Below are 111276 nucleotides of genomic sequence, written 5' to 3'. Positions count from 1 at the left end.
CGGGCGTGCGCAGCACGCTTCAACAACTGACTTGGCGCGCCCTGTCTGAGCGGCACGAACGAAGTGAGTGGAGCGAGTTGCGCGCCGCCGGCCCGTGATGCGAGCACCGAGGGGAGTTGGCCGAGAGGCCAACCCGCGCACCATGAGCCCGGTGGCGGGGCCAGCCTGTGCCTACCGCCCGACCTCTGCAAGCGCGAAGCGAACGGCCGCAACGTGCGGCGGATCAGCCGTTCAGCGTGCCGCTGATTTGCTCTGTTCCCACTCTGGCCTGATCAGCCCAAACGTGTTCGCATCCACCGGCTGGCCTTGCACATACAGCAGACCCCTTGACAGCGCCTCGTGCTTGAAGCCCAGCTTCTCGGCCACGCCGCGCGAAGGGGCGTTGTTGGCCGACACCGTGCACTCCAGTCGGTAGACCTGCTGGAAGTTCTCGAAGAGATAGTCGACCAACCGGCTTGCGGCCTCGCTCGCATAGCCCTTGCCGCGCAGCGCCGGGTCGAAGATGGTCCAGCCGATTTCGCGCGCCGTCGTGTAGCGGGTGCGGGCGCGGAAATGCACCACGTTGCCGATCACTTGTTCTTCAGCGCCCTGCAGGTCGCAGATCAGCAGCATCTCGTAATCGTCGGTCGAGAAGCCGGTCTCGGCGAACTGCTTGATGACTTCGGACGGCGCGCGCATGCGGTCCGGCAGGAAGGTGCCGCGCGCCGCCGGATCGGCCGACATCTTGACGATCAGGGCCAGGTCGGCTTCGGTGGCATGGCGCAGGCCGATGCGTTCGCTGCGGATCATCTGGAGCTCAATCCTTCTTGCTCAATGCGTCCAGCAGTTTCTGATGGATGCCGGCAAAGCCGCCATTGCTCATGCACAGCACATGGTCCCCCGGCTTGGCTGCCTTGACGACCATGGCCACCAGCGCGTCGGCGTTGGCGCCGACAAGGCCTTGCGCGCCCAGGGGCTGCAGCGCCTCCGCGGCATCCCAACTCAAGCCGTCCTGGTTGCAGAAGCTCAGGTCGGCCTCTTCCAGTGCCCAGGGCAGCTGCGCCTTCATCGTGCCGAGCTTCATGGTGTTGGAGCGCGGCTCGAACACGGCCAGGATGCGCTCGAGCGGCGCGATGCGGCGGCGCAGGCCGTTCACCGTCGTGCGGATGGCCGTCGGGTGGTGGGCGAAGTCGTCGTAGACCTTGACTCCGCCCGCTTCGCCGCGCAATTCCATGCGGCGCTTGACGTTCTTGAACTCGCGCAGCGCGGCGGCTGACCGCTCGGGCGTCACGCCCAGATGCTCGGCCGCGGCAATGGCTGCCAGCGCATTCAACTGGTTGTGCTCGCCGCTCAATTCCCATTCGACGCGCGCCACCTTCAGGCTGCCGCGCAGCACGTCAAAGGCCTGCGGCTCGCCACGGGCACGCAGGGAGCCGGATTCTTCCTTGCGCCCACCAAAGCGCTGCACATCGCTCCAGCAGCCGCGGGTCAGCACGCGCTGGAGGGCTTCCTCGCGGGCATTGACGACCAGGCGACCACTGGCCGGCACGGTGCGCACCAGGTGATGGAACTGCGTCTCGATGGCGCCGAGGTCGGCAAAGATGTCGGCGTGGTCGAACTCGAGGTTGTTCAGGATGGCGGTGCGTGGCCGGTAGTGCACGAACTTGCTGCGCTTGTCGAAGAAGGCGGTGTCGTACTCGTCCGCTTCAATGACGAAAGGCGCACCGCTGCCCAAACGCGCCGAGACGCCAAAATTCTCCGGCACGCCGCCCACCAGGAAGCCCGGCTTCAGGCCGGCATGCTCAAGAATCCAGGCCAGCATCGAGGTGGTCGTGGTCTTGCCATGCGTGCCGGCCACAGCCAGCACGTGGCGGCCTTGCAAGACATGCTCGGCCAGCCACTGCGGCCCGCTGGTGTAAGGCAGGCCGGCGTCCAGGATGGCTTCCATCAGCGGGAAGCGGCCCTCGCTGGAGCGCGTGACCACGTTGCCGATCACGAACAGGTCGGGCTTGAGCTCCAGCTGCTCGGCACCAAAGCCGGTGATGAGATCGATGCCCAGCGCTTGAAGTTGCGTGGACATCGGCGGGTAGACATTGGCATCGCAGCCGGTGACCTTGTGGCCGGCTTCGCGGGCCAGTGCCGCCAGACCGCCCATGAAGGTGCCGCAGATGCCCAGGATGTGGATATGCATGCTCTTGCGCCTCGGCAGATCAGCGCAGCGCAGTGCGCGCAGCCGCCAGCGTTGCTTCGAGGTCGGCCTGGCTGTGGGCGGCTGAGACGAAGCCGGCTTCGTAAAGCGCCGGTGCCAGGTAGACGCCCGCATCCAGCATGCCGTGGAAGAACTTGTTGAAGCGTTCCTTGTCGGTCGTCATCACCGTCTGGTAGTTTTGCGGCAGCTCATCCATCAGGAAGAAGCCGAACATGCCGCCCTGGCTGTCGACGCTGAAGGGAACGCCGTTCTCGGTGGCGACCTGCTTCAGGCCATTGACCAGGAACTGCGTCTTTGTCGCCAGCGCTTCAAAGAAACCGGGCTTCTGGATCTCGCGCAGCGTGGCCAGGCCGCAGGCGGTGGCCACGGGGTTGCCGGAAAGCGTGCCGGCCTGATACACGCCACCCAGCGGCGCCAGGTGCTTCATGATTTCGCGGCTCGCGCCGAAGGCGGCCAGCGGCATGCCGCCGCCAATCACCTTGCCGAACACCGAGACATCGGGCTTGAAGCCCGGCAGGAGTGTGGCGTAGTGGCCTTGCGCGGAATGCAGGCCGACGCGGAAGCCGGTCATCACCTCGTCGAACACCAGCAGGGCGCCGTACTCGGTGCACAGTTCGCGCAGCCGCTTGACGAAGGGCAGGGCGGCGCGCACGAAGTTCATGTTGCCGGCAATCGGCTCGATGATCACGCAGGCCAGTTCCTTGCCATGCAGCTGGAAGGCTTCCTCGAGCTGCTGCAGGTTGTTGTACTCGAGCACGAGCGTGTGCTGGGCCACCTCCTCCGGCACACCGGCGCTGGTCGGGTGGCCGAAGGTGGCCAGGCCCGAGCCGGCCTTGACCAGCAGCGCGTCGGTGTGGCCGTGATAGCAGCCCTCGAACTTGATGAACTTGCTGCGGCCAGTGGCGCCGCGCGCCAGGCGGATCGCGCTCATCGTCGCTTCCGTACCTGAAGACACGAGGCGCACCTGCTCGATGCTGGGCACCAGCTTGATGATCTCTTCGGCCAGCTCGATCTCGCGCTCGGTCGGCGCGCCGTAGCTGAAACCCTCGCGCGCGGCCGAAATCACGGCCTCCAGCACGGCCGGGTGGCCATGGCCGAGGATCATCGGGCCCCAGGAGCCGATGTAGTCGATATAGCGCTGGCCTTCGGCGTCATAGATATAGGCGCCGTCGCCCCGCGTGATGAAACGAGGCGTGCCGCCGACAGCGCGGAAGGCACGCACGGGCGAATTCACGCCGCCAGGGATCACGCGCTGGGCGCGCTCAAACAGCGATTGGTTGCTCATATGGGAAATCTTCAGTGCATGCGGCGCGGCGCGCGGGTCGTCGGCTCGGCCGGGGTTTCTTCTTCATCCTCTTCCGGGGCCTGGAGCGCGATCGCGAGTGGGTTCTCGCCCAGCTCTTCGCCTTCCTCGCCCTCGGGCGGCAGGGCCCAGAAGAAGCGGTCGGGAATCACATTGCCCATGCCGGGCCGGAAGCCGGCGTCCAGCGACTGGTCCAGGAAGGCCAGGGCCTCGCCCACCGCCTCATGCGGCTCGGCGCCTACGGCCATCAGCGCGGCCAGCGAGCTGGACAGCGTATCGCCCGCGCCGACGAAGTTGACTTCGAAGCGCTCGAACTTCTCACCGGTGATCGGACCTTGCGGATTGGCCAGCACGTTGTCGACGAACTGGTTGGGCAGGCTGATGCCTGTGACCAGCACCTGCGTCGCGCCATGCTCGCCAGCGGCCACGGCCAGTTCGCGGGCCGAGGCCGGGCGCTCGCTGTCCCAGTCGGGCAGCAGGAAGTCGGTCAGGGTCTTGTGGTTGCCCACCAGCACCGAGGTCTGCGGCAGCACCAGTTCGCGAAAGGCGTCCAGATAGCTTTGCTGCTGCTCTTCATCCAGCCAGGAAATGGCCGGCAGATAGGCCACCAGGGGCACGTCCGGGTAGTCGCTGAGCACCTCGGCCACGGCGCTGACGCCCTCGGCGCTGCCCAGGAAGCCGACCTTCCAGGCACTGATGGTGATGTCTTCGAGGATGCTGCGGGCTTGCTCCACGATGGTGTCGCTGTCCAGTACCTGCTGGTCAAAGACCTCGGCGGTGTCTCGCAGCAACACTGCTGTAACCACGGGCAAGCAATGCGCGCCCATGGCGGCAATGGTGGCAATATCGCAGGCCAGACCGCTGGCGCCGCTGGGCTCGCTGGCATTGAAGGACATGACGCAGGCGGGCGATTGGGCCTCCTGCTCCGCTGGCAGCGCAGATTCGGCGCCGGCGGGGATTTCGGTTTTGCTCATGGTGCGGCGCTGGTTGGATGGCTGTTGAGCGGCTGGCCGCAGGCGGCTTTTTCGCCACGTTGGGATCAGTTTGCCGGTAAAAATGCACGGCCCCCTGAAGCGTCACATGCGGGCTTTCTCTCTCTATAAACGGCCCGACAGGCGTGGCTACAATCTTTGGCATTGTAGTGACCTGACAAAGCTATCGTGAGCGAACCTAGTACCTGGATGTGCCTGATCTGCGGCTGGATTTATGACGAGGCCGCCGGTGATCCAGAACATGGCATCGCTGCCGGTACCGCCTGGGCCGATGTGGACATGAACTGGACCTGTCCCGAATGCGGCGCCCGCAAGGAAGACTTCGAGATGGTGCGTATCTGATCTATCGATTGATTGCTTGATCAGCGCTCCGTTCCCGGGCTGAAGCCCCTAGATGTCGAGGAGACCCAGCTTGGATGTTTCTGCTCCTGAAGGCGCGCCCGCGAGCGTCAAGGTGCTGGTCATTGACGACAGCAACACGATCCGCCGCAGCGCCGAGATCTTTCTGAAGCAGGGTGGCCACGAAGTCGTGCTCGCCGAAGACGGCTTTGATGCGCTGTCCAAGCTGAGCGACTACCACCCCGACCTGGTGTTCTGCGACATCCTGATGCCGCGGCTCGATGGCTACCAGACCTGCGCCATCATCAAGCGCAATCCGCATTTCGCCGCCGTGCCGGTGATCATGCTGTCCAGCAAGGACGGCCTGTTCGACAAGGCGCGCGGCCGCATGGTCGGGTCGCAAGACTACCTGACCAAGCCCTTCACCAAAGACCAGCTGCTGCAAGCCGTGCAGCTGCATCGCCCGGCTGCTGCCTAAAGCGACCCAGGCACCGAGGAGAACCAGATGCCTATCCAGAAGATCCTGCTTGTCGACGATTCCAAGACCGAGCTGCACTACCTCAGCGAGATGCTGGTGAAGCGCGGCTTTGCGGTGCGCACGGCCGAGAACGGCGAAGAGGCCTTTGCGCGCCTGTCCGAAGAAAAGCCCGACCTGATCCTGATGGACGTGGTGATGCCAGGCCAGAACGGCTTCCAGCTGACCCGCGCCATTACCCGTGACGAGCGCTTCACCGATGTGCCGGTGATCATGTGCACGAGCAAGAACCAGGAGACGGACAAGGTCTGGGCCACCCGGCAGGGTGCCAGCGACTACGTGGTCAAGCCGGTCAAGGCGGAAGAGTTGCTGGCCAAGATCAAGGCCTTGGGCTGACACCGTGGCCAACAAGGAAGCGCTGAAGGAACTCCAGCACCGGCTCGCCGAGCGCATGCAGGCGGCGCGCGAGCAGCCGTCCACCGCCAGCTGGCTGGCGGTCGAGGCGGCCGGCGTTGGGCTGTTGTTCTCGCTCGGTCAGGCAGCCGAGATCTTTACCCCCGTACCCATGAAGGTCGTGCCCTATGCCCAGCCCTGGCTGGCCGGCGTGGCCAATCTCCGGGGCGGGCTCTTCACGGTGGTCGACCTGGCCGCCTTCCTGGGTCTTCGCGAGGCCGGCCAGGCCGCCTCGGGCTCCCGCCTGGTGACCCTGAATGCCGATCTGCACATGAACTGCGCGCTGCAGGTCGACAAGTTGCTGGGCCTGCGCGGCAATGAGCAACTGCAGCCGGATACCGAAGAGCTGCCGGCCAGTCGGCCGCGTTATGCCGGCGCCCTGATGCGGGACGCCGATGGGCGGCGCTGGCAGGTGCTGGATCTGGAAGCGCTGGTTCGCAATGAGCGCTTTGTTCGAATCGTGGTCTGAACGGCGCTGCGTCGCCAAGCTGAACAAGAGGGTGTAATGAGCTTCCTGGACAAGATCAAAAACCTCGGCAAAACCGACCAGCAGGGGCAACAGGACGATGAGCATCACACGCTCAGTCCTTCCGGCCATATGCCGCTGGACAGCGGCAGCCGCCCGGAGTCTTCCATCATTTCGGAGGCCGTGCCCTCTGAGCAGCAGTTGCCGCCCGAGTTCAACGAGACCGGCAGCTTTGCCAGCACCTCGGCCGTGAGCGACACCGTGATCGGTGCCGAGCGCGCCGAGGCAGTCAAGAAGAGCAGCGCACGCAACCAGCGCGCGCTGACCGCAGCCGTCGCCCTCGGCCTGATCGGTACCGCCGCCGGCGTGAGCTTCATCGTGGCCGGCGCCAACAAGACGGCCGCCCAGGTGCGCGCCACCGGTCAGGCCATGATGCAGTCGCAACGCATGGCCAAGGCCGTGTCTTCGGCCATCATCGGCAGCCCCGGCGCCTTCACCGAGCTGCGTGAATCGGTGCAGACCATCACCAGTGTGGTCAGCGCCCTGCGCACCGGCCAGGGCGAGATCGCCATTGCACCGACCTCGCTGCAGCCCGATCTCGAGAAGCTGCAGCCCCTGGTCACCCGCGCCGAAAAGAGCGGCCGCCTCGTGATCGACCAGGAAAAGGTGCTCACGCAGGTGGGCACGGCACTGCGCGCGATCAACCGCCAGTCGTCGGACTTGCTGGAAAGCGCCGAAGCCGCAGCCTCGCAAGCGCTGCAGGCCAATGCCTCGCCTGCGGAAATTTCCGCGGTCGGCCAACTGGTGATGCTGACCCAGCGTATCGGCAAGAGCGCCAACGAATTCCTGACGCCCGAAGGCGTGAGCCCTGAGGCGGTGTTCCTGCTCGGCAAGGACTTGAATGCCTTCCGTGAAATCACGCAGGGCCTGATTTCGGGCAGCCCCTCGCTGCGTCTGCCGGGCGCTCGCGATGCGCAGCTGAAAGAGCGACTGAACACGCTCTTGAAGCAGTATGAAGATACGCGCATTCAGGCTGCCGCCATCCTGTCCAATCTGCAGGGCCTGGTGACGGCCCGCGATGCGCAGACCGCCATCCTGACCGACAGCGAACCGCTGCGCAAAGGCCTGGACGGCATTGCCCAGCAGATCGAATCCAGCGGCGGCGTGAAGTTCTGGCAGCTGCTGCTGCTGCTGGGCTCGCTGAGCGCCATGGTGGTCGGTGCGCTCGGCTTCCTGCGCCTCTATGTGGCTGACCAGAAGTCGCGCGCCACGATGGCTGAAGAACAGAAGGCGCAGGCCGAGGCGGAGCAGGCCGAAGCCAAGCGCGTGAACGACGCCAACCAGGCCGCCATTCTGCGTTTGATGAACGAACTGCAAGCGGTTGCTGAAGGCGACCTGACGCAGCAGGCCACGGTGACGGAAGACATCACTGGCGCCATTGCCGACTCCGTGAACTACACGGTGGAAGAGCTGCGCAACCTGGTGACCCAGGTGCAGGGCACGGCCGCACGGGTGACGGAAACGACCGGCCAGGTCGACCAGACCTCCACCGAGCTGCTCGCTGCCTCCACCGAACAGCTGCACGAGATTCGCGCCACCGGCGAGGCCGTGCTGCAGATGGCGGGTCGAATCAACGAGGTGTCGGGCCAGGCGCAGCAGACCGCCGAGGTCGCGCGCCAGTCGCGTCAGGCGGCCGAGCAGGGCCTGCAGGCGATGCAGAACAACATCGCCGGTATGAACCAGATCCGCGACCACATCCAGGAGACTTCCAAGCGCATCAAGCGCCTGGGCGAGTCCTCGCAGGAAATTGGTGAAATTACCGAGCTGATCTCGGACATTACCGAGCAGACCAACGTGCTGGCCCTGAACGCTGCCATTCAGGCGGCGTCCGCGGGTGAAGCCGGTCGCGGCTTCTCGGTGGTGGCGGAAGAAGTGCAGCGACTCGCCGAGCGCTCGGGCGACGCCACGCGGCGAATCTCGGTGCTGGTCAAGACCATTCAGACCGACACCCACGACGCCGTGGCGGCCATGGAGCGCTCCACGGTCGGTGTGGTCGAAGGTACCAAGCTGTCTGACGCGGCCGGCAACGCACTGGAAGAGATCGACAAGGTGTCGCGTCGCCTGGACGAGCTGATTGCGCAGATTTCGCAACAGGCCCTGAGCGAAGCACAGTCGGCCAACGAAGTGGCGTCTAACATCCAGCACATTTTTGCGGTGACCGAGCAGACCGGCGAGGGCACGCGCTCGACGGCCTCGATGGTGCATGAGCTCTCGCGATCTGCGGAAGCGCTGCGTCAATCGGTGTCCCGCTTCAAGGTCGGCTGAAGCCTGACCCGCACAAACAGCGAATAAAGGCAAGGCATGGACCTCGCGCGCGATTCTGAATTTCCGGCTGACCTGAGTCCGCTGGCCTGGGTGCAGGAGGAGTTGCGCCGCTCGCTGGAGGCGGTTCACAAGAGCCTGCGCCGGCTGCTGCGTGACGGCGACACCCGGATTTCAACCGTCGGCTTCGACACCAAGGGCACGCCCAGCCAGTCGTTGACCCATGCGGCAGCGCAGCTGCACCAGGTGGCGGGCGTGCTCACGCTCGTGGGCCTGCCGGCCGGCGCGGCGGTGCTGCGGGCCGCCGAGAAGGCCGTGTCCACCCTGGCGGCCCAACCGATCGCGGTGGACCTGGCCGCTGTCGAGACCATCGAGCGCGCCAACTTTGCGTTGCTCTCGCTGATCGCCAAGATGCTGGCCGGCGCCAAGCCGAGCACGCTGGCGCTGTTCCCGAGCTATCGCGCGCTGCAGGATTTCAACAGCGCCGAGCGCATCCATCCGGCCGATCTCTGGCAGTACGAATGGGAGTGGCGCGAGCTGCCGACAGACGCGCGTCCGCAGGCCGTCGAGTCGGCCCGCGCTGCCTTCGAATCGGCACTGCTCAAGCAGATGCGCCAGCCCAGCGGTGCGAACGCCAGCCAGTTGAGCGATCTCTGCGCCGGCCTGGCCGCAGGTGCCAGCGCTCGCGAGATGCGCTGCCTGTGGCAGCTGGCCGCCGGCGTGTTCCAGGCCGAGGCCCAGGGCCTGCTGGTCCAGGATGCCTATCTGAAGCGCCTCGGTTCGCGCCTGCTGGCGCAGCTTCGCCAGCCGCGTGTTGACGAGAGCTTGCTGCAGCTCGCCCGCGACCTGCTGTTCTTCTGTGCCCACGCCAAGGTGCCGGCGGCCGCGCAGGCACCGCGCCTGCAACAGATCCGCAAGAGCTACTCGCTTGCTGAAGAGCTGGTGGGTGACTACGAAGACGACAGCCTCGGCCGCATCGACCCGGCCTGGGTGGCGCAGGCGCGCCGCCGCGTGGCCGTGGCCAAGGAAAGCTGGTCCACCACGGCCGAAGGCGAAAGCCATCGCCTGGCAGGCCTGGACGAGCAGTTCGCGGCCGTGTCCGAGTCGCTTGCCCGCCTGTTCCCGAGTGGTGAGGTGCTGGGCGAAACCATGCAGCGGGCCATCGTGGCCACGCTGCGCTCCGGCAAGCCGCCGGCGCCGGCCCTGGCGATGGAAATCGCCACCGCCATCCTCTACGTCGAAGCGGCGCTGGACGACGCCGCCTTCGACCATCCCGACCAGGCAGCGCGCGTCAAGCGCCTGGCCGGCCGCATCGAGGCCGTGGCCCATGGCGATGCGCCCCAGGCCCTGGAAGCCTGGATGGAAGAGCTGTACCGCCGCGTCTCCGACCGCCAGACCCTGGGCAGCGTGGTGCATGAGCTGCGTCATACGCTCTCGGACGTCGAGAAGCGGGTCGATGACTATTTCCGCGCGCCGACTCAGCGCGAGCTCCTGATTCCCGTGCCGGGTCTCCTGGGTTCGATGCGCGGCGTGCTCAAGGTGCTGGGCCTGGACCAGGCCGCGCTGTGCTGCCTGCGCATGCGCGATGTACTGGATGAACTGGCCAACACCGAGGTCGATGCCAACCTGCCGGCCGCACGTGCCGGTTTCGAGCGCCTGGCCAACAACCTGGGCGCCCTGGGTTTTCTGATCGACATGCTGAGCGTGCAGCCGGCCCTGGCCAAGCGCATGTTCGCCTTCGACGAAGAAACCGGCACCCTGGCACCGGTCATGGGCCGTGCGGACGATGTGGCCAGCACCCTGGTGCTGCCGGAGCTGACAATTGCCGGTGACCTGGACGAGCCCGAGATCTCGCTGGACTTCGGCGCAGGTGCGCAAGCGCCCGCTCCGCAAGTTGTGGCACCGCCGCCTGCACCCACGCCGCCGGCCGCCGTACCTGCGCCTGCTCCGGCCGTCTTCGTGGACGAGCCCATGGACGAGGAGATGCTGGGCATCTTCCTGGAAGAGGCCAACGAGGTGGTGGCCACCGCCCGCAAGGCATTGGCCGCGCTTGAGCAGGATCCGCAGGACCGCGAGCAACTGACCACGGTGCGCCGTGCCTTCCATACGCTCAAGGGCAGCTCACGCATGGTGGGGCTGGCCAACTTCGGTGAGGGCGGCTGGGCTTGCGAGCAGCTCTACAACCAGTGGCTGACCGACGGCAAGCCGTTCGACATGGCTTTGCAGGGCTTCACCGACGAAGCGCTGGACTACTTTGCCGAATGGACCGAGGCAATCCAGGCCGGCGAGTCGCGCGGCCACGGCCATGCGGCGCTGCGCGCCAGCGCCGATGCCCTGCGACTCGAGGGTCGGGTCCTGCCCCTGGTCTGGCCGGGCAGCGAAGCGCCGGTAGAAGCGGCTCAGGACGTGCCGGCTGAAGTCGCGGCCGAGCTGCCTGTGGAGCCGTCGATTGAAGTCGTTGAGGCGGTCAATGAAGCGCTTGCTGAGCCGACGCCTGAGCCGGTCATTGAGCCGACATCTGTGCCGGCCGTCGAGCCCGATGAGCCTGCAGAACCGACGCTGGTCGTCGCCGCAGCCGAGGTCGTCGAGGTGCCCGGGCTGCTGGACATCCTGGATGTGGGCGAGCCGCAGACCCTGGCCGAGATGCGCGAGCTTTCTGCGCTGCCGGTGACCGACAGTCAGTGGGGCGCCACTCTGCCGATGGACGCGCTGCCCGAGCTGGCTCAGGGCAAGCTCGAACCCGACCTGCTGCTGGAGCCGGCGCCCGAACTGTCGCTGGACATGGTGGTGCTGGACCTGGATCCGGAGCCGGCTGCCGAAAGTGCGGAAGTTGTCGACCCGGCGCCCGAGCCGATCGAAGACCTGCTCGATCTGGACCTGCTGGCCGAAGCCAGCCCGGTCGAAGCGCAAGCACCCAAGCCCGAAGCCGAAGCGCTGCCCGAGTTTGCGTTGGACATGCAGCTGGGCGAGGTGGTGCTGCCGCCCGAGCCGGCCCCGGAGCCCGTGGCCGAACTGCCCGAGGTGGTCGAGGTCGACGCGTTTGCCGAGCCCGGCGCCACCGAGCTGCTGGACCTGTCCAGCTTGTCTGAAGAACCCGCCGCGCCGCCGCCGGCCGCAGAAGCTCAGGAGCCGCTCGAGCTGCTGGAACTGCCCGAGCTCGCGGCCGAGCCTGAGGTGCAGGCCGAGCCGGCCCATGAGCGCACGCTGGTGCTGGTGCCGCCGCCGGCCGTGCCCGAGCCGGAGCCCGAGCCGGCAGAGGTGCAAGCCGAGGCGCCGGAAGAGGACAGCGTCAAGGTCATCGGTCCGCTGCGCATCAGCATCAGCCTGTTCAATATCTTCCTGAACGAGGCCGACGAGCTGTCGCGCCGCCTGTCCAACGACCTGGCCGAGTGGGCGCTGGCGCTTGACGGCGTGCCGCCGCCCTCCAACGAGGCCCTGGCCCATTCGCTGGCCGGCAATGCGGCGACGGTCGGCTACGAAGATCTGTCGCAGCTGGCCCGTGCCCTGGAGCATGCCTTGGGCCGTGCCCAGCATGCGAGCAAGGTCGAGATGCCGGTTGCGAGCGTCTTCGTGCGCAGTGCCGAGGAAATCCGACGCCTGCTGCACCAGTTCGCCGCCGGTTTCCTGAAGCCGGCCGATGCCGAGCTCCTGCTGGCCCTGAATGACTACCAGCCCGAGGATGCGCGTGAAAGCGTTGCAACCGAGGACATGCTCGACGATGAGGACGAGCCGGGCGCCATGCAGGTGTCCGTCCCGGCACCGCCGGCCAATGTGCTGGCCAGCCCCGATCCTCTGCCGGCAGTCGAGGCCTTCCCCCTGGGCGAGGCCGACCAGATCGATGGCGAGCTGTTCCCGATCTTCGAGGAAGAGGCGGCCGACCTCCTGAGCCAGCTGCATGCGGGCATGCGCGACTGGGTGAATCATCCTGGTGATACGGCCCGTGCCGGCGCCACGATGCGCGCGCTGCACACCTTCAAGGGCGGCGCCCGCCTTTGTGGCGCGATGCAGTTGGGCGAGCAGGCCCACTTGATGGAATCGGCGGTCGAGGCCCTGCTTTCACGCGGTGATGTGAAGGCCGCCGATGTGCAGGAGCTGCAACATCGCGGCGACGCGCTGGAGCATGGCTTCGAGCAGTTGCTGGCTCGCCTGGCTGCGCCGGTGCCCTCTGTTGTTCCTGTCGTCGCTCCTGTTGCTGCACCGGTCTTCGCACCCGTCGTCACGGCACCGGTGGCTGCTCCGATCCCGGAGCCGGAAGTCGAGGCGGTCGAGGCGGTCGAGGCGATCGATGCCGTCGCACCGCCGCCGGAAGCGGAAACGGCCGAAGCGACCGCCGAAGCGACCGGCGAGACGTCCGTGCAACCGGTAGCAGCGCCCGCCGCCCAGATCGACTGGGGCAGCCTGTCGGTCGAGGAAACCGAGCCGACGCTGGAAGGCGTTTCGCAGGCTCAGGCCCTGGTGCGGGTGCGTGGCAATCTGCTCGAGCGCATGGCTGCTCAGGCAGGCGAGGTCGGCATCCGCCGCGCGCGCCTGGAGTCCGAGCTGTCGCAGATGAAGAGCGGCCTGCTCGACCTGGAAGACAACCTGGAGCGGCTGCGCGGACGACTGCGCGAACTGGAAGTGCAGGCCGAGGCGCAGATCGACTCGCGCCAGGAGGCGGCCCGAATGGCCGGCCGCGATTTCGACCCGCTCGAGTTCGACCGCTACACCCGCTTCCAGGAACTGACCCGCATGATGGCCGAGGCCGTCAACGACGTGGCCACGGTCCAGCGCAGCCTGCAGAAGAACGTGCAGTTGGGCGAAGACGAGTTGGCCGGTCAGTCGCGACTCACGCGTGAGCTGCAGGACGATTTGCTGCGCACCCGCCTTGTCGAGTTCGACAGCCTGGCCGAACGGATGCACCGCGTGGTGCGCCAGGCCGCGCGCGATGCCAACAAGCAGGCGCGGCTGGAGATCGTCGGCGGCCACATCGAGCTGGATCGCTCGGTGCTGGAACGCATGATCGGCCCCTTCGAGCACTTGCTGCGCAACAGCGTCAGCCACGGCATCGAGGCACCCGAGGTGCGTGCTGCCAAGGGCAAGGACGCGACCGGCACGCTGCGCGTGGCGCTGCGCCAGGAAGGCAATGAGATCCTGATCGACTTCGGCGACGATGGCGCCGGCCTCAACCTGGAGCGCATCCGCGAACGCGGTACGCAGCTGGGGCTGATCCAGCCGGGCCACGCCATCAGCGAGCCGGAGTTGATGGACCTGATCTTCGCGCCGGGCTTCTCCACCGCTGCCACCGTCACCGAGCTGTCGGGCCGCGGCATCGGCATGGATGTGGTGCGCTCTGAAGTGAACACCCTGGGCGGCTATGTGGACATCCAGTCCACGCCGGGGCAGGGCGCGCATTTCGATGTGCGCTTGCCGCTGACCACGGCGGTCAGCCAGATCGTGCTCCTGCGCCATGGCGAAGACACGGTGGCCGTGCCGGCCGTGCTGATGGAAGGCCTGCGCCGGGTCGAGCTGGACAAGGTCGAACAGGCCTACGCCAGCGGCCAGATCGAGATTGGCGGCGAGCACCTGCCGATGTACTGGCTGGGCGGCCTGATGGGCCAGGGTGCCCGCGGCCACCTGCATGGCAAGCATGCCTCGGTGGTGGTGGTGCACAGCGCTCACCAGCGGCTGGCATTGCATGTCGACGAAGTGCTGGGCAAGCAGGAAGTGGTGATCAAGAACCTCGGCCCGCAGTTGCGCAGCGTGCCGGGCCTGGCTGGCATCAGCCTGCTGGCATCGGGCGAGGTAGCGCTGATCTACAACCCGGTCGCCCTGGCCAACCGCTTCGGTGCCGCCGCCATGGCGCAGGCCCGCGCGCTGCCCGAGCTGGCCGCGCCGGCAGCGGCCGTGGTCGAGAAGCTGGCACCGCTGGTGCTGGTGGTCGACGATTCGCTGACCGTGCGTCGCGTCACCCAGCGCCTGCTGGAGCGCGAAGGATTCCGTGTCGAGCTGGCCAAGGATGGCCTGGAAGCACTGGAGAAGCTGGGCGGCGACGAGTTGCCGAGCGTGGTGCTCTCCGACATCGAAATGCCCCGCATGGACGGCTTCGACCTGGTGCGCAACCTGCGCGGCGACGCTCGACTGGCCCAGCTGCCGGTGATCATGATCACCTCGCGGATTGCCCAGAAGCATCGCGACTATGCGCATGAGCTGGGCGTCGATCATTACCTGGGCAAGCCCTATGACGAAGAGCAACTGCTGGAGTTGATCGGCAAGTACACTGCCTGATTGTTCAAAGCGGCGGCCCCTCGCGGGCCGCCGCGCCTTGCGGCGCGGGACTGTGCCGACAAGAGCAGCAGCACCTGCAACACGAGCAGATTCAGCCCAGGGAGGAAGGCCCAGGGTCCCCCTGACGGGAACCATAGCCAAAGCCATGTCCGAAGTTGTAGACCATCTGGCCGAGATGACTCGGTTCCGTGACCGGGACGTGATGGACGTCACCCTGGTCTCGGCATTGCGCGACCTGCTCGAGCCGCTGTCCGCGGCCATCTACCGCTGCGTCGGCGAGCCCGGCCAGGAGCGCTGGCTGACGCGTGCCCGGCTGCGCGCCAACGACATCGTCGCGAGCGCCGATTCGCTCTGGGCATCGCCTGAAAGCCTGCCGCTGGCGGCCGACGAACCCCTGCGTCTGGAGTGCATGACGCATCGCGGCATCCTGCAGACCCGCAGGGGCGACCATTGGCTGACCCTGTTCCCGCTTTCCACCGAGCGCGAAGTGCTCGGTGTGATGGAAGTCGAAACGCTGGCGCCGCTCAAGAGCAACGAGCAGCGCACCGTGGCCAGCATCCTGCGGATCTATCACAACTTCCAGGGCCTGCTCGACTACAGCGAACGCGACACGCTGACCGGACTCCTGAACCGCAAGACCTTCGACGAGAGCTTCCTGAAGGCGGTCAGCGAGCTGCCCGGCGGTACCGAGAAGCTGCACGCAGAAGACGACCGGCGCCATGCAGGCGCTTTACCCAGCTACTGGCTTGGCGTGATAGACATCGACCACTTCAAGAAGGTCAACGATGGCTACGGTCACCTGATCGGCGATGAAGTGCTGCTGCTCCTCTCGCGCCTGATGCGCAACAGCTTCCGCTTCCATGACCTGCTCTACCGCTTCGGTGGCGAGGAATTCGTGGTGCTGATGCGCTGCGACAGCGAGCTTGATGCCGAGCATGCCTTCGAGCGCCTGCGCCACAACGCGGCGCAGTTTTCCTTCCCTCAGGTGGGGCAGATCACGGTCAGTGTCGGTTTCACCGAGGTGCGCGCCGGGGACTCCCCGGCCGGTGCTTTCGAGCGGGCCGACCGCGCGGTCTACAACGCCAAGGGCAATGGCCGCAACCAGGTGCGCAGCTATGCACGCCTGGTGGCCGATGGCCAGTTCAAGGAAGTGGCAGCGGTGAACGCCGTCGAGCTCTTCTGAGCGGGGTGGGCTGAAGCGCGGTCTTCGCGCGGCATTCACCCGCCCTTCATCGGGGTTTAATCAATCGATTGATTAATTTGGCTATGATGGCCGGATGCCATCACCTGCCCAGCTTGCTGTCGATACCCGCCAGCGCCTCCTGATCGAGGCGCGCCGCGCCTTTGCGGCCAAGGGTTTCGCCAAGGCCAGCACCCGCGAGATCTGCCAGGCCGCTCAAGCCAATATCGGCCTGATCTCCTACTACTTCGGCGACAAGGCCGGCCTGTACCGCGAGGTCCTCGTGCAGCCCCTGGCCGAGCTGATGGCCAGCCTGCCGCAGGCCGACGACGACACGCCGCTCGACGAGTGGCTGCACAGCTACTACGAGGCCTTTCTGGCGCCGCTGATCAGCGACGACGCCGGGCTCGCCGAGCTGATGCGCATCTATGGCCGCGAAATGAGCGGCGAGGCCACGGCCTCTTTCGATGAAGCCTGCTCGCAATACATCGTGCCCCAGCACCAGGCGCTGGCCCAGATGCTGGCCCGGCGTGTCGGCGCGCCCAAGGTCGATGAGCAGATCCATCAACTGGTGTTCGCCCTCATGGCCCTGGTCTATGACTACTGGATGTCGGCCGAACACATGGAAGCCTTGGCGCCCGCGCTTTTGAAGGGGCGGGGCGCGTATGAACGGGTGCTGGGTCGCCTGGTCGGCTATGGCCTGGCCCTGATTGATTGCGAACGAAGCCTGAGAACGAAGCAGGGAGGAAGGAAGTGACGATGAAGTGGATGACAAGCAGTGCGACGGCTGTTGCGGCGCTCACGCTGGCCGCCTGTGCAGGCCCGCAGCCGGCGCCGCCAGCGGCCACGCCGGCGAACTGGCAGGCAAGCCTGCCCAAGAGCGGCGAGCCAGTGGCCGGCGCCGACTGGTGGAAGCGCTTTGACGACCCGCTGCTGGCCGAACTGATTGGCGAGGCGCAGGCCGCCAACCCCGGCGTGCAGCAGGCGCTGGCACGTCTGGCGCAGGCGCGCGCGCTGGCGGGAGCCTGGGGCGGTGCGCCGCAGGTCAACGCAGCGATCTCCAGCCAACGCAGCAAGCCGCTGCCACCGGCCGGCCAGTCCTTGCAGACCCTGAACCTCGCGGGGCTCGATGCACGCTGGGAAATCGATCTGTTCGCTCGCGCCCGCCAGCAGGATGCGGCGCAGGAGGCTCGCGCCGAGGCCAGCGGCTTTGACGCCGCGGGCGTGCGCATCAGCCTGGCCGCCGAGGTGGCGCAAAGCTATCTCGGCTTGCGTGCGTGCGAGTTGCAGGAGCGCATCGCTGGTCAGGATGCCGATGCAACGGCCAAGCTGGCGAGCCTGTCTGCCGAGCGTTTGCGCGTGGGCTTTGAAGCGCCCGGCAACAACGCCTTGCTGCAGGCAGCAGCCTCCGATGGACAGAATCGCCGGCTGGCCCAGCAGGCCGAATGCCAGGTCCTGGTCAAGCAACTGGTGGCGCTGGGCCTGGGCGATGAGGCGGCCTTGCGAGCCCGCCTGGCCGAAAGGCAGGCGAAGCTGCCGGAACCGGGCCGCTTTGCGCTGAACGCCGTGCCGGCGCAGACACTGAGCCAGCGCCCCGATCTGGCTGCTGCCGCCGCGCAATTGCGTGCGGCTTGGGCCGAGGCAGGCGCAGCGCAAGCCGCGCGCTATCCGCAACTCACACTGAGCGGTTCGATCTCGCGTGGCGAGCTGCGCGTTGGCGGCGGCAGCAGCGAGGGCAACGGCTGGTCCATCGGCCCGGCGCTGAGCCTGCCGCTGTTTGACGGTGGCGCACGCAAGTCCCAGGCCGAGGCAGCCAAGGCGGGCTTCGACCTTGCCCAGGCCGGCTACCGCGCTGCCGTGCTGAATGCGGTGCGTGAGGTCGAAGAAGGCCTGGTGCGGCTGGAAGCCAACCTGGCCCGCGAAAGCCATGCGCGCAGTAGCGCCCAGAACTACGCCGCCGCTTTTGCCGCCACCGAACAGCGCTGGCGCAGCGGCCTGGCCAGTGTGGCCGAGCTGGAGGAGGCGCGCCGCCTGGCCCTGGCCGCTCAGTCGGCCGAGGTGCAGTTGCAGCGTGAGCGCATCGGCGCCTGGATCGCCCTCTACAAGGCCGCCGGTGGTGGCTGGAATGCCGCCACTGACGCAGCCAATGCGCGCTGAAGCAGAACACAACGAATCAAGATCATGATGAACAAGCTTTCCCTCACCCCGGTCCTGCTCGCCGTGTCGAGCCTGATGATTTCCGTGGCCAATGCAGCCGATGCACCGGCCAAGGCTGCGCCTGCTGCCTCGGCCGCCAAGTCCCGCCCGGCATTGACCGTCAGCCTGATTTCGCCCGAGCGCAGCGACTGGTCGCAGACGCTCGCCGCCAATGGCAGCGTGGCCGCCTGGCAGGAGGCGCAGATCGGTGCCGAGCTGGCGGGCCTGCGCCTGGCCGATGTGCTGGTCAATGTGGGCGACTCGGTCAGGCGCGGCCAGTTGCTGGCGCGCCTGAACAGCGACACCATCAATGCCGAGCTGGCGCAAAGCCGCGCCGCGCTGGCCGAGGTCAAGGCCCTGGCTGCCGTGGCAACGGCCGATGCAGCCCGCGCCCGCGAACTGAAGGACGGTGGCAGTGGCGCCCTGAGCGCACAGCAGCACGAGCAATACCTCAGTGCCGCAGCGACCGCGCAAGCTCGCGTCGCCGCTGCTGAAGCCCGGGTGAAGGCGGATGAGCTGCGCCTGGCCCAGACCCACATCACCGCGCCGGACGACGGCCTGATCTCGGCCCGCAATACCGCGCTGGGCGCCGTGGCCCAGCCCGGCCAGGAGCTGTTCCGCCTGATCCGCAAGGGGCGCCTGGAATGGCGTGCCGAAGTGCCTGCCGCCGATCTGGTGCGTCTGCAAACCGGCATGACGGTGCAGCTGCAAACGCCCTCGGGCACCTTGAACGGCAAGCTGCGCATGCTGGCGCCGTCCATCGACCCGCAAACCCGCATGGGCCTGGCCTATGTGGACCTGCCGGCCGACAAGAGCCTGCGTGCCGGCAGCTTTGCGCGTGGCGAGTTCCAGCTCGGCAAGAGCGGAGCCCTGAGCCTGCCGGCCACGGCCGTGCAGTTGCGTGATGGCTTTGCGTACGTTTATCGCGTGGGCGCAGACATGAAGGCGCAGCAGACCAAGGTGCAGCTCGGCCGCCGCAGCGGCGAGCGCGTCGAGGTGGCCAGCGGCCTGGCGGCTGATGCCAAGGTCGTGGCCAGCGGTGTTGGCTTCCTGAGCGACGGAGACCTGCTGAAGGTCGTGGTGCAAGCCGCAACCCCGCCGGCCGCCGCCACCAAGCGCTGAAAGCCAGGAGCCTCCCCATGATCAATGTCTCCTCCTGGTCGATCAAGAATCCGATACCGGCGATCCTGCTCTTCATCATGCTCAGCCTGGCCGGCCTGCTCGGCTTCAAGGCGATGAAGATCCAGAACTTTCCGGACATCGACCTGCCGACCATCACCGTCACGGCGAGCCTGCCCGGCGCTTCGCCAGCCCAGCTGGAATCGCAGGTGGCCCGCAAGATTGAGAACCAGGTTGCCACGCTGCAGGACGTCAAGCACATCTACACGGTGGTGCAGGACGGCGCCGCCATCGTGACGGTCGAGTTCCGCCTAGAGAAGCGCACGCAGGAAGCGCTGGACGACGTGCGCGACGCGGTCGCCCGCATCCGCTCCGACCTGCCGGGCGACCTGAAGGATCCGATCATCTCGAAGATGAACCTGAGCGGCGCTCCGATCCTCACCTACACGGTGGCGTCTGACCGGCTTGATGACGAAGCGCTCTCGTGGCTCGTGGACAACCAGGTGGCCAAGCGCATGCTGGCGGTGCGTGGCGTCGGTGCGGTGAGTCGCGTCGGCGGTGTCACGCGCGAGGTGCGCATCGAGCTCGATCCGGGCAAGCTGCTGTCATTGAACGCCAGCGCGGCCGATGTGTCGCGCCAGCTGCGCCAGATCCAGCAGGAAGCCTCGGGCGGTCGTGCCGACATCGGCGGTGCCGAGCAATCGGTGCGCACGATCGGCACGGTGCAGAACGCCAGCGAACTCGCGGCGATGGACATCACGCTCGGCGATGGCCGCCATGTCCGCCTGGACCAGCTCGCCAAGGTCAGCGACACCGTGGCCGAGCAGCGCTCCGCTGCGTGGCTGAACGGGAAGCCGGTGGTCGGCTTCGAGATCACGCGCACCAAGGGCGCCGGTGAAATCGAAGTGGCCAATGGTGTGAAGGCGGCCATCGACGAGCTGCGAACGGCGCATCCCGAGATCCAGTTCGATGAGGCTTTCAACTTCGTCGATCCGGTGCAGGAGAACTACGACGGCTCGATGATCCTCCTGTACGAGGGCGCGGCGCTGGCGGTGGTCGTCGTGCTGCTGTTCCTGCGCGACTGGCGCGCCACCATCGTGGCTGCCACCGCCTTGCCGCTGTCCATCCTGCCGACCTTCGCCCTGATGTACCTGATGGGCTTCTCGGTGAACATAGTGACGCTCCTGTCGCTCTCGCTGGTCGTGGGCGTGCTGGTTGACGATGCCATCGTCGAGATCGAGAACATCATGCGCCATCTGGCCATGGGCAAGACGCCCTACCAGGCGGCGATGGAAGCGGCGGATGAAATCGGCCTGGCCGTGATCGCCACCACCTTCACGCTGATCGCCGTGTTCCTGCCCACCGCCTTCATGGGCGGTGTGCCGGGCAAGTTCTTCGTGCAATTCGGCTGGACCGCGGCGATTGCCGTGTTTTTCTCGCTGGTGGTCGCGCGCATGCTCACGCCGATGATGGCGGCCTACATCCTGAAAGCGCCGAAAAAGATCCACGACGAACCGCGCTGGCTGATCATCTACACCGGCTGGGCCCGCTGGTGCCTGAAGCACCGCATCAAGACGCTGATCGCCACGGTGGTGTTCACCGTCGGTTCGATGATGCTGGCCGGCTACCTGCCCACCGGCTTCATCCCGCCGGATGACCTCTCCCAGACGCAGGTCACGGTGACCTTGCCGCCAGGTGCCACCTTCAAGCAGACCGAGGCACTGACGCGCCAGGCCCATGAGATCGTCAAGTCCAACAAGCATGTGACCCTGATCTACACGGCCATTGGCGGCGGCAATGCGGGCAGCGACCCGTTCATGGTTTCGGGTGGCCCCGAGGTGCGCAAGTCCACCTTGACGCTGAACCTGACGCCGCGCGGTGAGCGCCGGGGCTTGTCCAAGCAGGCCATCGAAACGCAGCTGCGCGAGGCGCTGGACGTGATTCCGGGCGCCCGCATCAAGGTCGGCTTCGGTGCCTCGAGCGAGAAGTACGTGCTTGTGCTCGCCGGTGAAGATGGCCGCGTGCTCGCCGAGCATGCGCAGATCGTCGAGCGCGAGTTGCGCGGCATTCCTGGCATCGGCGCGGTCACGTCCACCTCGAGCCTGACCCGGCCCGAGCTGGTGGTGCGGCCCGACTTCGCCCGTGCTGCCGACCTGGGCGTGAGCGCCGCTGCAATTGCAGACACGCTGCGCGTGGCCACCGCCGGCGACTACGACCAGCTGCTGCCCAAGCTGAACCTGGCGCAGCGCCAGGTGCCCATCGTCGTGCGCCTGCCAGCCGAAGCGCGTGCCGACCTGGACCTGCTGGCCCGCCTGCCGGTGCCGGGCAGCCGTGGCCCGGTGCCGCTGGGCCAGGTCGCCACCTTGACGATGGAAAGCGGCCCCGCGCAGATCGACCGCTACGACCGCCTGCGCAACATCAACTTCGAGATCGAGTTGAACGGCGTGCCGCTGGGCGAGGTGGAGCAGAAGGCCACGCACCTGCCCAGCATCAAGAACCTGCCGCCCGGCGTGATGCAGACAACTGTCGGCGATGCCGAGGCCATGGGCGAGCTGTTTGCCAGCTTCGGCCTGGCCATGCTGACCGGCGTGCTGTGCATCTACATCGTGCTGGTGCTGCTGTTCCACGACTTCGTGCAGCCGGTGACGATTCTGGCGGCGCTGGTGCTGTCGATTCCGGGCGCCTTCCTGGCCTTGTTCGTGACGCAGACGGCGCTGTCGATGCCGTCAATGATCGGCCTGATCATGCTGATGGGCATCGCGACCAAGAACTCGATCCTGCTGGTGGACTACGTGATCATCGCGCGCCGCGACCACGGACTGCCGCGCTTCGAGGCCATCGTCGATGCCTGCCGCAAGCGTGCTCGCCCCATCGTGATGACGACCATCGCCATGGGCGCCGGCATGCTGCCCATCGCCCTGGGCCTGGGTGTCGACCCGAGCTTCCGATCGCCCATGGCCATCGTCGTGATCGGCGGCCTGATCACCTCGACCTTCCTGAGTCTGCTGGTGATTCCGCTGGTCTTCACCTATGTGGACGACGTGATCGGGTTCCTGCGGCCGAGCCGCTGGCGCAAGTCCGAGGCGGCGCCGGCCGCGTCGGCAGCAACCGGAGATTGAGCGATGCGGGCCTGGACCTGGTGCTTGTTGGCATTGACACTGGCGGGCCCGCTGCAGGCCCAGGCGCCGCAGGACGTGGCGCCCGGGGCCGGCACCTCGGCCAGCGCCACGGCCAGCGCCACGGCCGAGGCTGCAAGCTACACGGCCATCGATCTCGACTGGCGCGATGCCTCGCGCGAGCGCGCCGTGCCGGTGCGCCTGTACTGGCCGGCGCGCGCGGCCCCAGGTACGGCCGTGCCGCTGGTGGTGTTTTCGCATGGCCTGGGCGGCTCGCGCCAGGGCTACAGCTATCTCGGCCGCTTCTGGGCTTCGCAGGGCTATGCGAGCCTGCATGTCCAGCACGTGGGCAGCGACCGGCAGGTCTGGAGCGGCAGCGTCTTCGGCCTGATCGGGCGGCTGCAGGATGCCGCCAAGGAAAGCGAAGCCGTGAACCGCGTGCAGGACATGCGCTTCGCGCTGGACCAGTTGCTGGCCAGCCCGCGAGGCGCGCAGATCGACGCGCAGCGCATCGTCGTGGCGGGCCATTCCTACGGCGCCACGACCTCGCTGCTGCTGGCTGGCGCGCGGCCACCGAGCGCACCGGGCGATTTGCGCGATGGGCGCATCAAGGCCGCCATCATCATCTCGGCGCCGCCCTTCTACGGGCAAGGCGCGCCTGCGCCCATCCTGGCGGGCATCAGCATTCCGACCCTGCACATCACGGCCACCGAAGACGTGATCGAGGTGCCGGGCTATCGCTCTGCGGCCAGTGATCGCCTGCTGGTCTTCGACGCCACCGGTGGCGGGCCGGACAAGATGCTGGCCGTCTTTGCCGGCGGTTCGCACAGCATCTTCACCGACCGCAGCGGCACCGGCGGCGTGGCCCTCAATCCGCAGGTCAAGGCCGCGACCCGGGAGCTGACGCTGGCCTTCCTGCAAAGCGTGTTCGAGGGTCGCCGCGAGGGCCTGCGGGATTGGCCCTTGCGCTGGCGTGAAATCCTGGCGCGCTGGACCGGTCCCGATGCTTGATCAAGATCATGTTTGCGGGAATGACCGCATGGGGTGCACGGCAGCGCGCCCTTAGCATCGCGGCGGGACAACCGATGGCCACAGCCCTGCAGCAAAAGTGGGCGGCGATCGAGCTGAGCGGCATGAGCGCGCATGAATCAACAGAAGACGAAGACCGCCCCGGGCACGGGCTCGTGGCGGCACTGGTGGCCGGGTTCGGCGGCCAGCACGGGGCCTGACCTGGCCCGAGGCCTCGATGCCGCAGCACGCGGCGATCTCTCGGCCAGCCTCGACGAAGCCGCGGATGCGGGCCATGGGCTCAGGCGGCGCTTCAATGCCCTGTGCTTGGCCTTGTCCACCCGCGTCGCGCAGATCCGCAACAACGCCAGCATCCTGGCCATGGCGGCCGATGCGCTCGCCGCCTGTTCGCGCGATCTGGCCGAGCGGTCCGGCCGGCAATCCGAGCAACTGACCGACGCCAATCAGCGCCTGGCCCGCCTGAACGACGGCCTGCGCGAGAACGCCAGCACCGCTCAGGCGGCGCGCGGCGGGGCCCGTCAGGTGCGCGAGGCGGCGGAGTCGGGCGAGGCCCTCATGCACGAGGCCGTGACGCAGATACGCACCATCGAGGTCAGCTCGCGGCAGATGAGCGAGATCATTTCGGTGATCGACGGCATTGCCTTCCAGACCAACATCCTCGCGCTCAATGCCGCCGTCGAGGCGGCGCGGGCCGGCGAGCAGGGCCGCGGCTTCGCGGTCGTGGCCTCGGAGGTGCGCAGCCTGGCCCAGCGCAGTGCGGCGAGTGCGGCCGAGGTGAAGCGGCTGATCGCGCAATCGACCGAGCAGGTCGAGACCGGCGTCCAGCGCATCGAGCGGCTCGGCGACGCGCTCGGCCAGGTGCTGGGCGGCGTGCGCCTGCTGACCGAGCAGATCGGCGGCATTGCCGAGGACAGCCAGCGCCACAGCCTCGAACTGCAGGGCATCGCCGACCAGGTGGCCGCGGTGGATGAACTGGCGCAGCGCAATCTCGAGCTGGTGGCGCAGTCGGCTTCGTCGGCGGGCGAGGTCGAGCAGCGAACCGGGCAACTGGGCGTGGCGGTGCGCCAGATACGGCTGCGCCAGGGAGCTGCTGACGAGGCGCGCCTGCTCGTCGAGCGCGCCTGCGAAGCGGTCAGACGCGAGGGCCTGGCTGCGGCGGCCGAACGCTTCATGCGCCGCGAGGGCGAATTCTTCGACCGCGACATGTACATCTTCGTCTTCAACCGCCAGGGCATCTTCACGGCCTTCGGCCCCGACCCGAGCAAGAAGGGGCGGCATCTGCGCGAGGTCAGCGGCCTGCAGTGGGAGATGCTGCTGCGCGACGGCTTCGAGCGCGTGGACCAGGGCGGCGGCTGGGTCGACTACCAGACGGTCCACCCGGTGACCGGCGCCGTGCTCGACAAGGTCTCCTATGTGTGCGGCCTGCCCGGCGATCTGCTGATCGGCTGCGGGGTCTACAAGGTCTAGGGCAGGGCCCGGCTCTTCACCACGGCGTAGCGCGCCAGCGTGCGCTCGCGGGCGAAGGCATGGTCGACGACGGGCCGGGGGTAGTTGGCGCCCAGCTCGACGCCCGCCGCCTGCAGCTCCAGCGGCGCCGCCAGCCAGGGCGCGTGGATGGCCTTGTCTGAAAGCCCGGCCAGCTGCGGCAGATAGCGGCGGATGAACTTGCCTTCGGCGTCGAACTTCTCGCTCTGGCTGACCGGGTTGAAGATGCGGAAATAGGGCTGGGCATCGCAGCCGCTGCTGCTCGCCCATTGCCAGCCGCCGTTGTTGGCGGCGAGGTCGAAGTCCAGCAATTGCTGGGCGAAGTAGGCTTCGCCACGGCGCCAGGCTATGCCCAGATCCTTGGTCAGGAAGCTGGCGGTGACCATGCGCAGGCGGTTGTGCTGGTAGCCGGTTTCGTTGAGCTGCTTCATCGCGGCGTCTACCAGCGGATAGCCGGTCTCGCCGTCGCACCAGGCCTTGAAGAGCCTGTCGGCCTCTGGGCCTTGCTCCCACTGGATGCCGTCGTACTCGCGGCGGAAGGCGCCCGTCATTGCATGCGGATGGTGGTGCATCACCTGGTGATAGAAATCGCGCCAGATCAGTTCGGACAGCCAGACCTCGGCACCCCGGTCGCCCGCCTGCATGCGCTCATGCGCGAGGCGCGCCAGGCGGCGGATCGACACCGTGCCGAAGCGCAGGTGCGTGCTCAGGTAGCTGGGGCCCTTGATGGCCGGGAAGTCGCGGGCACGGTCGTAGCGGGCTATGCGCTCCAGGAAGTCTTCGAGCAGGGCTTCAGCACCACTTGCGCCCATGCCCAGGGAAGCGGGCAGGGCGGCGGGTTCGAAGCCGATGTCTGACAGGCTCGGCACACCCTGTGCCAGAACGCTGCCGGCAAGCGCCTCCGTGTAGCGCTCCACCGGATAGCTGCTCAGATAGAAGGGCTCGACCTTCTTCAGCCAGGCGTTCTTGTAGGGCGTGAACACGCCGTAGGGACCGCCGACGGCCGTCATCACCTCGCGGCGCTCGAAGATGACATGGTCCTTGGAGGTTTTCAGCAGCGCGCCGAAGCTGGCGAGCTTCTCGGCGACCTGTGCATCGCGCATCAAGGCGGCTGGTTCGTCGTCATGGTTGCAGAAGACAGCCTGCACGTGCAACTCTGCAGCCAGGCGCGGGATTTCATCGGCGGCCGCGCCATGACGCACGATCAGTGCGCCGCCACGCTCGCGCAGTCGCTGGTCCAGCTCGGCCAGCGCGCCGAGGATGAAGACCACGCGCCGGTCGGCCCGGGGCAGGGCGGCCAGGATGTCGGTGTCGAGGATGAAGCAGCAGAACACGGCGTCGGCCGACTTCAGGGCGTGGAACAGGGCGGCCTGGTCGTCCAGGCGCAGATCGCGGCGGAACCAGGCGAGGGCGCGGTCGAATTGCTTGCTCATGGACGCCAGTGTCCACCAATCGAAGGCCGTAAAATGGCGCGCATGGCCCAAGAACGCATAGACCTCACCAACCAGTTTTTGATCGCCATGCCCGGCATGGCGGACGATGCGTTCGCTGGCAGCGTTGTCTACATGTGCGAGCACAACGAAAAGGGCGCCCTGGGCCTGGTGATCAACAAGCCGATTTCGCTGACCATGGGTCACTTGTTCGCCAAGGTGGACCTGAGCCTGGACCGCGAGGAACTGGCCATCCGCCCGGTGTTCTACGGCGGCCCCGTGCAGACCGAGCGCGGCTTCGTGCTGCACGAGCCGCTGGACGAAGAGGGCATGCACTACAACGCGACGCTGGCCGTGCCCGGCGGCCTGGAAATGACCACCAGCCGCGACGTGCTGGAAGCGCTGTCCAATGGCGCCGGTCCCAAGAAGCTCCTGATCACCCTGGGCTACAGCGGCTGGGCCGCCGGTCAGCTGGAAGAAGAGATCGGCCGCAACGGCTGGCTGACCGTGGACGCCGCGCCCGAAATCATCTTCGAAACGCCCGTGGAAGAGCGCTACACCCGCGCCCTGGGCCTGCTTGGCATCGACCCGCGCATGTTGAGCCCCGAGGCGGGGCACGCATGAGCACGGCTGACACCGCCACCGTTGCACCCCAATCCCTGCTGGCTTTCGATTTCGGCACCAAGCGTGTCGGCGTGGCCACGGGCAGCCGCTTCACCGGCCGTGCCGAGCCCCTGAAAAGCATTCACGCGGAGGGCGACGCCCGGTTCACTGCCATCGAGAAGCTGGTGAGGGAATGGCAGCCCGATGCACTGGTCATCGGCGTGCCCTTCCATCCCGATGGCGCCGAACATGAAATCACCCAGCGCGCGCGTCGCTTCGGCCGCCAGCTCAAGGGCCGCTTTCGCCTGCCGGTGTTTGAAGTGGACGAGCGCTACACCAGTGTCGAAGCGGAGAGCCAGGGCGCCCGGGACCTGGACTCTGCTGCCGCGGCCCTGATCCTCGAACAATACTTCCGAGAGCATCCCTGATGAGCACACTGCACGGCCGCCCGAAAGTGGGCGAACCCCCGCTTGGCGGGGACAAGCGAAGCTTGGGGGTGCCCCAATGACGACCTTGCTTCTTGATGCCGAAGCGCTCTACGACGACCTCAAAAAGGGCGTGCAGAAGCTGCTTCAAACTGACACCGCGCTCGTGGGCATCTGGTCTGGCGGCGCCTGGCTGGCCGAGCGGCTGGCCGCCGACCTGGGTCTCGCCGACCATGGCGTGATCTCCAGCTCGCTGCACCGCGACGACTTCGGCACCAAGGGCATGAGCGCCAGCGCCGACCACACGCGGCTGCCTTTCGAGGTGGAGGGCCGCCACATCCTGCTGATCGACGACGTGCTCTATACCGGCCGCACCACGCGGGCGGTGATCAACGAGCTGTTCGACTTCGGCCGCCCGGCCAGCGTCACGCTGGCGGTGCTGGTGGACCGCGGCGGCCGCCAGTTGCCGATCGAGCCGGTGTTCTCGGCTGCGCGCGTGACCCTCGCCGCAACACAGCGCCTGCGGCTGGCCAAGACCGAGTCGGGCGCCTTCACATTCGACGTCACCGAGGGAGGCTCAGGTGCTGAGTAAAAGAAACCCGCAGCTGAACAAGCATGGCGAGCTGATCCATCTGCTCTCCACCGAAGGCCTGCCCGCGGCCATCATTCACCAGATCCTCGACACCGCCGGCACCTTCCTCTCGGTCAATGACCGTGATGTGAAGAAGGTGCCGCTGCTGCGCGGCAAGTCGGTGTTCAACCTGTTCTTCGAGAACAGCACGCGCACGCGCACCACCTTCGAGATCGCCGCCAAGCGGCTCTCGGCCGACGTGATCAACCTCGATATCGCGCGCAGCTCCACCGCCAAGGGCGAGACGCTGCTGGATACGGTCGCCAACCTCTCGGCCATGCATGCCGACATGTTCGTGGTGCGCCACAGCGAAAGCGGCGCGCCCTACCTGATTGCCCAGCATTGCGCGCCGCATGTGCATGTGGTGAATGCCGGCGACGGGCGCCATGCGCATCCGACGCAGGGCTTGCTCGACATGTACACGATCCGCCACTACAAGAAGGACTTCCGCAACCTGACGGTGGCCATCGTCGGCGACATCGTGCACTCGCGCGTGGCCCGTTCCGACATCCATGCGCTGAGCATCCTCGGCGTGCCCGAGATCCGCGCAGTGGGCCCCAAGACCCTGGTGCCGGGCGACCTGAAGGACATGGGCGTGCGCGTCTGCAACGACATGGCCGAAGGCGTGAAGGGTGCCGACGTGATCATCATGCTGCGCCTGCAGAACGAACGTATGAACGGCGCGATGCTGCCCAGCGCCGGCGAGTTCTTCAAGAACTTCGGCCTCACGCCCGAGAAGCTGGCGCTGGCCAAGCCGGACGCCATCGTGATGCACCCGGGCCCGATCAACCGCGGCGTCGAGATCGACTCGGCCGTGGCCGACGGCACGCAGAGCGTGATCCTGCCGCAGGTGACCTTCGGTATCGCGGTTCGCATGGCCGTCATGAGCATCCTGGCTGGGAACGAAGCATGAAGATCTTGATCAGAGGTGGTCGCCTTATCGACCCCGCATCGGGCCTGGACAAGGTGGGCGATGTCGCCATTGCCGCCGGCCGCATCCTCGGCCTGGGTGAGGTGAAGGATTTCGAAGCCGAGCGCGTGATCGACGCGACCGGCCTGGTTGTTGCGCCAGGCCTGGTGGACCTCGCTGCGCGCCTGCGCGAGCCGGGCCACGAGCATGAAGGCATGCTGGAGAGCGAGCTGAATGCCGCAGCCGCCGGCGGCGTGACCAGCCTCGTCTGCCCGCCCGACACCGACCCCGCGCTGGACGAGCCCGGCCTCGTGGAAATGCTCAAGTTCCGCGCCCGCAAGCTGAGCCTGTGCAGGCTGTTCCCGCTGGGCGCCCTGACGCGCGGCCTGGCCGGCGAGCAACTGACCGAGATGGCCGAGCTGACCGAGGCCGGCTGTGTCGGCTTCTCGCAGGCTGAAGTGCCGATCCGGAACACACAGTTCCTGCATCGCGCCCTGCAATACGCGGCCACCTTCGGCTACACGGTCTGGCTGCATCCGCTGGACCCCTGGCTCGGCGGTGGCGTGGCTGCCAGCGGGGCCGTGGCCACGCGGCTGGGCCTGTCCGGCGTGCCGGTGACGGCCGAGACCGTCGCTCTGCACACGATCTTCGAGCTGATCCGTGCCACCGGCGCGCGCGTCCATCTGTGCCGCATCTCGAGTGCCGCCGGTGTCGAGCTGGTGCGTGCTGCCAAGCGCGAAGGCCTGGCTGTCACCGCCGATGTCTCGGTCAACTCCCTGCATCTGAGCGACGTGGACATCGGTTTCTTCGAGCCGGCGCTGCGCCTCTCGCCGCCCTTGCGCCAGGGCCGCGACCGCGATGCCTTGCGCGCCGGCCTGGCCGACGGCACGCTCGACGCGCTGGTGAGCGACCACAACCCGGTGACGGCCGACGAGAAGAACCTGCCATTTGCCGAGGCCACACCGGGCGCCACGGGCCTGGAGCTGCTCCTGAGCCTGGCCTTGCGCTGGGCCGAGGACGAGCGCCTGCCGCTGTCCAGGGCATTGGCCGTGATCACCGCCGAGCCGGTGCGCGTGCTGGGACCGGCCCTCGGGTCGCTGGCGGACAGCGCTGGCCGCCTGGTGGCCGGTGGCGTGGCCGACATCTGCGTGTTCGATGCCAAGGCGTCCTGGTCGGTCACGCCGGAACGCCTGGTGAGCCAGGGCAAGCACACGCCGTTTGCCTATTCGATCACCGGGTTCGAGCTGCCGGCACAGGTGCGCTACACGCTGGTGGCGGGCCACCTCGCCTACGAGAAGAGCTGATGTTGACTGCCGTCTGGCGCCTGTTGCGCCTGCTGGCCCATGTGGGCAGCGGCCTTTGGATGGTGCACCTGCGCTTCAAGGGCCTGGACAAGGTGGCCCGCCATGCGGCCATCCAGGCCTGGTCGGCCAAGACCTTGCGCATTCTCGGCATCGAGCTGAAGCACAGCGGCACGCCGCGTCCCGGCCCGAAGCTCGTGCTGGCCAACCATGTGTCGTGGCTGGACATCGCGGCGGTGCATGCGGTGATGCCGGAGGCTCGTTTCGTTTCCAAGGCCGACATCAAGCATTGGCCGCTGGTGGGCGCGCTGGTCGAGGCGGCGGGCACGCTCTTCATCGAGCGCAGCAGCAAGCGCGATGCGCTGCGCGTGGTGCACCAGACTGCGGCGGCCTTGAAAGAGGGCGACACCGTGGCTGTGTTTCCCGAGGGCACGACGGGCCCGGGCCCGGAGCTCCTGCCTTTTCATGCCAACCTGCTGCAGGCGGCCATCGTCACCGAAGTGCCGATCCAGCCGCTGCTGCTGCGCTGGCACGGGCCTGGCGAACGCTTCAGCACGCCGTTGCGCTTCATTGGCGACATGACGCTGATGCAAAGCCTTTGGGCCATCGCCAGCGCGCGCGGGCAAGGCTGCGAGCTGCGCATTCTCGGCTCGATCGACTGCGCCCATGCAGATCGCCGCGCGCTGTCCGAGCATGTGCGCGAAACCCTTGCGGCCGAGCTGTCCACCTGAGTCGGCCGAATCGCAGCCCCGGGAGTGAATCGCCGAGGTGACAGCGATCCATCCTGCCGGCCTGTCCGCCCAATCGGGGACAGGTCTGGGCCCGGGGTTCTGGGTGCACTGAGCCTCCGCTAGCATCGGTGCCACGCTGATTGCAAATTGCCGGAGTTCCGTTCATGTCCAAGCTGCGCACAGGGCTGCTGCTGAGCCTCTCACTTGCCCTGCCGGGCCTGGCTGCGGCGCAAGGGTTCAATCTGGGCAAGATCATCAAGGACAGCCTGTCTTCCGCCTCATGCGAGAAGTACAAGCGCTGGGTGGCCTCGGTGCCCGGGGCGGCCGCCAATGCGTCCGTTGGCCGGGGTGGCTCGGATGTCGTGCTCTCCCTGGTGGCCGAGCCGGTCTTCTCGCAAGCCTTCGGCAAGAGCTACCGCGAGCTGACCCAGAGCGATTTCCGCGCTGCGGCGAGCAGTCTTGCCGAGTGCCGTCGCGGTGGCACGCTCACGCCGACCGAAATGCAGCTGACCCAGCAGGTCTGGAACGAGCACATGCAAGTCACCTTGCTGCGCCAGCAGGAGGCCCTGCAGGCGCAGCGCGCCGAGCTGGAAGGCATTCGTCAGGAGCTCGCGGCCCTGCGTCCCGTGGAAGAAGACTACGCCCGGCTCGACGGCCTGAAGGCTCGCGGCGATGCTGCCATCCGGCGCGGTCGAACCTCGATCGCATCGGGCCGGGTGGCGAGTGCTGATGGTGGCAGCGTGCTCGGCGACCTGGCCGCCTTCGAGAAGGAGGTCGAGGCGACGCGGCAGCGCGTCGGCGTGCCGGTCGAGACACAGCGAGTCCAGGCGGCCGTGGCCGCGGCGGAGGGCAGTGCCGGCTTGCAGGTGCTGACCGGCCACCTGGACAGGTTGCGCCGCAGCAGCCTGCCGGCGACGGTCGTGCAAGGCCTGCGCGAGAGCCTCAACAAGCGCATCACCGAGCTGGCGGCGGGCGTCGCCCAGCAAGAGCGCCAAGCCATTCATCCGCCCCGGGCCGACCTGGCCGATCTCGCGGCGCATGCCGCCTCCGTGCGTGATTTTGACAATCGCAACAGCCGTGCGCTGAACCTGGCGCCCCCCTTGGCCGAGCTGCAGCGAGCCTTGCGCGCCGAGCGCCAACCCTTGCTGGCAGGTGCTGCCAGCGAGGTGGCGCGTCAGGTGCGGGGCCTGCGCGAACCGGAGCAGATCTCGCAGCTGGTAGCGCGCTACTTCCTGGCTGACGAGCTCCAGGCCGGGCCGGGCGCCGAACTCAAGCGCATGGCAGACCAGCGGGCCGAACTGCTCAAGCGCCTTTCGACCGACGTTGCCATGTTCGGCGCCCAGCCTGAGCATGCCGACTTGCTCGCTGGCACGAGTCAAACCGGCCCTGCCCCCACGCGCTGCGACCAGCTGGCGGCCGACCCGGATGACCCGGGTCGTATCGCGCCGGGCGTCAGCGACGACGACATGAACGTGGCTGCAGCCGTCCAGTCCTGCCGCGAGGCTGTGAAGGCCGAGCCGCGTTCGGGGCGCCTGCAGTTTCAGCTTGGGCGAGCGCTGCTCGAGGACAAGAAGCCGCAAGACGCGGTGGCCCAGTTCAGGCGGGCCGCTGAACTCCAGTACCCGGCGGCCTATTTCTATCTCAGCGAAGCCTACAAGTCCGGCATGGAGGGTCTGCCCAGGAATGACAAGCAGGCCAGCCAATACGCCAAGCTCGCCGAGAAGGGCGGATACGGCAGTGGCATGAGCAGCTCGCATCCGGTCTTTGCCGAAGCCGACTACGAGGACGCCAACATGATGCAGGCGGTCTACTACGGCAACAGTTCGCTGCTTGGCGACAACGGGCTCTACAACTTCAACTACCTGGTGGCGCAGGCGCAACTGCTGGCGAACGAATGCCGCAGCTTCAAGCTCAGCGAGGTCGAGGGCTACCGCACTGCATTCGTGCGCGGCGTGATCCCAGGCACCACCGATGGCATGGCGCGCATGGGCTTCGAGCACATGAAGAACATTGCCACGACCCTGGCCGATGCCATCCGCAACCCTCGTTCCATGGTCGACAACGGCGCTGCGCGCCAGCGTGTCGAGAACGCGGGCATGTACGGCACGCGTGACCTCGCGCAGATGTGGAGCGGTATCGGTGGCTGTCAGGCCCCGCAAGCCAAGCGCTATGTGAAGAATCTGCGGCATTACCTGAGCCGCGTCGGCGCCTGAGGCGCAAAAGGAGCCGTCAATGGATGATGCCAATCGTCGCCGCATGGCCGTGATCTGCGGCTTGTGGCCGCTGCTGGTGGCACAGGCGCGGGCCCAGGGACGCGGCAGTGCGCCACCTCCATACCGGCCACCGCCGCCGCCGCCACCGCCTCCGCCGCCGGCCTACCGGCCGCCACCACCCCCACAACCGTCGTTCAGGCCGGCCCCGCCGCCGCCCGCGCAGATGCCCGGTGGTCGCAACGGCGGCAGCTGGGCCGGCAGCAATGGTGGTGCGGGCAGTTGGGCAGGCTCCAATGCCAATCGAAACCAGGGCAGCAACGGCAGCAACAGCGGTGGCAGCTTTGGCGCGAGCGTCAAGAACCAGGTCGGTTCCGGCTCCCTGGCCAACAACCGAAGCTCGGGTCTGGCCAGCAAGTTCAATGCATCGGGCGGTTCCGGGTCCGTCAATGCCACCAGTCAGGCGCGCGGCGCGCAAGGGGGCGGCAACGGCAGCGGCTTTGGCACATCGGTGAAAGGCCAGGTCGGCTCAGGCTCGACCAGCACCGGTGGCAGCTCCGGTCTGGCCAAGAAGTTCAATGCAGGTGCCAGCACCGGCACTGCGACAACAAGCGTTGGCAGCGGTGGCAGCGGCGGCAAGAGTGGCGGCGGTGGTGCAAATGCTGCTGGCGCCGGTGGTGGGCTGTCGAAGAAGTTCAACGCTGCCGCAGGCAACGGCGCCGGGCGCATTGACGGCACCCAGACTCCCGCACCGCGCCCTCGCCCCAAGCCAACGGACGCTTTCGGTCGCGCCGCAATGAGTGCCGAGTACCAGGCTGGCAAGGAGGGGGCGGCCAAGCGCGGCAAGTTCCTGCATGAGCAGGCCCTCAAGCCTGCCCAGCCGGCCTCGGCGCCCAAGCCGCCCAAGCCACCCTTCAGACCTCCGGAGCCGCGCTGAGTCTGGGCGGATGACTGCTCCCGCCTGGCCGGATGTTTCTGCGGCTAGGGCAGCGCCGGCATCCAGCTTCGCAGCCAGCCCAGGCCGGCAGAGGTGCCGGCGCGCGGCCGGTATTCGCAGCCTACGAAGCCGGCGTAGCCGAGCTCGTCCAGCAAGGCCATCAGGTGTTCGACGCGCAGCTCGCCTTCATCTGGCTCCTGGCGCAACGGCGCGCCCGCTACCTGCACATGGCCGAGAACGCCGCGCTCGAAAGCACGGCGCAGCTTGCTGCTCACGTCGCCCTCGACGACCTGGCAGTGGTACGCGTCGAACTGCAGCTTCAAGTGGGGCGAGCCCACGGCCTCGATCAGGCCCAGCGCATGGTCCTGACGGTTCAGGAAATAGCCCGGCATGTCGCGCTCGTTGATAGGCTCCACCGTCAGGATGATGCCGGCAGCGCTGGCGCGCTCCGCGGCCCAGGCCAGACGCGCTACCACCAGGCCATTCAATTGTTCCCGGCTCATGCCCGTGGGCAGCAGGCCCGACATGAGGTGGACCAGTGGCCGGCCCAGCGCCTCTGAATAGGCGAGGGCTCGCTCGACCGAGGAGCGGAAGTCCGGCTCGCGATCAGGCAGGCAGGTGAATCCGCGCTCGCCGGCCGCCCAGTCGCCGGGCGGTGCATTGAAGAGCACCTGCCGCAGGCCGTGCTCTTGCAGCAGCAAAGAGAGTTGCCCGGCCGGATGGTCGTAGGGGAAGAGGTACTCGACGGCCGTGAAGCCGTCCGCTGCCGCAGCAGCAAAGCGCTGCAGAAAGGGCAGCTCGGTGTAGAGCAGACTCAGGTTGGCGGCGAAGCGGGGCATGGTCGAGCAGCCTCGCTGCGCCCCGTGCCTCAGGCCTTGCCCTGATTTGCCACCGCGGCGGCGGCCTTGGCTGCGGCCTCTGCGTCGCCCAGGTAGTAGCTCTTGATCGGCTTCAGGTCTGCATCCAGCTCGTAGACCAGCGGAATGCCGTTGGGGATGTTGACGCCGACGATGGCGTCGTCGGCGATGCCGTCCAGGTACTTCACCAGGGCGCGGATGCTGTTGCCGTGGGCCGCGATCAGCACGCGCTGGCCGCTCTTGATGGCGGGTGCGAAAACTTCGTTCCAGGCCGGCAGCACGCGGGCCACGGTGTCCTTCAGGCATTCGGTCAGCGGAATCTGCTCGGGCGCAAGGCCTGCATAGCGCAGATCACCCCGCTCGCTGCGCGGGTCGCTGGCTTCCAGCGCCGGCGGAGGCGTGTCGTAGCTGCGGCGCCAGATCAGCACCTGCTCGTCACCGTACTGCTTGGCCATGTCGGCCTTGTTGAGGCCTTGCAAGCTGCCGTAGTGGCGCTCGTTGAGGCGCCATTCATGGATCACCGGCAGCCAGGTGCGCTCCATCTGGTCCAGGCAGTGCCACAGCGTCCAGACGGCGCGCTTGAGCACCGAGGTGTAGGTGACATCGAAATCCAGGCCCGCTTCCTTCAGCAGGCGGCCGGCCTGCTTGGCCTGTTCGACGCCAGTGGGGGTCAGGTCTACATCGGTCCAGCCGGTGAAGCGGTTTTCGAGGTTCCAGGTCGATTCGCCGTGGCGAATGAGCACGAGCTTGTACATGTCGGTCACGAGGGGAGGCCGCCCGATTCGGGCTGGGGCGGATTCTATCGATGCACAGAGCGTGGACTATTCCCATTTCCCGTTGCCGGCAATCCACAAATCTGTCGTGAAATGACGAATCGCAAACTGAAGTGAGCAGATCGTCCTAGTATCAATTTCGGGCGGCACTCGCGCACTGGTGCGTCAGCCGCCGTACTTGTTCTGGTTTATTAAGCAGGAGACGGAGCATGCAGAAGAACAGCAAGTGGCGTTGGGCGCCCCTGGCATTGGCCGCTTTGGCCTGCGTAGGCGCTCAGGCGCAAAGTGACAGCGCGGTGACGGTCTCGGGTTTCGCGACCCTGGGCGCAACGGGCACCAACAGCAGCGTCGCTCAATACGCCATCTTTGGGCAGAACCGCGGCGCCAGCGAGCGCTGGAGCGGTGAGGTCGATAGCAAACTCGGCGTGCAGCTGACGGCCAAGGCCAATTCCACCTTCTCGGGCACAGTGCAGCTGCTGTCCAAGCAGAATGGCGACGGCAATTTCAATCCGGAGGTCGAATGGGCCTTCGTCAAGATGCAGGCAGCGCCTTCGCTGTCCTTCCGCGTGGGCCGCATGGGCGGCCCGTTCTTTGCGGTGTCCGATTTCCGTGATGTGGGCTATGCGAACACCTGGCTGCGCCCACCTCACGATGTCTACGGCCAGGTGCCGATCAGCCGCTTCGACGGCGCAGACGTGATCTACCAGACCAATACCGGCTTGGGCTCACTGACGGCGCAATTGTTCGCCGGCAAGGCCAAGTCCATGGTGCAGCGCACCGAGGTCGAGATGAAGAGCCTGGTCGGCTTCAATGCGACGCTGGAACTCGATGGTGGCGTGAGCCTGCGCGTCGGTCGCCTGCAGGGCAAGCTGACCGTGCACTCCGCCTCGCTGAATACGTTGGTGGCCGGCCTGCGCTCGGTGCCGATTCCGTCCGTGGTTTCGGTGGGCAACGAGCTTGATCCCAACAGCAAGTCAGCCAGCTTCACTGGCTTCGGCCTCACCTGGGATGAGGGCAATTGGCTGGTGAATGCCGAGTACACGCAGCGCCGCACCGATACCTATGCATCCGATACCAATGGCTGGTACGTCACGGTCGGCCATCGCTATGGCAAGTTCACGCCTTATGCCACGGTGTCGCAGCTGAAGCAGATCGACAGCAATGTGAACAACACGATCCCGACCGCGGGCTACCCGGCGGCAACGCAGGCGCAGCTGAACTTCCTCAGCGCCAACGTGAATGGCGTGGTGGCAAGCCAGAAGCGTGATGAGAAGACGCTGGCGGCTGGCGTGCGTTGGGACTTTGCTCGCAACACCGCGCTGAAGGCCCAGGTGGACCGCATCACCCCGAACGGCCCCGGCTACTTCCTCAACGTGCCGAGCAGCTTCAAAGACCGCGTCCACGTCTACAGCATCGCTGTGGACATGGTGTTCTGATCAAGGGAGGCAAACATGAACAAGTTCAAGCGTTTGGCTTTCCTGGCTGGTTTTGCGCTGGCTGGTGTCGGAGCCCAGGCCCAGGTGGCCGTGATCGTCAATTCCAAGAACGCCGCAGCAAGCATGACCGCCGATCAGGTGGCCAGCATCTTCCTGGGCAAGAGCAGCACGCTGCCCAATGGTGCAACCGCAGCTGCGGTCGACCAGGCCGAAAGCGCAGCGGTGCGTGAGCACTTCTACAGCAAGGTGACGGGCAAGCAGGCCGCGCAGGTGAAGGCCGCCTGGTCTCGCATCGTGTTCAGCGGCAAAGGCACGCCGCCCAAGGAAATGGCCAATTCCGCCGAAGTGAAAAAGTTTGTCGCAGCCAATCCGGACGCGATAGGCTATATCGAAAAGTCGGCGGTGGATGGTAGCGTCAAGGTGGTGTTGACCGTCGATTGAGGTGCCACTCAGGTCGCTGAGAACCAGGAGCGCAGGGCAGGGGCCCTGCGCTCCCTCGTTGGATGGAGACTAAAAGATGAATGTGAAGACCCGGATCTGGCTGCTGCCCTTCCTGGCCGCCGGCATATTCGCCGTCGGGATCATCGTCGTGCTGCTGTATTCCTCGCGCACCTCTGACGCGATCACGTCGGTCGGTACGGTGGACTACCCCTATCTCGACTCGACCACGCAGTTCGCCTCGCAGCTGGAAGCCCTGGGCTCCACGATCCAGAGCGCTGTGGCAGAGGGCGAGAAGAAGCGGCTGGACGAGGCCAACGAACGCGCCGCCAATCTTCGCAAGATCCTGGACACGATCACCAAGATCGATGGCAAGCAGGAAGCCGCTGGCGCGCTCAAGAAGGACTTCGAAGCCTATTTCGCGGCCTCGGTTGACACGGCCCAGTTGTTCATGGGCATGAAGCAGGGCGACCAGGGTGGGGCCATCGCCAAGATGCAGGGCTCGCTCAAGCAGCTCGAGGGCACGTTGGCCAAGGTCCGCAAGGGTGCCACCGAAGGTTTTGATGAGGGTCTCAACAAGGCGCAGACCGGCGTCTCGTCGAGCTTGTGGGCCATCGTCATCAGCGGCGTGGTCGTGGTGGTCTGCCTGGGTCTGGGTTCGTTCCTGGTGATCGGCGGCGTCTGGCGCCAGTTGGGCGGCGAGCCGGAATATGCGCGCGATGTGATGCGTCACATGGCCGACGGCGACCTGTCGCAAGATATCGTGGTGGCACCCGGTGCCGACCAGAGCCTGCTGGCGGCAGTGCGCGACATGTCGCGCGGCCTTGCTGGCATCGTGGCCAATGTCCGCACGGGCACCGACTCGATGACCGTGGCATCGCGTGAGATTGCCGTGGGCAATCAAGATCTCTCCGTGCGGACCGAAAAGCAGGCCAGCTCGCTGGAACAGACCTCCAGCAATATGCAGACCCTGACCGACACAGTGCGCCAGAGCGCCGACGCGGCGGCTCAGGCCAATCAGTTGGCTGGCTCGGCTGCGGCAGTGGCACAAAAGGGCGGCCAGGTGGTTTCGCAGGTGGTCTCGACGATGAACGAGATCAATACCAGCTCCAAGAAGATCAACGACATCATCGGCGTGATCGATGGCATCGCCTTCCAGACCAACATCCTCGCATTGAATGCGGCGGTGGAAGCTGCACGTGCTGGCGAACAGGGCCGCGGCTTCGCGGTGGTGGCGGGCGAGGTTCGCTCGCTGGCCCAGCGTTCGGCCGAGGCCGCCAAGGAAATCAAGGGCCTGATCGGCGCCAGCGTCGAGAAGGTCGAGTCTGGCAGCCGCCTGGTGGAAGACGCCGGTTCGACGATGACCGAGATCGTGGCCAGCGTGCAGCGGGTGTCGGACATCATCGGCGAGATCACGGCCGCCGCGACCGAGCAGAGCCAGGGCATCGGCCAGGTCAATCAGTCGGTCACGGAGCTGGACCAGATGACGCAGCAGAACGCGGCGCTGGTCGAGCAGGCTGCTGCCGCGGCTTCGAGCCTGGAGCAGCAGGCTCGCAGCCTGCAGACAGCGGTCTCCACTTTCAAGCTGTCCTGAAGATGTTTGCCCCTTGTTCAAGGAGTACCTTGAACGGTCCCCCAAGGGGACGGCGATGCTTGCCGGCGTGACCGCCAAGCACCTCGCCAGCGCGTGCCGGCTTGGGAGCGGCCCTGCGCTCAGCCCGCAAGTTTTGTGACGAGGAGCGAGATTCCTATAATCTCGCTCCTTTTGCTATGGGGCATCGCTCTTGAACTTCCTGCTCGAACACTGGTACCTCCTGCTGACCGCTGTGCTTTCTGGCGGCTTGCTGCTGTGGCCCTCACTGAGCAAGGCGGGTGGCGGCGTTGCCACCGCTGAAGCGGTGCGCCTGATCAATCGCGAGAAGGCGGTGCTGATCGATGTCTGCGAGCCCGAGGAGTTCGCCGCCGGTCACGCCACCGGCGCCCGCAACATTCCCCTGAGCACACTCGAAGGCCACAAGCAACTGCCCAGCAACAAGGCCTTGCCCGTGGTGGTGATGTGCCAGACCGGCGCACGCGCCGCCCGCGCAGCTGGCATCCTTCGCAAGCTGGGTCATGAAAAAGCCCAGCCGCTGACCGGGGGCTTGAAAGCCTGGCGCGAAGCCAATCTGCCGACCGAGCGCAGCGCTGGCTGAGCCTTCAGCGCTCCAATTTGTTGTTGAGGATGGATTCGCGATGAGTCGCGTGAAGATGTACACGACCCTGGTCTGCCCCTACTGCGTGCGGGCCAAGAACCTCTTGAAGCAAAGAGGCGTCGAGCAGATCGAAGAGATCCGTGTCGACCTGGACCCCTCGCAGCGCGACAGCATGATCGCGCTGACCGGCCGCCGCACTGTGCCGCAGATTTTCATCGGCGACACCCATGTGGGCGGCTGCGACGAGCTGATCGCCCTGGACCATCGCGGTGGCTTGCAGCCTCTGCTGCAGGCGGTCTGAAGCCTGGCGCTGCGCCTCCCCTAAGGGCGCACTCCCGGTTTGCAAGAGCGGGCATGTCCGGGCGGGCGTCTGGGCCGGCTGCGCCATAATCGCTGCTGCTGCCCGCCAACCGTCACGGCGGGCTTTACTTTTGCTTGAGAGACATCATGGCCGACGAGAACAACACCCCCGTGTTCCAGATTCAGCGTATCTACCTGAAGGATCTGTCGCTGGAGCAGCCGAATTCGCCGGCAATCCTGCTGGAGCAGGCTCAGCCCAATATCGAGATCAACCTGACCCTGTCGGCCGAACCCGCTGCCGAAGGCTTCTATGAAGTCTGCGTGACCGCCACGGTCAACACCAAGGTCGGCGACCGCACGCTGTTCCTGGTCGAAGCCAAGCAGGCCGGTATCTTCGAGATCCGCAATGTGCCGCAAGAGCAGCTGGAAGGCATCATCGGCATCGTCTGCCCGCAGATGCTGTACCCCTATCTGCGCGCCATCGTTTCCGACATCAGCACCCGCGCTGGCTTCCCGCCTGTCATGCTGACGGAAGTGAATTTCCAGGCCATGTTCGAGGCACAGCAGCAAGCCATGCTGGCCCAGCAGGAGCAGCAAGCCGCACCGGCCGACGCCACGCTGAACTGATTGACCCCGGCCTAGCGCCCTGGAGCGCGCCACGCTGACGCGCGGCGCGCTTTTGTCGTTTTTGGACTGAGCGAGAGAGCGATGAAGATCACGGTTTTCGGTGCTGGCGCCTGGGGCACGGCACTGGCCATCCAGGCCGCAGCCCGCCATGAAGTGATGCTGTGGGCGCGTGAGGAGGCGGCCGTCTCCGCCATGCGCGCGAGCCGCTGCAACACGCGTTATTTGCCCGAGGCGCCGCTGCCGGCCGGCTTGCAGTTGACGAGTGATTTCGACGCGGCCCTTGCCTTCGGCGAGCTCCTGATCATTGCCACACCGATGGCCGCACTTCGCAGCATGCTCGCCCGCCTACCCGATGGCGCGGCGGTGCTGTGGCTGTGCAAGGGCTTTGAGGCGGGCACCGGGCTGCTGGGCCATGAGATTGCGCGCGAAGTGCAGCCGCGCTTGCGAGTGGGCGTGCTGTCAGGCCCCAGCTTTGCGCAGGAAGTCGCCGCCGGCCAGCCGACAGCGCTGGTATCGGCCAGTGCGGACGAGGCCCTGGCCCAGCTGGGCGTCGAGGCGTTCCATGGCGAGCGCATGCGGGTCTACAGCTCCAATGATCCGGTCGGCGTCGAGGTCGGTGGCGCCGTCAAGAACGTGATGGCGATTGCCGTCGGCATTGCCGATGGCCTGCGCCTGCGCGCCGAGCGCCTTGGCGACGCCTCACGCGCGCCTGGGTTGAATGCCCGCGCGGCGCTGATCACGCGCGGCCTGGCCGAAATGCTGCGCCTCGGTCAAAGCCTGGGGGCGCGCACCGAGACCTTCATGGGCCTGTCAGGCATGGGCGACCTGGTGCTGACCGCCACCGGTGACCTGTCGCGCAACCGCCGGGTGGGCCTGATGCTGGCCGAGGGTCTGGACCTGAAGCAGATCCTGCAGCGCCTTGGTCATGTGGCCGAAGGCGTCTACAGCGCCCCGACTGTGCTGGCCCGCGCGCAGGCCAGCGGTGTCGAGATGCCTATCACTGCAGCCGTGGTCGAGGTGCTGGACGGGCGCTTGAGCGTGCTCGACGCGATTGATGTGCTGATGGGCCGACAGGCCCGATCCGAACACTGAGCCCGCGCACAAGGTCCGGGAGGAGCTTGTGGCTGGCGAAGGCCTGGACGCGATACACGCGGCCAGGCTGATCAGACCGCGCCCTCGTAGCCGTTCTGCCGCCAGGCCTCGAACACTGCAACGGCGACGCTGTTGCTCAGGTTCAGGCTGCGCTGGTCGGGCCGCATCGGCAGGCGCACACGCTGCTCGGGGGGGAAGCTGTCACGCAGTGCTGGTGGCAGGCCCGCTGTTTCCGAGCCGAAGACCAGGAAGTCGCACGGCTGCCAGGCCTGCTCTGCAAAACGATGGCCGCCGCGCGTGGTGAACGCAAACATGCGTTCCGCGGGCGGCTTCACGGCATCCAGAAACGCCCGCCAGCTGGCATGGCGCAGCACGGCCGTGTACTCGTGATAGTCGAGGCCGGCGCGCTGCAGGAGCTTGTCTTCCATCGAAAAACCCAAGGGCTCGATCAGATGCAGGCTGCAGCCGGTGTTGGCGGCCAGGCGAATCACGTTGCCGGTGTTGGGTGGTATCTCCGGCTGGACGAGGACGATATGAAACATGCCCTCATTGTGCCGGCGTGCGCGCGAGCACCCAGGCCTGCACGTGCACGGCGCCGGCCTGGCGCACGACGCGGGCCAGCTCGAACAGCGTGGCGCCTGTCGTCATTACGTCGTCTAGCAGTGCCACATGGGCGCCGCGCAGATCGGGCAGGCGTCCGGGCTCGACGGCGAAGCTGTGCTTCACATTGGCGGCACGATCAGGCAAAGGCAGGCTGCTCTGAGCCTGGCCCTGACGCAAGCGCAGGAGCAGGCCGGCATCGCAACGCAAGCCGCGCCGGGCTGCCAAGGTACGTGCCAGCTCGTGGCTCTGGTTGTAGCCGCGCTCGCGCAAGCGGTCCTGGCTCAACGGCACGGCCAGCAGCCAGTCGGGCATCTCGGCCTGTGCCTCATCGAGGGCGTTGTCGAGGCGATCCAGCAATGGACGGCACAACTCCAGGCCCTGATGAAACTTGTAGCGCTGCAGGAGCTGATTCCAGGGGAATGCGTAATCCAGCGCGGCGATGGCCAGGTCCAGTGGCGGCGGATGGCGCTGGCATTGCGCGCATTGGCTCAAAGGGCTGGCGTCTGGCAGGCGAATGGCGCATTGCGGACACCGCCGTGCGATCTGCGCATGAGCCACCAGGCAGGCGCTGCAGATGCGCGTCGGCGACCAGGCATGACAGATCGCGCATTGCCCCGGGCAGCGCGCCAGCAGCCGCGCGAACACCGAGGGCTTGCTGGGGGCGAGAGGCTCGGCCGGCATCGGCTCAATATACTTCCGGCCCATGACAGCGCCTCCGGTTTCTCCCCCATCTGAAGTAGCGAGTGGCAAGACCGTAGGCATAGATCCGGTGGCTGTGCGGCAGCAGCGCCGCCGCCTCATGAAGGCAGCCGAGGCGCCCTGGCTGAATCGAGAGGTCTCGCGCCGGATGGCCGAGCGCCTGCAGGTGATCAAGCTGCAACCTGCCACCGTGATCCAATGGGCTGCCTGGCTCGGTGGCAGCCAGGACGACCTGGCCCAGGCCTATCCGCAGGCGCGCCAAGTCTGGGTCGATCTGGACGAGTCCCGTGCGCCGCAGGCCGGCTTCATGGACAAGCTCCTGCGCCGCAATTTGCCTCATCAGGTCCGGCCGGAGCTGGTCGAGCCCGGCGCCGCCGAACTGCTGTGGGCCAATATGTGCCTGCACGGCAGCAGTCAACTCCCTGCACTCTTGATGGCCTGGCATCGCTCGCTGGCAGTTGATGGCTTCCTGATGTTCTCCTGCCTGGGCCCCGACAGCTTTGTCGAGCTGCGTCCGCTCTACGCCCAGCAAGCTTGGGGCGAGCCGGCGCCGCCCTGGATCGACATGCACGACATCGGCGACGAACTGGTGCAGGCCGGTTTTGCCGACCCGGTGATGGATCAGGAGCTCCTGACGCTGACCTGGACCAGCCCCGAGAGCCTGCTGGCGGACCTGCGCTCACTGGGGGGCAATGTTTCACCCAGTCGATTCGCCGGGCTGCGCGGCCGGGCCTGGAAGCAGCGTCTCGTGCAGGCGCTCGAAGGCCTGCGCGGTGCCGATGGCCTCCTGCGGGCCCGGGTCGAACTGATCTACGGCCACGCTTTCAAGCCGGTTCCCAGGGCCCGGCTGGCGGCCGAAACCGCGGTTTCGCTGGACGATATGAGGGCCATGGTGCGCAAACAGGGACCTCGCTGAGGCATGTCAAGGGCCACAAGACCACGTTGTGCTCATGGCGCTGGGCTAAAATGCGCGGCTGACCACATGTGCGCCTGGCTGGAAGGGTCAAGACCTGGCACGTCCAGCACCATTCCAGCAGGGTGCAGCACGAGACAAAGAAGCCTCCCCAGGCTCCACAGACGACGGATGTCGCAGCGGCCAACTTGCATGGCCGCATCGGCGTTCTTGGCTTGAAATTGAAACTGAAGTGACGACCATGAAAATGATGAACGAGCGAGTGCATCAAGTTGGGCGCCGGATCGGTCAGCTGGTGCTGGCCCTGGGCAGCACGCTTGCCGTCCAGGCGGCTCTTGCGGGCCAAGCGGTAAACGACCTGCCGGGCGGCCCGGCCGTCAATCAGCTCAATCTGCACCCGCCGGTCACCAAGATCGCGACCGAGCAGATGTGGCTGCACAACTTCATGCTGATCATCTGCGTGGCCATTTTCCTGGCTGTGTTCGGTGTGATGTTCTATTCCATCTGGAAGCACCGCAAGAGCAAGGGCGCGGTGGCCGCCAACTTCCACGAAAGCGTGGCCGTTGAAATCGCCTGGACCGTCGTCCCCTTCGTGATCGTCATCCTGATGGCCTTGCCGGCCACCAAGGTGGTCGTCGCCATGAAGGACACCACCAACGCCGACCTGACCATCAAGGCCACCGGCTACCAGTGGAAGTGGGGCTACGACTACCTCAAGGGCGAGGGCGAGGGCATCAACTTCCTGGCCACGCTGGACACCGCCCAGCGCGTCGCGTCGGACTCGGGCAAGCCCGAACAGGTCGACAACTACCTTCTGAAGGTCGACAACCCGCTGGTCGTGCCGGTCAACAAGAAGGTGCGCATCATCACGACGGCCAACGACGTGATCCATGCCTGGATGGTGCCGGCCTTCGGCGTCAAGCAGGATGCGATTCCGGGCTTCGTGCGCGACACCTGGTTCAAGGCCGAGCAGATCGGCGACTTCTACGGCCAGTGCGCCGAGCTGTGCGGCAAGGAGCACGCCTACATGCCCATCCACGTGAAGGTGGTGTCGGCTGAAGACTACGCTGCCTGGGTCGATGGCAAGAAGAAGGAAATGGCCGCCAAGGCGGACGATCCGAGCAAGGTCTGGGAATTGGCTGCCCTGGTGGCCCGCGGCGAGAAGGTCTACGCCGCCAACTGCGCGGCCTGCCACAAGCCGGATGGCAAGGGCGCAGGCCCGATCAAGGCTCTGGACGGCTCGCCGGTGGTGCTGAGCGACGACAAGCTCAAGCAGGTCGGCGTGCTCCTGAACGGCCAGAACAACGGCGCCATGCCGGCGTGGAAGCAGCTGAGCGACACCGAGATCGCTGCCGTCATCACGTACACCAAGAACAGCTGGTCGAACAAGACCGGCCAGGTCGTGCAGCCCGCTGAAGTCGCGGCCGCCCGCAAGTAAGTACACCGGACGTCTTTAAGGAATCGACATGTCAGCAGTGCTTGACCCCCACGGTCACGACTCTCATGCCCACGGCCACGATCATCACGATGATCATCATGCCCCCACGGGCTGGCGTCGTTGGGTGTTCGCTACCAACCACAAGGACATCGGTACCCTGTACCTGCTGTTCGCCTTCACGATGCTGATGGTCGGCGGTGTGCTGGCCCTGTGCATCCGCGCCGAACTGTTCCAGCCTGGCCTGCAGTTCTTCAATCCGGAGCTGTTCAACCAGTTCACGACCATGCACGGTCTGATCATGGTGTTCGGCGCGATCATGCCGGCTTTCGTGGGCTTCGCGAACTGGATGATCCCGCTGCAGATCGGCGCCTCCGACATGGCCTTTGCGCGGATGAACAACTTCAGCTTCTGGCTGATGATTCCCGCCGCCATCATGCTGGTCGCATCGTTCTTCATGCCTGGCGGCGCACCCGCTGCCGGCTGGACGCTGTACGCACCGCTGACGCTGCAGATGGGCCCTTCGATGGATGCCGGCATCTTCGCGATGCACATCCTCGGCGCCTCGTCCATCATGGGCTCGATCAACATCATCGTCACCATCCTGAACATGCGCGCGCCTGGCATGACGCTGATGAAGATGCCGATGTTCGCCTGGACCTGGCTGATCACCGCCTACCTGCTGATCGCCGTGATGCCGGTGCTCGCCGGCGCCATCACGATGACGCTGACCGACCGCCACTTCGGCACGAGCTTCTTCAGCCCGGCCGGCGGTGGTGACCCGGTGATGTACCAGCACATCTTCTGGTTCTTCGGCCACCCCGAGGTCTACATCATGATCTTGCCGGCCTTCGGCATCGTCAGCCAGATCGTCCCGACCTTTGCCCGCAAGAAGCTGTTCGGCTACGCCTCGATGGTCTATGCGACCGCGTCGATCGCGATCCTGTCCTTCATCGTCTGGGCCCACCACATGTTCGCCACCGGCATGCCGGTGACGGGTCAGCTGTTCTTCATGTACGCGACCATGCTGATCGCCGTGCCCACGGGCGTGAAGATCTTCAACTGGCTGGCCACGATGTGGCGCGGTTCGATGACCTTCGAAGCCCCGATGCTGTGGGCCGTGGGCTTCATCTTCGTGTTCACGATGGGTGGTTTCACGGGCCTGATCCTGGCCATGGCCCCGATCGACATCCAGGTGCAGGACACCTATTACGTGGTGGCCCACTTCCACTATGTGCTGGTGGCTGGCTCGCTGTATGCGCTGTACGCTGGCGTGTACTACTGGGGTCCGAAGTGGGCTGGCGTGATGATCTCGGAGACGCGTGCCAAGATTCACTTCTGGGGCTCGCTGATCTTCTTCAACATCACCTTCTTCCCGATGCACTTCCTGGGTCTGGCCGGCATGCCGCGTCGCTATGCCGACTATCCGATGCAGTTCGCCGACTTCAATGCGATCGCGTCGGTGGGCGCATTCGGCTTCGGTCTGATGCAGGTCTACTTCTTCTTCGCCGTGGCCATCCCGCTGATGCGCGGCAAGGGTGAGAAGGCCCCGCAGCGTCCCTGGGAAGCGGCTGAAGGCCTGGAATGGGAAGTGCCGTCGCCGGCCCCGTTCCACACCTTCGAGAACCCGCCGAAGCTGGATCGCACGGCCACCAAGATCGTCGGCTGATCACCATGGCCCAGACGCAAGAACAACGTCGCGCCAACCGTCGCCTGGCTTTGATCCTGGCGTCGGTGGCCGCAGTGTTCGCGGTTGGTTTCGTGACCAAGATCGCGCTGTACGGTTTCTGAGCGGCTTCAGACATGAGCGATTCCACGCCCCGCCGGAACTGGCTTGAATCCCTGCGCAGAGCCAATCTGCAGCTGGTGGGTAAGCTGTCCGTCGTGGCGGTGCTGATGTTCGGTTTCGCCTACTCGCTGGTGCCGCTCTACAACGCCATCTGTTCGGCGCTGGGCATCAACGTGCTGTCGCTCTCCGAGCGCCAGCACGCGGTCAAGGCCCGGGACATCAAGAACACCCAGATCGACTACAGCCGCAAGATCAGCATCGAGTTCGATGCCAATGTGCGTGGCCCCTGGGAGTTCAAGCCGGCGGTCAGCCACCTGGAAGTGCATCCGGGCGAGCTGACAACCGTGATGTACGAGTTCAAGAATGTCCAGAACCGCGTGATGTCGGCGCAGGCCATTCCCAGCTACGCGCCGAAGCAGGCCACGGCCCACTTCAACAAGCTGGAATGTTTCTGCTTCAACGAGTACACCTTGGCGGCCGGTGAAGGCAAGCAGTGGCCGGTGGTGTTCGTCATCGACCCCAAGCTGCCCAAGGACGTCAAGACCATCACCTTGTCCTATACCTTCTTCGAGGTGGCGGGCAAGAAGCAGGCAGCGGCTCCGGTGCTCAACGGCGCGAAGGGGTCGAAGTCGTGACGCAGGATTTGAAGGAGGCCACGCAACGGCGCGGCTCGTTTTTCCAGACGGTCAAGGCAATTGCCTGGGCCTTCTTCGGCGTGCGTCGTGGCGCCGATTACGACAAGGATGTGGCTCAGCTGAACCCGGTGCATGTGATCATCGCCGGCGTGATCGGGGCCATTCTGTTTGTGCTGATGCTGGTGCTGGTCGTCCAGTGGGTGATCGGCAGCAGCATCGCAAGCAGCTGAAATTGCAGTTTTGATTGAACTACTGAAGCTTTAGTTCGAGGAGAAGAAAGATGTCGGCAGCGACCACCCACGGGAAAGCCCCGTACTACTTTGTGCCCGGACCCTCGCGTCATCCGGTCATGGCCGCCATCGGCCTGTTCTTCGTGATCCTGGGCGCAGGCCAGTGGATCAACGGCCACGACTGGGGCATGTATTCGCTGATCTTCGGTCTGCTGTGGTGGGCCTTTGTGCTCAAGCAGTGGTTTGGTGATGCGATCCGCGAAAGCGAAGGCGGCATGTACAGCGAGCGGATCGACCTCTCCTTCCGCTGGAGCATGGGCTGGTTCATCTTCTCTGAAGTGATGTTCTTCGGCGCCTTCTTCGGTGCGCTGTACTGGGCCCGCAACCACTCGGTGCCGTCGCTGGGCAGCCTGGACAACGCCATCCTGTGGCCCAACTTCAAGGCCCTGTGGCCGAGCGTTGCAGGTGCTGGCACGGCCGCCCCTGCCGGCATGGTTGAAGCCTTCCAGACCATGGGCCCCTGGCCGATCCCGACGATCAACACCGCGCTGCTGCTGACCTCGGGTGTGACCCTGACGATTGCCCACCACGCCATCCTGGCCGGCAACCGCAGCAAGACCATCGCCTGGATGTGGGCCACCGTGATCCTGGGTATCGTCTTCCTGTGCCTGCAGGGCTACGAATATCACCACGCCTATGCGGAGCTGAACCTGAAGCTGACGTCCGGCGTGTTCGGCTCGACCTTCTTCCTGCTGACCGGCTTCCACGGCTTCCACGTGTTCGTCGGCATGCTGATGCTGCTGTTCATCACGCTGCGCCTGCAAAAGGGCCACTTCACCAAGGACAAGCACTTCGGTTTCGAAGGCGCCGCCTGGTACTGGCACTTTGTGGACGTGGTCTGGCTGGGCCTGTACATCGTCGTCTACTGGATGTAATGGGCCGCAAGGCCTGCAATGAAGAAGCGCCGCATCGAGCGGCGCTTTTTTTATTCAGGCACTGGCCGCTTACTTGGCTAGCGGCACGCCGGTTGGCTGGATCCAACCCATCAGATACGCAAGCCAGATGAACAGGAACAGTGCCACCGAAACCGCCACCCGCAGTGCCAGCGCGCGAGCCATGCGGACATCGCGGCCTTGGGTGGCCCCTCTGCGGAGCATGAAGAAGCCGGCCGAGGCCAGCGCCAGGAGCACGGCGATGAGGCCGATCACGATCAGGTATTTCATGGCTGCGGATTATTCCATCGGGGGCCCGCCAACATGACAGCAATGAAGGACAGGCGCCGCGCCGTGGTGTTGGTGGCCGCCATTCTTGGTGTGGCGCTCACCGGTCGCCTGGGCTGGTGGCAGCTCGACCGCGCCGCCGAGAAGCGCGCCATCCAGTCAGGCCTGGAAGCCGGCGAGAAGGCCGCAGCGCTGCCTGCCTCTGCCTTGCTTGAGGCACCGATGCCTGTGCATCGCCGCGTCCGTTTGCGTGGTGAGTGGCTGGCTGATCGCACCGTGCTGCTGGACAACCGCCCGATGAACGGCCGCGCCGGCTTCTATGCGGTGACGCCTCTGCGCCTCGATGGTCGGCAGGAGATCGTGCTCGTGCAGCGCGGTTGGGTCGGCTTTGATGCACAGCAGCGCAATCGTGCGCCAATGCTTGCTACGCCGGCCGGCGTCGTCGAACTCGAAGGGCGGGTGGCGGTCGCGCCGACAAGGCTTTATCAGCTGGGCGAGGCCGGTACCGGCACGATCCGGCAAAATCTCGACCCGGCTGCCTATGCTCGTGAAACCGGGCTGCCCATCCTGCCCTTGGCGGTCTTGCAGACCGTTGGCAGCAATGCCGACGACAACTTGCCGCGCGACTGGCCAACGCCCGACCTGGGCCTGTCCAAGCACTACGGTTACGCCTTTCAATGGTTTGCGCTCGCTGCGCTGATCCTGGGTCTTTATGTCTGGTTCCAACTCCTCCGCCCCCGGCGGCAGCACCATGTCTGAGAAATCCTCCGCCGAGCCACTGAGCATGACCGTGCACAGCGCACCACTGCCGGGCGAGCGCGCCGCGATGACGCGCCGTGGCCGCTGGCAGGCGCTTGGCGTCGTGCTGATCTGCGCGATGCCGGTGCTGGCCTCGTACTACAGCTTCTACGTGATGGGCCTGAGCGGCAAGGCCTATGGTGACCTGATCGTGCCGACGGTCGACATCCCTGAATCCCTGAGCCTTCGCGACCTCGCTGGCCAGCCGGTGAGTGTGGCCAGCCTCAAGGGCCAGTGGCTGCTGACCGTGGTGCAGCCCGCAGCCTGCGACAAGGCCTGCGAGAACCAGCTCTTCATGCAGCGCCAGTTGCGCGAGATGCTCGGCAAGGAGCGCGACAAGCTCGACAAGCTCTGGCTGATCCCTGACGACGAACCGCTGCGCCCCGAGCTGCAGGAGGCCGTCAGCAAGGGCATCCCAGTGCAGACGTTGCGTGTGCCCCGCACCGAGCTGGAAGCCTGGCTGAAGCCAGCGGCTGGAGCGAAGCTGCAGGACCACATTTACATCATCGACCCCGTGGGGCGGTGGATGCTGCGCGAGCCGGTCGATCCGGACCCGAGCAAGATCAAGAAGGACCTGGATCGGCTGATGAAGGCCAACGCGGGTTGGGACAAGCCAGGGCGTTGAGCCGGCGCTGAAGCACAAGCATGTCCGGTTTCGATCTCTCTCCTCTCTTGAAGCTGCTCCTCGTCGGCGCCCTGCTGGGCGGCCTGCCGCTGCTGTGGCTGTGGCGGCGCCAGCGCGGCGTGGCCTTCGGCTCGCGCGGCTGGTTGCATGGCCTGGCCTTGCTGACGCTGTTCCTGACCTTCGACCTGGTCGTGTTCGGCGCCTTCACGCGGCTGAGCGACTCCGGCCTGGGCTGCCCGGACTGGCCGGGCTGCTACGGCCACGCGAGCCCGCTGGGCGCCCAAGAGCACATCAACATCGCGCAAACGGCTCAACCCACCGGCCCGGTCACGCATGGCAAGGCCTGGGTCGAGATGGTGCATCGCTACCTGGCGAGCGGCGTCGGCTTCCTTATCGTCCTTCTGACCATCTTCAGCTGGCGTGGCCGCAAGAAGTTCGAGCTGCCGCCCTCGGCGCCGTGGTGGGCAACGCTCACGTTGGCCTGGGTGCTGGTGCAGGGTGGTTTTGGCGCTTTGACGGTGACGATGAAGCTGTTCCCGGCCATCGTCACCTTGCATCTGCTGTTCGGCCTGGGCCTGCTGGTGCTGCTTGCCGCGCAAGCGCAGCTGTATGCGCCGAAGCAGGTCACCTTGAGCGCCGGCCTGCGCCGCGGGCTGATCGCCGCCTGGTTCTTGACGGTGGTGCAGGTGGCGTTGGGCGGCTGGGTGAGCACCAATTACGCGGTGCTGGCCTGCAATGATTTCCCCAGCTGCCGGGCCGGCAATTGGTGGCCGGCGACCGACTTCTCGGCGGGTTTCACGCTTTGGCGCCATCTGGGCGTCGGTGCTGACGGCGGCTGGCTGCCCTTCGAGGCGCTGACCGCCATCCACCTCAGCCACCGCATCGGTGCGTTGGTCCTGACGCTCGCTTTGCTGGCCTTGATCTGGCGCCTCGCCGTCGCCGGGCAGGCGCGTTGGTCGCGTCGCCTCGGCCTGGTGCTGGCCTTGCAGATCGCCACCGGCCTGTCCAATGTCGTGCTGGACTGGCCGATTGCCGCCGCCCTGATGCACACCGGCGGTGCCGCGCTGCTGCTCTCCTTGCTGAGCGTGCTTTTGATGCGCACAAAACAATAGACTCACGCCCTATGTCGTCCACCTCGACCTCCGCTGCCGCTCCGGTCACCAGCTCGCGCTGGCAGCAGTACTACCAGCTGACCAAGCCGCGCGTCGTTCAACTGATCGTGTTCTGCGCCGTCATTGGCATGGCGCTGGCCGTGCCCGGCCTGCCCGAAGGCCGCGAATGGCTGACGGCCCTGGCCGCCACCGCCGGGATCTGGCTGGTGGCCGGCGCTGCCGCTGCCTTCAACTGCCTGATCGAGCAGCAGATCGATGCCAAGATGAAGCGCACCGCCTGGCGCGCCACTGCCAAGGGTGAGCTGAGCCGCGCGCAGACGCTGACCTTCTCGGCCCTGCTCTGCGCCGTCGGCTCGGCCATGCTCTGGTTCTGGGTCAATCCGCTGACCATGTGGCTGACCTTTGCCACCTTCGTCGGCTATGCGGTGATCTACACCGTGATCCTGAAGCCCATGACGCCGCAGAACATCGTGATCGGCGGTGCCTCGGGGGCCATGCCACCGGTGCTGGGCTGGGCCGCGATGCGGGGTGATGTCGGTTCCGAGGCCATGCTGATGTGCCTGATCATCTTCCTGTGGACGCCGCCGCATTTCTGGGCGCTGGCCCTGTACCGCACCGAGGACTACCGCAAGGCCGGCCTGCCGATGCTGCCGGTCACACATGGCGGCGAGTTCACGCGGCTGCAGATCGTGCTCTACACCTGGATCCTGCTGGCCGCGACGCTGCTGCCCTTCCTGACCGGCATGAGCGGCTGGATCTACCTGGTCGCGGCCATCGTGCTGGGCCTGCGTTTCTGCCACTATGCCTGGCGCCTGTGGAAGCAGTATTCCGACCAGCTGGCGCGCCAGACCTTTCTGTTCTCGATCTGGCATCTGTCGCTGCTGTTCGCGGCCTTGCTGGTCGACCACTATGTTCAACCCTGGATAAGCTGAGCCACACCCCATGCATGCCAAGCGTCGATTGATCCTGGCCCTGGCGGCCGCAGCTGCCCTGGGTCTGGCCGCGTGTGAACGCGGGCCTGCCAAGAACGCCTTTCAGGGCGTGGACCTGACCGGCGCCGACTATGCGCAAGACCTGAAGCTGCCCGACGTGGACGGCCGCGAGCGCTCGCTCGGCGACTTCAAGGGCAAGGTGCTGGTGATCTTCTTCGGCTACACCCAGTGCCCGGACGTCTGCCCCACGACCATGGCCGAGCTGGCCCAGGTCAAGAAGGCGTTGGGCACCGATGGCGAGCGGGTGCAGGGCATCTTCGTGACCGTCGACCCGGAGCGAGACACGCCCGAGCTGCTGCGCGCCTATCTGGCCAGCTTCGACCCGAGCTTCGTGGCGCTGCGCGGCAGCCCGGATCAAATCAAGGAAGCGGCGAAGAACTTCAAGGTCTACTTCGCCAAGGTGCCCGGCAAGCAGGAGGGCACCTACACGATGGACCACACGGCCGCCAGCTTCATCTTCGACACCGCAGGGCGCGTGCGCGTGTTCTCCCGCTACGGCTCGGGCGCGCAGGCGCTCACTGATGACTTGAAGATCCTGTTGGCAGAAAAGTGACCCACCCCTGTACCGGCTGCGCCGGTCCCCTCAAGGGGGCACGCCCCTAGTCCCGGCAAAGCCGGATCCTGGGGCGCCGCTTGGTAAAAGTGGGCTCAGGCTGGTTCAGCCAGCGCCTTGCGCATCTTCTTCATGGCGGCCGCCTCGATCTGGCGGATCCGCTCGGCGCTGACGCCGTATTCGGCGGCGAGCTCATGCAGCGTCATGCCGCCGCTCGAGTCGTCGTTCACCTTCAGCCAGCGCTCTTCGACGATGCGACGGCTGCGCTCGTCGAGTACGGCCAGTGCACGGGTGATGCCGTCGCCGGCCAGGGCATCGCGGGCCCTGGCTTCGATCACACGGGTCGGTTCCTGGCTGTCGTCAGCCAGGTAGGCGATGGGCGCGAAGGCCTCGCCGTCGTCGTCGGTCTGCGGCTCCAGGGCGACGTCGCCGCCGGATAGGCGCGTTTCCATCTCCAGCACTTCCTCGCGCTTGACCTTGAGCGTGCTCGCGACCTGCTCGATCTCGGCTTCGCTCAGCGTGTTGCGGTGGGTCTGCTCCGAAACTTCCTTCATGCTGTGCTTCATCGAGCGCAGGTTGAAGAAGAGCTTGCGCTGAGCCTTGGTCGTGGCGACCTTGACCATGCGCCAGTTGCGCAGGATGTATTCGTGGATCTCGGCCTTGATCCAGTGCATCGCGTAGCTGACCAGGCGCACGCCTTGCTCAGGATCGAAGCGCTTGACTGCCTTCATCAGGCCGACATTGCCTTCCTGGATCAGGTCGCCATGCGGCAGGCCGTAGCCCATGTACTGTCGGGAGATGGAAACCACCAGGCGCAGATGCGACAGCACCAGCTTCCCGGCCGATTCCAGGTCGCCCCGTTCGCGCAGATTGCGGGCAAAGCGGGATTCTTCTTCCGGCGTCAGCAGCGGGATGCGGTTGACGGCGGTGATATAGGCATCGAGATTGCCCAGCGAGGGCAGCAATGCCCAGGGGTCGCGGACGGTGATGGCTTGATTTGCGGTCATCTGAAGGGCCTCCTCATGAGAGTCATGGCACTGGGATTCGCAAATATTAGCACTCTTCCGAGGTGAGTGCTAAAGCCGGCGCTGGCAGGGCATGTCGCCGGCGCCAAGCCCGCCAAAAACTAGTCGACCAGGCCGAATTCCGGGCTGCCGACCATGCTTTCGATGTCCATCAGGATCAGCATGCGCTCGCCAATCTTGCCCAGGCCCGTAATGAAGCGCGTGTCGATGGCGGCGCCAACCTGGGGCGGCTCCTTGATCTCGTCGGGCTGCAGCTCCAGCACGTCGGAGACCGAGTCGACCACGATGCCGACCACGCGGCCGATCACGTTGAGGACGATTACGACTGTAAACGGCGTGTACTCGGCCTTTTGCCCCAATCGGATGCGCAGGTCGACGATGGGCACGATGACGCCCCGCAGATTGACCACGCCCTTGACGAACTCGGGCGCATTGGCCACCCGGGTGGGCGGCTCGTAGGAGCGGATTTCCTGCACCTTCAGGATGTCGATGCCGTATTCCTCGGCATCGATGCGGAAGGTCAGGAATTGCCGGGCGGCGCCGCTGGCGCCGGAGAAGCCGGATTCAGCGGCCGAGACGGTGGCTACGGCGCGCGAGGCTTGAGTGGTCAGTTCGGTAGACGAGCTCATGTCCTGTCGTGATGATGGTGGCCGGGAGAGGCTCTATTGTGAAGCAAGCGCCGGGCCGCTCAGCAGCTTGTCGAGCAGGGCGAGCAGCGCGTGCACGTCGACCGGCTTGGTCATGTAGTCGGCCGCGCCGGCCGCCTTGCAGGCCTCGATCTGCTCGGGCAGGGCGTTGGCGGAGAGCACCACGACCGGCATCGTGGCGCCGGCCGCGCGCAGGCGTTGCATGAGCTCCAGGCCATGGATGTCAGGCAGTTGCAGGTCCAGCAGCAGCAGGTCGGGCTTCACGCTCAGCACTGTCTCCAGACCGCTCTGGCCGTCGACGCAGAGCTCCCAGCTGATCTGCGGCCGCTGGGCCAGGATGCCGCGCATCACCTCGGCATTGGCCGGGTTGTCCTCGATGTAGATCAGCCGGCGCTGCTGGTGATAGTGGCTGGCGGCGGCATGGTCCAGGGCGCTGGTCGGCGCGGCGACTGCGGCGCTGGCCACCGGCAGGCTGAGCGTGAAGCGGCTGCCCAGACCGGCGCGGCTTGTGGCCTCCAGCTCGCCGCGCATAGCCTCTGCCAGGCGCTTGCAGATCACCAGGCCGATGCCGGTACCCGACACCGAGCTGTGCTCGCGGCCCAGGCGGTTGAAAGGCTGGAACAGGCTGGCCGCTTGCTCGGGCGTGAGGCCGATGCCGCTGTCGGTCACGCTCAGGCTCACTCGGCCGCCGGCCTGCAGCTCGCTGCGGATCTCGATCCGGCCGCCCTCGACGTTGTACTTGACCGCGTTTGACAGCAGATTGATCAGGATTTGCTTGATGCGGGTGGCGTCGCCATGCACATGGCGGGCGTCTTCGGCCAGTTGCCGGTCCAGCGTCAGGTGGCGCTGTGCGGCGTTGCCTTCCACCATGGCGACTGCCTCATCCAGCAGCCGATTGAGGTCCTGCGCTGCCGGGTCCAGGCGCAGCGCGCCCGATTCGATGCGCGACAGGTCCAGCGTGTCGTCGATCATCTCCAGCAGATGCCAGCCCGCCTGCTGGATCTGCGTTGACCAGCCGTGCTGGCGCGGGCTCAGCGGCTGCTCGCGGTCCATCTCCAGCAATTGGGTGAAGCCGAGCATGGCATTGAGCGGCGTGCGCAGCTCATGGCTCATGCGCGAGAGAAAGTCGTTCTTGGCCCGGTTGGCTGCCTCGGCAGCCTCGCGGGCGCGCTCGAGTTCTTCCATCTTCAGCTGGTCGGTGATGTCCTCGACCACGCCCACCAGGCGCCGCCCGGCCCCGGCGCTGGCTTCGAGCACCGAGACGGTGACCCGCACATGCACCTCATGCCCGTCCTTGTGCAGATAGCGCTTGTCCCGCCGGTACATGCCCAACTTGCCTTGCAAGACCAGGCGACCCAGGCGCAGGTCTTCGGCGCGATCATCGGCATGGGTGAACGACACCGTGTGCAACTGCTGCAACTCCTCGAGCGTGTACCCCACCAGGCGGCAGAAATGCGGGTTGGCCTGCAGCGCGATGCCCTGCTTGTCTGCGATCACGAGGCCGATCGGCGTGGTGTCGAAGATGTTGCGGAAGCGCTGTTCGCTCTCCAGCAGCGCGGCAGCGGCCTGCTGGCGCTGAAGCACTTCGCGCTTGAGCTCGGAGGTGCGCGCACGCACCAGGTCTTCGATGCGGCGGGCCCGGCCCGTGACGGTCAGCAGCAAGAGGCCCAGGAGCGCCGTGCAGACCAGGCCCACCAGGGCGAAGGGCAGGCCACTGCCGCCGCCCACGATGGGCAGGCCATGCGGCGCGAAAGCGATGATCTGCCATTGGCGGCCGCCAAAGCTCATCAAGCGCTGCGTCTGGTGCATGGCCGGCGTGAGCTGCTCGCAGTCGGCCGGCCCGGCCAGCAGCCGGCGCGGCGCCAGCGGATCGGTGTCCAGCAGGCACAGGCGCAGATAGTCGGGCAGCGGCGGCAGGGCCTGCAGCACCTGGTCGGGCCGCAGGGTCACGAAGACGACGCCGCGCAAGGCGGCGCTGCGCTCGGCCGCGCTGTTGACCGGGCCTTCATAGAGCGCCTGGTAGACAACGATGCCGGTGCTCTTTTCCTTGTCCTGCGAGAGCTGGAAGCCGGCCGTGGCGCTGGCCAGGCCACTGGCCTCGGCACGGGCCAATGCCAGCCGCGGCCCCGGTATCGACCGGATATTGACGCCCAGGGCGCCGCGGTTGCGCGCCAGCGGCTCGATCAGTCGGATCGCCAGCATGTCCTCGTTGGCGGGAGGCAGGAGGTCGCCAGGACGGTCGCGGTCAATGGCCTTGAAACCCTCCAGGCCGTCGGCCAGTGCTTCACGCTCAAAGGCGGCGAGCGCAGTGCGCGGCACTCGTTGAGCCAAGCCCATCGCAAGCAAGGGGCCGTTGCCGAGGAATCCTTGCGTGCCGCGCTCAAAGTCCTGGCGACTTTGACGTGGCGCCACGGTCATCAGGCCGCGCGCGGCTTCCAGGGCCAGCAGCGGTTCGCGCAGCCGGGCTTCCAGCGAATTGGAGGCATTCACGGCCTCGCGCTCGAACAGGCTGCGCCCTCGCTGCGCGTCCCAGTCCAGCACGCGCACGGTGGCGGCAGCCAGCAGCAGGGTGCTCAAGAGCATTGGCAGGCCCACGCTCAGGCGGCGCGGCCGCCAGGCCTTGCGCGGCTGGCCCAGCACGGTCAGGGCCATTGGCGCGGCGATCAGGAGGCCCAGGGTGTCGCCCACCCACCAGGACGCCCAGGTGTGCAGCCATTGGTGCTTTTCGATTGCACCGATCAGCAGCAGGGCGCCACTGCCGACCGTCGGGCTGATCAGGCAGGACAGCAGGCCCAGCCCGTAGAAGCGGGCGAGATCCTGCGGTTCGGACAGCACAAGCGGCTGCGACACCCAGCGGCGTATCGCCCAGCCGCCAGCGCCAGCCTGCAGCATGGCGCCCAGGCCGATCAGCGTCGGCGCCAGCAGCGAGGGCAGGCCGCGGTCAAGGCTGAGCAGCACATTGGCGGCAAACGCGCCCAAGGCCACTCCGGGCAGCATGCGCCTGCCCCAGCCCAGGACGGCTGCCAGCGCGAGGCCCGCCGAAGGGTAGAGCGGCGCTGCGTAGTCGGGCGGGATTGCCAGCTGCATCGCCGCCAACGCGACGATGGCATAGGCCACGGCCACGCCCAGCATGCGGGCGAAGTCGCGGATCAGCATCTTGCGCAGAGGCATCGAAAGTTCAGCGAGGCTGTGAGTCTGTGCTGCGTCCAAGCCTACACAAGAAAAGCCGGCGCGAAGCCGGCTTTCCAGGGGTGAACGAGGCTTTGTTCGCTCAGACGTTGAACAGGAAGTTCAGGACGTCGCCGTCCTTGACCACATATTCCTTGCCTTCGGCCCGCATCTTGCCAGCGTCTTTGGCGCCGGCTTCGCCCTTGAACTGGATGAAGTCCTCGAAGGCAATGGTCTGCGCGCGGATGAAGCCACGCTCGAAGTCCGTGTGGATCACGCCGGCCGCCTGCGGTGCGGTGTCGCCGATGTGGATGGTCCAGGCGCGCACTTCCTTCACGCCGGCGGTGAAGTAGGTTTGCAGGCCCAGCAGCTTGAAGGCGGCGCGGATCAGGCGGTTCAGGCCCGGCTCGTCCTGGCCCATCTCGGCCAGGAACATGGCGCGGTCTTCGTCCTCCATTTCCGACAGCTCGGCTTCGGTCTTGGCACAGATGGCCACCACCGGGCCGTTCTGGGCGGCGGCGTATTCCTTCAGGCGGTCCAGGAAGGGGTTGTTCTCGAAGCCGGTTTCCGACACGTTGCCGACAAACATCGCCGGCTTGGCCGTGATCAGGCACAGCGGCTTCAGGATGGTCAGCTCTTCCTTGCTGAAGTCGAGGGTGCGCACCGGCTTGGCCTGGTCCAGGGCCGCCTGGCATTTCTCCAGCACCTTCACGAGGGCGATGGCGTCCTTGTCGCCGGCGCGGGCCACCTTGTTGTAGCGGTGCAGGCTCTTCTCGACGGTGCCGAGGTCGGCCAGGCACAGCTCGGTCTGGATCACTTCGATGTCGGAGATCGGGTCGACCTTGCCGTTGACGTGGATGACGTTCGGGTCTTCGAAGCAGCGCACGACGTTGACGATGGCGTCGGTCTCGCGGATGTGCGAGAGGAACTGGTTGCCCAGGCCCTCACCCTTGGAGGCGCCCGCCACCAGGCCGGCGATGTCCACGAATTCGACGATGGCCGGCAGGATGCGCTCAGGCTTGACGACCTCGGCCAGCGCCTGCAGACGCGGGTCGGGCAGCTCGACCACGCCGACATTGGGCTCGATCGTGCAGAACGGGTAGTTCTCGGCGGCGATGCCGGCCTTTGTCAGGGCGTTGAAGAGAGTGGACTTGCCGACGTTGGGCAGGCCCACGATGCCGCATTTGAGGCTCATGGCAGGGCTTTCTGGATGGCTCGGTCGTGACCGGGCGGTGGTCGAGACGGCCGATTTTGGGTCGTTCAGGGGACGCAGCAGCTGCGTGCAGCCCGCGATTTTAGCCGCCCGGGCCGGGTTTCCCCGCCTGCCTACAATGGCGACCATGCAAAGCAAGCAAGCTCACGAGGTTTTGGTTCGGGGAGAGGGTGCGGTGGGCCGCAGCCTGGCCCTGGCCCTGGCCGCCCAGGGCTTGCGCGTCGCGCTGCTGGGCGCTGATGAAGCAACGGCGCGCGCGGACGATGTGCGCACCTATGCCCTGAACGCCGAGGCGGTGGCGCTCCTGAAGCAAATCAAGGTCTGGGATTCGCTGCCCACGGACGCCCGCACGCCGGTCTTCGACATGTGCATCCGCGGCGACCAGGCAGGCGCGCAACTGGACTTCTCGGCCTGGCAGCAAGGTCGTTCCGAGCTGGCCTTCATCGTTGACGCGGCCGCCCTGGACCAGCAACTGGCAGACGCCGTGCGTTTCTCCCCACATGTTCAACGCGTCAGGCAGCAGGTGCCGGCCGAGCTGGAGGCCATCTGCGAAGGCCGCCAATCCGCCGCCCGAGCGGCACGCGGCGTGCAATTCGATCTCAAGCCCTATGCCCAGCATGGCGTGGCAGCGCGGCTGGTGTCGAACCGCCCGCATCAGGGTATTGCCCATCAATGGTTCCGTTCGCCCGAAGTGCTGGCGCTCCTGCCCTTTGACCGGCCTGAGCCGGAGCACAGCTTCGGCCTCGTGTGGTCGGTCGCTCCCGAGCGTGCCGCCGAGCTGCTCGCCATGGACGAGGCCGACTTTGAAGCCGCGTTGAACGAAGCCAGTGGTGAAGCGGCCGGCAGCTTGCGCCTGGCAAGCCCGCGCGCCGCTTGGCCGCTCAACCTGGCGCAGGCCTCCGAGGTCAGCGGCGAAGGCTGGGTGCTGCTGGGCGATGCGGCCCATCTGGTCCATCCGCTGGCCGGTCAGGGCCTCAACCTGGGCCTGGCCGATGTGGCCTGTCTGGCCCGCGTGCTGGCCCAGCGCGAGAGCTGGCGCATGCTCGGCGATGCTCGCCTCCTGCGCCGCTATGCGCGCGAACGCCTCCTGCCCACGCTGGCCATGGGCTACATGACCAATGGCCTGCAACGTCTTTTCGCCAGTGAGGCGCCGGCCCTGCGCCAGCTGCGCAACGAAGGCCTGTCCCTGCTCAACCGCCTGTCGCCGCTGAAGAAGCTCTTGGCCGGCCAGGCGCTCGGCCGCTGAAGGCCGCGCACCCAATCACTCCCATATCCAGGATCTGCATCCATCATGTTGAAGAAGAGTCTGTGGCTGGCCGCGTTGGCCTTGCTGTCCTTGGGCGCCCTTGCCAACGAAGCCGTGATCCGCAAGAGCCTGAGCGAGAAGGTGCCCAATTTTCCCAAGCCCGATGAGGTGCGACCATCGCCGATGCAGGGGCTGTGGGAGGTGCGGCATGGCAATGAAATCCGTTACACCGATGGTGCCGGTCTGTTCCTGATCGAAGGCGAGATGATCGACCTGAAGTCCCGCCGCAATGTGACCGAGGACCGCATCGCCAAGCTCAACCAGATCGACTTCTCGATCCTGCCCCTGAAGGACGCCATCGTCTGGAAGAACGGCAATGGCAAGCGGCGCATCGCCGTGTTCGCCGACCCGAACTGCGGTTACTGCAAGCGCCTGGAGCGCTCCCTGCAGGACGTGAAGGACGTGACCGTGTACACCTTCGTTGTGGCCATCCTGGGCGGTGATTCGCCGGACAAATCGCGCGCCATCTGGTGCGCCAAGGATTCCACCACCGTGTGGCGCAACTGGATGCTCGATGGCACGGCGCCGCCCCGCGTTGCGGCCGGCTCCTGCGACGACTCGGCCATCGAGCGCAACCAGGCCTTTGCCCGCAAGTACCATGTGAGCGCGACACCGGCCATCCTGTTCGAGGACGGCATCCGTGTGCCTGGCGCGATCAACGCCGAGCAGCTTGAGCGTCGCCTGCAGGCCGCAGCCAAATAGTCATTCCAGGCCCTAGCGATGAGTGCTCCGCTGCCAATGAATCCGATCGCTACCCGCTTGGGTAATCTGGGGCTCGTGCCCTTCGTGCTGGGCATGCTGCTGGTCTGGCTGCTGCTGGGTTACAACGACGACGCCCACACCTATGCAACGCTGGGGCTGTCGATCTATGCCGGCACCGTGGTTTCCTTCCTCGGAGGCATCCATTGGGGCCTGGGCTTCCGACAAAGCATTCCCTCGCCGCAACCCTTTGTCTGGGGTGTCGTGCCCTCTTTGGTTGCCGCCATCGCCACGCTGATGCCGGCCTATGCCGGCCTCGTGGTGCACGGCGTGATGCTGATCGTCTGCTATCTGGTGGACCGGCGCACCTACCCGGCGCTCGGCGCGGGCAGCTGGTTGACGCTGCGTTTCCGGCTCAGCATGGTGGCGGCCCTGTGCTGCTTCATCGCGGCGGCCGGGGTCTGAGCATGGTCGACTTCCTGATCTCGATCGAGGATGTCGGCAGCCACCATTTCCAGGTCGAAATCCGGCTCGCTGCACCGGCCGCGCAGCAGCTGTTCAGCCTGCCGGTCTGGATACCTGGCAGCTATCTGGTGCGCGAGTTCTCGCGCCACCTGAGCGGCCTGCGGGCCGAGCAGGGCGGCCGCACGATCGAGCTGACGCAACTCTCCAAGAACCGCTGGCAGGCTGGCAATCTGGCCGGCGAGCCACTCAAGCTCAGCTACCGCGTCTATGCCTTCGACACGTCGGTGCGAGCGGCCTATCTGAGCGCGGAACGCGGCTTCTTCAACCCGAGCAGCCTGTGCCTGCGTGCCGAGGGCCGCGAGGCCGAAATCCAGCGGCTGAGCGTGCAAGGCCTGCCCGAGGGCTGGCAGGTCGGCACGGCGCTGCCCTTCGATGGCCGCCACTACCTGGCGGCGGACTACGACGAGCTGGTCGACCATCCCTTCGAGCTGGGCGCCTTCTGGCGCGGGCAGTTCGAGGTCGAGGGCGTGCCGCACGAGTTCATCGTCGCGGGTGCCTTGCCCGTGTTCGATGGCGACCGACTGCTCGAGCAGGCGCGGCGAATCTGCGCTGCCCAGATCGCCTTCTGGCACGGCAAGCATCCGAAGCGCAACGAACTGCCGTTTGATCGCTATGTGTTCCTGCTCAACGCGGTGGAGGAGGGCTACGGCGGCCTTGAGCACCGTTCTAGCACGGCCTTGATTGCGCCGCGCCGCGACTTGCCGCGCCTGGGCAACGCAGAGGTAAGTGAAGGCCTGGTCCGCCTCTTGGGCCTGATCAGCCACGAGTATTTTCACAGCTGGAACGTCAAGCGGCTGCGCCCGGCGGAGTTTGCGCGCTACGACTACGACGTTGAGAACTACACCGAGCTGCTCTGGTTCTTCGAGGGCTTCACGTCCTACTACGACGAGCTGTTCCTGGCGCGCAGCGGCCTGATCGACGAGGCGCGTTACCTGAAACTCCTGTCGACGGCCATCAGCGGTGTGCTGGCCACGCCGGGCCGTCAGGTGCAGAGCCTGGCCGAGGCCAGCTTCGAGGCCTGGACCAAGTACTACCGGCCCGACGAGAACACGCCCAATTCAACGATCAGCTACTACAACAAGGGCGCCTTGCTGGCCATGGCCCTGGATTTGTCGCTGCGCGGCTCCGGCCATGCGAGCCTGGACGAAGTGATGCGCAAGCTGTGGGCGCACAGCGATGGCGGGCCGATCAGCGAGGCCGAGATCCTGACCGCCGTGGCCGAGCTGGGTGGCAGCGAGCTGGCTGGGCAATTGCGTCAGTGGGTGCACGGCCATGTCGATTTCCCGCTCGCCAGCCTGCTCGACCCCCTGGGTGTGCATTGGGGCTTCGAGTCCGCGCCGCTGGCGCTGCGCCTGGGCTTGAAGCTGGGCGATGGCTTGCAGGTCAAGCAGGTGCTGGCGGGCAGCCCGGCCGCTGCCGCCGGCCTGTGCGCTGGCGATGAGCTCATCGCCTGCAACGGCTGGCGCCTGCGCAAGCTCGACGATGTCACGCTGTTCCTCGATCAACGCGACCCGCTCAGGCTGCATCTGCTGGTAGGTCGCGAACAACGGGTGATGGACCTCGCGCTGCGCATGCCGGAGTCGGCCGTCTCGGTACCGGTGGCAGTGAACCTCAGCATTGCCGAAAAGGCCACCGCACGAGCCCAGACCCTGCGCCACGCATGGCTGGGCGGCTGAAGGCCTCAGCCAGGCGCCGCTTGGCATTTGCCGCTCTTCTGGTGTTGGTGCTGTGCGGGCATTGGCGCCTGGTGGATGAGTTGCAGGCGCAGCATCAGCGCTGGGCCGAGATGGCGGCCATGCCACCGCGAATGCAGGCGGCGTTTGTACGCGAGCTGCGCTCGACTGCGCCACCCGCAACGAGGGGCAGGCCGGCAGATGCGCCGCCTCCTGCGACTGCGACAGCCCATGCCGGTCCTGCCGCCAGCGCCGCCCAGCCGGCAGTCGCTGTGGCGCCGCCTGATGAAGGTGTGGCCGAGCCCTTGCCGCCAAAGTCCGGTCCACTTGAGCCGCCAGAGCCCACGGCAAGTGCGCCGCAAGTTGCCACCGCTGCGGCCAGCGCGCCTGCCACCGCTGCTTCCAGCGCCGCAGTTGCTGCTTCAGACGAACCCGGTCCCGAATGGCCCTTGTCAACGCGGCTGACCTACACGCTGCTGGGCTACTACAACGGCGAGGTGCATGGCGATGCGCAGGTCGAATGGATACGCCAGGGCCGGCGCTACCAGGTGAACCTGGACGTTGGCATCGGCCCGCGCCTGACACCCTTCCTCACGCGGCGCATGAGCAGCGAAGGCGAGCTGGGCGGCCGTGGCATCTCGCCGCATCGCTTTGATGAAGAAACCAAGATCATCTTTCGTGAGCGCCGGCTGGTCAGCATGCTGTTCCATCGCGGTCAGGTGCAGCTCGCCAATGGACGCACCGAGCCCTCGCCGGCCGAGGTGCAGGATGCTTCCAGCCAGTTCGTGCAACTGACCTGGCTGTTCCTGACCGGTCGCGAGTTGGCCCGGCCGGGTCTCCAGGTCCTGGTACCGGTGGCGCTGCCGCGGCGCCTGTACGCCGACTGGCGCTACCAGGTCGTGGGCGAGGAAACGATCGAGACGCCGATGGGTCCGCTCGCAACCTGGCATCTGCGGCCCACGCAACCCGTTGCAGCCGGCGATTTCAGCGTCGAGATGTGGCTCGCGCCCTCGCTGCAATGGCTGCCGGTGCGGCTGAAGATTCGCCAGGACGAGCAGATCTGGATCGACATGCGGCTCAAGAGCCCGCCCTTGCAGGCCGCGCCGGAACCTATAGTTCAGACCATCAAGAAGGAGTCCAAGCCATGAATTACGAATGCATCCTCACCGAAGTGCGCGGCGACGGTCCGCGCAAGACCGGCCTGATCACCCTGAATCGCCCCAAGCAGCTGAATGCACTGAACGATCAGCTGATGGACGAGCTGGGCCAGGCGCTGCTGGCCTTTGATGCTGACGACGGCATCGGCTGCATCGTGCTGACCGGCTCCGAACGAGCATTCGCTGCCGGCGCCGACATCCCGACCATGCTGCCGCACAACTTCATGAGTGCTTTCAAGAGCGGGCTGATCTCGAAGAACTGGGAAACCATTCTGCAAGTGCGCAAGCCCGTGATCGCCGCGGTGGCCGGCTTTGCGCTGGGTGGCGGCTGCGAGTTGGCCATGATGTGCGACTTCATCATCGCGGCCGATACGGCCAAGTTCGGCCAGCCCGAGATCAAGCTGGGCATCATCCCGGGCGCCGGCGGCACGCAGCGCTTGCCGCGCGCCGTGGGCAAGAGCAAGGCCATGGACATGCTGCTGACCGCCCGCATGATGGACGCTGCGGAAGCCGAGCGCGCCGGCCAGGTGTCGCGTGTGGTGCCGGCCGTCAAGCTGATGGACGAAGCTCTGGCGGCGGCCGAGACCATCAATGGCTTCAGCGGCCCCTCAGCCATGCTGATCAAGGAGCTGGTGAACCTGGCGTTCCAGGGGCCGCTGACTGATGGCGTGGCCATCGAGCGGCGCTACTTCCATGCGCTCTTCGGCAGCGACGACCAGCGTGAAGGCATGTCGGCCTTCCTGGAGAAAAGGGCGCCCGGTTTCAAGCATTCTTGATCGCTGGGGCGAAATCCCGGCTTTCAACGCCGGGATTGTTTACGTTTGTGGAATTACATCTTCCATTTTGACTAGTGTTTTCCCGTAGTCGAATTTTTTACAGTTCAGGCCATGGACGAAGCGAAGTCGCCGAGTTCAACAACCCAGGACCCGAGGGTCCATGTAAAGGATTCGATCATGAGCAAGCTGTCGCAAATCACCGTCGCCGCCCTGTCTGCCCTGCTGTTCGCTGGCGCCGCATCGGCACAAACCACCCGTGCCGAAGTCGTGGCTGAACTGGCCCGCGCCCAGGCCAGCGGTGAACTCGCTGCCCAGCGCGCCAGCTCGGATGGCACCGCCTACCTGCTGCCGGTCTCGACCCAGTCGAGCAAGACGCAAGCCGAAGTCGTGGCCGAGCTGCAAGCGGCCCGCAAGAGCGGCGAACTGTCTGCAGTGCAAGCCCGCCAAGCCGGCGCGCCGCAGCCGCTGAACAGCGGCAAGGCCGTTGGCGGCAAGACCCGCGCCCAGGTCGTTGCCGAGCTGCAGCGCGCCCGTGACAGTGGCGAACTGGAAGTGCTGCAAGCCGAAACCGGCGGCTACCTGCCGACCGTCCGCGGCCTGAGCAATGCGCCGGTCTACGCCGGCAAGTAATCAGCCCAGCGCTCCAACAAGAAAAGGGCGACCCGCGAGGGTCGCCCTTTCTCATTGGTGCTCAGTGCGATCAGGCTTCGCGGCGCAGTGCCGGTGGGCTCACGATTCCCGGCGCAAGGCCGGGAAGAGGATGACGTCCCGGATCGACGGGCTGTCGGTGATCAGCATCATCAGGCGGTCGATGCCGATGCCGCAGCCGCCGGTCGGGGGCATGCCGTATTCCAGCGCGCGGATGAAGTCGGCGTCGAAGAACATCGCTTCTTCGTCGCCAGCGTCCTTGTTGGCCACCTGCGAGTGGAAGCGCGCGGCCTGGTCTTCGGCGTCGTTCAGCTCGGAGAAGCCATTGGCGTACTCGCGGCCCGTGATGAAGAGCTCGAAGCGCTCGGTGATCTTGGGGTTGGTGTCCGAGGCGCGGGCCAGCGGCGAGACTTCGACCGGATAGTCGATGATGAAGGTCGGCTGCCACAGCTTCTCTTCCACCACGGCTTCGAACAGGCCGAATTGCAGCTCCGGCAGGCTCCAGTGCGCATGCACCTGCTCGCCGGCGGCCTTGATGCGGGCCTTCAGTTCCTCGGCGTCGTCCGCCTGGGCGGCGGTGAGACCGGCCACCTGGATCAGCGAATCGCGCACCGAGAGGCGGGCGAAGGGCTGGTCGAGGTGCACTTCCTTGCCGGCATAGGTCACGCGGGCATTGCCGGTGGCGGCACGGGCGGCGTGGCGCAGCACCTCCTCGGTGAAGTCCATCAGATCATGGTGCGTCCAGTAGGCCGCATAGAACTCCATCATCGTGAACTCGGGGTTGTGACGGACCGAGATGCCTTCGTTGCGGAAGTTGCGGTTGATCTCGAACACGCGCTCGAAACCACCGACCACCAGGCGCTTCAGGTAGAGCTCCGGCGCAATGCGCAGGTACATCTCCTGGTCCAGCGCGTTGTGGTGCGTGATGAAGGGCTTGGCATTCGCGCCGCCCGGAATCGGGTGCAGCATCGGCGTTTCGACTTCCAGGAAGCCATGCTCGACCATGTAGCTGCGGATCGAGGAAACGGCCTTGGAGCGCGCCACGAAACGGGTGCGTGCGGCTTCGTCGGTGATCAGGTCGACGTAACGCTGGCGGTACTTCTGCTCCTGGTCCGTCATGCCGTGGAACTTGTCCGGCAGCGGGCGCAGGCTCTTGGTCAGGAGGCGCAGCGTTGTCACGGCGACCGAGAGTTCGCCGGTCTTGGTGCGCATCAGCGTGCCCTCGGCGCCCAGGATGTCACCCAGGTCCCAGTGCTTGAAGTCGTCGTAGACCTCGGCGCCTACATTGTCGATGGTGACGCGCAGCTGGATGCGGCCGGTGGCGTCCTGCAGGGTGCAGAAGCTGGCCTTGCCCATGACGCGCTTGAGCATCATGCGGCCGGCCACGCTGACCTTGATGCCTTGCGCTTCCAGCTCTTCATTGGCCACATCGCCATAGCGCTGCACCAGGGGCAGGGCCCGGTGCTGGGGCTTGAAGTCGTTGGGGAACGGAACGGCGGTCTTGGCGCGGATGGCGGCAAGTTTCTCGCGACGCTCATGGATCAACTGGTTTTCTTCCTGGGGGGCAGGGGCGGAGGCGGGGGTCTGCGGTGCGTTGGGCTGGCTCATGGCAACTCGTTGAATTTCCTGAGATTTTAGTTCCGACATCACATCGCTTCGCGATATGAGTCTTCTCTGAAGCGAAAGACGCTTTTGTTCCGACATCACATCGCTTCGCGATATGAGTCTTCTCTGAAGCGAAAGACGCTTTTGTTCCGACATCACATCGCTTCGGGATATGAGTCTTCTCTGAAGCGAAAGACGCTTTGGTGCCGGCCCGTAGAATTCCTGGCTTCGCCTTCCCGTGGCCCTCGCATGAGCCCCAGCTTGCCCATCCTGAACCGACCGATCCGCTTCGCCCTGGTGGGCTGTGGTCGCATCTCGAAAAACCATGTCGACGCCATCTCCGCCCATGGGGATGCAGCGCAATTGGTGGCGGTTTGCGACACGAAACCCGAGGCTTTGCAAGCGGCTGTGGCGCTCACCGGTGCGCCCGGCTTCGCTTCGCTGGAAGCGCTGCTGGCCGGCAGCGATGCCGACGTGGTCGTGCTGACCACGCCCTCGGGCCTGCATCCGCAGCAGGCAATTCAAGTGGCCTGCGCCGGCCGCCATGTCCTGAGCGAAAAGCCGATGGCGACCAAGTTCGAGGAAGGCATGGCCATGGTCAAGGCCTGCCGCGACGCGGGCGTGAAGCTCTTCGTGGTCAAGCAGAACCGGCTCAATGCCACGGTGCAGCGCGTCAAGAAGGCGATCGACGAAGGCCGCTTCGGCCGCATCTACATGAGCACGGTGAACGTGTTCTGGACCCGCCCGCAGGCCTATTACGACGCGGCGCCCTGGCGCGGCCGCTGGGACCTGGATGGCGGCGCCTTCATGAACCAGGCCAGCCACTACGTGGACCTGCTCGACTGGCTGGTCGGGCCGGTCGACAACATCCATGCCTACACCGCCACCCTGGCGCGCGACATCGAGGCGGAGGACACCGGCGTGATGAGCCTGCGCCTGCGCCATGGCGGCCTGGCTTCCATCAACGTCACCATGCTGACCTGGCCGCAGAACCTGGAAGGCTCGATCACCATCCTCGGCGAAAAGGGCACGGTCAAGATCGGCGGTACCGCGGTCAACAAGATCGAGCACTGGGCCTTTGCCGATGCGCGCCCTGAAGACGCCGAGGTGCTGGCCGCCAGCTACGAGACGGGCAGCGTCTATGGTTTCGGACATCCGCTCTATTACGACAACGTCATCAAGACGCTGCGGGGCGAGGCCAGCGCCGAGGTCGATGGCTATGAGGGCCTGCGCTCGCTGGAGATCCTGGTGGCCGCCTACCGCAGTGCGCGTGACGGCCAGCGCGTCGGCCTTCCCCTGGTCTTCTGAAAGCAATGATGAGCCCCCACGTTTGCGGCGTCGCCGCTTCACTGCCCCCCGAGGGGGCGCATGTCGCCCTTGGGGTGGTCCGGCGAACGACATGACCTACTGGAAGCACGACAGCGCCATCGTCGACGATGGCGCGCAGCTGGGCGCGGGCACCAAGGTCTGGCACTTCGCCCATGTCAGCCCGGGTGCCCGCATCGGCGAGCGCTGCTCGCTGGGGCAGGGTGTCTACGTCGGCAACGACGTGAGCATCGGCGACAACGTCCGCATCCAGAACAACGTCTCGGTGTACGACGCTGTGACGCTGGAGAGCGACGTGTTCTGCGGGCCGTCGATGGTGTTCACCAACGTCTACAACCCGCGCGCCGCCGTGGCGCGCAAGAACGAATACCGCCGCACGCTGGTCAAGCAGGGGGCGACGCTGGGTGCCAACTGCACCATCGTCTGTGGCACGACGATAGGTGCGTACGCCTTCGTCGGCGCCGGTGCTGTAGTCACCGCGGACGTTGCGCCATTCGCCCTGGTGGTCGGCGTGCCGGCACGCCAGATCGGCTGGATGACCCGGCATGGGGAGCGGCTTGAGCTGCCCCTGGTTTTGCCTGCCGACACGGACCTTTGCTATGCCGAGTGCAAGCAGACCGGTGATGTTTATCGACTGGGGCCTGATGGCGTGGCCCTGGCTCGCGAAGGAGATCGTTCTTGAGCATTCCTTTCATCGACCTGAAGGCCCAGTACCAGGCGCTGCGTGACCCCATCGCCGAGCGCATGCAAAAGGTGCTGGACCATGGCCAGTACATCATGGGCCCCGAGGTCAAGGAGCTGGAAGAGAAGCTCTCCGCCTTCGTCGGCGTCAAGCACTGCATCACCGTCTCCAGCGGCACCGAGGCCCTGCTGATCGCCTTGATGGCCATGGGCTTCAAGCCGGGCGACGAGGTCATCACCACGCCCTTCACCTTTGCCGCCACGGTCGAGGTCATCGTGCTGCTGGGCGGTGTGCCGGTCTATGCCGACATCGAGCCCGATACCTGCAATATCGATGCAGCCAGGATCGAGGCGCTGATCACGCCGCGCACCCGAGCCATCATGCCGGTGAGTCTCTATGGCCAGGTCTGCGACATGGACGAGATCAATGCGATCGCGGCCCGTCACGGCAACATCCCGGTGATCGAAGATGCGGCGCAGAGCTTTGGCGCCACCTACAAGAACCGCAAGAGCTGCGGCCTGTCCACCTGGGGCGCGACCAGCTTCTTCCCGAGCAAGCCGCTGGGCTGCTATGGCGACGGCGGCGCGCTGTTCACCGATGACGACGCGCTGGCGCAAGCCGCACGCGAGATCCGTATCCATGGCCAGAGCCAGCGCTATACGCACACCCGTGTCGGCGTTGGCGGTCGCATGGACACGCTGCAATGCGCCATCGTGCTGGCCAAGCTGGAGCGCTTCGAATGGGAGCTGCAACGCCGCCGCGAGATCGGTGAGCGCTATCAGCACAAGCTGGCTGGCCTGCCGCTCGAGCGTCTCGCCGTGCGCGCCGACCGCGATTGCGTCTGGGCTCAGTTCACCGTGATGGTGGAAGGCCGCGCCGAGCTGCAGACGGCGCTGACCGCTGCTGGCATCCCCACGGCCATCCACTATCCCAAGCCGCTGCACCGGCAGCCGGCCTATGCGCGACCCGACCTCAGCCTGCCGCGGTCCGAAGCCGCCGCGGCGCGTGTGATGAGCCTGCCGATGAGCGCCGACCTGAGCGAAGCGCAGCAGGACGCCGTGGTCCAGGCGCTGGCGCAGGCCCTGGGTTGAACGCCTGATGAGAGATAGGGGGCTGCTGCGCAGCACGCTGACCCTGCTGGCCGGCGGCGCCCTGGCGCAGCTCCTGCCGCTGTTGCTGGGGCCTTGGCTCACGCGGCTCTATTCGCCCACGGAGTTTGGCCAGTTCTCCTTCATCTGGACGCTGGCCACCAACCTCGCGGTGGTCGGCTGTGCCCGCTATGAATTCGCCTTGCCGCTGGAGCGCGACGCCGGCGCTGCCGCAGTGCTGATGGGCTTGTGCGCCCGCGTGCTGATGGGCGTGCTTGCGGTTTCCGTCGTCGTGGCTGGCGTGCTCTTGCTGGTCCAGGACTTGAGCCTGGCATGGTGGCTGCCACTCGCCGTGGCGGCCGGCGCGATGACACAGTGGCTGACCTTGTGGGCCACGCGGGCCGAGCGCTTCAAGGCGCTGGCGGCTGCGCGTGTCGTGCAGTACGGTGGTGGCTCGGCAGCCCAGGTCGTGCTGGGCTTGCTGCAGGCGGGCGCGGTCGGCCTGCTGCTCGGCCCCATCCTCGCGGCGCTCGCAGCCGCACTCCTGCTCTCGCGGCCAAGCCCTGAAGGCGGTTGGGCGGCGGTGTGGAAGCAGCCCCGCGCGGCGCTCAAGGCCATGGCCCGCAAGCACCGCGATTTTCCGCTGCTCAACACGCCGCATGCCTTTGCCGGCGCGCTTCAAGACAGCCTGGCGCTGATCCTGATCACCGCCTGGTCGGGCGAAGCGGCGGCGGGCTACTGGGCCCTGGCCCTGCGCTATCTCAAGGCGCCGGCCGGCCTGGTAGGCGGCGCCTTGTCGCAGACGCTTTACCCGCGCCTGGTTGGCGCAGCCACGCCTGCCGAAGGCCTCTACGCCGTGCGCCGGACCATGCTGGTGCTGATCGGCCTGGCCCTGCCGCTGATGATCGTGCTGCTGCTGTGGGGGCCGTGGCTGTTTGCCCGCGTGTTCGGTGAGCGCTGGGTCGAGGCCGGCACCCTGGCCCGCGCCCTGGCACCCTATATCGCCATGCACTTCATTGCCTCGCCGCTGTCGGTCGCCACCATGGCCTGGGGCGCACAGGGCTGGGCCTTGCGCCTGGCGCTGGTGGGGCAGCTGATGTTCGTCGGCGGCCTGGCTGCCGGTCTGAAGCTGGGCGGCCTGATCGGCGCTGCCTGGGGCGTGTCGGCGGCAATGCTGCTCTACTTCAGCTACTTTTTCTGGTCGCTGGCCCATTGGAGGCATGAGGAACGAGCATGAGAGCGATCCTGAACCGTTGTCGGCGCCTGCTGTGGCGCACGCTGTTCTACCGCATGGTGTTCGGCGAGCGCGGCTCGCGCGGCGAGGACCTGCCGCACACCCGTGTGGCGCCCAGCACCTGCATCGACGGCGAGTCGGGCCTGCGCCTGGCTGATCATGTCTTCATCGGCCAGTTCAACTTCATCGATGCGACCGCGGGCCTGGACATCGAGGAAGGCGTTCAGATCACCAACTTCGTCTCCATCGTCACGCACAGCTCGCACCGGTCGATCCGCCTGCTGGGCCGTGCCTATGTGGAGCACACCGGCCCGCCGCCCGGCTACCTGAAGGCGCCGATCCGCATCGGCGCCTACAGCTTTGTCGGCCCGCACAGCCTGATCGAATCGGGCGCGAATATTGGCAAGGGCTGCGTGATCTGTGCCTATTCGCAGGTGCGCGGCGAGGTGCCCGATTTCGCGATCATGCAAGGCCAGCCGGCGGTGCAGATCGGCGATGTGCGCCACCGTGACGCCGAGCTCCTTGGCCGCTATCCCTGGATGGCGGCGCACTACGAGGCCTGGGCCGGCGAGCTGCCGGACAAGCATCAATGAAACTGGTGCTGATTGGTGACGGCGAAAGCCCGCACCTGCTCAAGTGGGCGCGGGCGCTGCAGCCGCAAGTCGAGCTGTGGGCGGCCTCGTCGCGCGGCTTTGCGCCGGGGTTCGATGCGCTGCTGCCCGCCGAGCGTCGCCTGGCAATGCACTCGGACCCGGCCCATGGCGGTGGCAATGTGGCCGTGCTGGCCAAGTTGCCGGCACTGGGTCGCTGGTTGTCCAGGATCGATGCCGACTGGCTGCATGCGCACTACCTGACTTCGCACGGCACCCTGGCCTGGGCCGCCAAGCGCGGCTGGGGCCTGCGAGCGCGCATCGCCGGCTCGGCCTGGGGCAGCGACATCCTGGTCACGCCCGAACAGGGCTGGGCCTACCGCTGGTTGACGCAGCGGGTCCTGAAGGCCTGCGCCTTGACCACGTCCGACTCGCGCCACATGACGCAGCGCATGCTGGCGCTGGGCGCCCGTGAGGTGATGACTTTCCCCTTTGGCCTCGAGGCTTTGCCCAAGCAGGGCGCAAGAAAGAGCCCCTGGCTGTTCTTCGCCAACCGCGGGCTGGAGCCGATCTACGCGCCGGAGCGGGTGATCACGGCCTTCGCAGCGGTGGCAGCCCAGCAGGCCGAGGCGCGCCTGGTGGTTGCCAATGACGGCAGCCTGCGCGCGGCGCTGGAGCAGCAGGTGCGCGCGCTGGGCCTGGCCGACAAGGTCGAGTTCGTCGGCAGGCTCGACGCCAAGACGCAGGGCGGCTGCTACGCCCGGGCCCGCTGGTACCTGAGCCTGCCGCAGAGTGATTCGGTGGCCGTCTCGGTGCTGGAGGCCATGGCGCATGAATGCCTGCCGATACTCTCGGACCTGCCGGCCAACCATGAGCTGGTCGGCGAGGGCGCCGGCCGCGGCCTGATCCTGCGCGACGAGGCCCGGCTGCCCGGGCAGCTGGATGCTTTCGCCGACCCGGAGGGCGCTGGCGTCGCCAACCGAGCATGGGTTGCCGAGCATGGCTTGTTCGGCCCCGCCGTGGGACGATTTCTTGAACGTCTGAAGCACATCGAAGGAACGGCCCCTTGAGGCTCTTGCTGATCAATCATTACGCCGGATCGCCCGAACTGGGCATGGAGTACCGGCCCTACTACCTGGCGCGCGAATGGGTGCGTCAGGGCCATCAGGTGCTGACACTCGCGGCCTCGCATTCGCATGTGCGCACGACGCAGCCCACCAAGCTCGGCGAGAAGATCGACGGCATCAGCTACTGCTGGTACCAGACGCCGAAGTACGAGGGCAACGGCCTGGGCCGGGTGCGCAATATCTGGTCGTTCTGCCGCCAGGTGAGTGGGGATGCGACGGCGCTGGCGCGCGAGTTCCGGCCGGATGCGGTGATTGCATCGTCCACCTACCCGATGGACTTCTGGGTGGCCCGCAAGGTGGCGCGTCTGGCCAAAGCCAAGTTGGTCTATGAAGTGCACGACCTCTGGCCGCTGTCACCGATCGAGCTCTCCGGCATGTCGCCGCATCACCCCTTTGCGATGCTGTGCCAGAAGGCCGAGAACGATGCCTACCGCGACGCCGATGTCGTCGTCTCGATGCTGCCCAAGGTGCACCAGCACATGGCTTCGCATGGGCTCGACCTGAAGAAGCTGCACATCGTGCCCAACGGCATCACGCTGGATGAATGGGAAGGCGAAAGCGAAGCGCTGAACGCCGAACTGACTGCGCATCTGGCCACGCAAAGAGCGGCAGGCCGTCTCGTCCTGGGCTATGCCGGCTCGCACGGCCTGCCCAATGCGCTGGACGTGCTGCTCGATGCGGCCAAGCTCCTGAAGAACGAATCCGTCAGCATCGTGCTGGTGGGGGGTGGCCATGAGAAAGAACGGCTCCAGGCGCGCGTGCGCGATGAAGGCCTGACGAATGTGACGATGTTCTCGCCCATCCCGAAGCGCCAGATTCCCGCGCTTCTGAAGGGTTTCGACATTGCCTACATCGGCTGGCAACGCACGCCGATCTACCGCTTCGGCATTGCACCGAACAAGCTGATGGATTACATGATGGCCGAGCGTGCGGTCCTGCATTCGGTTGAGGCCGGCAATGACCCGGTGGCCGAAGCGCAAGCCGGCCTGACCGTGCCGCCGGAGGACGCGCAGGCGGTGGCTGAAGGCGTGCGCCGCCTGGCTGCAATGAGTGCGGAAGAACGCGCGGCCATGGGCCAGCGTGGTCGGGCCTTCGTGCTGGCCAATCACACTTATCCCGTGCTGGCTCAGCAATTCATCAACGCCTTGCAATGACCCTCGCCGAATGAACCAGGAACGCCAGCAAGAGATCGCTGCCATTGCCGAGCGCTATGCGCGGCGCGATGCGGGCGACCGCTACAGCCTCTTGCGGCCCGAGGTCTGGCAGATGCTGCAGGAACGCGAGCGAGCGCTCTTGACGCTGCTGGCCAAGAAGCCCGGGCGTCCGCAGGACTGGAAGCTGACCGAGGTTGGCTGCGGTGCCGGCGGCAACCTGCTGGAGCTCTTGCGAGCCGGCTTCGCACCCGAGCATCTTTGCGGCATCGAGCTCTTGCAGGAGCGCTTCGAGCTGGCGCAGCGGGTGTTGCCGGCGCGCGTGAAGCTGTTGGCGGGTGACGCCACGCAGGTCGGCATTGAGCCGGGCAGCCAGGATTTCGTTTTCCAGTCGACCGTGTTTTCCTCCATCCTGAGCGACGCAGTGCAACAGCAGCTGGCTGATGCCATGTGGCGCTGGCTCAAGCCCGGTGGGGCGGTGCTCTGGTACGACTTCATCGTCGACAATCCGCGCAATGCCGATGTGCGCGGCGTACCGCTGCGCCGGGTGCGTGAGCTGTTCCCGCAGGCGCGGGTCGGCAGTCAGCGCCTGACGCTGGCGCCGCCCTTGGCGCGGCTGGTGTGCCGCCTGCATCCGGGCGCTTACACCGTCTTCAACAGCATTCCCTGGCTGCGCACGCATGTGCTGGCCGTGATCGAGAAGCCATGAGTTCTTCTGAAACCAAGCAAGCCTTCCTGCCCTTCGCCCTGCCCGAGATCGGTGAGGACGAGATCAACGAAGTGGTCGATACACTGCGCTCCGGCTGGGTCACCACCGGCCCGAAGGCACGCAGGTTCGAGCAGGATTTTGCTGCCTTCCTCGGTGAGCCACAGATCGAGTGCATCTCGGTCAACTCGGCCACGGCGGGGCTGCATCTGGCGCTGGAAGCCATAGGCATCGGTCCCGGCGACGAGGTGATCACCACCACCCACACCTTCACAGCCACCGCTGAAGTGGTGCGCTACCTGGGGGCGGACGTGGTGCTGGTGGATATCGACCCGGCCACGCTCAATATCGACCCGAAGCTGGTCGAGGCGGCGATCACGCCGCGTACCAAGGCCATCGTGCCTGTGCATTACGCGGGCCTGGCGGTGGACATGATTGCCATCCTCGACATCGCTCGCAAGCACGGTTTGCGCGTGGTCGAGGACGCAGCCCACGCCTTGCCCACGACACTGGAGAAGGAGCTGATCGGCACCATGGGCAGCGATGCCACCGTGTTCAGCTTCTATGCCAACAAGACGATGACGACCGGTGAGGGCGGCATGCTGGTGACGCGCAACGCCGAGCTTGCCAAGCGAGCCAAGGTGATGCGCCTGCATGGCATCAACCGCGACGCGTTCGATCGCTTCACCGCCAAGGTGCCCAGCTGGTACTACGAGATCGTGGCGCCGGGCTTCAAGTACAACCTGACCGACATCGCTGCGGCGCTGGGCATCCACCAGCTCAAGCGCATCCCGGCTTTCCAGGCGCGCCGCGAGCAGATCGCCCAGCAGTACCTCGGGGCCTTTGTCGATCTGCCCTTGATCATGCCGCCGCTGCCGGTGGAAGGCGACACCCATTCGTGGCATCTGTTTGTGCTGCGCCTGGCTGACGATCTCGAGATGGACCGCGACGCCTTCATCGAACAGATGTATGCCCGCGGCATCGGCTGCAGCGTGCACTACATCCCGCTGCATCTGCAGCCCTACTGGCGCGATCGCTACAGCCTGCGCCCCGAGCAGTTCCCGCATTCGCAGAAGGCCTACGAGCGCATGCTGAGCATCCCGCTCTACACGGCGATGACGGATGCAGATGTACAGCGCGTGATCACCGCCGTGCGCGAGATCGTGCAGGGCGCCTGAGGTCATGGCCAAGCGGGCATTCGACATCTTTTGCGCGGCGCTGGGCCTGGCCCTGCTCGCGCCGCTGCTCGTCGTGCTCGCCGTGTGGGTCAAGCTCGATTCGTCCGGCCCCGTGTTCTTCAGGCAGGAGCGGGTGGGGCGGCATGGCCAACCCTTCCTGATCCACAAGTTCCGCACCATGCGTGCTGACAATGCCGGCGCGCAGATCACCGTGGGCGCCGACCCGCGCATCACCCGCAGCGGCGAGCTTCTGCGCCGCTACAAGCTGGATGAGTTGCCGCAGCTGTGGGACGTGTTGCGCGGCGCGATGAGCCTGGTCGGCCCGCGGCCCGAGGTGCCCAAGTACGTGGCGATGTACCCCGAAGAAATGCGTCGCCTGGTGCTCTCAGTCCGACCGGGTATCACCGACCCGGCTTCGCTGCGCTATCGCAATGAAAGCGAGCGCCTGGCTGCTGCGAGCGATCCCGAGCGCGAATACATCGAGGTCGTGATGCCGGCCAAGCTGGCCCTGGCCGCCGACTATGTGAAGCAGGCCAGCCTCGGCGGTGACCTGCGCCTGATCTTCTCGACCCTGGCAGCGCTGCGGCGCTGATGGAAGCTTCGGCATGTTCTGGCTCTCACTCGACGCTTTCCTGACCCGCATCCGCCGCTGGCGCGAGCCCTTGTCGCTGCTGCTCGATGCGGCCGTGGTGGCGCTGGCCTGGCAGGCCACCTACCTGTTTCGGCTCGGTTTCGAGCGCTGGCTGTCGGCCAGGCCTGGCTACGACGCCGGCGTGCTGCTGGCGCTGGTGCTGCTTTATGTGACGGTGCTGTGGAGCCTGCGCGTGCCCAAGGGTATGTGGCGCTTCAGTGGCTTTGGCGAGGTGAAGCGCTTGCTGCTGGCCTGTGTCATTGCGGGCACCCTGGGGGCCTCGGTGATACAGATGATGGAGCTGCGCGCGGTGCCGCGTTCCGTGCTGGCCTTGCATCCGCTGTTCTGCGCAATCGGCCTGGCGATGGTGCGCCTGGGCTATCGCATGCTTTACGAGCACATGCGCGGCCGCATCAGTGGCAGCGCGCAAGAAACGCGACGTGCGCTGGTGATGGGTGCCGGCGACGCCGGCCGCCTGCTGGTGGCCGGTGTCCAGCATCAGGGCTGGGTGGTGGTCGGCCTCCTGGATGACGATGCTGCCAAGCGTGGCATGCGGGTCGGCGGCATCCCGGTGCTGGGGCGCCTGGACGATGTGCAGGCCCTGGCCGAGCGCCATGGCATCACGCATGTCGTGGTCGCCATGCCCGGCGCCGAACTGTCCCAGCGGCGCAGGGCTCTCGATCTTGCCGGTCGCACGGGTCTGCAGGTGCTGACCGTGCCCAGCAGCGCTGAACTCCTGCAAGGCAGCAAGCCCGAGCAATTGCGCGAGATCGAGCCGGAAGATCTGCTGGGTCGCGAACCGGTGCAACTGGATGAGGCCGGCATCAGCGATGCGCTCTCGGGCAAGGTGGTCCTGATCAGCGGCGCTGGCGGCAGCATCGGCAGCGAGCTGTGCCGGCAGGTGGCGCGCTTCGGGCCATCGCGCATCGTGCTGTACGAGCTGAGCGAGTTCGCGCTCTACGGCATCGAGCAGGAGTTGTCGCAGCGCTTTCCCTTGATTGCGCTGACCCGCCTGGTGGGCGATGTGAAGGACCTGGCCCATCTGCGGCAGACCTTTGCGCGCCAGCGGCCGCAGATCGTCTTCCATGCCGCTGCCTACAAGCATGTGCCGTTGATGGAGCAGGACAACGCCTGGGCGGCGCTGCGCAACAACACGCTCGGCACCTATCACGCCGCGCTGGCTGCAGCCGAGGCGGGCGCGGAGCGCTTTGTGCTCATCAGTACCGACAAGGCCGTCAATCCGACCAATGTGATGGGCGCTACCAAGCGCGCCGCCGAGCTGGTGATCAGCCAGCTCGCGCGCCAGGGGCACAAGACGCGCTTCATGGCCGTGCGTTTCGGCAATGTGCTGGGATCCAGCGGCAGCGTGATTCCGAAGTTCAAGGAGCAGATCGCCGCGGGCGGCCCGGTGACCGTGACGCACCCCGACATCACCCGCTATTTCATGACCATTCCAGAAGCGGCGCGCCTGGTGGTGCAGGCGGCGGCCTTGGGCGAGAGCGGCCAGGTCTATGTGCTGGACATGGGCGAGCCGGTGAAAATCGTCGACCTGGCACGCGACATGATCCGGCTCTCGGGCCACAGCCTGGACGAGATCCGCATCGTCTTCAGCGGCCTGCGCCCAGGCGAAAAGCTCTATGAGGAATTGCTGGCAGACAGCGATACCACGCTGCCAACAGCCATCAAGCGCCTGAGCGTGGCGCGGCTTGACGATGCCGAGGCAGCGAACAAGGTGCTGGGCTGGCTCGACGCATTGATGCAAGGCCCGGCCCTGGAAGACGATGCGGTGCGTGCGGCCTTGCGGCAGCTGGTGCCCGAGTTCTCGTCGGCCAAGCACTGAGATATTCAATGACGATGATCAGCGAATCCCATCTGAACTGGCTCGAGGAAGAAGCCATCTTCATCCTGCGCGAAGTGGCGGCCTCGTTCGAGCGGCCGGCGCTGCTGTTCTCGGGCGGCAAGGATTCCTGCGTCGTCCTGCGCCTGGCGGAGAAGGCCTTCAAGCAACGCGTGTCTGGTAACGAGTTCAAGGGCCGTCTGCCATTCCCCTTGCTGCACGTGGACACCGGCCACAACTTCCCCGAGGTCATCGCGTTCCGCGACCGCCGTGTTGAAGAGATGGGCGAGCGCCTGGTCGTCGGCCATCTGGAAGATTCCATCGCCCGCGGCACGGTGCGCCTCTCTCACCCGCTGGAGTCGCGCAACGGCCATCAGACGGTCGCTCTCTTGGAAGCCATCGAAGAACACCGCTTCGACGTGCTGATCGGCGGCGCCCGCCGCGATGAAGAAAAAGCCCGCGCCAAGGAACGCATCTTCAGCCACCGCGACTCCTTCGGCCAGTGGCAGCCCAAGGAACAGCGCCCGGAGCTGTGGAACCTGTTCAACACCCGCATCCGCCCGGGCGAACACTTCCGCGCCTTCCCGATCTCGAACTGGACCGAGCTCGATGTCTGGCTCTACCTGGCCCGCGAGAACATCCCGCTGCCGTCGCTGTACTACGCCCACGAGCGCTCGGTGATCCGCCGCAAGGGCCTGCTGGTGCCGCTGACGGAGGTGACCCCGCCCGAAGAAGGTGAAACCGTCGAGACCGCGACGGTCCGCTTCCGCACCGTCGGCGACATGACCTGCACCTGCCCGGTGGAGAGCGATGCCGCGACGGCCTCTGAGATCGTCGCCGAGACCCTGACCGTCACCATCAGCGAGCGCGGTGCCACCCGCATGGACGACCGCACCAGCGAGGCCTCGATGGAGCGCCGCAAAAAGGAAGGCTATTTCTGATGAGCGCCGTCTTGAACAATCTGATCCACGAGCAAGACGTGGACACCCAGCACCGGGCTTTGCGCTTCCTCACGGCAGGCAGCGTGGACGATGGCAAGAGCACCTTGATCGGCCGGCTGCTGTTCGACAGCCGGGCCATCCTGGCTGATCAGCTGGACACGCTGGAGAAGCGCGCCGCCGGTGCGCCGATTGATCTCTCATTGCTGACCGACGGCCTGGAGGCCGAGCGCGAGCAAGGCATCACCATCGATGTGGCTTACCGCTACTTCGCCACCAAGACCCGCAAGTTCATCATTGCCGACGCTCCGGGCCATGAGCAGTACACGCGCAACATGGTGACTGCGGCTGCAGGAAGCGATGCAGCGGTCGTGCTGGTGGACATCACCAAGTTGAAGCTCGATGAAGCCGAGATCACGCTCCTGCCGCAGACCCGCCGCCACAGCCTGCTGGCGCACCTGCTGCGGGTGCCGAGCATCGTGTTTGCGATCAACAAGATCGACGCGCTGGAGCACCCGGCCGAGGGCTATGCCAAGGTGAGCACGGCGCTGCGCAAGTTCGCCCAGGAAGCGGGCATCGAGGTCAAGGCCATCGTCCCGGTCAGCGCGCTGCGGGGCGACAACGTCACCCAGCCGCTGGATGCGAGCTGGTACCAGGGCCCGTCGCTCTTGCAAGTCCTTGAATCCCTGCCGACCGTGCAGGAGAAGGTTGAAGGCCGACTGGCCATTCCGGTGCAGTACGTGGCGACCAATGGCGATGGCACGGGCCATCAGCCCAGAACCCTGTGGGGCCGCATTGCCCATGGCCAGGTCAAGGCGGGCGACGAGATCCAGGTGCTGCCCAGCGGCCAGAAGGCCATCGTGGCTGAAGTGCGCAAGGCGGGCGAAACCGTCGCACACAGCGTGGCGGGCGAGTCCGCCGGTCTTCTGCTGGACCGCCAGCTGGACGTGAGCCGTGGCGACTGGATCGTCACGCCGGGCAGCGCCGAACCCAAGCAGGCGTTTGAAGCGACGCTGGCCTGGCTGGACACCGAGCCGGCACAAGTCGGTCGCAAGTACTGGGTGCGCCACGGCAACCGCTGGGTGCAGGCGCGCATCACGGCCATCGAGCACAAGCTGGACATCCACACGCTGGCCGAAGCTCAAGCGCATGAGCTGGCGGTCAACGAGATCGGCCACGTGAAGATCGAGACGCAGCAGCCACTGCCGGTGGAGCCGTACACGGAGAACCGCGTGGGTGGCGCACTGATCGTTGTTGATCCCGCGTCCAACCGCACCTCGGGTGCTTTGCTGGTGCGAGGCCAGGCATGACAGCGGCGCTGACCGTATGGCTGACGGGGCTTTCAGGCTCTGGCAAGTCGACCCTGGCCGAGGCGACCGCAGCCTGGCTTCGGGAGCAGGGCATTGCGCACACCGTTCTGGATGGTGATGTCCTGCGCACCGGGCTCTGCCGGGATCTCGGCTTCTCGGACGCGGACCGCCGCGAGAACATTCGCCGCGTTGCCGAGGTGGCGCGCTTGATGAATCGCGCCGGAACAACGGTGATCTGCGCGCTGATTTCGCCCACGCGTGCCGACCGTTCCATGGCGCGCGAGATCGTCGGCTCGGAGCGCTTTGTCGAGGTGCATGTCGCCGCGTCGCTGTCGGCCTGCGAAGCCCGCGACCCCAAAGGCCTTTACAAGCGCGCGCGCGCCGGGCTGGTGCCGCAGTTCACCGGGATCGACTCGGTCTATGAAGAGCCGCTTGACCCTGCGTTGCGGCTCGAGACAGCACAGCAGCCGGTGGCGCAGAGCCTGGCAGAACTCTGCCTTTGCCTGCAGGCACGGCGGGCGAAGTTGCTCGCCTAGTGCCGGCTGCTTGGCCGTTCAGCGCGGCAGGTCTTTCCAGGCTTGCTGCAGCTCCGGTGGCAGCCGGTTGTCATAGAAGCCCTGCTGCGGGATCTTGAACGGCGCGGGCTCTGCAGGAGCTCGCAATATGCACATCAGGCCGGAGTAGCCGCTCAACTTCTTGTCGATGGCCAGGCGCACATAGTCGGCCTGGTTGCCAAGGGCCACGATCTTGTGCGGCGTGGTGCTGCAGTCGATGTAGGTCATCAACAGGATCTCGTACCGGTTGGCCAGACACAGGTCGTAGAAAAAGGTCGGGTGGTAGTTGAAGAAGCCGTGGTCGTAGCAACCCTGGTTGGGCAGGGAGTGCAGCATCTTGCCGCCAGGCCGCACCAGCTCGTGGATCGACTTGAAGGCCTGGTACTGATTGAACACATGCTCGGTGGTGCCGATGTTGGTGACCAGGTCGAACTGCTCGTTCAGGTTCAGCGGCTCGTTGAGATCCAGCATCAGGGCTTCGGTTGTGCCGTGCAGGTCGATGGCCTTGTAGCTCGAGTAGTTGAACACCACCTTGTAGAAGATCTTGGCCAGGTCCCACATTCTCTGGCGGTCCTTGCGCTCAAGCACCGCGGCCAGCTCTTCATGCAGTTGCTGGCGGCGCTCATCGGGCAAATTCGCGTTGTCGATGATGAAGCCGACGTCCTCGGCAGGGATGTCGCCGAACCAGTTCTGCTCACCCAGCTCGATCATGGACAAGGGTTCTCCCGTGCCGATGGCGCCCTGACGGCGCAGGTCGAAGAGCATTTGGATGAGCGAATGTGAGAGAGCCATGGATGCAGCCGAGGTGAAAGATTGAAGCCGGATTGTGCCGGGACTATGGGTTCAGCAGCCGAGTGCAGCCCGCGCAGCCGCCTTGGCATGGGCACGCAGCTCGGGGACGGCCGTGGCCTCCCAGTGCTGCGAACGCAGCATCGGCCCGACATAGAAGAGCCCGGGCTGCTCTCGACCTTCGGCATCAGCAAGCGCATAGCCGGCACCAACTTCCAGCCCCAGCCCCAGGGGGCAAGGGCGCAGGCGACCGTCGTGCAGCAAATGGCCGAACAGTCCGCGGCGGCCCTCGGCCAGCCGTGTCGAAGGACCCGTGCAGTTGAACACCCGCGCGGCCTTGAACTCTTGCGTGTCCTGACCACCGCGAGCGCGCCATTGCAAGGCCACCAGGCCATCGGCATCCACGCGGGCCCCCAGCAGTCTGCCCGCCGCTGCCTGCACCCGGCCTTGCGCCTGAGCAGCACGAAGCACCGCCAGTGCCTGGGGTGCCGCGCGATGCCGGTGCACGTCCCAGAAGGGCAGCAGATGGCGCAAGAACTGGGCTCGGGCCCGCTCGTCGAGTCGGTGCCACAAGGCCGTTGTGCGGGGCCGCAAGGCGACCCAGACATCGCGCCAGTCCTGGCCATTTGCCTGTGCACGACCAATGGCCTGGCGTACTTCGCGCAGCTGGCTGCGCAGGGAGCCTGCCGCCAGCCAGCCAGCGGGCGCTTGCCATTGCGGCGGTGGCAGCTCGTTTTCCCGATGCGGCTTGGGCAGCAGGCCGCGCCGCGAAATCGCCAGCACCGGCCCGTGGTGCCCCATCGCCTGCAGCGAGATCAGCAGGTCCAGCATGGTCAGGCCGGTCCCGATCAGGGCCACCGGTGCATCGGCAGGCAAACCTGAAAGGGCGTCCGGCTGCCAGGGGTCGCCGACGTAGCGATCTGCCGGCAGGGCCTGCAGCGACGGATGAGGGCAGGCGGGGGCGAAGTTGCCCAGGGCCAGCAGGACGCGATCGGCGGTCAATGCAGGCCCGTGGGCGCATTGGGCGATCCAGCGGCCGGCTTCGGGCGTCAGCGAATCGATCCGGTTTTGCAGCTGCTGCCAGTGGACGTCGGGCCGCGCAGCAATGTGCTCGCGCAGGCGTACGGCAAGATAGTCGCCATAGCGCTGGCGCGGAACGAAAGCGGCACCGTCGCAGGTGTTGCCCTGGCCAGCAAGCCAATTGACGAAGTCGTCCGGCTGCTCGTCGGTCCAGGACATGCGGGCGGCCGGCACATTCAGTAGGTGCAAGGGCGACTGCGTGCCATAGGCGAGCCCCTTGCCCAGCGGCCCCCCACTGTTGGCCAGCGTGATGCTGCTGCCGGCCGGTGCCTGTTTCAGCAGCTCACAGGCCAGCGCCGTGCCGACGAAGCCGCCGCCGATGATGAGGAAATGCACGGCCGCGTGACTTCAATGCCCGGCTTCGCAGACCAGGTAGATCGTGGAGCACAGGTCCGGGTACTGCTGGCCCAATGCATAGCAGCCGTCCAGATAGGCGGGCGAGATGATGTCGGTCTGCAGCAGTCGATCCCACTGGAAGTTGGCCAGTGCCTTGAAGAAGATGCCCGAACGGTGCACGACCTTCAGGCCGGCCGCCTTGGCATCGCGCTCGAGCGTGTCCAGCGCATAGGTGCAGCGGTGGCCGTGCTCGGCCTCGGCCGGCGTGACTGCACTGTTGTGGCTGATCAGGCCCATCTTGACCGCGATCTGGCGTGAAGGCGCATTCGCGTTCGGGCAGGCCAGGAAGAAGCGGCCACCCGGCGCCAGCCATTCCTTGTTCACGCGGGAAAGTACGCTGACGGGGTCGTCCAGGTGCTCCAGCACATGGGTCATCACGATGTTGTCGTAGCGGCGCGGCAACTGCACCTGCTCGAACAGCGCGTTGTGGAACTGCACCTTGTCGCCGAGCCGCTCTTTCGCTTCGGCCATGGCCTGGTCAGACGCCTCGACGCAGCTGACGTCGTCAAAATGCTCCTGCAGCCGCCGCGTGAAGTCGCCCTTGAAGCTGCCCAGCTCCAGCATGCTGCCGGGCCGGAAGAAGGGCTGAAAGGACTGGATCATGTACGCGTGCATGACGTCGAAATCGAAGCCATAGGCGTACTTGCGGCCGGTGGAATCGACGATCTCGGCGTTGTAGTCGCGGGTCTTCTTGTCCATGGTCTCGTGCAGGTTCAGAGTGGGCGATGCATGGGCAGCATCTGCTGCACAGGCTCGGCGGGGATGAAACCGTGGCGCTCGTAGAGGCGCCGCGCGGGGTGATTGTCGCAGTGCAGCTCGAGCCGCACGCGGGCCAGGCCGGCGGCGCGTGCGAGCGTGCAGGCGGCTTCGATCAGCCGGTCGGCCCAGCCCTGGCCGCGCCAGGCGCGCTCCAGGCTGACACTGGTGATGAAGGCATCGGCGCCAGCCGGTGCGTTGCAATAGATCGCCACCAGGCCGACCAGGCGCTCGCCCTGCCACAGCTCGACGCGCCGGGCCTGGCTGGCCAACTTGGTGGCGTAGGCAGGCAGGTCGACGCGGCTGCTCAGCACCGGCATGAAGTCGGTGTCGGTGCGTTCCAGGTGCTGGCGCAGCGCGCTGGCGTCCGCGGTGTCGATCGCCTGCCGAAGTTCGGTCGTCATGGCTCCAGCACGGCCAGGCCGAAGCCCTGGCGACCGAATTGATTGCCGTTGTAGAGCAGGTAGACGCGGCCCTCGACCTGGCAGACATGGGGGTAGCACATCATGTCGCTGTCCCACTGGCCAGGCTCCATGGCCAGGCCCGGTTCTTCATCGTCGCGGGTCCAGTGCTGCAGGTCGTCTGACCAGGCGTGGCCGATGCGGTAGCCACGCGACGGGTCGGTGCGGAAACCGTAGGCATGGCGGTAGCAGAAGAACATGTGCCAACGCGCGCCGATCTTGATCAGCGTGGGCAGGGCCTGGCATTCATCCTCGCCGAGCCGGTCGCTGATGATGCGGCGGCCTTCTTCATTCTTGACCCAGTTGACGCCATCCGCCGAGATCGCATGGCCGATCTTGTAGACCCGGTCGGGCGCTTCGCCGGCGGCATATTGAGTCCAGTGGGTGCCGAAGATGTACCACATGTGGAACCGGCCATCGACCTGCTGGACGAAGCCGTCGCCGACCAGGAAAGGTTCTTGCGGCGAGGGCCCCAGCACGGGGCCGGGCCCGGTGCGCTGGAAGGTCTTGCCGCCGTCGCGCGAGATGGCCAGGCCAATCGCCGTCTCGACTGACACCGACACGCGCCGGCTCCAGCCGCAGGTGTAGCCCCAGACCTCGTCGCCCACCGGCAGCACCTGCATGGGGAAGATGCCGTGTTCATCGAATGCGCCCAGCTCACCGAGCGGAATCACCGGCTCGCTGTTGACCCGCAGCACCCGCGAGAAGTCCTTGCTGAACTCGGCATAGGCCATATGGCTGAGGAACTTGCCGGTGCTGGCGTCGCGCTCACGCGTCGAGAAATAGACACGCACCGCGTCGTCGAGCACCAGCACCTGGGGCGACTGCGCGAACTCCTGGCAGTTGCTGATCAGCTGATGGTCCCGGGGGTTGAAGATCTGGCCGAGCTTGCGCCACTTCATGGTCTGGTCTCTTTCAATCTGCGGTGCTCAGAGCTGGCCGACCAGCTCGGCCAGGCCGAAGCCGTGGCGACCGACGCCGTTGCCGAGGTAGGCCATATAGGTCTTGCCATCCAGCTCGAACACATGGGGGTAGGCCACCATCTCGCTGTCCCAGCCCTCGGCGGAGACATCGATGCCGGCGTGGCTGTCGTCGCGCGTCCAGTGCAGGAGGTCTTCGCTGTGGGCGTAGCCGATGCGATAGCCACCGGCCTTGCCGCGGAAGTCCGCGCTGTAGCGGTAGCAGAAGAACATGTGGTACTTGCCGCCTGCGTAGATCACGTCTGGGCTGGCCTGGGCTTCGTCCTCCTCGATGCGGCTCTCGATCAGGTCGCGGTTCTCGCGCTGCCAGTTCAGCCCGTCGTCCGAGCTGGCCATGCGGATCTTGTAGACCGGCTCGGCGCGACCGTTGACCATCTTCCATTTGCGGCCGGCGATATAGAACAGCACCCAGCGTTCGTTGAAGCGGCGGATCTTGGGGCCGCTCAGCACGAAGGGTTCGTCCGGCGTGTAGGCCAGCACGGGGCCCGGGCCGGTCTTCTCGAAATACTTGCCGCCATCCGTGCTGACGGCACGGCCGATGGCAACGTTGAAGGGCACGGATTCGCAGCGCGTCCAGCCGGCGTAGAACGCCACATGGCGGTCGCCGTCAGCGAGCACCGAAACCGGGTAGGTGCCGAACTCGTCGAAGCAGCCGGTGCCGCCCAGCTCCAGGATGGGGCGCTCGGCGAAGTCGAGCACCTTCAGAAGATTGCTGCGGTCCAGGTCGACATAGGCCGAGAAGCTGGTGTACTGGCCGCGCTCGTCGGGCTTCGGACGGCAGGAGAAATAGACACGCACGCGGTCCTTGAGGATCAGCGTGGCAGGCGCCTGCGCGAACTCGGCGAGCCAGGCGCGGCCCGGGACCTCCTGGGGCACGAAGGGGCGGCCGAGCTTGTTCCAGTGCAACATGGGAGTGTTCTTCTTTTAGATGAATTCGCGCTGCGTCTGCAACCAGCCTTGCACGGTCTCGAGCGGGTTGAACATCAGCAGGTCGATGATCGACAGCCAGGGCACGAAGGGCTTTCCCAGCTGGGGGTATTCAAACGGCGTCGCACGCAGGAAGCTCAGGCGCAGCCCATGTTCGGCGAAGGCCGCCGCGTCATAGAGCTCGGTGCCGCCGATGGGGTTGACATAGTGACTCGCCCCCAGGGTTTCGCAAATGGAAATCACCTTCTCCTGCGCCCGCAGTTCATGGTCGATGGCCACGTCAGACGAGGTGATGATGCGCGTGCCTATGCCCAGGTGCGCACAGACCTCGTCAACCGAATGGCGGACATAGCGGTACAGGTTCTGCTCCGGATGCTCGATGATTCGCTGCAGCAGGGGCAGCGTTGCCTCGAAGCCCGGCGCCTTGGCATAGGCGCCTTGAAACTGGGCGAGCAGCTTGCGACGGTCCATGCTGGCGGCCAGCTCGCGTTCCACGACATGAAGGCTGTCGGATCCTGCCGCCAGTGGCAGCGAAAAGGTCATGGCCTCGCCGTCGCGCAGCATGCGGTTGCGGTTGATCCAGCCCTTCTTCGTGTACTTGATGTTGTCGTAGATCACGAAGGTATCGACGGCCGCGATCAGCTGCCAATACCCGAGGTAAGGCAGGAAGTAGGGCTGCATGATGGCCAGTTTCATGCCGGCCTCTTCGGCCTCTCCGGCCATTTCGGGCATTTCGGCCTCTGCGTGCACATGAGGCAACTCAATCAGCCTGCATGATGGCGACGATGCGATCGATGACGGACGGATCCAGGTCCGGGTAGATCGGCAGGCACAGCACCTGGTCGGCCGCCGTCGTGGCAACGGGCAGCAGGTCGCGATGGGCCGAGGGCAGGCCGCGGTACATCGGGAAGCTCGAGACCAGCGGATAGAAGTAGCGCCGCGGATGGATGCCATGCGTCTTGAGCTTGTCGTACAGCGCGTCACGGCTGCAACGGTGCTCGGGCCGAACCAGGATCGGGAAATAAGAGTAGTTGGCGGTGGCCTGCTCGTCATGCGCGAGGCAGTGGATGCCGGGCACTGCTGCCAGCTTTTCCCTGTAGAGCCTGTCCAGTGCGCCGCGGCGCTCGATGGCCGTGTCGACGTGCTGGAGCTGCAGCAGGCCGAGCGCTGCGTTGAACTCGCTCATCTTGCCGTTGATGCCGGGCGCGATGACCGTGGTCTCGTCGACAAAGCCGAAGTTCTTCAGGTTGTCGATGCGCTTCTTCGTCTTGGCGTCCGGGCAGATGATCGCGCCGCCTTCGAAGGTGTTGAACACCTTGGTCGCGTGGAAGCTCAGCACCGACAGGTCGCCATGGTTGAGCACGCTGTTGCCTTGCTGACTGACACCGAAGGCATGGGCGGCGTCATAGATCACGCGCAGGTTGTAGGTATCGGCGATCCGCTGGATCTCGGCCACGTCGCAAGGGCGGCCGTAGCAGTGGATCGGCATGATGGCCGTGGTCTGCGGCGTGATGGCCGCTTCGATCTTGGCCGGGTCGAGGTTCAGGCTGTGCGGGTCCACGTCGACGAACACCGGCTTGATGCCGTTCCACATCAGCGAATGCGCGGTGGCGACAAAGGTGTAGGGCGTCGTGATCACCTCGCCGGTCACGCGCAGCGCCTGCAGCGCCGACACCAGCGCGATCGTTGCATTGGTGAACAGGGAGATGTGCGGCACCCCCAGGTACTCGCACAACGCCGATTCCAGCTTCTGGTGGAACGGCCCGCCGTTGGTCAGCGTCTTGCTGTCCCAGATCTGCTTGAGCAGCGGCAAGAACTCTTCCAGCGGTGGCAGGAAGGGCTGGGTGACATAGATCGGCTTGTTGCTCATGGGCTGGGTCGGTCAATCAGGCAGGGATGGTTTCGCCGACCTTGAAGATACGCTGCTGCGACGCCTGGAGCTTTTCGTGCTCTTGATACATCCACCAGACCGCGTCGACGAACTCGTTCGGCTCTTCATCGGGCGGCAGGCTGAACAGGCGCCCGGCTACATCGCATTGCTTCAGGTAGTCCGAGATTTCGGTGCGGACCTTGTCGTCCTGCACCAGGCGCAAGGCGGCCTGGAAGTACTCCTCGTCGGAGCTGGTGAGCAGCCAGTCGGGCAGGCCAACTCCCTTCATGATGTCCTGGTCGCCCATGCTCAGCACTTCAGCTGCGCGGTAAGCCACGGACGGAATGCCCAGCAGGGCAGTATCGACTGCACTGTTGGTATTACCGAAGGGGAAAGCAGCCATGGCCATGTCGCAGTTGGCCACGTTCTGCATGAAGATCGGGTAGTCGGCCGATTCGTAGACGGTCACGTTCTGCAACAGGGCTGTCAGGCGATTGCGCATGTCATCCAGGCGCACACCCACGGCACTGGTGAAGAAGTGGAAATGCAGAGGGCGTCCAGCTTCCTGCTGCAGGCGCACGCAAACTGCCAGGAAGCGGGCGGACAACTTCATCAGGTTGCTGTTGGCGGCCACATGCACGATGTTGTCAGCGGGGCGTGTCCGGGTGGGGATGGCCGTCAGCTTGCTGTTGGGCGAATGCGTGCCGCTGCCGCGACGAACCAGCACCTTCTCGCTGAAGGTGTTGGCAGCTTCCTCATGGCAGCGCTGGAGCAGCACATAGTCGACCGTGTCCGACATCGACGTGGCCGGATGCCCCAGTGTCATGAACTGCACCGGCGCCATGCGCAGATTGGCCAGGGCCTGCGTCCAGTCGGACATGCCCAGGCTCGGGTAATAGATGACATCGGGCTGCAGGCGGATCAGCTTGGCTGCAATTTCCGCCAGCGTAGACAGCATTTCGAAGACGACGACTTCATCGAAGAGATAGGCGGTCCGTGCGTCGTAGTCGGCGTCTCGTACAAGCAGGCATACGGTGAAGTGCTCTTTCAACTGAACCAGGCAGCTCTCATAGCTGCGGTGCATGGCGTGGCCGACCGACATCCGCTCTGCAGCCACCACGAGTCGGGGCTTCTTGACCACGCGCCTGGCAACGCTGCGTGCCCTCACGCCCTCGGCGGTATCGACGACACGCCAGATGTCGTTCAGGGTCTTCTTGATGTCGTGCTTGTTCTCAAAACTGAAATAGCTGCAGACCATCCAGGCGTGGGCCAAGGGCAGCAGGAGTTCGGGCGCCAGTTCCTCCTTGCTGAAACCCATGCCGACTTCCACCAGCCGCCGGGCGCGGGCCTCGCCGCGCGCCGTTTGCACGCGGGAGCCGCCGATCCAGCCCAGCAGCAGGGGCAGCAAGTGCTTGCCTGGCAGGGCGACCACCGTCTCGAACAGGAACTCCGGAATGTCGTCCAGTGAATAGAAGAGCGCCACGAAGGGCTTGACGTGCAGCTTCCCCTGAGCATCTGTGTGCGACTGATCCTCCAGCAGATGGTGCGGATCCTCGAATCCGCTGATGCCGAAGATCGCCTCCAGCACCCACTTCTTGGCGCACAGCTTGTGGTACTGCACTGCACTCAGCCGGAAGTCAGGCGCCCGGACGTGGGCGCTGATGGCTGCGGCCACGCGGGTATAGGCGCTGCGCACCACGGAAGGGCGGGATGTGCGAGCCAGCAGGCCCTCGCCACCACGCAAGGCCTCCAGCCCGTCAATCAGCTTGATCAGCAGCCCGACGGCGACCTCATTGGATTGCCGCTGGTACACGGCCTTTTCGTAGGGGGGCAGCTCGAGGAGGGGGTGGCGCGGCGCGGCTGGCTGGATGGTGGCAGGGGGCGGCGTCAACGTGGTGGCGTGCATACTTGATCAGGTCCATGGGGCGAGCGCGAATTCTGCCAGAGCGGCTGATCAGCTCTCCTGAGGGCGCCTGGAGGCCAGGCTGCTGGGTCGGCGCCCGGCTCGCCGCAATTCGTCCGAATTTCGCAACGCTTGCTCAAACTCTGCAACAGATCGCTCGCGTCTTGCCAAATTAGCGTGTAGGCCTCTGCTATGCTCGCGCCCAACCTACTGAGCGGAGCGTGAGCGTGAATGCAAAGCAAGGCAAAGTGGGGATAGCGCAAGGAACAAGTGCTTGCGACGAAGTGAAGGGTCGGTGGCGCTGATAGGGGCTGTCGGGTTTGCACTTTGTTGACGCTCAGAAGTGCAGCTGCATAGAATGGGTGAGCGCTGATCGTGCGCTGATTCGCGAATCAATGCGTTCATGTTCCAACAATTTGTGGAGAAACACTCAATGAAGAAATTCCCTGTCAAGGCGGTTGCTGCGGCAATGACCGCGGTCTGCGGATCGGCTGCGTTCGCTACTGCCAACTCCGGCCAGATCACTGCGCCGGCCGCGACGACCAAGTACGCCGTTGAAAGCCTGATCAGCACGACTGACATCACGGCTCCTGCGGTGGTTTACTTCGTGGGCGTTGCTCGCACGACCGCTCAGGACTTCACGGTCCTGATCAAGCCGACCAACGGCGCCAAGTTCGACATCGCCAGCTGCACGACCGCCATCCCGGTGGCTGCTCCTGTCGGTACCGGTGCTGGTGTTGCAACCGCCAGCCTGAAGCGCGCTTCGGAAGATGAATGCGCATACGAAGTCGACGTGAACACGACGGCCTTCTCGACCCCGACGTTCGACGCCAACGGCGTGGGCGTCAACGGCGTCACGCTGACGCTGACCGGTCTGAAGTACACCTCGCACAAGCTGGCAACGGCTGGCGAAACCGCCGGTGTCGAAATGGCTCTGTTCGATCTGGGCGAAACCGCCCGTATCGACACCACGGCCAACCAGACCGTTGACACCGCCAAGTCGGGCCAGGCTCTGCGTATCACCGCAGCTGCTGACACCGGCACCAAGGCCGACGTCAATGACGAAATGGGCCCCCTGTTCGGCTTCGTGACCGCTGGCGCTGACGTCGATGCGACGGCTGATGCTTCGTTCATCATCCACAACAACTCGCTGGAAGGCGCTGGCACCTGGAAGAAGCCTGACGGCACGACCGCCTGGAACTTCGGTACCGATGCCACCAACCTGAAGCTGACCATCGCCGGCAACTACGGCGGCATGGCCAACAACGGTATCGCTCTGAGCGGTTTCGTCGTGAACCCGACGGCCGTGACGACCTCGGCCAACACTTCGGTGGTGTTCACCGTGCTGCCGGCCAACCTGAACACGGCTCCTGGCAACACGACCATCACGGCAACGTTCACCAGCGCTCGTACCGCTTCGCTGGGTACCTCGCGCGTGTTCGGCGTGCAAGGTCTGGCTGACGTGATCACCGGTGCTGACGAAGCTGTTGCTGGTAGCGACTCGTGGTGGACCTGGGGCGCTAACGCAATCCAGCTGTCGTCGCCGTGGTTCTCGACCGACCCGGGCGCTGGTGTCTTCACCCGCTTCTTCTTCCAGAACCTGGGCACCGACGCTACGTACTCGGCAGAGTGCCAAGTTGAGTCGGCCGCTGCGCTGAACCAACTGAACAACGTGTCGAACTCGACCGCCGTGACCGTGGCCACCCCGGCTGCTCGCGTCGTCAAGGGCACGCTGTACAAGGGCCTGACTGTCCTGCAAGCCAAGGACGTCTGCACGTTCAGCTCGGGTACCCGTGGTTCGGTGACCTTCACGATCAACGCTCCTGCCGGCAACGTCAAGGGCCTGTTCAAGTACGACCTGAACGGCACGGCCACCACGACCGTTCCGCTGGAGCGCACGTACGCCAACGGCACGTTCTAATCAGTTCACACTGCTTAGCGAAAGGCGCCCTTCGGGGCGCCTTTTTTTCGCCTGTTCGACAACCAATCGCGAGCGAGTAGGGCGTTCGGCGTCCGCTCTCCGAAATGCATGTTCAGGCGACTTGCGCTGGCATTCAAAGGTTTGCCGCAGTGCTGAACGTCTCCTCCATTCCTGCATGGAATAATCGCGCTTTATTTCTCGGCACCGCCATTCCCGACCATGGATCGCCCTATTCAATCTGCCCGCCGCAGCCGCGGCTTTACCCTGCTGGAAATGTTGATCGTGCTGGCCATCATTGGCCTGCTGGCGGGCTTTGTGGGCCCGAAGGTGTTCTCTGCCCTTGGCAAATCGAATACCACCACAGCCACGGCGCAGATCAAGATGTTGCGCGGGGCGGTGGAGAGCGTGCGGCTCGACATCGGGCGCTACCCGACCGCCGAGGAGGGCTTGTCCCTGCTGTCCAAGCCGCCGGCAGACCCGGTGCAGGCCAGCCGCTGGGGTGGCCCCTACCTGGATGACGTGCTGCCCAACGACCCCTGGAACGCGCCCTACCTGTACGCCGTGCCGGGTCAGAACGGCCAGGCCTTTGCCCTCTATTCGCTGGGTGCCGACAAGAAGGCTGGCGGCGAAGGCGAGAACCGGGACATCGGGATCCTGCCCGCCCAGCAGTGAGAACTTCGCGCGCTGCCACTGGCTTCACGCTGCTGGAGCTCCTGGTTGTTCTGGCCATTCTCGGCCTCATCAGCGGCCTGCTGGCGCCGCGGGTGGTGGGCTGGCTGGAGGCGGCGCAAGTGCGTGGCTGGCGCAATGACCTCCGGGCGCAGGTCGAACTGCTGCCGGTGCGCGCCTTCCAGGCTGGAGACCCCTTGATAGCGGACGCTGAATTCTTGCAGCGAGATCTGCCGCCGCGTCCCGCGGCGCTGCAGTTGCGACTGCCCCAGCCGCTGCGCTACGGAGCCACCGGCTTGGCAGACGGCGGTGTGCTTGAACTGGTCCAGGGCGCCAGCCTGGAGCGCTGGCATGTGGAGCCGATCAGTGGTCGGGTTCGGGTTGAGGCCTTGACCGAGCGATGAGCGGCCGCCTGTCTCGTGGCTTCGGCCTTCTTGAGGCCATCGTCGCGCTGGCCATCCTGGGTAGCACAGGCCTGGTCCTGATTGCCTGGATCAACCAGAACATCGTCACCGCCACCCAGATCAAGGAAGCGGAAGCGCGTGCTCAGATCCAGCTGGAGACCCAGGCCTGGTTGGCCGTGCTGAACCCGGCGCTTGAACCCAAGGGGGAGCGCCAGCTTGGCGAGCTGAAGATCAGCTGGGAGAGCGAGTTGGTCGAGCCCATGCGCGATGAATTCAGCTTCACGGGCGCTTTTGTGCCCCGCTGGCGCCTCGGGCTGTACCGCGTCAAGGCACGCGCGAGTCGCTCCGAGGTGAATGCCGAGTGGCAGCAGTTGGTGGCAGGCTGGCAGGAGCGCGCAGATGCACCGGCGGTGCGGAGCGACCAATGAACGCGCGGACGCGCCGGGCCACCGGCTTCACCTTGCTGGAGATGCTGGTCACGCTCGTAATCGTTGCGATGCTGGCAGCCGTGCTGGGGCAGGGCATGCAGCAGGTCGCCCGGGTTGAAGAGCGCCTGCAGGCATCGGGCGCCGATTCCCAGCTGAACATGATCCGCCGTGAATGGCTGCGCTCCCTGATCGAAGCAAGTCTGCCCGAGCAGCTGAATGCGAAGCCACAGTTTCACGGTGACGCCACCGGCTTCAGCTTTGCAAGCAGCGAGGCGCTGAATGTGAAGGGGAGCATTGGCGGCGTGCTCCATCTCTCGCTGCGCCGGGATCCAGGTCGCAATACCGGAGCGGTGATCCTGGCTACGGCATTGAGCGCAGACGATCAGGCTGCGACCCCCGCGCTGCTCAGCTGGCGTGGGCCCCTGGGGTCCATCAAGTACCTGGACATGAAGGGTCAGTGGCATGAGCAATGGCCGCTGCCCAATGATCTCTTGTTGCCGCTTCCGCCGAGGGCCGTGTTGCTGGAACTCGGTCCGGAGGCGGGCGGCCCCTTGCTGGTCGCGATCCCCAATGCAGAAATACCTCGCAAGCGGCTGCTCGAATGGGAGCGGCAATGAAGGCGCGTCGTGAATCAGGCTACGCGCTGCTGATCGTCATGGTGTCGCTGACGATCATGGCCTTTGTGGCGTTTCGTTTCGCCGAGCGCATGGATGCATTGCGCCGAGGTGCGTTGGGCTTCAACGAGTACGCCACGGCGCGGGCCAACGCGGCTGGCGCTCGCGCGGCCGCGCTGTACTACTACGCGACTCGGCCCGTGCAGCCCGCTGGCCGAGGAGAGACCGGCACCCAGTTCCGCGCCGATGGCACGGTCTACCGCCTGCCAGATGGCTCGACGGTCGCCGCGCAGGACCACCGAGGGCTGCTCTCCATCAATGTCACTGACCGCTTCATCCTGCAGTCGGTGCTGGTGCTGGACGGGCTGGATCCGGTGAAGGCTCAGGCATGGATCGATGTGCTGGACGACTACATCGATACCGACTCGCTGAAGCGGCTCAACGGGGCCGAAAAGGACGACTACCGGCAGCGCGAGCTGGCGCCGCCCCGCAATGACTGGCTGCTCACCGTGGATGAGCTGGAATTGCTGCCTCTGTGGCGCGACGATCCCGTGCGTACCAGGCGATTGGCGCGCTTGTTCCGCATCAGCTCGTTTCACCTGTTCAACCCGAACACGGCGCCGGAGGCGGTCTTGAATGCGGTGTTCGTCAACGCTGCGGAGGCACAACGCGAATTGCTGAAGTCTTTTCGCAAGGGTGAGCTGCTCCGTGACGGGACCACGGCCACCAGCCTGACCGGCTTGCAGATGGACCGCGACGACTACCTTTTCTTCGCGGGCAACGACCTGCGTATCACCACCTGGAGCCCCGGTCTTCCGAGGGCACTCGAGTACAATGCGCGACTCACGCCGGCCGCCCTGGCCGGCCCGTGGATACTCCTCGAACAGCAGACCGCGCCCCGACCCAGTCCACGCAATGAATCCAATGCTGCGCCGCCTTTCCCGCTTCCCTTGGTCGCAGGCGAGCAATCCAGACGCTTGGGCGCAACTGCTCCATGAATCGGTCCAGGCAGTCCCTGCCGGCCAGCCTGCTTCGCATTCGGTCCTCCTCGCGCGCAGCCGTTGCCGGCTGAAGTGGTTTCGCCTGGCCTCCGTGCCGGCCGGCGAACGGATGGCGGCCTTGCAGATGCAGGCGCAGTCCTGGCAGCCGTTTGACGAGTCTTCCTGCCTGTACAGCGTCGTCGGCGATGAAGGCGTGATCCTTGCCTGGGACGCGGCAGCCGCCAGCGCGCTGTTGCGTCGGGCCGAACTAGACCCCGAACGAACGCAGCTGATCCCCGAGACGCTGCTGCGCAAGCCCGATGAAGACGGCGTCCACCTCATCGCCTGCATCGAAGGTGTCGAGGGTCAGGTCTGGCGCGAAGGCCTGCTGCGCAGCAGCCGTTGGTGGCCGAGCATGCCGAGCGCCGAGGAATGGGCACTTTTCCTTCACGCCAGCGCATGCGCCGCGGCACCGCTGCCTGAACCAGCTCGTCTGCCCTGGTTGGGCAAGCCCTGGCTTGCCATGCAGCGCCTGGGCGAGGCCCAGGCAGCGGGTGCCGAGGCTCGCATTGTCGCCATCGGGGCGCTGTCCCTGGCCCTGTGCGCCGGCTTCGTCGGGCGCCAGGCCTTTGATGTCTGGCAGCAGGTGAATGAGCGCGAGCAAGCCATTGCGCAATTGCGCGAGAGTGGGGCGGGCCTGGCTGATGCGCGCGACATGGCGCTCGCCAAGGCGACGCAGGCCCAGCAGTGGCTGCACCTGCTGTCGGAAGCCCAACCGATCGAGGTGATCGTGGAGCTGCACCAGACCCTGGGCAAGACGGGCGTACAGATCAAGGAGTTCGAGTTGGCTGGCGGCAAGATGAAGCTGGGCCTGCAGCTGGGCCTGCAGACGCAGCGCGCTGACGTCGTGCGCATGCTGCAGTCTGGCGGCTGGTTCGTTGGTGTCGCCGAGACGCGGACCGAGAATGCGCAAGGCCTGATGCATGTCGAACTCAGCCTGGACGGCCTGCGCCCGCCAGCCAAGGCGCAGCAGGCTGCTTCCGCGCCGGAGGGAGGCAGCATATGAGCACGGGACTCAAGCAACAGTGGGAGCAGGTGCGCGAACAGTGGCGCGCATCGCTGCGCGTTCGCATCGGCGGCTACAGCGTTCTCGGCATTGCGCTGGTCGCCGTGCTGCTGACGGTGCTGGAGGGTGTCGAAGCGGGCCGGGCGCGCGTGCAGGAGCTCGATGCCGAGCTGACCCGCCAACGGGCCCTGACGACGGAGAAGCGCTGGCCGGAGCGGGTCAAGGAAGTGGAGCAGTTCAGTGCTGCACTGCTCGCACTGGCCTGGAACGAGCCCGACCTGGGCCTCAATCAGGCAGCCGTTCAGGACTGGCTGCGCAATATGACGGCCCGCCTCGGCCTGAAGACACGAGAGTTCGTTCTCGCCCGAGTCGAGGACCCCAAGATCGAGGCGACCTTGCCTCCTGGTTATGTGCTCTTGCGAGCGCGGGTGACGGTTGAAGTGCAGCGTGCCGCCTTGATGACCTTTCTGGCCGAGTGCGCGCGCAACGAGCGCGTGCTGGTCGTGGAGCGTCTTGTCATGCGGCCGGGCAATCCCGTGCCCATGGCCGAGATCGAGCTGCGTGCGCTGGCCCGGCGTGGCGAGGTGAAATCGTGAAGCCAGGCAGCAAATTTGCATTGCAGCTGCTCGGTGCCGCCATGGTCGGCGCGCTGCTCGTGCCGGCCGAGAGCGTGGACAAGCTGCTGGTGAAGCCCCGCAAGGAGCAATGGAACCCGCTCGAATTGCCGCGTCGGCCGGAACTGACTGGCGTGGGCCTTGCGATGGTAACGTCGCCACTTTTCGAGCCTGAGGCGCAGATCGCGGCGGCTGCGGCTGCGGCAGCCGCGCCACCAGAAGACCTGCGCTGGCGGGTCGCCGGCCTGCTCCGGCGTGGCAAGGAGCCCAGCGTGCTGGTGAATTTCCTGGCGCAGAGCAAGCCTGCGCAAGTGCTGCGCATAGGCGACAAGCTCCCGAGCGGGCACACGATCACGCGCATTGATGACAACGAGATCTGTGTGCAGCTGGGCAAGAAGAACTACCGACTGGGAGTGGAATACCGTGCAGAGTGAACGCCGTTCGGGTGGAACCCGCCATCCTCGCTTGATGGGGTCAGCCCTTGCTATCGCGCTTGGCCTGGCCGGCTGTACCTCACTTCAACCCCGCATCCCGGAGCGGATGAACGTGGGCGACGGCACGGCAGCCCCGGCGGTCGAGGACGGAGCGGCCAAGGCCAATGAACGCACCCTGCGTGTCTCCCCCGCGCCAAAGGCGCCGGTGACAAGCCCGGCAGCGCGGGAGGAGCCTGCCGGCGCGATACCGGCCGACGGCGAGATTCTGGCCGCAGTGAATCTGCAGCAGGTGAACCTCGCATCCTTCATTCAGGTTGTCTACGCGGAGATCCTGAAGAAGCCGGTCAGCCCCCATGCATCGGTCGCCACGCGACAAGATCTGGTGACCTTCCGCTCCGGCGGCGGGCAGACGGCGGCCCAGCTCGAGCAGGCCGTGCGCGTGCTGCTGAAGAGCTACGGCCTCTCGGTGGTGGAGGCTGGCGGCCTGGTGCGCATCGTGCCTGACAACGCGACCTTCGGTGATCTGCCCAGCCTGCGTTTCGGCGCCACGACGCCCGACGTGCCGTCGCCGCTGCGCCCCGTGTTCCATTTGGTGACCCTGACTTCGGTCCGACAGACCGATGTGACCAATTGGTTGCGGACGATGTTCGGTGATCGCGTCAAGGTGAGCGAGGATGCAGGCCGCAACGCCGTGTTGCTGAGCGGCAATCCCGACAACATCAAGTCCGCGCTGGAGGCCATCGACACGCTCGACCAGCCGGCAATGAAGGGTCGCACCAGCCTGGCCCTGACACCGGCGTACTGGTCGGCCGAGGAATTGGCGCGCCGGCTTCATGAGGTGTTGTCGGCCGAAGGCTATGCCGTGCACCCGATCGGTCAGGCCGTGGTCCCGGGTGCTTCCCGCAGCCCGGTCATCCTGCTGCCGGTTTCGGCCCTGAACGCGATCTACGTGTTCGCCAACAGCGATACGGTGGCCAATCATGTGGCCAACTGGGCGCGCAACCTGGATCGTCCTGGCGAGCGTGGCGTGGGCAAGAATTTCTTCCAGTACGCGGTGAAGCACAAGGATGCCGAGTTGCTGGCGCAGACCCTGGACCGGGTGCTGGGCGGTTCGCGCGTTGGCAATGCCGGTGCGACTGCAAGCACGGCGCCGGCAGGCCAGGCAGGCGCTGCTGCCGCTACCGGCACTGCCCCGCAGCAGTTCAGCTCGGTGGTGGTCGACAAGTCGACCAACACGCTGATCTTCCAGTCGCGTCCGGAGGACTACGGTCAGCTCACCGGCTTGCTGGAGTCGCTGGACCGTCCCGCCAAGTCAGCGCTGATCGAAGTCACCGTGGCTGAGCTGTCGTTGACGGACTCGCGTGACATCGGCGTGGACTGGCTTTCGAACCGCATCACAAGTGATCGCAGCTATACCGTCAGTTCGCGAGGCGGCGGCGGCATCGGCGGCACGACCAGCACGACCTCGGCCGGCTTGAGCTTCCAGGTCTTCAACGGTGCCGGCGCGATGCGCGCCGCAGTGAACGCCCTGGCGAGCGACAACCGCGCGACGATTCTTTCCAGCCCGCGCCTGATGGCACGCAATGGCGAATCCGCGACCATCCAGGTCGGTTCAGAAGTGCCCATCATCACTTCGCAGCAGCAGGCCGCCGTGGGTAATACGGGCGGCGGAATTCTGCAGACGGTGCAGTACCGGAGCACCGGCGTGATCCTGAAGATCAAGCCGGTCATCCATTCGGGCGACCAGATCGACCTGGATGTCTCGCAGGAAGTCAGCGACGCCTCGAAGACCGAGACGGGCGTGTCCAGTTCGCCCACCTTCGGCACCCGCCGTATCGAAACCAAGCTCACCTTGAGGAACGGCGCCACCGTGCTTCTGGGCGGCCTGATTTCCGAGAAGGGCGAGCAGGGTGGTGCTGGCGTGCCATGGTTGAAGGACATCCCGTTGCTGGGCAATCTGTTCAGCAAGCAGTCCAAGTCCGGGGAGCGGCGCGAACTGATCATCCTGATCACGCCCTATATCGCCAACGACTCGCATGAGGCCGAAGCCATCACCGAGGCCTTCCGCAAGACGCTGGGCGGTTGGGCCGGCCGTGCGAAGCCGGAAGCTGCCGAGCGGGCCACCGACGGCGCCCGACGTTGATGCAGGCCGGTTCGACCTCCCGACGCATCGGCGAGCTGCTGACCGAGCGCGGGCTGCTGCGCGAGGCGGATCTCGAGGCAGCGCTGTCCTATCAGGCGGCCCATGGCGGCCGTGTCGGCGCCGTGCTGCTGCGCATGGGTGCGCTGACCGGCGAGACCTTGTATCCGGTACTGGCCGAGCAACTGGGGCTGGGCCTGGTGCGCGCCAACCAGCTCGATGATGCGCTGCTGCGCGCCGGGCAACTGGCGCTGGGCGGCGCGGCAGCACGGCTGCTCAGCTCAGGCCTGCTGGCCTGGCAGGACGAAACGGGGGCCTGGCAACTGGCCGCCACCGATCCCTTGCAGGCGGAATTGCGTGAGGCGGTTGCCGAGCATGAACAGCTGAGGGGCGCGTCCTGGTCGCTGCTGCCCGAGGCCGACTTCGATGGCCTGCGCCAGCGCCTGGACCAGCGCGAAACCTCGCTGCAGGCGCTGGATGCCCGCGCCCTGCGTGAACTGGCCGAAGATGCGCCGGTCATCGCTCTGGTCAACAACCTGGTGGCCCAGGCGGTGGAGGCGCGCGCATCGGACATCCACCTGGAGCCCGGTGAGCGCGAGTTCGAGGTGAGGCTGCGCATCGACGGCGTGCTCCACCGCCGTTCGACGCTGCCCATGGACCGCTACCCGGCCGTGGCATCGCGCATCAAGTTGATCGCCGGCATGGACATCGCCGAGCGCCGCTTGCCGCAGGACGGCCGAATCTCGACCCGTGCCGCAGGCGCGGAGATCGATGTGCGGGTGTCCTCGATTCCGGCGGTCTATGGCGAATCGATCGTGATGCGCCTGCTGCCCAAGCGCCGGGCCGATCTCTCGCTGGAGAGGCTGGGCATGCGGCCGACTCAGCTGACGCTGTTCAAGCGCTGGCTGGGCATTCCCAATGGCCTGGTGCTGGTGACCGGCCCGACCGGCTCGGGCAAGAGCACGACGCTTTATTCGGCGCTCGCAGCGACCAACGACATGACGAGGAAGATCGTCACGGTCGAGGACCCGGTCGAGTTCCGGCTGCCCAACGTCATCCAGGTGCAGACCCAGTCCGACATCGGCTACACCTTCGCTCGGGCGCTGCGGGCGTTCCTGCGCCACGACCCCGACGTCATCATGGTGGGCGAGATCCGCGACCGTGAGACGGCCGAGATTGCCATCCAATCGGCACTGACCGGTCACCTGGTTCTGGCCACTCTGCACACCAATGACGCGCCTTCGGCAATCACGCGACTGGTGGACATGGGCGTGGAGCCCTTCCTGGTCGCGGCCTCGCTGCGGGCCGTGATGGCACAGCGCCTGGTGCGCCGACTCTGTGAATCCTGCGCCATTGCAGGCGATGCGCCCGCCGCGCTGAGCGAGAGCGCGATTCGCCTGGCCTTGGCAGACGCCGGCGAAGATGGCGAGACGGGCGAGTTGCCCCGCTGGCGCAAGGCCTGTGGCTGCGCTGCTTGCGACCAGACCGGCTTCAAGGGGCGTGTCGGCATCTACGAGATGATGGACGTCGGCCCCAAGCTCCAGCATGCGATTGCAGAGGACGAGCCCATTGCCCGCATCGAGGCGCTTGCCGATGCGGCAGGTCGCCGCAGCCTTTTCCAGGAAGGCGTGCTCAAGGTGGCCTCGGGCGCGACGACGCTTGACGAGGTGCTGCGTGCCACGGGCACCAGCCTCGACGACTGATGCGTTTCGACTATCACGCGCGCGACCGCGACGGTCAGGCCCATCAGGGCCGCATCGAGGCCGCCAGCGAGGTCGAGGCGCTGCGCAAGCTTGAAGCGCAGGGCCTGGTGCCGGTGCGCCTGGAGCGTCTGGACGCTCCGCGCCCGGTTCGCGGCGGTGGCCGTGGCGCCCGCGTGCGCGTTGCAGAGAAGGTGCTGGTGCTGCGGGAACTGACCACGCTGCTCAGCGCCGGCGTGACCCTCGGGGATGCGCTGCCGAGCCTCGCGGAAGCCTATGCCGCGCAATCGCTCGGCCCGGCTCTGGTGAGCCTGAACACCCATGTGCGCGGCGGTGGCCGTCTGTCCGAAGCGCTGGCGGATGCCCGACTGGCCATGCCGCCCTATGTGCTGGCGCTGGCCCAGGCCGGCGAGGCGAGCGGGCAACTGGCACGTTCGCTGAGCGAGGCCGCGGACCAGATGGAGCTGGATCGCAAGTCGGCCGAGGAACTGCGCAGCGCGCTGATCTATCCGACCGTGCTGGTGGTGACCGGCGTGCTGGCCGTGCTGTTGATCTTCATCGGCGTCGTGCCGCGCTTTGCGCCGATGCTGCGCAGCGCTCGGGGCAACATACCGGAGATGTCGCGCTGGGTCATCGAAGCCGGCGTCTTCATGCGCGCCCATCTCGACGCATTCGGCTTTGGTTTCGGCGCCCTGGCTGCCCTGTTCGGCATGGCAGCCAGCCGGCCCGAGCTGCGCAATCGCGTGCTGCAGGCCATGCTGGGTGTGCCGGGCATCGGCCCCTGGCTCTTGCAGGGCGAGATCGGTCGCTGGGCCACCGTGCTCGGCACCCTGCTGGCCAACCGCGTGCCCATCGTCGAAGCGCTAGAGCTGTCGACGCGGGTGCTCAAGCTCGAACGCCTGAAGCAGGGTCTGGCGCGCACCGCCCAGTCTCTCAAGCAGGGTCAGACATTGGCGGCGGGCCTGGAGACGCAGACCTGGTTCCCGCCCGCGCGGCTCAACCTGATCCGGGTGGGTGAACGCAGCGGCGAGCTGCCGCGCATGCTGCTGGTGCTGGGCCAGAGCCAAAGCGATGCCGCCCGCACGACACAGAAGCGCCTGCTGACCTTGATCGAGCCGGCGGCCATCCTCATCATCGGTGCGGTCATCGGCGTGGTCATGGTCGCAGTGATGCTGGCCATCACCGGCATGAACGACCTGGCTGGCTAGGCGGCAAAACGGGCCGCTGCGTCGGCCTGGATCTCACGCAGCCTGGCAATCGCCGCTTGCGCGCAGTCTGGAGGCGCTTGCGGGTAATGTTCGACGCGGCCACTGCGGGTACTTGCAATCGCGGCTTCCAATGCTGCTTCGTCGGCAGGCAGGTGCAGTGCAGCAAGCACTCGCTGTGCCTCGGCAAGCGGCGCATCGCGCAGTGCCTCCTGCGTGCAGCACACGAGCTGGTCGGCGCTCAGGTGGGCGAGGGCCCACTCGAGGGCCTCGGCGCTGGCTTGCAGCGCTCGTGCCAGGAAGTGATCCAGGGCCGCCTCGTCCGCTGGAGTCAGGCCATGCTCGGCAAACATCGTCCGCCACATCTTGCGGTTGGAGAAGAACACCGCCTGGGGATCGCGCAGCATCCAGACGACGCGCGCCTGTGGATGGCGGCCAAGAATCGCCTGCAGTCGGAAGGTGTGATTGGGTGACTTCAGGAGCAAGCCATGGCCGGGTGCCGCGCCGCGGTGCACCGCGCGCAGGAAGCCCTCCCAGGTGTCCAGCCACTGTGGTTCGTCGAGCCAATACTGCTGCTCCAGCGTTGGCAGCAGGGACGTCAGGCGATGCGGCATCCAGAAGGCCCGGTACGCCGATGGCGCGCCCAGCGCGAGCAGCGCGAATTCATCTTCCTGTGGCGACAGGCTGCCCAGTGCCAAGCCGTCCATCGGACGCGCTGTCACGACATCGCGGCGTGGTGCGCTGCCAAGCTGGAAGGCCGTCGGGTCCATGCATTGCCAGGTCAGCGGTGTGGGCCAGCCGGTCGCAGCACTCAGCAACTCATGCATCACCGTCGTGCCACTGCGCCAGGGGCCGAGGATCAGCAGCGGCGCGAGCGGCTGCCTGCTTGTTGCTGACGCTTGTTGTGCACGGCTGAGCTTGGCATTCAGGCTGCCGAGACCGGCCTTCCAGGCCAGCATTGCGCGGACACGCCAATCCAGGGTCTGCCACTGGCGGTCTTCACGCAGCCAGGCCAGCAGCGGGCGGGTGATGGACAGGCTCGGCAGTCGCATGGCTGTTTCAGTGCCGGTCAAACAGCGATTGCCGGTGTGCCTCGGCCTGGTGCAGCTGTGCCTCCAGCATCTGGCGCATCGTCGCGGCGCGCTGTGGCTCGGTCTTGCTCAAGTCCTGCAGCTCCAGGGGATCGCGGCTCAGGTCGAACAGCTCGCTGTGCTTCTCGGCCAGGTGCAGGACCAGTTTGTAGTCGCCGTCGATCACCGCATAGTGGCCGGCGCGGATGGTCTCGAAGCGGCTCTGACGCTCCATCGCCATCGCGTAGACCGGACGCGGTTCGATGGCGCCGGTTTCCAGAGCTGCTCGCAATGATCGGCCGTCGGCCTGCGGCAGGGTCGGGGCATGGGCCAGGTCGGCGATGGTCGGCGCGATGTCGGCGAGGCTGACGGGTGTGCTGATGCGTTGTGCTGCCTGCTGACCGGGCAGGCGCACCACGAGCGGCACTTGCAGCACCGCGTTGTGGATCAGGCCGCCCGCGTGGCCGAGGAAGCCGCGCTCGAAAGACTCGCCGTGGTCGGAGCTGATCACGATGATGGCCTTGTCCAGGCGGCCGCTGGCGCGCAACTGATCGAGCAGGCGGCCCAGCGCTTCGTCCGAACCCATGATGGCCTCGCGGTAGCGCAGCCGGTACTTGTCCATCAGCGGCTGCTTGTCTGCCGCATAGGGGCCCATCGCCTGGAACTCGCTCCAGCGGGCCAGCTCCGGCCCGTTCAAGAGCTTGTGCTTGGTGCTGGCCGGCGGCAGATAGGGGTCGTGCGGGGGCAGCGTGTGGACCCAGAAAAATTGCGGCCGCTGGTGCCGCTCGGCCATGCGTTGCTGCAGCACGGCATAGGCCTGCTCCGGCGCATAAGGGTGCTGCTCGCCGTGGCGGTAAATGTCCAGCGTGTCCAGGAAGGGCACGATGGCCGAGAACCAGTAGGGCAGGGTCGTGTCAGGGAACAGGGTCAGCACCTCGCGCGGCTTGGCGCCCCAGGACGTTGACGGCGCTATCACTTCGCTGTCGTAGCTGCGGTCGGTGCCATGGTGGCGCGGGCTGGCCAGCAGGTTCGTGCTGACGGCATGGGTCTCGTAGCCGGCGGCGCGCAGCTGCGCTGCCAGCGAGACCGGCTGCAGCGGCGACGCCACTTTGGCAACGATCTGCACCGCCCAGTGGTTCCATGGCAGGCTGCCGGTTTCCATCGTGGCCGTGCTGGGTGTCGTGAAGTTGCTGCTGGCGTAGTGGCGCGAGAAGCAGGTGGCCTGCTGGGCGAACTCGCGCAGTCGCGGCATCAGCGTGGGTCCATCGCCGCAGACCTGGGCGTCGGCTTCTGCCAGGGTGTCGATCGTGATCAGGATGATGTCGGGCTTGTCGGCGCCGCCCGCAACCACGGCAGCGGGCGCGGGACGTGACAGCAGGCGCGGCGGTTGCACCAGCAGCAAGCCGACCGACAGCGCCAGCATCAGCAATGCCGGGCGATGCAAGGCACGCAGGCGATGGACCAGGCCGCCGAAAAAGGCAGCCATGCCCTGGCGGCGGATCAGGAGTAGCAGGACCAGCAGCAAGGCCACGCTGGCCGCGACGCGGCCGTGGGAGCCGATGGTCAGGGTCGAGCTCGCGGTCACGGTTTTCAGCCAGGCCCAGGCGCTGCCGCCGAGTTGCCAGCTGCAGACCCACAACGTGGGGCCCATGACGACGAACCAGGCGGCGCCATTGGCTGGTTCGCGACGCAGGCCGAGGCGTCGCAGTACGAACTTCAGCATCAGCGCCAGAGTGGTCAGCAGTGCCACAGGAACGAGCAGCAACACATAGGCGAGCGCCAGGTCGCCTGCAAGCTCCAGCGGCCGCTTGAAGGCCAGGAAAGCGTCAACCTGGCGCAGCAGCACCAGCGGCAGCCAGATCAGGCCCAGCGCGGCGTAGCTGCTGAGCCCCATGACCCAGGCAGCGCTGGCGTGTTTGTGGTGACCGACTTGACCGGTTTTCGCGGGCTTGCCAGAAGAGGAGGGCTGTCCCGATGCGGGCCCGAGGCTCATTCCTCAGGCCGGCCCAGCACGCGGCGCCACAGGCGCCGGGCGAGGTCGGAAATCCAGCGGCGCAGGAACAGCCAACCGCCCAGCACGGCTGCAAACAAGGGCGCCAGCAGCTGGAACAGCAGGCCGCCGGCATTTGGGTCGATGTAGGCGTAGGCCGGCGACATCGACAACAGCAGGACCAGCAGGACAGACAGGGCGAAGCGGACGGAAGACAGCATGCGGCGGGGTCAGGACGGAGGCGGGCGCAGGCCCGGCGCGGCGAATATTACCAGCCTCGTACAATCCGCCGCCCCCGTCAGACAGCTCAGCCCCCACCCTTGAAACTCGCCCGCCACACGCTGTTCAATCTCGTCGGACTGGGCGCGCCGCTGCTGCTGGCGCTGTTCACGATTCCGGCCCTGATCCATGGCCTGGGCGAGGCGCGGTTCGGCCTCCTGACCCTGGTCTGGGCGGTCACCAGCTACTTCGGGCTGTTCGACCTGGGCCTGGGTCGGGCGCTGACACAGCAACTGGCCATCCTGCTCGACCGCAAGGACGACCGGCGCATCGGCACCCTCAGTGCCACGGCGCTGCTGCTGATGGCGGCGCTCGGGGCGGTTGGTGGCTTGCTGATGGTGGTGCTGGCGCCCTGGGGTGTCAGCCTGCTCAAGCAGGTGCCCGACTATCGCGAAGCCATTGCGGCCTGCGCAGTCATGGGCCTGGCGATGCCCTTCATCGTGGTGACGGCCGGGCTGCGCGGCATGCTTGAAGCACGGCATGCCTTCGAGGTGCTGAACTACATCCGATTGCCCATGGGGGCATGGACCTTCGCGGGCCCCTGGCTGGTGATGCGGTGGCTCGGGCCAGACTTGCTGGCCATCACAGTGGCGCTGGCGCTGGGACGGGTTGTGGCCTGCCTGGTCCATGGCTTCTTCGTCTGGCGTGCGCTGCCGCAGTTGCGCGGGCGCCTGCGTTGGGATCCTGACTGGGTGCGGCCCCTGCTGGTTTCCGGCGGCTGGCTGACGCTCAGCAATGTGGTCAGCCCCTTCATGGGCTACGTGGACCGTTTCGTGATCGGCATCACCGTGTCGGCGGTGGCCACGACCTATTACGCAACGCCGCAGGAGATCGTCACCAAGCTCTGGATCATTCCCGGGGCGCTCACGGCGGTGCTGTTCCCGGCCTTCGCCGCGCTGGCCGCGCGCCAGGACGCGGGCGCCTGGGCCTTGTATGACCGCGCGGTGCGAATTCTCTTCCTGGTGCTGCTGCCGATCTGCGCCGGCCTGGCCTTCTTCGCGGAGCCCCTCTTGCGCCACTGGATCAATGCCGAGTTGGCGAGCCACAGCGCGCCTTTGCTGCAGGTGTTTGCTGTCGGCATCCTGATCAACTGCCTGGCCCATGTGCCGCTGACCTGGTTGCATGGCGCCGGGCAGTACCGGGCGCCGGCCTTGTTGCACAGCGCCGAGCTGCCTTTGTTTCTGCTGGCGCTCTGGGTCTTCACGACGCACTGGGGTGTCATGGGCGCGGCCCTGGCCTGGCTACTGCGCATGGTCACCGATTCTGCGGCGCTGTTCTGGCTGTGCCGGCGCGCGCGCCGTGAGGTGGTGGCGCCCTCGGCCGGCTGAGCAGCGCTGCATACAATCCCGCCGTCCTTGAACCTGCCCATGCCCCTGCCCACCGTCACCCTCATCACCCCGGTTTTCAATCAGGCGGAGTACCTGGCTGCGACCATCGAGAGCGTGCTGGCACAGGACTATGCGGCGCTCGAGTACATCGTCATCGACGACGGCTCGACCGACGACTCCTTGGCTGTTGCGCGTCGCTACGAAGCGGCGCATCCGGGGCGCTTGACCGTGATCAGCCAGGCCAACAGCGGCCAGGCCGCGACCCTGAACAAGGGCTGGGCGCAGGCGCAAGGTGAAATCCTTGCCTATCTCAGTTCGGACGACTGCCTGCTGCCGGGTGCCATCAGCCGCATGGTCACGGCCTTGCAGGCCCGGCCGGACGCCGCCGTCGCCTATTGCGACTTCTGGCTGATCGACGCGCAAGGCCAGCGCCTGCGCACGGTGCAGGCAGAGGAATTCGACCGCCGCCGCCTCTGTGTGGACCTCGTATGCCAGCCCGGTCCCGGCGCCTTCTTCCGCCGCACGGTCTTTGATGCGCAAGGTGGCTGGAACGCCGCCTTGCGCCAGGTGCCTGATTTCGAGTTCTGGCTGCGCGCCTCGGTGCAAGGGCCCTTCATTCGCGTGGCGGAGCCACTGGCGGAGTACCGGATCCATGAGGGCTCGGCCTCGTTTCGGGTCATGCAGCCGGCGCGTGCCGAGGAAATCGTGCAGGTGATGGAGCGCTATTGGCAGGCTGAGCCAGGCCAGCAGGGCAGGCAGGCTTCGCTGGCGCGGGCCATGGCCATTGCCGCGAAGAATCACGCCCAGTCTGGCCGGCCGCTGACGGCCCTGCGCTGGTTCTTCCGGGCGCTGGGCAGGCGCCCCGCGCTGGCAATGGAACTGGGTGTGTGGCGCCAGCTGCTGGTGGGCATGCTGCGTCGTGCCTACTACCAGTACAAGGCACGGCAAGGGGCGGGTGCATGAACGAGCCCCGAGGCGAGTGCCGCGATCACGCTTTGGCGGGCGGCTTGCTGGCGGGCCTGTTCGTGCTTCTGCGCATGCTGCCGGTCACGGCAGAGAGCTTTTCCTACGATTACGCCAACTACATGAGTTACTTCCGTGCCATGCAGGACACGGACTGGCAGACCGCCTTCGAGCTTCTGCCCTTGACCTTCCCCTATCTGCTGATTCCGGGTGGCGGCGCTTTCGAGCTGGGTTTTGTTGCGCTCGCCAAGGGGCTGCTGGACTGGTTCGATGCAGCGACGACTTACGCCTTGCTGGCAGGCGTCTCCGTGGGGCTGCGCACCTTTGCCATGCGCCGGCTGGGCCTGGGGTGGTGGTGGATCCTGCTGATTCAGCTGTATGCCATCACGCTGTTCGAGGCAAACGCGCTGCGGGCCGGGCTGGCCTTGTCCATCACCCTGATGGGCTTGCTGGCTGTGCTGCGAGGGCATCGCCTGCTCGGCTTGCTGGCTTTCGTGCTGGGCGTTTCGCAGCATCTGCAGGTGCTTCTGTTCTGCGTGCCCTTCATCGTGTTTTCGCTCATTCCAACGCGGTGGCTGCGCCGCTGGTGGCTGAGTGCAGCCCTGGCACCGCTTGCCTTTGCGCTGAGCCTGGTGGCGCTCGCCTTGGGCAGCGACATCGACAGTTCCAAGCTCGATGACTATGCCGGGCAGGCGTCGGGTGCGGCCGGCCTCAACCTGATTTCGCTGATTTCCCTGCTGTTCGTGGCCATTGCCATGGTGCACGCGCTGATGCGGCGGGAGCAGCATTCGCCAGAGGCTGAGGCGGTGCACATGCTGTGGTTGCGTGCCTTGCTGGCGTCGATGCCCGCGCTGTCCTTGCTGCTGTTCGGTTCAGCCATGGCTGCCGTGGGTGACCGCGCCTGGCAGTTCGCGCTGGTGATCCTGGTGGCATTGTCCGGCTCCATGGCGAGCACGCGGTCGGGCCTGTGGTCGCGCAATGCGGTGCTGGGCTTGTTGCTCAGCGTGGCGCTGCTCAATACCTTGCTGCGCTACCCGCTCTCCAACTTCTTCGCCCCGCCGTTGCCCTACGAGCCCATTTCCCCCTTGTGGCTGGTGCGCTGAGCGCGCATTCGGCCTGGCATGCGGATTTGCGGCAATGAGCAGACGTGCCGCATGGCGATGGGACAATACGCCTCCAATTCGGCTACGGGTCCTTGAATGAAAGAAGAGCTGGTTCAATTGATCGTCGAGCGCCTGGCGCGTGATCGCGCTGCGCTGCGGCAGGCTTTCGAGGCCTCGCGTGCCGAGGTCGGCGTGCGCTACTGCGTCATCGACGACCTGCTTCCTCAGGCGCTGGCTGAGCGCATTCATGCCGCCTTCCCCAAGCCCGAGTCGATGCGCTTGATGGACAGCTTCCGCGAGAAGAAATACACCTCGAAGGCGTTCGAGAAGTTCGACCCGCTGATGGCTGACATCACCTTCGCCGTGCAGGACCCGCGGGTGCTGGCCGAAGTCGAGGCCATCACCGGCATTGAGCAGCAGCTCCCCGACTCGAGTCTCTATGCCGGCGGCCTGAGCGCGATGGTGCGTGGCCACCACCTGGGCCCGCATATCGACAATTCCCACGAGGCCACACGCACCTACTACCGCACGCTCAACCTGCTCTACTACGTGACGCCCGGCTGGACGCTGGAGAACGGCGGCAACCTGGAGCTGTGGGACCGGGATGTGCGCAGGAACGCCACCATCGTCAGCCGCTTCAACCGCCTGGCACTGATGGAGACGACGCACACCTCCTGGCATTCGGTCAGTCCGGTGCAGGCCGACGGCGTGCGTTGCTGCGTCTCGAATTACTACTTCTCGCCGCGCTCGCCGACAGGCGAGGACTATTTCAACGTCACTTCATTCAGTGCTCGCCCTGAGCAGCCGTTGCGCCGCCTGCTGGCCCGTGCCGACAACGGCCTGCGCCAGGCGGTGCGCATGCTGGTGCCTCAGGGCCTGGGCAAGAAGGACGTGTACCAAGGTCCCAAGAAGTGAGCGACGCGGCCGGGCGCCTGTTGCTGTACGCGCCCAATGTCCACACCGGCGGCGGCTTTGTGCTGCTGCAGGC

General features: G+C 66.1%; 105 protein-coding genes (1 of these 105 cut by a window edge). 78 read left to right on the top strand and 27 right to left on the bottom strand.

What is annotated here, in order from left to right:
• Positions 1-231 precede the first annotated feature (231 nt).
• Genes V3596_RS04910 through thiD form a run of 4 tightly spaced genes read right to left on the bottom strand, consistent with a single transcriptional unit; the run spans position 232 to position 4465 of the window.
• Positions 232-789 carry a GNAT family N-acetyltransferase gene (locus V3596_RS04910; protein ID WP_334276466.1) on the bottom strand — a complete coding sequence of 186 codons (558 nt, stop codon included), beginning with the start codon at positions 787-789 and terminating at the stop codon, positions 232-234.
• Positions 790-796: 7 nt separating this feature from the next.
• The gene (mpl, locus tag V3596_RS04905; protein WP_334276465.1) at positions 797-2170 is read right to left on the bottom strand and encodes a UDP-N-acetylmuramate:L-alanyl-gamma-D-glutamyl-meso-diaminopimelate ligase; all 1374 of its coding nucleotides are present in this window, start codon (positions 2168-2170) and stop codon (positions 797-799) included.
• Between the two features lie 19 nt (positions 2171-2189).
• Positions 2190-3473, bottom strand: a complete 1284-nt coding sequence (gene hemL, locus V3596_RS04900) for a glutamate-1-semialdehyde 2,1-aminomutase (RefSeq protein WP_334276464.1) — start codon at positions 3471-3473, stop codon at positions 2190-2192.
• An 11-nt stretch (positions 3474-3484) separates the two neighbouring features.
• Entirely contained in the window at positions 3485-4465 is a 981-nt protein-coding gene (gene thiD, locus V3596_RS04895; RefSeq protein ID WP_395385478.1) for a bifunctional hydroxymethylpyrimidine kinase/phosphomethylpyrimidine kinase, read from the bottom strand.
• A 207-nt stretch (positions 4466-4672) separates the two neighbouring features.
• On the opposite strand from thiD, the gene V3596_RS04890 reads away from it, so the two are divergent.
• The 13 genes from V3596_RS04890 to V3596_RS04830 all read left to right on the top strand — a co-directional run bounded on the left by V3596_RS04890 (position 4673) and on the right by V3596_RS04830 (position 24909).
• Positions 4673-4825, top strand: a complete 153-nt coding sequence (locus V3596_RS04890) for a rubredoxin (protein ID WP_334276494.1) — start codon at positions 4673-4675, stop codon at positions 4823-4825.
• 70 nt (positions 4826-4895) lie between these two features.
• Positions 4896-5300, top strand: coding sequence for a response regulator (locus tag V3596_RS04885; RefSeq protein WP_334276463.1), 405 nt, complete (start codon positions 4896-4898; stop codon positions 5298-5300).
• A gap of 27 nt (positions 5301-5327) precedes the next feature.
• The gene (locus V3596_RS04880; protein WP_334276462.1) at positions 5328-5693 is read left to right on the top strand and encodes a response regulator; all 366 of its coding nucleotides are present in this window, start codon (positions 5328-5330) and stop codon (positions 5691-5693) included.
• 4 nt (positions 5694-5697) lie between these two features.
• Positions 5698-6219: a chemotaxis protein CheW gene (locus tag V3596_RS04875; protein ID WP_334276461.1), complete on the top strand. Its 522-nt coding sequence runs from the start codon at positions 5698-5700 to the stop codon at positions 6217-6219.
• Positions 6220-6255: 36 nt separating this feature from the next.
• Positions 6256-8541 carry a methyl-accepting chemotaxis protein gene (locus V3596_RS04870; protein ID WP_334276460.1) on the top strand — a complete coding sequence of 762 codons (2286 nt, stop codon included), beginning with the start codon at positions 6256-6258 and terminating at the stop codon, positions 8539-8541.
• A 36-nt stretch (positions 8542-8577) separates the two neighbouring features.
• Positions 8578-14802: a hybrid sensor histidine kinase/response regulator gene (locus V3596_RS04865; RefSeq protein ID WP_334276459.1), complete on the top strand. Its 6225-nt coding sequence runs from the start codon at positions 8578-8580 to the stop codon at positions 14800-14802.
• Between the two features lie 145 nt (positions 14803-14947).
• The gene (locus tag V3596_RS04860) at positions 14948-15985 is read left to right on the top strand and encodes a GGDEF domain-containing protein (RefSeq protein ID WP_334276458.1); all 1038 of its coding nucleotides are present in this window, start codon (positions 14948-14950) and stop codon (positions 15983-15985) included.
• Between the two features lie 94 nt (positions 15986-16079).
• The gene (locus tag V3596_RS04855; protein WP_334276457.1) at positions 16080-16739 is read left to right on the top strand and encodes a TetR/AcrR family transcriptional regulator; all 660 of its coding nucleotides are present in this window, start codon (positions 16080-16082) and stop codon (positions 16737-16739) included.
• A 2-nt stretch (positions 16740-16741) separates the two neighbouring features.
• Positions 16742-18139, top strand: a complete 1398-nt coding sequence (locus tag V3596_RS04850; RefSeq protein ID WP_334276456.1) for an efflux transporter outer membrane subunit — start codon at positions 16742-16744, stop codon at positions 18137-18139.
• A 27-nt stretch (positions 18140-18166) separates the two neighbouring features.
• Positions 18167-19300, top strand: coding sequence for an efflux RND transporter periplasmic adaptor subunit (locus V3596_RS04845; RefSeq protein WP_334276455.1), 1134 nt, complete (start codon positions 18167-18169; stop codon positions 19298-19300).
• Between the two features lie 17 nt (positions 19301-19317).
• The gene (locus tag V3596_RS04840) at positions 19318-22416 is read left to right on the top strand and encodes an efflux RND transporter permease subunit (RefSeq protein WP_395385482.1); all 3099 of its coding nucleotides are present in this window, start codon (positions 19318-19320) and stop codon (positions 22414-22416) included.
• A gap of 3 nt (positions 22417-22419) precedes the next feature.
• A complete protein-coding gene (locus V3596_RS04835) occupies positions 22420-23424 on the top strand; it encodes an alpha/beta hydrolase family protein (RefSeq protein ID WP_334276454.1) in 1005 nt (334 codons plus the stop codon).
• A gap of 132 nt (positions 23425-23556) precedes the next feature.
• Entirely contained in the window at positions 23557-24909 is a 1353-nt protein-coding gene (locus V3596_RS04830; protein WP_334276453.1) for a methyl-accepting chemotaxis protein, read from the top strand.
• Here the strand turns inward: V3596_RS04830 and V3596_RS04825 are convergent.
• A complete protein-coding gene (locus V3596_RS04825) occupies positions 24906-26360 on the bottom strand; it encodes a cryptochrome/photolyase family protein (protein WP_334276452.1) in 1455 nt (484 codons plus the stop codon). The genes V3596_RS04830 and V3596_RS04825 overlap by 4 nt on opposite strands.
• A gap of 42 nt (positions 26361-26402) precedes the next feature.
• Between V3596_RS04825 and V3596_RS04820 the strand changes: the two genes are divergently transcribed.
• From V3596_RS04820 to V3596_RS04785, 8 genes are all read left to right on the top strand, one after another.
• Positions 26403-26981, top strand: coding sequence for a YqgE/AlgH family protein (locus tag V3596_RS04820; protein ID WP_395385486.1), 579 nt, complete (start codon positions 26403-26405; stop codon positions 26979-26981).
• On the top strand, positions 26978-27388 hold the full coding sequence (ruvX, locus tag V3596_RS04815) for a Holliday junction resolvase RuvX (protein ID WP_334276450.1): 411 nt from the start codon (positions 26978-26980) through the stop codon (positions 27386-27388). Before V3596_RS04820 ends, ruvX begins: the two co-directional genes overlap by 4 nt.
• Before the next feature lie 76 nt (positions 27389-27464).
• Positions 27465-27977 (top strand): bifunctional pyr operon transcriptional regulator/uracil phosphoribosyltransferase PyrR, encoded by a 513-nt coding sequence (gene pyrR / locus V3596_RS04810; RefSeq protein WP_334276449.1) that lies wholly within the window; start codon positions 27465-27467, stop codon positions 27975-27977.
• On the top strand, positions 27967-28929 hold the full coding sequence (locus V3596_RS04805) for an aspartate carbamoyltransferase catalytic subunit (protein WP_334276448.1): 963 nt from the start codon (positions 27967-27969) through the stop codon (positions 28927-28929). The genes pyrR and V3596_RS04805 overlap by 11 nt, the downstream gene beginning before the upstream one ends.
• On the top strand, positions 28926-30230 hold the full coding sequence (locus V3596_RS04800; protein ID WP_334276447.1) for a dihydroorotase: 1305 nt from the start codon (positions 28926-28928) through the stop codon (positions 30228-30230). Before V3596_RS04805 ends, V3596_RS04800 begins: the two co-directional genes overlap by 4 nt.
• The gene (locus V3596_RS04795; RefSeq protein WP_334276446.1) at positions 30230-30958 is read left to right on the top strand and encodes a lysophospholipid acyltransferase family protein; all 729 of its coding nucleotides are present in this window, start codon (positions 30230-30232) and stop codon (positions 30956-30958) included. The genes V3596_RS04800 and V3596_RS04795 overlap by 1 nt, the downstream gene beginning before the upstream one ends.
• Positions 30959-31122: 164 nt before the next feature.
• A complete protein-coding gene (locus V3596_RS04790) occupies positions 31123-33171 on the top strand; it encodes a tetratricopeptide repeat protein (RefSeq protein WP_334276445.1) in 2049 nt (682 codons plus the stop codon).
• A 19-nt stretch (positions 33172-33190) separates the two neighbouring features.
• Positions 33191-34105 (top strand): hypothetical protein, encoded by a 915-nt coding sequence (locus V3596_RS04785; RefSeq protein ID WP_334276444.1) that lies wholly within the window; start codon positions 33191-33193, stop codon positions 34103-34105.
• A 44-nt stretch (positions 34106-34149) separates the two neighbouring features.
• On the opposite strand, the gene otnI is transcribed toward V3596_RS04785, so the two are convergent.
• Positions 34150-34944: a 2-oxo-tetronate isomerase gene (otnI, locus tag V3596_RS04780; RefSeq protein WP_334276443.1), complete on the bottom strand. Its 795-nt coding sequence runs from the start codon at positions 34942-34944 to the stop codon at positions 34150-34152.
• Between the two features lie 29 nt (positions 34945-34973).
• Entirely contained in the window at positions 34974-35717 is a 744-nt protein-coding gene (gene gpmA, locus V3596_RS04775) for a 2,3-diphosphoglycerate-dependent phosphoglycerate mutase (protein ID WP_334276442.1), read from the bottom strand.
• Between the two features lie 227 nt (positions 35718-35944).
• Between gpmA and V3596_RS04770 the strand changes: the two genes are divergently transcribed.
• From V3596_RS04770 to V3596_RS04740, 7 genes are all read left to right on the top strand, one after another.
• Positions 35945-37171 carry a porin gene (locus tag V3596_RS04770; protein ID WP_334276441.1) on the top strand — a complete coding sequence of 409 codons (1227 nt, stop codon included), beginning with the start codon at positions 35945-35947 and terminating at the stop codon, positions 37169-37171.
• A gap of 15 nt (positions 37172-37186) precedes the next feature.
• Entirely contained in the window at positions 37187-37612 is a 426-nt protein-coding gene (locus V3596_RS04765; protein ID WP_334276440.1) for a type 2 periplasmic-binding domain-containing protein, read from the top strand.
• Positions 37613-37688: 76 nt separating this feature from the next.
• Positions 37689-39203, top strand: coding sequence for a methyl-accepting chemotaxis protein (locus V3596_RS04760; protein WP_334276439.1), 1515 nt, complete (start codon positions 37689-37691; stop codon positions 39201-39203).
• Between the two features lie 190 nt (positions 39204-39393).
• Positions 39394-39801, top strand: coding sequence for a rhodanese-like domain-containing protein (locus V3596_RS04755; RefSeq protein ID WP_334276438.1), 408 nt, complete (start codon positions 39394-39396; stop codon positions 39799-39801).
• Between the two features lie 40 nt (positions 39802-39841).
• Positions 39842-40102 carry a glutaredoxin 3 gene (grxC, locus tag V3596_RS04750; RefSeq protein ID WP_334276437.1) on the top strand — a complete coding sequence of 87 codons (261 nt, stop codon included), beginning with the start codon at positions 39842-39844 and terminating at the stop codon, positions 40100-40102.
• Positions 40103-40248: 146 nt separating this feature from the next.
• Positions 40249-40728: a protein-export chaperone SecB gene (secB, locus tag V3596_RS04745; protein WP_334276436.1), complete on the top strand. Its 480-nt coding sequence runs from the start codon at positions 40249-40251 to the stop codon at positions 40726-40728.
• An 81-nt stretch (positions 40729-40809) separates the two neighbouring features.
• Entirely contained in the window at positions 40810-41820 is a 1011-nt protein-coding gene (locus V3596_RS04740) for an NAD(P)H-dependent glycerol-3-phosphate dehydrogenase (RefSeq protein WP_334276435.1), read from the top strand.
• A gap of 71 nt (positions 41821-41891) precedes the next feature.
• Here the strand turns inward: V3596_RS04740 and trmL are convergent, their stop codons facing one another.
• Positions 41892-42362: a tRNA (uridine(34)/cytosine(34)/5-carboxymethylaminomethyluridine(34)-2'-O)-methyltransferase TrmL gene (trmL, locus tag V3596_RS04735; RefSeq protein WP_334276434.1), complete on the bottom strand. Its 471-nt coding sequence runs from the start codon at positions 42360-42362 to the stop codon at positions 41892-41894.
• Positions 42363-42366: 4 nt separating this feature from the next.
• Positions 42367-43104, bottom strand: a complete 738-nt coding sequence (locus tag V3596_RS04730) for a ComF family protein (RefSeq protein WP_334276433.1) — start codon at positions 43102-43104, stop codon at positions 42367-42369.
• A 118-nt stretch (positions 43105-43222) separates the two neighbouring features.
• Between V3596_RS04730 and V3596_RS04725 the strand changes: the two genes are divergently transcribed.
• The 7 genes from V3596_RS04725 (at position 43223) to V3596_RS04695 (ending at position 49059) form a co-directional block, all read left to right on the top strand.
• Positions 43223-44038: a biotin synthase gene (locus tag V3596_RS04725; RefSeq protein WP_334276432.1), complete on the top strand. Its 816-nt coding sequence runs from the start codon at positions 43223-43225 to the stop codon at positions 44036-44038.
• Positions 44039-44276: 238 nt separating this feature from the next.
• The gene (gene coxB / locus V3596_RS04720; protein ID WP_334276431.1) at positions 44277-45473 is read left to right on the top strand and encodes a cytochrome c oxidase subunit II; all 1197 of its coding nucleotides are present in this window, start codon (positions 44277-44279) and stop codon (positions 45471-45473) included.
• A 28-nt stretch (positions 45474-45501) separates the two neighbouring features.
• Positions 45502-47139 (top strand): cytochrome c oxidase subunit I, encoded by a 1638-nt coding sequence (ctaD, locus tag V3596_RS04715; RefSeq protein ID WP_334276430.1) that lies wholly within the window; start codon positions 45502-45504, stop codon positions 47137-47139.
• A gap of 5 nt (positions 47140-47144) precedes the next feature.
• Positions 47145-47261, top strand: a complete 117-nt coding sequence (locus V3596_RS04710; protein ID WP_334276429.1) for a cytochrome oxidase small assembly protein — start codon at positions 47145-47147, stop codon at positions 47259-47261.
• Between the two features lie 12 nt (positions 47262-47273).
• A complete protein-coding gene (locus V3596_RS04705) occupies positions 47274-47894 on the top strand; it encodes a cytochrome c oxidase assembly protein (protein WP_334276428.1) in 621 nt (206 codons plus the stop codon).
• Positions 47891-48124: a DUF2970 domain-containing protein gene (locus tag V3596_RS04700; RefSeq protein ID WP_334276427.1), complete on the top strand. Its 234-nt coding sequence runs from the start codon at positions 47891-47893 to the stop codon at positions 48122-48124. The genes V3596_RS04705 and V3596_RS04700 overlap by 4 nt, the downstream gene beginning before the upstream one ends.
• Positions 48125-48174: 50 nt before the next feature.
• Positions 48175-49059 (top strand): cytochrome c oxidase subunit 3, encoded by an 885-nt coding sequence (locus V3596_RS04695; RefSeq protein WP_334276426.1) that lies wholly within the window; start codon positions 48175-48177, stop codon positions 49057-49059.
• Positions 49060-49128: 69 nt separating this feature from the next.
• Here V3596_RS04695 and V3596_RS04690 read toward each other — a convergent pair whose 3' ends face one another.
• Positions 49129-49347 (bottom strand): DUF2909 domain-containing protein, encoded by a 219-nt coding sequence (locus V3596_RS04690; RefSeq protein ID WP_334276425.1) that lies wholly within the window; start codon positions 49345-49347, stop codon positions 49129-49131.
• A 33-nt stretch (positions 49348-49380) separates the two neighbouring features.
• On the opposite strand from V3596_RS04690, the gene V3596_RS04685 reads away from it, so the two are divergent.
• From V3596_RS04685 to V3596_RS04665, 5 genes are read left to right on the top strand one after another with little or no spacing between them, the layout of a single operon-like run.
• The gene (locus V3596_RS04685; RefSeq protein ID WP_334276424.1) at positions 49381-50103 is read left to right on the top strand and encodes an SURF1 family protein; all 723 of its coding nucleotides are present in this window, start codon (positions 49381-49383) and stop codon (positions 50101-50103) included.
• On the top strand, positions 50096-50767 hold the full coding sequence (locus tag V3596_RS04680; protein ID WP_334276423.1) for an SCO family protein: 672 nt from the start codon (positions 50096-50098) through the stop codon (positions 50765-50767). The genes V3596_RS04685 and V3596_RS04680 overlap by 8 nt, the downstream gene beginning before the upstream one ends.
• A gap of 20 nt (positions 50768-50787) precedes the next feature.
• Positions 50788-51879 carry a COX15/CtaA family protein gene (locus tag V3596_RS04675; RefSeq protein WP_334276422.1) on the top strand — a complete coding sequence of 364 codons (1092 nt, stop codon included), beginning with the start codon at positions 50788-50790 and terminating at the stop codon, positions 51877-51879.
• Between the two features lie 11 nt (positions 51880-51890).
• Positions 51891-52811: a heme o synthase gene (gene cyoE / locus V3596_RS04670; protein ID WP_334276421.1), complete on the top strand. Its 921-nt coding sequence runs from the start codon at positions 51891-51893 to the stop codon at positions 52809-52811.
• A gap of 10 nt (positions 52812-52821) precedes the next feature.
• Positions 52822-53424, top strand: coding sequence for an SCO family protein (locus V3596_RS04665; RefSeq protein ID WP_334276420.1), 603 nt, complete (start codon positions 52822-52824; stop codon positions 53422-53424).
• A gap of 95 nt (positions 53425-53519) precedes the next feature.
• On the opposite strand, the gene rpoH is transcribed toward V3596_RS04665, so the two are convergent.
• The 4 genes from rpoH to ychF form a co-directional block, all read right to left on the bottom strand.
• Positions 53520-54431, bottom strand: coding sequence for an RNA polymerase sigma factor RpoH (gene rpoH, locus V3596_RS04660; RefSeq protein ID WP_334276419.1), 912 nt, complete (start codon positions 54429-54431; stop codon positions 53520-53522).
• 119 nt (positions 54432-54550) lie between these two features.
• On the bottom strand, positions 54551-55078 hold the full coding sequence (locus V3596_RS04655) for a chemotaxis protein CheW (protein WP_334276418.1): 528 nt from the start codon (positions 55076-55078) through the stop codon (positions 54551-54553).
• A gap of 33 nt (positions 55079-55111) precedes the next feature.
• On the bottom strand, positions 55112-58267 hold the full coding sequence (locus tag V3596_RS04650) for a CHASE domain-containing protein (RefSeq protein ID WP_334276417.1): 3156 nt from the start codon (positions 58265-58267) through the stop codon (positions 55112-55114).
• 100 nt (positions 58268-58367) lie between these two features.
• Entirely contained in the window at positions 58368-59459 is a 1092-nt protein-coding gene (gene ychF / locus V3596_RS04645) for a redox-regulated ATPase YchF (protein ID WP_334276416.1), read from the bottom strand.
• Between the two features lie 136 nt (positions 59460-59595).
• Here ychF and V3596_RS04640 point away from each other — a divergent pair, with 136 nt between their 5' ends.
• From V3596_RS04640 to V3596_RS04610, 7 genes are all read left to right on the top strand, one after another.
• Positions 59596-60723 carry an FAD-dependent monooxygenase gene (locus tag V3596_RS04640; protein ID WP_416383958.1) on the top strand — a complete coding sequence of 376 codons (1128 nt, stop codon included), beginning with the start codon at positions 59596-59598 and terminating at the stop codon, positions 60721-60723.
• Positions 60724-60768: 45 nt separating this feature from the next.
• Complete coding sequence (locus tag V3596_RS04635) at positions 60769-61485, top strand: DsbC family protein (RefSeq protein WP_334276414.1); 717 nt, start codon at positions 60769-60771, stop codon at positions 61483-61485.
• A gap of 36 nt (positions 61486-61521) precedes the next feature.
• Positions 61522-61947 (top strand): DUF3429 domain-containing protein, encoded by a 426-nt coding sequence (locus V3596_RS04630; RefSeq protein ID WP_334276413.1) that lies wholly within the window; start codon positions 61522-61524, stop codon positions 61945-61947.
• A gap of 2 nt (positions 61948-61949) precedes the next feature.
• Positions 61950-63683 (top strand): M61 family metallopeptidase, encoded by a 1734-nt coding sequence (locus V3596_RS04625; RefSeq protein WP_334276412.1) that lies wholly within the window; start codon positions 61950-61952, stop codon positions 63681-63683.
• A 446-nt stretch (positions 63684-64129) separates the two neighbouring features.
• A complete protein-coding gene (locus V3596_RS21785; RefSeq protein WP_465165650.1) occupies positions 64130-64828 on the top strand; it encodes a DUF3108 domain-containing protein in 699 nt (232 codons plus the stop codon).
• Positions 64825-65613, top strand: coding sequence for an enoyl-CoA hydratase (locus V3596_RS04615; protein ID WP_334276410.1), 789 nt, complete (start codon positions 64825-64827; stop codon positions 65611-65613). The genes V3596_RS21785 and V3596_RS04615 overlap by 4 nt, the downstream gene beginning before the upstream one ends.
• Positions 65614-65790: 177 nt before the next feature.
• The gene (locus tag V3596_RS04610; RefSeq protein ID WP_334276409.1) at positions 65791-66243 is read left to right on the top strand and encodes a hypothetical protein; all 453 of its coding nucleotides are present in this window, start codon (positions 65791-65793) and stop codon (positions 66241-66243) included.
• Between the two features lie 99 nt (positions 66244-66342).
• Here V3596_RS04610 and lysS read toward each other — a convergent pair whose 3' ends face one another.
• On the bottom strand, positions 66343-67869 hold the full coding sequence (gene lysS / locus V3596_RS04605; RefSeq protein WP_334276408.1) for a lysine--tRNA ligase: 1527 nt from the start codon (positions 67867-67869) through the stop codon (positions 66343-66345).
• A 246-nt stretch (positions 67870-68115) separates the two neighbouring features.
• Between lysS and V3596_RS04600 the strand changes: the two genes are divergently transcribed.
• From V3596_RS04600 to cysC, 14 genes are all read left to right on the top strand, one after another.
• Positions 68116-69174 (top strand): Gfo/Idh/MocA family protein, encoded by a 1059-nt coding sequence (locus tag V3596_RS04600; RefSeq protein WP_334276407.1) that lies wholly within the window; start codon positions 68116-68118, stop codon positions 69172-69174.
• Between the two features lie 91 nt (positions 69175-69265).
• Positions 69266-69874 (top strand): acyltransferase, encoded by a 609-nt coding sequence (locus V3596_RS04595; protein WP_334276406.1) that lies wholly within the window; start codon positions 69266-69268, stop codon positions 69872-69874.
• A 2-nt stretch (positions 69875-69876) separates the two neighbouring features.
• Positions 69877-70965 carry a DegT/DnrJ/EryC1/StrS family aminotransferase gene (locus V3596_RS04590; protein ID WP_334276492.1) on the top strand — a complete coding sequence of 363 codons (1089 nt, stop codon included), beginning with the start codon at positions 69877-69879 and terminating at the stop codon, positions 70963-70965.
• A gap of 7 nt (positions 70966-70972) precedes the next feature.
• The gene (locus tag V3596_RS04585) at positions 70973-72199 is read left to right on the top strand and encodes a lipopolysaccharide biosynthesis protein (RefSeq protein ID WP_334276405.1); all 1227 of its coding nucleotides are present in this window, start codon (positions 70973-70975) and stop codon (positions 72197-72199) included.
• The gene (locus V3596_RS04580) at positions 72196-72789 is read left to right on the top strand and encodes an acyltransferase (protein ID WP_334276404.1); all 594 of its coding nucleotides are present in this window, start codon (positions 72196-72198) and stop codon (positions 72787-72789) included. Before V3596_RS04585 ends, V3596_RS04580 begins: the two co-directional genes overlap by 4 nt.
• Positions 72786-73856 carry a glycosyltransferase gene (locus V3596_RS04575; RefSeq protein ID WP_334276403.1) on the top strand — a complete coding sequence of 357 codons (1071 nt, stop codon included), beginning with the start codon at positions 72786-72788 and terminating at the stop codon, positions 73854-73856. The genes V3596_RS04580 and V3596_RS04575 overlap by 4 nt, the downstream gene beginning before the upstream one ends.
• A complete protein-coding gene (locus tag V3596_RS04570; protein ID WP_334276402.1) occupies positions 73853-75067 on the top strand; it encodes a glycosyltransferase family 4 protein in 1215 nt (404 codons plus the stop codon). Before V3596_RS04575 ends, V3596_RS04570 begins: the two co-directional genes overlap by 4 nt.
• A gap of 10 nt (positions 75068-75077) precedes the next feature.
• Entirely contained in the window at positions 75078-75773 is a 696-nt protein-coding gene (locus V3596_RS04565; protein WP_334276401.1) for a class I SAM-dependent methyltransferase, read from the top strand.
• The gene (locus V3596_RS04560) at positions 75770-76948 is read left to right on the top strand and encodes a DegT/DnrJ/EryC1/StrS family aminotransferase (protein ID WP_334276400.1); all 1179 of its coding nucleotides are present in this window, start codon (positions 75770-75772) and stop codon (positions 76946-76948) included. The genes V3596_RS04565 and V3596_RS04560 overlap by 4 nt, the downstream gene beginning before the upstream one ends.
• Before the next feature lie 4 nt (positions 76949-76952).
• Entirely contained in the window at positions 76953-77540 is a 588-nt protein-coding gene (locus V3596_RS04555) for a sugar transferase (protein WP_334276399.1), read from the top strand.
• A gap of 13 nt (positions 77541-77553) precedes the next feature.
• On the top strand, positions 77554-79419 hold the full coding sequence (locus V3596_RS04550) for a polysaccharide biosynthesis protein (RefSeq protein WP_334276398.1): 1866 nt from the start codon (positions 77554-77556) through the stop codon (positions 79417-79419).
• A gap of 8 nt (positions 79420-79427) precedes the next feature.
• The gene (cysD, locus tag V3596_RS04545) at positions 79428-80357 is read left to right on the top strand and encodes a sulfate adenylyltransferase subunit CysD (RefSeq protein WP_334276397.1); all 930 of its coding nucleotides are present in this window, start codon (positions 79428-79430) and stop codon (positions 80355-80357) included.
• Positions 80357-81664, top strand: a complete 1308-nt coding sequence (locus tag V3596_RS04540; RefSeq protein WP_334276396.1) for a sulfate adenylyltransferase subunit 1 — start codon at positions 80357-80359, stop codon at positions 81662-81664. Before cysD ends, V3596_RS04540 begins: the two co-directional genes overlap by 1 nt.
• Positions 81661-82200 carry an adenylyl-sulfate kinase gene (gene cysC, locus V3596_RS04535; RefSeq protein WP_334276395.1) on the top strand — a complete coding sequence of 180 codons (540 nt, stop codon included), beginning with the start codon at positions 81661-81663 and terminating at the stop codon, positions 82198-82200. The genes V3596_RS04540 and cysC overlap by 4 nt, the downstream gene beginning before the upstream one ends.
• Positions 82201-82218: 18 nt before the next feature.
• On the opposite strand, the gene V3596_RS04530 is transcribed toward cysC, so the two are convergent.
• From V3596_RS04530 to V3596_RS04490, 9 genes are all read right to left on the bottom strand, one after another.
• The gene (locus V3596_RS04530) at positions 82219-82983 is read right to left on the bottom strand and encodes a class I SAM-dependent methyltransferase (RefSeq protein ID WP_334276394.1); all 765 of its coding nucleotides are present in this window, start codon (positions 82981-82983) and stop codon (positions 82219-82221) included.
• Between the two features lie 78 nt (positions 82984-83061).
• Positions 83062-84423, bottom strand: a complete 1362-nt coding sequence (locus V3596_RS04525) for an FAD/NAD(P)-binding protein (RefSeq protein WP_334276393.1) — start codon at positions 84421-84423, stop codon at positions 83062-83064.
• A 12-nt stretch (positions 84424-84435) separates the two neighbouring features.
• Positions 84436-85182: a class I SAM-dependent methyltransferase gene (locus tag V3596_RS04520; RefSeq protein WP_334276392.1), complete on the bottom strand. Its 747-nt coding sequence runs from the start codon at positions 85180-85182 to the stop codon at positions 84436-84438.
• A gap of 14 nt (positions 85183-85196) precedes the next feature.
• Positions 85197-85643 (bottom strand): GNAT family N-acetyltransferase, encoded by a 447-nt coding sequence (locus tag V3596_RS04515; RefSeq protein WP_334276391.1) that lies wholly within the window; start codon positions 85641-85643, stop codon positions 85197-85199.
• Positions 85640-86602, bottom strand: a complete 963-nt coding sequence (locus tag V3596_RS04510) for a glycoside hydrolase family protein (RefSeq protein WP_334276390.1) — start codon at positions 86600-86602, stop codon at positions 85640-85642. The genes V3596_RS04515 and V3596_RS04510 overlap by 4 nt, the downstream gene beginning before the upstream one ends.
• Before the next feature lie 27 nt (positions 86603-86629).
• A complete protein-coding gene (locus V3596_RS04505) occupies positions 86630-87589 on the bottom strand; it encodes a glycoside hydrolase family protein (RefSeq protein ID WP_334276389.1) in 960 nt (319 codons plus the stop codon).
• A 15-nt stretch (positions 87590-87604) separates the two neighbouring features.
• Positions 87605-88303, bottom strand: a complete 699-nt coding sequence (locus V3596_RS04500; RefSeq protein WP_334276388.1) for a WbqC family protein — start codon at positions 88301-88303, stop codon at positions 87605-87607.
• Between the two features lie 64 nt (positions 88304-88367).
• Positions 88368-89477: a DegT/DnrJ/EryC1/StrS family aminotransferase gene (locus V3596_RS04495; RefSeq protein WP_334276387.1), complete on the bottom strand. Its 1110-nt coding sequence runs from the start codon at positions 89475-89477 to the stop codon at positions 88368-88370.
• 16 nt (positions 89478-89493) lie between these two features.
• Positions 89494-91290 carry a tetratricopeptide repeat protein gene (locus V3596_RS04490; RefSeq protein WP_334276386.1) on the bottom strand — a complete coding sequence of 599 codons (1797 nt, stop codon included), beginning with the start codon at positions 91288-91290 and terminating at the stop codon, positions 89494-89496.
• A 523-nt stretch (positions 91291-91813) separates the two neighbouring features.
• Here V3596_RS04490 and V3596_RS04485 point away from each other — a divergent pair.
• From V3596_RS04485 to V3596_RS04430, 12 genes are all read left to right on the top strand, one after another.
• Positions 91814-93301, top strand: coding sequence for a hypothetical protein (locus V3596_RS04485; protein WP_334276385.1), 1488 nt, complete (start codon positions 91814-91816; stop codon positions 93299-93301).
• Between the two features lie 219 nt (positions 93302-93520).
• Entirely contained in the window at positions 93521-93973 is a 453-nt protein-coding gene (gene gspG, locus V3596_RS04480) for a type II secretion system major pseudopilin GspG (protein ID WP_334276384.1), read from the top strand.
• The gene (locus V3596_RS04475) at positions 93970-94374 is read left to right on the top strand and encodes a prepilin-type N-terminal cleavage/methylation domain-containing protein (RefSeq protein WP_334276383.1); all 405 of its coding nucleotides are present in this window, start codon (positions 93970-93972) and stop codon (positions 94372-94374) included. The genes gspG and V3596_RS04475 overlap by 4 nt, the downstream gene beginning before the upstream one ends.
• Positions 94371-94802: a hypothetical protein gene (locus tag V3596_RS04470; protein ID WP_334276382.1), complete on the top strand. Its 432-nt coding sequence runs from the start codon at positions 94371-94373 to the stop codon at positions 94800-94802. Before V3596_RS04475 ends, V3596_RS04470 begins: the two co-directional genes overlap by 4 nt.
• A complete protein-coding gene (locus V3596_RS04465) occupies positions 94799-95419 on the top strand; it encodes a PulJ/GspJ family protein (protein ID WP_334276381.1) in 621 nt (206 codons plus the stop codon). Before V3596_RS04470 ends, V3596_RS04465 begins: the two co-directional genes overlap by 4 nt.
• Positions 95416-96414: a hypothetical protein gene (locus tag V3596_RS04460; RefSeq protein ID WP_334276380.1), complete on the top strand. Its 999-nt coding sequence runs from the start codon at positions 95416-95418 to the stop codon at positions 96412-96414. Before V3596_RS04465 ends, V3596_RS04460 begins: the two co-directional genes overlap by 4 nt.
• A complete protein-coding gene (locus V3596_RS04455) occupies positions 96332-97462 on the top strand; it encodes a hypothetical protein (RefSeq protein WP_334276379.1) in 1131 nt (376 codons plus the stop codon). Before V3596_RS04460 ends, V3596_RS04455 begins: the two co-directional genes overlap by 83 nt.
• Positions 97459-98058: a hypothetical protein gene (locus tag V3596_RS04450; protein WP_334276378.1), complete on the top strand. Its 600-nt coding sequence runs from the start codon at positions 97459-97461 to the stop codon at positions 98056-98058. Before V3596_RS04455 ends, V3596_RS04450 begins: the two co-directional genes overlap by 4 nt.
• On the top strand, positions 98055-98510 hold the full coding sequence (locus V3596_RS04445; RefSeq protein WP_334276377.1) for a hypothetical protein: 456 nt from the start codon (positions 98055-98057) through the stop codon (positions 98508-98510). Before V3596_RS04450 ends, V3596_RS04445 begins: the two co-directional genes overlap by 4 nt.
• Before the next feature lie 106 nt (positions 98511-98616).
• Positions 98617-100653, top strand: coding sequence for a secretin N-terminal domain-containing protein (locus V3596_RS04440; RefSeq protein ID WP_334276376.1), 2037 nt, complete (start codon positions 98617-98619; stop codon positions 100651-100653).
• On the top strand, positions 100653-102353 hold the full coding sequence (locus tag V3596_RS04435; RefSeq protein WP_334276375.1) for a GspE/PulE family protein: 1701 nt from the start codon (positions 100653-100655) through the stop codon (positions 102351-102353). Before V3596_RS04440 ends, V3596_RS04435 begins: the two co-directional genes overlap by 1 nt.
• A complete protein-coding gene (locus V3596_RS04430) occupies positions 102353-103558 on the top strand; it encodes a type II secretion system F family protein (protein WP_334276374.1) in 1206 nt (401 codons plus the stop codon). Before V3596_RS04435 ends, V3596_RS04430 begins: the two co-directional genes overlap by 1 nt.
• Here V3596_RS04430 and V3596_RS04425 read toward each other — a convergent pair.
• From V3596_RS04425 to V3596_RS04415, 3 genes are all read right to left on the bottom strand, one after another.
• Complete coding sequence (locus V3596_RS04425) at positions 103555-104607, bottom strand: sulfotransferase family protein (RefSeq protein ID WP_334276373.1); 1053 nt, start codon at positions 104605-104607, stop codon at positions 103555-103557. The two genes, V3596_RS04430 and V3596_RS04425, sit on opposite strands and share 4 nt — an antisense overlap.
• A 7-nt stretch (positions 104608-104614) precedes the next feature.
• Positions 104615-106519 (bottom strand): sulfatase family protein, encoded by a 1905-nt coding sequence (locus V3596_RS04420; protein ID WP_334276372.1) that lies wholly within the window; start codon positions 106517-106519, stop codon positions 104615-104617.
• 95 nt (positions 106520-106614) lie between these two features.
• Entirely contained in the window at positions 106615-106836 is a 222-nt protein-coding gene (locus V3596_RS04415; protein WP_334276371.1) for a hypothetical protein, read from the bottom strand.
• Between the two features lie 99 nt (positions 106837-106935).
• On the opposite strand from V3596_RS04415, the gene V3596_RS04410 reads away from it, so the two are divergent.
• The 5 genes from V3596_RS04410 to V3596_RS04390 all read left to right on the top strand — a co-directional run.
• Complete coding sequence (locus V3596_RS04410; RefSeq protein ID WP_334276370.1) at positions 106936-108222, top strand: flippase; 1287 nt, start codon at positions 106936-106938, stop codon at positions 108220-108222.
• A 39-nt stretch (positions 108223-108261) separates the two neighbouring features.
• Positions 108262-109185: a glycosyltransferase family 2 protein gene (locus V3596_RS04405; protein WP_334276369.1), complete on the top strand. Its 924-nt coding sequence runs from the start codon at positions 108262-108264 to the stop codon at positions 109183-109185.
• Positions 109182-110288: an EpsG family protein gene (locus tag V3596_RS04400; RefSeq protein WP_334276368.1), complete on the top strand. Its 1107-nt coding sequence runs from the start codon at positions 109182-109184 to the stop codon at positions 110286-110288. Before V3596_RS04405 ends, V3596_RS04400 begins: the two co-directional genes overlap by 4 nt.
• Before the next feature lie 96 nt (positions 110289-110384).
• Positions 110385-111203, top strand: coding sequence for a 2OG-Fe(II) oxygenase (locus V3596_RS04395; RefSeq protein ID WP_334276367.1), 819 nt, complete (start codon positions 110385-110387; stop codon positions 111201-111203).
• A protein-coding gene (locus V3596_RS04390) for a glycosyltransferase (protein ID WP_334276366.1) crosses the window boundary here: on the top strand, positions 111200-111276 show its beginning. It continues 964 nt past the right edge of the window; only the first 77 of its 1041 coding nucleotides appear in the window; the start codon lies at positions 111200-111202; its stop codon lies off the right edge, out of view. Before V3596_RS04395 ends, V3596_RS04390 begins: the two co-directional genes overlap by 4 nt.

It is taken from the genome of Roseateles microcysteis (genome assembly GCF_036880965.1).
GTDB lineage: Bacteria > Pseudomonadota > Gammaproteobacteria > Burkholderiales > Burkholderiaceae_C > JAUASW01.
This window is presented reverse-complemented; position numbering and strand designations above follow the sequence as displayed.

Excerpts from the sequence above, each read along its gene's own strand:
- mpl (WP_334276465.1), bottom strand. The coding sequence starts at position 2,170 with ATGCATATCCACATCCTGGGCATCTGCGGCACCTTCATGGGCGGTCTG.
- V3596_RS04575 (WP_334276403.1), top strand. The coding sequence starts at position 72,786 with ATGAAACTGGTGCTGATTGGTGACGGCGAAAGCCCGCACCTGCTCAAG.
- V3596_RS04650 (WP_334276417.1), bottom strand. The coding sequence starts at position 58,267 with ATGCCTCTGCGCAAGATGCTGATCCGCGACTTCGCCCGCATGCTGGGC.
- V3596_RS04485 (WP_334276385.1), top strand. The coding sequence starts at position 91,814 with ATGAAGAAATTCCCTGTCAAGGCGGTTGCTGCGGCAATGACCGCGGTC.
- V3596_RS04825 (WP_334276452.1), bottom strand. The coding sequence starts at position 26,360 with ATGAGCAAGCAATTCGACCGCGCCCTCGCCTGGTTCCGCCGCGATCTG.
- V3596_RS04740 (WP_334276435.1), top strand. The coding sequence starts at position 40,810 with ATGAAGATCACGGTTTTCGGTGCTGGCGCCTGGGGCACGGCACTGGCC.
- V3596_RS04705 (WP_334276428.1), top strand. The coding sequence starts at position 47,274 with ATGAGCGATTCCACGCCCCGCCGGAACTGGCTTGAATCCCTGCGCAGA.
- V3596_RS04455 (WP_334276379.1), top strand. The coding sequence starts at position 96,332 with ATGAATCCAATGCTGCGCCGCCTTTCCCGCTTCCCTTGGTCGCAGGCG.
- V3596_RS04555 (WP_334276399.1), top strand. The coding sequence starts at position 76,953 with ATGGCCAAGCGGGCATTCGACATCTTTTGCGCGGCGCTGGGCCTGGCC.
- V3596_RS04505 (WP_334276389.1), bottom strand. The coding sequence starts at position 87,589 with ATGTTGCACTGGAACAAGCTCGGCCGCCCCTTCGTGCCCCAGGAGGTC.
- V3596_RS04685 (WP_334276424.1), top strand. The coding sequence starts at position 49,381 with ATGACAGCAATGAAGGACAGGCGCCGCGCCGTGGTGTTGGTGGCCGCC.
- V3596_RS04540 (WP_334276396.1), top strand. The coding sequence starts at position 80,357 with ATGAGCGCCGTCTTGAACAATCTGATCCACGAGCAAGACGTGGACACC.
- V3596_RS04760 (WP_334276439.1), top strand. The coding sequence starts at position 37,689 with ATGAATGTGAAGACCCGGATCTGGCTGCTGCCCTTCCTGGCCGCCGGC.
- V3596_RS04610 (WP_334276409.1), top strand. The coding sequence starts at position 65,791 with ATGAGCAAGCTGTCGCAAATCACCGTCGCCGCCCTGTCTGCCCTGCTG.
- V3596_RS04550 (WP_334276398.1), top strand. The coding sequence starts at position 77,554 with ATGTTCTGGCTCTCACTCGACGCTTTCCTGACCCGCATCCGCCGCTGG.
- V3596_RS04850 (WP_334276456.1), top strand. The coding sequence starts at position 16,742 with ATGAAGTGGATGACAAGCAGTGCGACGGCTGTTGCGGCGCTCACGCTG.
- V3596_RS04425 (WP_334276373.1), bottom strand. The coding sequence starts at position 104,607 with ATGCGACTGCCGAGCCTGTCCATCACCCGCCCGCTGCTGGCCTGGCTG.
- rpoH (WP_334276419.1), bottom strand. The coding sequence starts at position 54,431 with ATGACCGCAAATCAAGCCATCACCGTCCGCGACCCCTGGGCATTGCTG.
- coxB (WP_334276431.1), top strand. The coding sequence starts at position 44,277 with ATGAAAATGATGAACGAGCGAGTGCATCAAGTTGGGCGCCGGATCGGT.
- V3596_RS04400 (WP_334276368.1), top strand. The coding sequence starts at position 109,182 with ATGAACGAGCCCCGAGGCGAGTGCCGCGATCACGCTTTGGCGGGCGGC.
- V3596_RS04430 (WP_334276374.1), top strand. The coding sequence starts at position 102,353 with ATGCGTTTCGACTATCACGCGCGCGACCGCGACGGTCAGGCCCATCAG.
- V3596_RS04580 (WP_334276404.1), top strand. The coding sequence starts at position 72,196 with ATGAGAGCGATCCTGAACCGTTGTCGGCGCCTGCTGTGGCGCACGCTG.
- V3596_RS04795 (WP_334276446.1), top strand. The coding sequence starts at position 30,230 with ATGTTGACTGCCGTCTGGCGCCTGTTGCGCCTGCTGGCCCATGTGGGC.
- V3596_RS04855 (WP_334276457.1), top strand. The coding sequence starts at position 16,080 with ATGCCATCACCTGCCCAGCTTGCTGTCGATACCCGCCAGCGCCTCCTG.
- V3596_RS04840 (WP_395385482.1), top strand. The coding sequence starts at position 19,318 with ATGATCAATGTCTCCTCCTGGTCGATCAAGAATCCGATACCGGCGATC.
- V3596_RS04460 (WP_334276380.1), top strand. The coding sequence starts at position 95,416 with ATGAAGGCGCGTCGTGAATCAGGCTACGCGCTGCTGATCGTCATGGTG.
- V3596_RS04635 (WP_334276414.1), top strand. The coding sequence starts at position 60,769 with ATGTTGAAGAAGAGTCTGTGGCTGGCCGCGTTGGCCTTGCTGTCCTTG.
- V3596_RS04565 (WP_334276401.1), top strand. The coding sequence starts at position 75,078 with ATGAACCAGGAACGCCAGCAAGAGATCGCTGCCATTGCCGAGCGCTAT.
- V3596_RS04420 (WP_334276372.1), bottom strand. The coding sequence starts at position 106,519 with ATGGGGCTCAGCAGCTACGCCGCGCTGGGCCTGATCTGGCTGCCGCTG.
- V3596_RS04695 (WP_334276426.1), top strand. The coding sequence starts at position 48,175 with ATGTCGGCAGCGACCACCCACGGGAAAGCCCCGTACTACTTTGTGCCC.
- V3596_RS04515 (WP_334276391.1), bottom strand. The coding sequence starts at position 85,643 with ATGACGACCGAACTTCGGCAGGCGATCGACACCGCGGACGCCAGCGCG.
- secB (WP_334276436.1), top strand. The coding sequence starts at position 40,249 with ATGGCCGACGAGAACAACACCCCCGTGTTCCAGATTCAGCGTATCTAC.
- V3596_RS04630 (WP_334276413.1), top strand. The coding sequence starts at position 61,522 with ATGAATCCGATCGCTACCCGCTTGGGTAATCTGGGGCTCGTGCCCTTC.
- V3596_RS04665 (WP_334276420.1), top strand. The coding sequence starts at position 52,822 with ATGCATGCCAAGCGTCGATTGATCCTGGCCCTGGCGGCCGCAGCTGCC.
- V3596_RS04510 (WP_334276390.1), bottom strand. The coding sequence starts at position 86,602 with ATGAAGTGGCGCAAGCTCGGCCAGATCTTCAACCCCCGGGACCATCAG.
- V3596_RS04910 (WP_334276466.1), bottom strand. The coding sequence starts at position 789 with ATGATCCGCAGCGAACGCATCGGCCTGCGCCATGCCACCGAAGCCGAC.
- hemL (WP_334276464.1), bottom strand. The coding sequence starts at position 3,473 with ATGAGCAACCAATCGCTGTTTGAGCGCGCCCAGCGCGTGATCCCTGGC.
- V3596_RS04595 (WP_334276406.1), top strand. The coding sequence starts at position 69,266 with ATGACCTACTGGAAGCACGACAGCGCCATCGTCGACGATGGCGCGCAG.
- V3596_RS04860 (WP_334276458.1), top strand. The coding sequence starts at position 14,948 with ATGTCCGAAGTTGTAGACCATCTGGCCGAGATGACTCGGTTCCGTGAC.
- V3596_RS04435 (WP_334276375.1), top strand. The coding sequence starts at position 100,653 with ATGCAGGCCGGTTCGACCTCCCGACGCATCGGCGAGCTGCTGACCGAG.
- V3596_RS04440 (WP_334276376.1), top strand. The coding sequence starts at position 98,617 with ATGAACGTGGGCGACGGCACGGCAGCCCCGGCGGTCGAGGACGGAGCG.
- ychF (WP_334276416.1), bottom strand. The coding sequence starts at position 59,459 with ATGAGCCTCAAATGCGGCATCGTGGGCCTGCCCAACGTCGGCAAGTCC.
- V3596_RS04725 (WP_334276432.1), top strand. The coding sequence starts at position 43,223 with ATGAAGGCAGCCGAGGCGCCCTGGCTGAATCGAGAGGTCTCGCGCCGG.
- lysS (WP_334276408.1), bottom strand. The coding sequence starts at position 67,869 with ATGAGCCAGCCCAACGCACCGCAGACCCCCGCCTCCGCCCCTGCCCCC.
- gspG (WP_334276384.1), top strand. The coding sequence starts at position 93,521 with ATGGATCGCCCTATTCAATCTGCCCGCCGCAGCCGCGGCTTTACCCTG.
- V3596_RS04405 (WP_334276369.1), top strand. The coding sequence starts at position 108,262 with ATGCCCCTGCCCACCGTCACCCTCATCACCCCGGTTTTCAATCAGGCG.
- V3596_RS04585 (WP_334276405.1), top strand. The coding sequence starts at position 70,973 with ATGAGAGATAGGGGGCTGCTGCGCAGCACGCTGACCCTGCTGGCCGGC.
- V3596_RS04820 (WP_395385486.1), top strand. The coding sequence starts at position 26,403 with ATGGCCCAAGAACGCATAGACCTCACCAACCAGTTTTTGATCGCCATG.
- V3596_RS04870 (WP_334276460.1), top strand. The coding sequence starts at position 6,256 with ATGAGCTTCCTGGACAAGATCAAAAACCTCGGCAAAACCGACCAGCAG.
- otnI (WP_334276443.1), bottom strand. The coding sequence starts at position 34,944 with ATGCCCCGCTTCGCCGCCAACCTGAGTCTGCTCTACACCGAGCTGCCC.
- V3596_RS04790 (WP_334276445.1), top strand. The coding sequence starts at position 31,123 with ATGTCCAAGCTGCGCACAGGGCTGCTGCTGAGCCTCTCACTTGCCCTG.
- trmL (WP_334276434.1), bottom strand. The coding sequence starts at position 42,362 with ATGTTTCATATCGTCCTCGTCCAGCCGGAGATACCACCCAACACCGGC.
- gpmA (WP_334276442.1), bottom strand. The coding sequence starts at position 35,717 with ATGTACAAGCTCGTGCTCATTCGCCACGGCGAATCGACCTGGAACCTC.
- V3596_RS04560 (WP_334276400.1), top strand. The coding sequence starts at position 75,770 with ATGAGTTCTTCTGAAACCAAGCAAGCCTTCCTGCCCTTCGCCCTGCCC.
- V3596_RS04415 (WP_334276371.1), bottom strand. The coding sequence starts at position 106,836 with ATGCTGTCTTCCGTCCGCTTCGCCCTGTCTGTCCTGCTGGTCCTGCTG.
- pyrR (WP_334276449.1), top strand. The coding sequence starts at position 27,465 with ATGACGACCTTGCTTCTTGATGCCGAAGCGCTCTACGACGACCTCAAA.
- grxC (WP_334276437.1), top strand. The coding sequence starts at position 39,842 with ATGAGTCGCGTGAAGATGTACACGACCCTGGTCTGCCCCTACTGCGTG.
- V3596_RS04880 (WP_334276462.1), top strand. The coding sequence starts at position 5,328 with ATGCCTATCCAGAAGATCCTGCTTGTCGACGATTCCAAGACCGAGCTG.
- V3596_RS04625 (WP_334276412.1), top strand. The coding sequence starts at position 61,950 with ATGGTCGACTTCCTGATCTCGATCGAGGATGTCGGCAGCCACCATTTC.
- V3596_RS04680 (WP_334276423.1), top strand. The coding sequence starts at position 50,096 with ATGTCTGAGAAATCCTCCGCCGAGCCACTGAGCATGACCGTGCACAGC.
- V3596_RS04835 (WP_334276454.1), top strand. The coding sequence starts at position 22,420 with ATGCGGGCCTGGACCTGGTGCTTGTTGGCATTGACACTGGCGGGCCCG.
- thiD (WP_395385478.1), bottom strand. The coding sequence starts at position 4,465 with ATGAGCAAAACCGAAATCCCCGCCGGCGCCGAATCTGCGCTGCCAGCG.
- V3596_RS04675 (WP_334276422.1), top strand. The coding sequence starts at position 50,788 with ATGTCCGGTTTCGATCTCTCTCCTCTCTTGAAGCTGCTCCTCGTCGGC.
- V3596_RS04730 (WP_334276433.1), bottom strand. The coding sequence starts at position 43,104 with ATGCCGGCCGAGCCTCTCGCCCCCAGCAAGCCCTCGGTGTTCGCGCGG.
- cyoE (WP_334276421.1), top strand. The coding sequence starts at position 51,891 with ATGTCGTCCACCTCGACCTCCGCTGCCGCTCCGGTCACCAGCTCGCGC.
- V3596_RS04770 (WP_334276441.1), top strand. The coding sequence starts at position 35,945 with ATGCAGAAGAACAGCAAGTGGCGTTGGGCGCCCCTGGCATTGGCCGCT.
- V3596_RS04495 (WP_334276387.1), bottom strand. The coding sequence starts at position 89,477 with ATGAGCAACAAGCCGATCTATGTCACCCAGCCCTTCCTGCCACCGCTG.
- V3596_RS04765 (WP_334276440.1), top strand. The coding sequence starts at position 37,187 with ATGAACAAGTTCAAGCGTTTGGCTTTCCTGGCTGGTTTTGCGCTGGCT.
- V3596_RS04600 (WP_334276407.1), top strand. The coding sequence starts at position 68,116 with ATGAGCCCCAGCTTGCCCATCCTGAACCGACCGATCCGCTTCGCCCTG.
- V3596_RS04470 (WP_334276382.1), top strand. The coding sequence starts at position 94,371 with ATGAGCGGCCGCCTGTCTCGTGGCTTCGGCCTTCTTGAGGCCATCGTC.
- V3596_RS04655 (WP_334276418.1), bottom strand. The coding sequence starts at position 55,078 with ATGAGCTCGTCTACCGAACTGACCACTCAAGCCTCGCGCGCCGTAGCC.
- cysD (WP_334276397.1), top strand. The coding sequence starts at position 79,428 with ATGACGATGATCAGCGAATCCCATCTGAACTGGCTCGAGGAAGAAGCC.
- V3596_RS04690 (WP_334276425.1), bottom strand. The coding sequence starts at position 49,347 with ATGAAATACCTGATCGTGATCGGCCTCATCGCCGTGCTCCTGGCGCTG.
- V3596_RS04830 (WP_334276453.1), top strand. The coding sequence starts at position 23,557 with ATGAATCAACAGAAGACGAAGACCGCCCCGGGCACGGGCTCGTGGCGG.
- V3596_RS04530 (WP_334276394.1), bottom strand. The coding sequence starts at position 82,983 with ATGCTCTTCGACCTGCGCCGTCAGGGCGCCATCGGCACGGGAGAACCC.
- V3596_RS04890 (WP_334276494.1), top strand. The coding sequence starts at position 4,673 with ATGTGCCTGATCTGCGGCTGGATTTATGACGAGGCCGCCGGTGATCCA.
- V3596_RS04500 (WP_334276388.1), bottom strand. The coding sequence starts at position 88,303 with ATGAAACTGGCCATCATGCAGCCCTACTTCCTGCCTTACCTCGGGTAT.
- V3596_RS04800 (WP_334276447.1), top strand. The coding sequence starts at position 28,926 with ATGAAGATCTTGATCAGAGGTGGTCGCCTTATCGACCCCGCATCGGGC.
- V3596_RS04395 (WP_334276367.1), top strand. The coding sequence starts at position 110,385 with ATGAAAGAAGAGCTGGTTCAATTGATCGTCGAGCGCCTGGCGCGTGAT.
- V3596_RS04450 (WP_334276378.1), top strand. The coding sequence starts at position 97,459 with ATGAGCACGGGACTCAAGCAACAGTGGGAGCAGGTGCGCGAACAGTGG.
- V3596_RS04865 (WP_334276459.1), top strand. The coding sequence starts at position 8,578 with ATGGACCTCGCGCGCGATTCTGAATTTCCGGCTGACCTGAGTCCGCTG.
- V3596_RS04845 (WP_334276455.1), top strand. The coding sequence starts at position 18,167 with ATGAACAAGCTTTCCCTCACCCCGGTCCTGCTCGCCGTGTCGAGCCTG.
- ruvX (WP_334276450.1), top strand. The coding sequence starts at position 26,978 with ATGAGCACGGCTGACACCGCCACCGTTGCACCCCAATCCCTGCTGGCT.
- V3596_RS04640 (WP_416383958.1), top strand. The coding sequence starts at position 59,596 with ATGGCGACCATGCAAAGCAAGCAAGCTCACGAGGTTTTGGTTCGGGGA.
- cysC (WP_334276395.1), top strand. The coding sequence starts at position 81,661 with ATGACAGCGGCGCTGACCGTATGGCTGACGGGGCTTTCAGGCTCTGGC.
- V3596_RS04785 (WP_334276444.1), top strand. The coding sequence starts at position 33,191 with ATGGATGATGCCAATCGTCGCCGCATGGCCGTGATCTGCGGCTTGTGG.
- V3596_RS04520 (WP_334276392.1), bottom strand. The coding sequence starts at position 85,182 with ATGGACAAGAAGACCCGCGACTACAACGCCGAGATCGTCGATTCCACC.
- V3596_RS04465 (WP_334276381.1), top strand. The coding sequence starts at position 94,799 with ATGAACGCGCGGACGCGCCGGGCCACCGGCTTCACCTTGCTGGAGATG.
- V3596_RS04710 (WP_334276429.1), top strand. The coding sequence starts at position 47,145 with ATGGCCCAGACGCAAGAACAACGTCGCGCCAACCGTCGCCTGGCTTTG.
- V3596_RS04615 (WP_334276410.1), top strand. The coding sequence starts at position 64,825 with ATGAATTACGAATGCATCCTCACCGAAGTGCGCGGCGACGGTCCGCGC.
- ctaD (WP_334276430.1), top strand. The coding sequence starts at position 45,502 with ATGTCAGCAGTGCTTGACCCCCACGGTCACGACTCTCATGCCCACGGC.